119 protein-coding genes and 1 riboswitch (2 of these 120 only partly in view) are annotated in these 115,343 nt (G+C 34.9%); of the genes, 58 read left to right on the plus strand and 61 right to left on the minus strand.

All coding sequences use genetic code 11. The features are described 5' to 3' along the window. From BM383_RS03605 to folD, 5 genes are all read left to right on the plus strand, one after another. A protein-coding gene (locus BM383_RS03605; RefSeq protein ID WP_093023042.1) for a TonB-dependent receptor plug domain-containing protein crosses the window boundary here: on the plus strand, positions 1-1,294 show its 3' portion. The gene continues 836 nt to the left of window position 1, outside the view; 1,294 of the gene's 2,130 nt are visible here — the last part of the coding sequence; the start codon falls outside the window, past its left edge; its stop codon occupies positions 1,292-1,294. 4 nt (positions 1,295-1,298) lie between these two features. Next, positions 1,299-2,696, plus strand: coding sequence for an HmuY family protein (locus tag BM383_RS03610; protein ID WP_093023044.1), 1,398 nt, complete (start codon positions 1,299-1,301; stop codon positions 2,694-2,696). A gap of 29 nt (positions 2,697-2,725) precedes the next feature. Then, positions 2,726-4,000, plus strand: a complete 1,275-nt coding sequence (locus BM383_RS03615) for a T9SS type A sorting domain-containing protein (protein WP_093023046.1) — start codon at positions 2,726-2,728, stop codon at positions 3,998-4,000. A 319-nt stretch (positions 4,001-4,319) separates the two neighbouring features. Beyond that, positions 4,320-5,648: a signal recognition particle protein gene (gene ffh, locus BM383_RS03620; protein WP_093023048.1), complete on the plus strand. Its 1,329-nt coding sequence runs from the start codon at positions 4,320-4,322 to the stop codon at positions 5,646-5,648. Positions 5,649-5,712: 64 nt separating this feature from the next. Beyond that, positions 5,713-6,588 carry a bifunctional methylenetetrahydrofolate dehydrogenase/methenyltetrahydrofolate cyclohydrolase FolD gene (gene folD, locus BM383_RS03625; protein WP_093023050.1) on the plus strand — a complete coding sequence of 292 codons (876 nt, stop codon included), beginning with the start codon at positions 5,713-5,715 and terminating at the stop codon, positions 6,586-6,588. A gap of 50 nt (positions 6,589-6,638) precedes the next feature. Here folD and BM383_RS03630 read toward each other — a convergent pair whose 3' ends face one another. The 7 genes from BM383_RS03630 to BM383_RS03660 form a co-directional block, all read right to left on the minus strand. Continuing rightward, complete coding sequence (locus BM383_RS03630; RefSeq protein WP_093023052.1) at positions 6,639-7,748, minus strand: AI-2E family transporter; 1,110 nt, start codon at positions 7,746-7,748, stop codon at positions 6,639-6,641. Continuing rightward, positions 7,748-7,996: a DUF7218 family protein gene (locus BM383_RS03635; protein ID WP_093023054.1), complete on the minus strand. Its 249-nt coding sequence runs from the start codon at positions 7,994-7,996 to the stop codon at positions 7,748-7,750. The genes BM383_RS03630 and BM383_RS03635 overlap by 1 nt, the downstream gene beginning before the upstream one ends. 2 nt (positions 7,997-7,998) lie before the next feature. Further along, the gene (locus BM383_RS03640) at positions 7,999-8,601 is read right to left on the minus strand and encodes an inorganic diphosphatase (protein WP_093023056.1); all 603 of its coding nucleotides are present in this window, start codon (positions 8,599-8,601) and stop codon (positions 7,999-8,001) included. A gap of 118 nt (positions 8,602-8,719) precedes the next feature. Further along, positions 8,720-9,106: an SMU1112c/YaeR family gloxylase I-like metalloprotein gene (gene gloA2 / locus BM383_RS03645; protein WP_093023058.1), complete on the minus strand. Its 387-nt coding sequence runs from the start codon at positions 9,104-9,106 to the stop codon at positions 8,720-8,722. 1 nt (position 9,107) lies between these two features. Beyond that, on the minus strand, positions 9,108-9,473 hold the full coding sequence (locus tag BM383_RS03650; RefSeq protein WP_093023060.1) for a cupin domain-containing protein: 366 nt from the start codon (positions 9,471-9,473) through the stop codon (positions 9,108-9,110). A gap of 6 nt (positions 9,474-9,479) precedes the next feature. Next, on the minus strand, positions 9,480-10,691 hold the full coding sequence (locus BM383_RS03655; protein ID WP_093023062.1) for an ATP-binding cassette domain-containing protein: 1,212 nt from the start codon (positions 10,689-10,691) through the stop codon (positions 9,480-9,482). Then, entirely contained in the window at positions 10,691-11,266 is a 576-nt protein-coding gene (locus BM383_RS03660; protein ID WP_093023064.1) for a hypothetical protein, read from the minus strand. The genes BM383_RS03655 and BM383_RS03660 overlap by 1 nt, the downstream gene beginning before the upstream one ends. Before the next feature lie 205 nt (positions 11,267-11,471). Here BM383_RS03660 and BM383_RS03665 point away from each other — a divergent pair, with 205 nt between their 5' ends. Further along, positions 11,472-12,104, plus strand: coding sequence for a 7-carboxy-7-deazaguanine synthase QueE (locus BM383_RS03665; protein ID WP_093023448.1), 633 nt, complete (start codon positions 11,472-11,474; stop codon positions 12,102-12,104). 85 nt (positions 12,105-12,189) lie between these two features. Next, the gene (locus BM383_RS03670; protein ID WP_093023066.1) at positions 12,190-12,621 is read left to right on the plus strand and encodes a DUF2059 domain-containing protein; all 432 of its coding nucleotides are present in this window, start codon (positions 12,190-12,192) and stop codon (positions 12,619-12,621) included. 1 nt (position 12,622) lies between these two features. Here the strand turns inward: BM383_RS03670 and BM383_RS03675 are convergent, their stop codons facing one another. Continuing rightward, a complete protein-coding gene (locus BM383_RS03675) occupies positions 12,623-13,336 on the minus strand; it encodes a class I SAM-dependent methyltransferase (RefSeq protein WP_093023068.1) in 714 nt (237 codons plus the stop codon). Positions 13,337-13,394: 58 nt separating this feature from the next. Here BM383_RS03675 and BM383_RS03680 point away from each other — a divergent pair, with 58 nt between their 5' ends. After that, complete coding sequence (locus BM383_RS03680) at positions 13,395-13,889, plus strand: YkgJ family cysteine cluster protein (protein WP_093023070.1); 495 nt, start codon at positions 13,395-13,397, stop codon at positions 13,887-13,889. On the opposite strand, the gene BM383_RS03685 is transcribed toward BM383_RS03680, so the two are convergent. Continuing rightward, positions 13,890-15,113 (minus strand): exo-beta-N-acetylmuramidase NamZ family protein, encoded by a 1,224-nt coding sequence (locus BM383_RS03685; protein WP_093023072.1) that lies wholly within the window; start codon positions 15,111-15,113, stop codon positions 13,890-13,892. A 6-nt stretch (positions 15,114-15,119) separates the two neighbouring features. Between BM383_RS03685 and BM383_RS03690 the strand changes: the two genes are divergently transcribed. After that, positions 15,120-16,355, plus strand: a complete 1,236-nt coding sequence (locus BM383_RS03690; RefSeq protein WP_093023074.1) for an ABC transporter permease — start codon at positions 15,120-15,122, stop codon at positions 16,353-16,355. On the opposite strand, the gene BM383_RS03695 is transcribed toward BM383_RS03690, so the two are convergent. Together BM383_RS03695 and BM383_RS19085 are read right to left on the minus strand one after the other, a co-directional pair. Further along, positions 16,352-17,458 (minus strand): potassium/proton antiporter, encoded by a 1,107-nt coding sequence (locus tag BM383_RS03695; protein ID WP_317040054.1) that lies wholly within the window; start codon positions 17,456-17,458, stop codon positions 16,352-16,354. The genes BM383_RS03690 and BM383_RS03695 overlap by 4 nt on opposite strands. Continuing rightward, a complete protein-coding gene (locus BM383_RS19085) occupies positions 17,385-17,813 on the minus strand; it encodes a cation:proton antiporter domain-containing protein (RefSeq protein WP_317040055.1) in 429 nt (142 codons plus the stop codon). Before BM383_RS19085 ends, BM383_RS03695 begins: the two co-directional genes overlap by 74 nt. A gap of 131 nt (positions 17,814-17,944) precedes the next feature. Here BM383_RS19085 and hemN point away from each other — a divergent pair, with 131 nt between their 5' ends. Together hemN and BM383_RS03705 are read left to right on the plus strand one after the other, a co-directional pair. Beyond that, positions 17,945-19,309, plus strand: a complete 1,365-nt coding sequence (gene hemN, locus BM383_RS03700; protein ID WP_093023076.1) for an oxygen-independent coproporphyrinogen III oxidase — start codon at positions 17,945-17,947, stop codon at positions 19,307-19,309. Positions 19,310-19,344: 35 nt separating this feature from the next. After that, on the plus strand, positions 19,345-20,166 hold the full coding sequence (locus BM383_RS03705; protein WP_093023078.1) for a universal stress protein: 822 nt from the start codon (positions 19,345-19,347) through the stop codon (positions 20,164-20,166). A 62-nt stretch (positions 20,167-20,228) separates the two neighbouring features. Here the strand turns inward: BM383_RS03705 and BM383_RS03710 are convergent, their stop codons facing one another. From BM383_RS03710 to htpG, 5 genes are all read right to left on the minus strand, one after another. After that, positions 20,229-20,825, minus strand: a complete 597-nt coding sequence (locus BM383_RS03710; RefSeq protein WP_177229059.1) for an alpha-ketoglutarate-dependent dioxygenase AlkB family protein — start codon at positions 20,823-20,825, stop codon at positions 20,229-20,231. A 25-nt stretch (positions 20,826-20,850) separates the two neighbouring features. Beyond that, on the minus strand, positions 20,851-21,210 hold the full coding sequence (locus BM383_RS03715; protein WP_093023080.1) for a DoxX family protein: 360 nt from the start codon (positions 21,208-21,210) through the stop codon (positions 20,851-20,853). A 1-nt stretch (position 21,211) separates the two neighbouring features. Beyond that, positions 21,212-21,628 (minus strand): hypothetical protein, encoded by a 417-nt coding sequence (locus tag BM383_RS03720; protein ID WP_093023082.1) that lies wholly within the window; start codon positions 21,626-21,628, stop codon positions 21,212-21,214. A gap of 94 nt (positions 21,629-21,722) precedes the next feature. Next, the gene (locus tag BM383_RS03725) at positions 21,723-22,958 is read right to left on the minus strand and encodes a DEAD/DEAH box helicase (RefSeq protein ID WP_093023084.1); all 1,236 of its coding nucleotides are present in this window, start codon (positions 22,956-22,958) and stop codon (positions 21,723-21,725) included. Between the two features lie 102 nt (positions 22,959-23,060). Then, complete coding sequence (gene htpG / locus BM383_RS03730; protein ID WP_093023086.1) at positions 23,061-24,947, minus strand: molecular chaperone HtpG; 1,887 nt, start codon at positions 24,945-24,947, stop codon at positions 23,061-23,063. A 181-nt stretch (positions 24,948-25,128) separates the two neighbouring features. On the opposite strand from htpG, the gene BM383_RS03735 reads away from it, so the two are divergent. The 7 genes from BM383_RS03735 to BM383_RS03765 all read left to right on the plus strand — a co-directional run bounded on the left by BM383_RS03735 (position 25,129) and on the right by BM383_RS03765 (position 30,473). Next, positions 25,129-25,590, plus strand: coding sequence for a lipocalin family protein (locus BM383_RS03735; RefSeq protein WP_093023088.1), 462 nt, complete (start codon positions 25,129-25,131; stop codon positions 25,588-25,590). 2 nt (positions 25,591-25,592) lie between these two features. Next, entirely contained in the window at positions 25,593-26,282 is a 690-nt protein-coding gene (locus BM383_RS03740; RefSeq protein WP_093023090.1) for a YiaD family glycine zipper/OmpA-like lipoprotein, read from the plus strand. Between the two features lie 269 nt (positions 26,283-26,551). Next, positions 26,552-27,208, plus strand: a complete 657-nt coding sequence (locus tag BM383_RS03745; RefSeq protein ID WP_093023092.1) for a TetR family transcriptional regulator C-terminal domain-containing protein — start codon at positions 26,552-26,554, stop codon at positions 27,206-27,208. Next, the gene (locus tag BM383_RS03750) at positions 27,205-28,515 is read left to right on the plus strand and encodes an ABC1 kinase family protein (RefSeq protein ID WP_093023094.1); all 1,311 of its coding nucleotides are present in this window, start codon (positions 27,205-27,207) and stop codon (positions 28,513-28,515) included. Before BM383_RS03745 ends, BM383_RS03750 begins: the two co-directional genes overlap by 4 nt. Positions 28,516-28,640: 125 nt before the next feature. Further along, on the plus strand, positions 28,641-29,651 hold the full coding sequence (locus tag BM383_RS03755) for a 3-oxoacyl-ACP synthase III family protein (RefSeq protein ID WP_093023096.1): 1,011 nt from the start codon (positions 28,641-28,643) through the stop codon (positions 29,649-29,651). Positions 29,652-29,667: 16 nt separating this feature from the next. Beyond that, positions 29,668-30,057 carry a hypothetical protein gene (locus BM383_RS03760; RefSeq protein ID WP_093023099.1) on the plus strand — a complete coding sequence of 130 codons (390 nt, stop codon included), beginning with the start codon at positions 29,668-29,670 and terminating at the stop codon, positions 30,055-30,057. Between the two features lie 32 nt (positions 30,058-30,089). Beyond that, on the plus strand, positions 30,090-30,473 hold the full coding sequence (locus BM383_RS03765) for an RDD family protein (RefSeq protein ID WP_093023101.1): 384 nt from the start codon (positions 30,090-30,092) through the stop codon (positions 30,471-30,473). Positions 30,474-30,735: 262 nt separating this feature from the next. On the opposite strand, the gene BM383_RS03770 is transcribed toward BM383_RS03765, so the two are convergent. Beyond that, positions 30,736-31,848, minus strand: coding sequence for an alkene reductase (locus BM383_RS03770; RefSeq protein ID WP_093023452.1), 1,113 nt, complete (start codon positions 31,846-31,848; stop codon positions 30,736-30,738). A 138-nt stretch (positions 31,849-31,986) separates the two neighbouring features. Here BM383_RS03770 and BM383_RS03775 point away from each other — a divergent pair, with 138 nt between their 5' ends. The 4 genes from BM383_RS03775 to BM383_RS03790 are packed head-to-tail and all read left to right on the plus strand — an operon-like array spanning position 31,987 to position 35,527. Beyond that, entirely contained in the window at positions 31,987-33,330 is a 1,344-nt protein-coding gene (locus BM383_RS03775; RefSeq protein WP_093023103.1) for an FAD-dependent oxidoreductase, read from the plus strand. 2 nt (positions 33,331-33,332) lie between these two features. Next, on the plus strand, positions 33,333-34,715 hold the full coding sequence (locus tag BM383_RS03780; protein ID WP_093023105.1) for an MATE family efflux transporter: 1,383 nt from the start codon (positions 33,333-33,335) through the stop codon (positions 34,713-34,715). Positions 34,716-34,729: 14 nt separating this feature from the next. After that, positions 34,730-34,957, plus strand: coding sequence for a hypothetical protein (locus BM383_RS03785; RefSeq protein ID WP_093023108.1), 228 nt, complete (start codon positions 34,730-34,732; stop codon positions 34,955-34,957). Positions 34,958-34,960: 3 nt separating this feature from the next. After that, positions 34,961-35,527 (plus strand): phosphatase PAP2 family protein, encoded by a 567-nt coding sequence (locus tag BM383_RS03790; protein WP_093023110.1) that lies wholly within the window; start codon positions 34,961-34,963, stop codon positions 35,525-35,527. On the opposite strand, the gene BM383_RS03795 is transcribed toward BM383_RS03790, so the two are convergent. The 10 genes from BM383_RS03795 to BM383_RS03840 all read right to left on the minus strand — a co-directional run bounded on the left by BM383_RS03795 (position 35,522) and on the right by BM383_RS03840 (position 44,598). Then, the gene (locus BM383_RS03795; protein WP_093023112.1) at positions 35,522-36,190 is read right to left on the minus strand and encodes a hypothetical protein; all 669 of its coding nucleotides are present in this window, start codon (positions 36,188-36,190) and stop codon (positions 35,522-35,524) included. The genes BM383_RS03790 and BM383_RS03795 overlap by 6 nt on opposite strands. Beyond that, positions 36,183-37,799 carry an ArnT family glycosyltransferase gene (locus BM383_RS03800; protein WP_093023114.1) on the minus strand — a complete coding sequence of 539 codons (1,617 nt, stop codon included), beginning with the start codon at positions 37,797-37,799 and terminating at the stop codon, positions 36,183-36,185. The genes BM383_RS03795 and BM383_RS03800 overlap by 8 nt, the downstream gene beginning before the upstream one ends. Continuing rightward, a complete protein-coding gene (locus tag BM383_RS03805; protein WP_093023116.1) occupies positions 37,796-38,419 on the minus strand; it encodes a lipid-A-disaccharide synthase N-terminal domain-containing protein in 624 nt (207 codons plus the stop codon). Before BM383_RS03805 ends, BM383_RS03800 begins: the two co-directional genes overlap by 4 nt. Next, entirely contained in the window at positions 38,419-39,132 is a 714-nt protein-coding gene (locus BM383_RS03810; protein ID WP_093023118.1) for a glycosyltransferase family 2 protein, read from the minus strand. Before BM383_RS03810 ends, BM383_RS03805 begins: the two co-directional genes overlap by 1 nt. 149 nt (positions 39,133-39,281) lie before the next feature. Next, positions 39,282-39,695, minus strand: coding sequence for an arsenate reductase ArsC (locus tag BM383_RS03815; protein WP_093023120.1), 414 nt, complete (start codon positions 39,693-39,695; stop codon positions 39,282-39,284). A gap of 9 nt (positions 39,696-39,704) precedes the next feature. Then, complete coding sequence (gene arsB / locus BM383_RS03820) at positions 39,705-40,739, minus strand: ACR3 family arsenite efflux transporter (protein WP_093023122.1); 1,035 nt, start codon at positions 40,737-40,739, stop codon at positions 39,705-39,707. Between the two features lies 1 nt (position 40,740). Further along, positions 40,741-41,229: a GNAT family N-acetyltransferase gene (locus BM383_RS03825; RefSeq protein WP_093023124.1), complete on the minus strand. Its 489-nt coding sequence runs from the start codon at positions 41,227-41,229 to the stop codon at positions 40,741-40,743. A 1-nt stretch (position 41,230) separates the two neighbouring features. After that, positions 41,231-41,695 (minus strand): DUF6428 family protein, encoded by a 465-nt coding sequence (locus BM383_RS03830; RefSeq protein WP_093023126.1) that lies wholly within the window; start codon positions 41,693-41,695, stop codon positions 41,231-41,233. Positions 41,696-41,741: 46 nt separating this feature from the next. Continuing rightward, positions 41,742-42,077 (minus strand): ArsR/SmtB family transcription factor, encoded by a 336-nt coding sequence (locus BM383_RS03835; RefSeq protein WP_093023128.1) that lies wholly within the window; start codon positions 42,075-42,077, stop codon positions 41,742-41,744. A 127-nt stretch (positions 42,078-42,204) separates the two neighbouring features. Further along, on the minus strand, positions 42,205-44,598 hold the full coding sequence (locus BM383_RS03840; protein ID WP_093023130.1) for a TonB-dependent receptor: 2,394 nt from the start codon (positions 44,596-44,598) through the stop codon (positions 42,205-42,207). 111 nt (positions 44,599-44,709) lie between these two features. Here BM383_RS03840 and BM383_RS03845 point away from each other — a divergent pair, with 111 nt between their 5' ends. Then, a complete protein-coding gene (locus tag BM383_RS03845; RefSeq protein WP_093023132.1) occupies positions 44,710-45,066 on the plus strand; it encodes a CoA-binding protein in 357 nt (118 codons plus the stop codon). On the opposite strand, the gene BM383_RS03850 is transcribed toward BM383_RS03845, so the two are convergent. Next, complete coding sequence (locus tag BM383_RS03850) at positions 45,043-46,479, minus strand: sodium:solute symporter (RefSeq protein WP_093023134.1); 1,437 nt, start codon at positions 46,477-46,479, stop codon at positions 45,043-45,045. The two genes, BM383_RS03845 and BM383_RS03850, sit on opposite strands and share 24 nt — an antisense overlap. 107 nt (positions 46,480-46,586) lie before the next feature. On the opposite strand from BM383_RS03850, the gene recR reads away from it, so the two are divergent. The 15 genes from recR to bshC all read left to right on the plus strand — a co-directional run bounded on the left by recR (position 46,587) and on the right by bshC (position 59,710). Next, positions 46,587-47,207, plus strand: coding sequence for a recombination mediator RecR (gene recR / locus BM383_RS03855; protein WP_093023135.1), 621 nt, complete (start codon positions 46,587-46,589; stop codon positions 47,205-47,207). Between the two features lie 8 nt (positions 47,208-47,215). Then, positions 47,216-48,364, plus strand: a complete 1,149-nt coding sequence (locus BM383_RS03860) for a glycosyltransferase family 2 protein (protein ID WP_093023137.1) — start codon at positions 47,216-47,218, stop codon at positions 48,362-48,364. A 90-nt stretch (positions 48,365-48,454) separates the two neighbouring features. Then, the gene (locus BM383_RS03865; RefSeq protein ID WP_093023139.1) at positions 48,455-49,777 is read left to right on the plus strand and encodes a dihydrolipoamide acetyltransferase family protein; all 1,323 of its coding nucleotides are present in this window, start codon (positions 48,455-48,457) and stop codon (positions 49,775-49,777) included. A gap of 100 nt (positions 49,778-49,877) precedes the next feature. Then, positions 49,878-50,651, plus strand: a complete 774-nt coding sequence (locus BM383_RS03870) for a 3'-5' exonuclease (RefSeq protein ID WP_093023141.1) — start codon at positions 49,878-49,880, stop codon at positions 50,649-50,651. A 23-nt stretch (positions 50,652-50,674) separates the two neighbouring features. Next, positions 50,675-51,286: a fumarylacetoacetate hydrolase family protein gene (locus BM383_RS03875; RefSeq protein ID WP_093023143.1), complete on the plus strand. Its 612-nt coding sequence runs from the start codon at positions 50,675-50,677 to the stop codon at positions 51,284-51,286. A gap of 1 nt (position 51,287) precedes the next feature. Next, the gene (locus tag BM383_RS03880) at positions 51,288-51,620 is read left to right on the plus strand and encodes an Hpt domain-containing protein (protein WP_093023145.1); all 333 of its coding nucleotides are present in this window, start codon (positions 51,288-51,290) and stop codon (positions 51,618-51,620) included. Beyond that, positions 51,620-52,873, plus strand: a complete 1,254-nt coding sequence (locus tag BM383_RS03885) for a competence/damage-inducible protein A (RefSeq protein ID WP_093023147.1) — start codon at positions 51,620-51,622, stop codon at positions 52,871-52,873. The genes BM383_RS03880 and BM383_RS03885 overlap by 1 nt, the downstream gene beginning before the upstream one ends. Positions 52,874-52,948: 75 nt before the next feature. Next, entirely contained in the window at positions 52,949-53,188 is a 240-nt protein-coding gene (gene rpmB / locus BM383_RS03890) for a 50S ribosomal protein L28 (RefSeq protein WP_093023149.1), read from the plus strand. A 14-nt stretch (positions 53,189-53,202) separates the two neighbouring features. Next, complete coding sequence (gene rpmG / locus BM383_RS03895) at positions 53,203-53,385, plus strand: 50S ribosomal protein L33 (RefSeq protein WP_093023151.1); 183 nt, start codon at positions 53,203-53,205, stop codon at positions 53,383-53,385. A 12-nt stretch (positions 53,386-53,397) separates the two neighbouring features. Beyond that, entirely contained in the window at positions 53,398-53,553 is a 156-nt protein-coding gene (locus BM383_RS03900; protein ID WP_093023153.1) for a DUF4295 domain-containing protein, read from the plus strand. A 145-nt stretch (positions 53,554-53,698) separates the two neighbouring features. Further along, positions 53,699-54,652: a signal recognition particle-docking protein FtsY gene (gene ftsY / locus BM383_RS03905; protein ID WP_093023155.1), complete on the plus strand. Its 954-nt coding sequence runs from the start codon at positions 53,699-53,701 to the stop codon at positions 54,650-54,652. Continuing rightward, positions 54,652-54,930 carry a hypothetical protein gene (locus BM383_RS03910; RefSeq protein ID WP_093023157.1) on the plus strand — a complete coding sequence of 93 codons (279 nt, stop codon included), beginning with the start codon at positions 54,652-54,654 and terminating at the stop codon, positions 54,928-54,930. The genes ftsY and BM383_RS03910 overlap by 1 nt, the downstream gene beginning before the upstream one ends. A gap of 34 nt (positions 54,931-54,964) precedes the next feature. Then, a complete protein-coding gene (locus BM383_RS03915) occupies positions 54,965-56,599 on the plus strand; it encodes an ABC-F family ATP-binding cassette domain-containing protein (RefSeq protein ID WP_093023159.1) in 1,635 nt (544 codons plus the stop codon). Positions 56,600-56,668: 69 nt separating this feature from the next. Next, complete coding sequence (gene rimO, locus BM383_RS03920) at positions 56,669-57,976, plus strand: 30S ribosomal protein S12 methylthiotransferase RimO (RefSeq protein WP_093023161.1); 1,308 nt, start codon at positions 56,669-56,671, stop codon at positions 57,974-57,976. A 144-nt stretch (positions 57,977-58,120) separates the two neighbouring features. Further along, on the plus strand, positions 58,121-59,710 hold the full coding sequence (gene bshC, locus BM383_RS03925; RefSeq protein WP_093023162.1) for a bacillithiol biosynthesis cysteine-adding enzyme BshC: 1,590 nt from the start codon (positions 58,121-58,123) through the stop codon (positions 59,708-59,710). Here the strand turns inward: bshC and BM383_RS03930 are convergent, their stop codons facing one another. Both BM383_RS03930 and BM383_RS03935 read right to left on the minus strand, forming a co-directional pair. After that, positions 59,711-60,430 carry an NUDIX hydrolase gene (locus BM383_RS03930; RefSeq protein ID WP_093023164.1) on the minus strand — a complete coding sequence of 240 codons (720 nt, stop codon included), beginning with the start codon at positions 60,428-60,430 and terminating at the stop codon, positions 59,711-59,713. It lies immediately after the preceding gene. A 143-nt stretch (positions 60,431-60,573) separates the two neighbouring features. Further along, positions 60,574-61,119 (minus strand): pyridoxamine 5'-phosphate oxidase family protein, encoded by a 546-nt coding sequence (locus BM383_RS03935; RefSeq protein ID WP_093023166.1) that lies wholly within the window; start codon positions 61,117-61,119, stop codon positions 60,574-60,576. A gap of 108 nt (positions 61,120-61,227) precedes the next feature. Between BM383_RS03935 and BM383_RS03940 the strand changes: the two genes are divergently transcribed. From BM383_RS03940 to BM383_RS03950, 3 genes are all read left to right on the plus strand, one after another. Further along, on the plus strand, positions 61,228-62,607 hold the full coding sequence (locus tag BM383_RS03940; RefSeq protein WP_093023168.1) for a pyridoxal phosphate-dependent decarboxylase family protein: 1,380 nt from the start codon (positions 61,228-61,230) through the stop codon (positions 62,605-62,607). Between the two features lie 42 nt (positions 62,608-62,649). After that, positions 62,650-63,828 carry an AIR synthase related protein gene (locus tag BM383_RS03945; RefSeq protein ID WP_093023169.1) on the plus strand — a complete coding sequence of 393 codons (1,179 nt, stop codon included), beginning with the start codon at positions 62,650-62,652 and terminating at the stop codon, positions 63,826-63,828. 287 nt (positions 63,829-64,115) lie between these two features. Continuing rightward, positions 64,116-66,668: an adenosylcobalamin-dependent ribonucleoside-diphosphate reductase gene (locus BM383_RS03950; protein WP_093023171.1), complete on the plus strand. Its 2,553-nt coding sequence runs from the start codon at positions 64,116-64,118 to the stop codon at positions 66,666-66,668. A gap of 51 nt (positions 66,669-66,719) precedes the next feature. On the opposite strand, the gene BM383_RS03955 is transcribed toward BM383_RS03950, so the two are convergent. Together BM383_RS03955 and BM383_RS03960 are read right to left on the minus strand one after the other, a co-directional pair. Beyond that, positions 66,720-67,865, minus strand: a complete 1,146-nt coding sequence (locus BM383_RS03955) for an acyloxyacyl hydrolase (protein ID WP_143106334.1) — start codon at positions 67,863-67,865, stop codon at positions 66,720-66,722. Between the two features lie 179 nt (positions 67,866-68,044). Continuing rightward, entirely contained in the window at positions 68,045-69,874 is a 1,830-nt protein-coding gene (locus tag BM383_RS03960; RefSeq protein WP_093023174.1) for a pyruvate kinase, read from the minus strand. Positions 69,875-70,079: 205 nt separating this feature from the next. Here BM383_RS03960 and prfA point away from each other — a divergent pair, with 205 nt between their 5' ends. From prfA to BM383_RS03980, 4 genes are all read left to right on the plus strand, one after another. Next, positions 70,080-71,153 carry a peptide chain release factor 1 gene (prfA, locus tag BM383_RS03965; protein WP_093023176.1) on the plus strand — a complete coding sequence of 358 codons (1,074 nt, stop codon included), beginning with the start codon at positions 70,080-70,082 and terminating at the stop codon, positions 71,151-71,153. Positions 71,154-71,201: 48 nt separating this feature from the next. Continuing rightward, entirely contained in the window at positions 71,202-72,023 is an 822-nt protein-coding gene (pyrF, locus tag BM383_RS03970) for an orotidine-5'-phosphate decarboxylase (protein WP_093023178.1), read from the plus strand. Positions 72,024-72,034: 11 nt separating this feature from the next. Continuing rightward, positions 72,035-72,790, plus strand: a complete 756-nt coding sequence (locus BM383_RS03975) for an ABC transporter substrate-binding protein (RefSeq protein ID WP_245766517.1) — start codon at positions 72,035-72,037, stop codon at positions 72,788-72,790. An 85-nt stretch (positions 72,791-72,875) separates the two neighbouring features. Continuing rightward, positions 72,876-73,703 carry an alpha/beta fold hydrolase gene (locus tag BM383_RS03980; RefSeq protein WP_093023180.1) on the plus strand — a complete coding sequence of 276 codons (828 nt, stop codon included), beginning with the start codon at positions 72,876-72,878 and terminating at the stop codon, positions 73,701-73,703. A 162-nt stretch (positions 73,704-73,865) separates the two neighbouring features. Here the strand turns inward: BM383_RS03980 and BM383_RS03985 are convergent, their stop codons facing one another. The 3 genes from BM383_RS03985 to purU all read right to left on the minus strand — a co-directional run bounded on the left by BM383_RS03985 (position 73,866) and on the right by purU (position 76,337). After that, positions 73,866-74,567 (minus strand): DUF4197 domain-containing protein, encoded by a 702-nt coding sequence (locus BM383_RS03985; RefSeq protein WP_093023182.1) that lies wholly within the window; start codon positions 74,565-74,567, stop codon positions 73,866-73,868. Between the two features lie 79 nt (positions 74,568-74,646). After that, complete coding sequence (locus tag BM383_RS03990; protein WP_093023184.1) at positions 74,647-75,384, minus strand: DUF4197 domain-containing protein; 738 nt, start codon at positions 75,382-75,384, stop codon at positions 74,647-74,649. A 98-nt stretch (positions 75,385-75,482) separates the two neighbouring features. Beyond that, a complete protein-coding gene (purU, locus tag BM383_RS03995; RefSeq protein WP_093023186.1) occupies positions 75,483-76,337 on the minus strand; it encodes a formyltetrahydrofolate deformylase in 855 nt (284 codons plus the stop codon). A gap of 144 nt (positions 76,338-76,481) precedes the next feature. On the opposite strand from purU, the gene BM383_RS04000 reads away from it, so the two are divergent. Next, the gene (locus BM383_RS04000) at positions 76,482-79,940 is read left to right on the plus strand and encodes a methylmalonyl-CoA mutase family protein (protein WP_093023458.1); all 3,459 of its coding nucleotides are present in this window, start codon (positions 76,482-76,484) and stop codon (positions 79,938-79,940) included. An 84-nt stretch (positions 79,941-80,024) separates the two neighbouring features. Here BM383_RS04000 and BM383_RS04005 read toward each other — a convergent pair whose 3' ends face one another. The 8 genes from BM383_RS04005 to BM383_RS04040 all read right to left on the minus strand — a co-directional run bounded on the left by BM383_RS04005 (position 80,025) and on the right by BM383_RS04040 (position 88,826). After that, complete coding sequence (locus BM383_RS04005) at positions 80,025-80,726, minus strand: sulfite exporter TauE/SafE family protein (RefSeq protein WP_093023188.1); 702 nt, start codon at positions 80,724-80,726, stop codon at positions 80,025-80,027. Position 80,727: 1 nt separating this feature from the next. Further along, positions 80,728-81,180: a FixH family protein gene (locus BM383_RS04010; protein WP_317040057.1), complete on the minus strand. Its 453-nt coding sequence runs from the start codon at positions 81,178-81,180 to the stop codon at positions 80,728-80,730. A 203-nt stretch (positions 81,181-81,383) separates the two neighbouring features. Continuing rightward, the gene (gene ccoG / locus BM383_RS04015; RefSeq protein ID WP_093023190.1) at positions 81,384-82,805 is read right to left on the minus strand and encodes a cytochrome c oxidase accessory protein CcoG; all 1,422 of its coding nucleotides are present in this window, start codon (positions 82,803-82,805) and stop codon (positions 81,384-81,386) included. A gap of 12 nt (positions 82,806-82,817) precedes the next feature. Next, on the minus strand, positions 82,818-83,786 hold the full coding sequence (locus BM383_RS04020) for a cbb3-type cytochrome c oxidase N-terminal domain-containing protein (protein ID WP_093023192.1): 969 nt from the start codon (positions 83,784-83,786) through the stop codon (positions 82,818-82,820). Between the two features lie 9 nt (positions 83,787-83,795). Further along, positions 83,796-83,981, minus strand: a complete 186-nt coding sequence (locus BM383_RS04025) for a CcoQ/FixQ family Cbb3-type cytochrome c oxidase assembly chaperone (RefSeq protein ID WP_093023194.1) — start codon at positions 83,979-83,981, stop codon at positions 83,796-83,798. A gap of 5 nt (positions 83,982-83,986) precedes the next feature. Beyond that, positions 83,987-86,197, minus strand: coding sequence for a cytochrome-c oxidase, cbb3-type subunit I (gene ccoN, locus BM383_RS04030; protein ID WP_093023196.1), 2,211 nt, complete (start codon positions 86,195-86,197; stop codon positions 83,987-83,989). Between the two features lie 10 nt (positions 86,198-86,207). Beyond that, positions 86,208-86,384: a cbb3-type cytochrome oxidase assembly protein CcoS gene (gene ccoS / locus BM383_RS04035; RefSeq protein WP_093023198.1), complete on the minus strand. Its 177-nt coding sequence runs from the start codon at positions 86,382-86,384 to the stop codon at positions 86,208-86,210. A 69-nt stretch (positions 86,385-86,453) separates the two neighbouring features. Further along, on the minus strand, positions 86,454-88,826 hold the full coding sequence (locus BM383_RS04040; protein ID WP_093023200.1) for a heavy metal translocating P-type ATPase: 2,373 nt from the start codon (positions 88,824-88,826) through the stop codon (positions 86,454-86,456). Positions 88,827-88,944: 118 nt separating this feature from the next. Between BM383_RS04040 and BM383_RS04045 the strand changes: the two genes are divergently transcribed. From BM383_RS04045 to BM383_RS04065, 5 genes are all read left to right on the plus strand, one after another. Continuing rightward, positions 88,945-89,634, plus strand: coding sequence for a Crp/Fnr family transcriptional regulator (locus tag BM383_RS04045; RefSeq protein WP_093023202.1), 690 nt, complete (start codon positions 88,945-88,947; stop codon positions 89,632-89,634). Between the two features lie 91 nt (positions 89,635-89,725). Then, a complete protein-coding gene (locus tag BM383_RS04050) occupies positions 89,726-91,678 on the plus strand; it encodes an endonuclease (protein WP_093023204.1) in 1,953 nt (650 codons plus the stop codon). A 111-nt stretch (positions 91,679-91,789) separates the two neighbouring features. Further along, the gene (locus BM383_RS04055) at positions 91,790-92,449 is read left to right on the plus strand and encodes a response regulator transcription factor (protein WP_093023206.1); all 660 of its coding nucleotides are present in this window, start codon (positions 91,790-91,792) and stop codon (positions 92,447-92,449) included. Between the two features lie 204 nt (positions 92,450-92,653). Continuing rightward, positions 92,654-93,661 carry a 2-hydroxyacid dehydrogenase gene (locus tag BM383_RS04060; protein WP_093023208.1) on the plus strand — a complete coding sequence of 336 codons (1,008 nt, stop codon included), beginning with the start codon at positions 92,654-92,656 and terminating at the stop codon, positions 93,659-93,661. Positions 93,662-93,666: 5 nt separating this feature from the next. Continuing rightward, positions 93,667-94,245 carry a DUF1287 domain-containing protein gene (locus BM383_RS04065; protein ID WP_093023210.1) on the plus strand — a complete coding sequence of 193 codons (579 nt, stop codon included), beginning with the start codon at positions 93,667-93,669 and terminating at the stop codon, positions 94,243-94,245. Here the strand turns inward: BM383_RS04065 and thiD are convergent. The 5 genes from thiD to BM383_RS04090 form a co-directional block, all read right to left on the minus strand. Further along, complete coding sequence (gene thiD / locus BM383_RS04070; RefSeq protein WP_093023212.1) at positions 94,233-95,045, minus strand: bifunctional hydroxymethylpyrimidine kinase/phosphomethylpyrimidine kinase; 813 nt, start codon at positions 95,043-95,045, stop codon at positions 94,233-94,235. The genes BM383_RS04065 and thiD overlap by 13 nt on opposite strands. Further along, the gene (tenA, locus tag BM383_RS04075) at positions 95,033-95,686 is read right to left on the minus strand and encodes a thiaminase II (RefSeq protein WP_093023213.1); all 654 of its coding nucleotides are present in this window, start codon (positions 95,684-95,686) and stop codon (positions 95,033-95,035) included. Before tenA ends, thiD begins: the two co-directional genes overlap by 13 nt. Further along, complete coding sequence (thiE, locus tag BM383_RS04080) at positions 95,683-96,303, minus strand: thiamine phosphate synthase (RefSeq protein WP_093023215.1); 621 nt, start codon at positions 96,301-96,303, stop codon at positions 95,683-95,685. Before thiE ends, tenA begins: the two co-directional genes overlap by 4 nt. After that, entirely contained in the window at positions 96,304-97,101 is a 798-nt protein-coding gene (gene thiM, locus BM383_RS04085) for a hydroxyethylthiazole kinase (protein ID WP_093023217.1), read from the minus strand. It abuts the gene before it with no gap. 71 nt (positions 97,102-97,172) lie between these two features. Further along, positions 97,173-97,263, minus strand: a riboswitch (TPP riboswitch). Between the two features lie 59 nt (positions 97,264-97,322). After that, entirely contained in the window at positions 97,323-97,706 is a 384-nt protein-coding gene (locus BM383_RS04090) for a winged helix-turn-helix transcriptional regulator (RefSeq protein WP_177229060.1), read from the minus strand. Positions 97,707-97,851: 145 nt separating this feature from the next. Between BM383_RS04090 and BM383_RS04095 the strand changes: the two genes are divergently transcribed. Then, entirely contained in the window at positions 97,852-98,460 is a 609-nt protein-coding gene (locus tag BM383_RS04095; RefSeq protein ID WP_093023219.1) for an FMN-dependent NADH-azoreductase, read from the plus strand. Between the two features lie 81 nt (positions 98,461-98,541). Here the strand turns inward: BM383_RS04095 and BM383_RS04100 are convergent, their stop codons facing one another. Then, positions 98,542-99,825: an alkaline phosphatase family protein gene (locus BM383_RS04100; RefSeq protein ID WP_143106335.1), complete on the minus strand. Its 1,284-nt coding sequence runs from the start codon at positions 99,823-99,825 to the stop codon at positions 98,542-98,544. Between the two features lie 130 nt (positions 99,826-99,955). On the opposite strand from BM383_RS04100, the gene trhA reads away from it, so the two are divergent. Next, positions 99,956-100,582 (plus strand): PAQR family membrane homeostasis protein TrhA, encoded by a 627-nt coding sequence (trhA, locus tag BM383_RS04105; RefSeq protein WP_093023464.1) that lies wholly within the window; start codon positions 99,956-99,958, stop codon positions 100,580-100,582. Here the strand turns inward: trhA and BM383_RS04110 are convergent. The 3 genes from BM383_RS04110 to BM383_RS04120 are packed head-to-tail and all read right to left on the minus strand — an operon-like array spanning position 100,579 to position 102,466. After that, a complete protein-coding gene (locus BM383_RS04110; protein WP_093023223.1) occupies positions 100,579-101,007 on the minus strand; it encodes a DUF4268 domain-containing protein in 429 nt (142 codons plus the stop codon). The two genes, trhA and BM383_RS04110, sit on opposite strands and share 4 nt — an antisense overlap. A 9-nt stretch (positions 101,008-101,016) precedes the next feature. Continuing rightward, positions 101,017-101,700, minus strand: coding sequence for a ZIP family metal transporter (locus tag BM383_RS04115; RefSeq protein ID WP_093023225.1), 684 nt, complete (start codon positions 101,698-101,700; stop codon positions 101,017-101,019). Positions 101,701-101,704: 4 nt separating this feature from the next. Continuing rightward, positions 101,705-102,466 carry a class I SAM-dependent methyltransferase gene (locus tag BM383_RS04120; protein WP_093023466.1) on the minus strand — a complete coding sequence of 254 codons (762 nt, stop codon included), beginning with the start codon at positions 102,464-102,466 and terminating at the stop codon, positions 101,705-101,707. A 97-nt stretch (positions 102,467-102,563) separates the two neighbouring features. On the opposite strand from BM383_RS04120, the gene BM383_RS04125 reads away from it, so the two are divergent. Together BM383_RS04125 and BM383_RS18715 are read left to right on the plus strand one after the other, a co-directional pair. Then, positions 102,564-103,736 (plus strand): THUMP domain-containing class I SAM-dependent RNA methyltransferase, encoded by a 1,173-nt coding sequence (locus BM383_RS04125; protein ID WP_093023226.1) that lies wholly within the window; start codon positions 102,564-102,566, stop codon positions 103,734-103,736. Continuing rightward, a complete protein-coding gene (locus tag BM383_RS18715) occupies positions 103,736-103,972 on the plus strand; it encodes a hypothetical protein (protein ID WP_143106336.1) in 237 nt (78 codons plus the stop codon). Before BM383_RS04125 ends, BM383_RS18715 begins: the two co-directional genes overlap by 1 nt. Here BM383_RS18715 and BM383_RS04130 read toward each other — a convergent pair. The 3 genes from BM383_RS04130 to rlmD are packed head-to-tail and all read right to left on the minus strand — an operon-like array spanning position 103,969 to position 106,648. Next, the gene (locus tag BM383_RS04130) at positions 103,969-104,742 is read right to left on the minus strand and encodes a DUF6048 family protein (protein WP_093023228.1); all 774 of its coding nucleotides are present in this window, start codon (positions 104,740-104,742) and stop codon (positions 103,969-103,971) included. The two genes, BM383_RS18715 and BM383_RS04130, sit on opposite strands and share 4 nt — an antisense overlap. Then, positions 104,708-105,229, minus strand: coding sequence for a DUF6452 family protein (locus BM383_RS04135; protein WP_093023230.1), 522 nt, complete (start codon positions 105,227-105,229; stop codon positions 104,708-104,710). The genes BM383_RS04130 and BM383_RS04135 overlap by 35 nt, the downstream gene beginning before the upstream one ends. A 6-nt stretch (positions 105,230-105,235) precedes the next feature. Then, positions 105,236-106,648, minus strand: coding sequence for a 23S rRNA (uracil(1939)-C(5))-methyltransferase RlmD (rlmD, locus tag BM383_RS04140; protein ID WP_093023232.1), 1,413 nt, complete (start codon positions 106,646-106,648; stop codon positions 105,236-105,238). A 199-nt stretch (positions 106,649-106,847) separates the two neighbouring features. On the opposite strand from rlmD, the gene rocD reads away from it, so the two are divergent. Beyond that, the gene (gene rocD, locus BM383_RS04145; RefSeq protein WP_093023234.1) at positions 106,848-108,092 is read left to right on the plus strand and encodes an ornithine--oxo-acid transaminase; all 1,245 of its coding nucleotides are present in this window, start codon (positions 106,848-106,850) and stop codon (positions 108,090-108,092) included. Positions 108,093-108,153: 61 nt separating this feature from the next. On the opposite strand, the gene BM383_RS04150 is transcribed toward rocD, so the two are convergent. The 3 genes from BM383_RS04150 to BM383_RS04160 form a co-directional block, all read right to left on the minus strand. Then, a complete protein-coding gene (locus BM383_RS04150; protein WP_093023236.1) occupies positions 108,154-108,486 on the minus strand; it encodes a CCC motif membrane protein in 333 nt (110 codons plus the stop codon). A 10-nt stretch (positions 108,487-108,496) separates the two neighbouring features. Next, complete coding sequence (locus tag BM383_RS04155; RefSeq protein WP_317040059.1) at positions 108,497-108,796, minus strand: DUF2752 domain-containing protein; 300 nt, start codon at positions 108,794-108,796, stop codon at positions 108,497-108,499. Positions 108,797-108,878: 82 nt separating this feature from the next. After that, complete coding sequence (locus BM383_RS04160) at positions 108,879-110,612, minus strand: T9SS type A sorting domain-containing protein (RefSeq protein ID WP_093023238.1); 1,734 nt, start codon at positions 110,610-110,612, stop codon at positions 108,879-108,881. Between the two features lie 97 nt (positions 110,613-110,709). On the opposite strand from BM383_RS04160, the gene BM383_RS04165 reads away from it, so the two are divergent. After that, positions 110,710-111,249: a Smr/MutS family protein gene (locus BM383_RS04165; protein ID WP_093023240.1), complete on the plus strand. Its 540-nt coding sequence runs from the start codon at positions 110,710-110,712 to the stop codon at positions 111,247-111,249. Positions 111,250-111,254: 5 nt separating this feature from the next. On the opposite strand, the gene BM383_RS04170 is transcribed toward BM383_RS04165, so the two are convergent. After that, positions 111,255-112,154 (minus strand): hypothetical protein, encoded by a 900-nt coding sequence (locus BM383_RS04170; protein ID WP_093023242.1) that lies wholly within the window; start codon positions 112,152-112,154, stop codon positions 111,255-111,257. A 159-nt stretch (positions 112,155-112,313) separates the two neighbouring features. Here BM383_RS04170 and BM383_RS04175 point away from each other — a divergent pair, with 159 nt between their 5' ends. Continuing rightward, entirely contained in the window at positions 112,314-113,468 is a 1,155-nt protein-coding gene (locus BM383_RS04175) for a cysteine desulfurase family protein (protein ID WP_093023244.1), read from the plus strand. 49 nt (positions 113,469-113,517) lie between these two features. Here the strand turns inward: BM383_RS04175 and BM383_RS04180 are convergent, their stop codons facing one another. Continuing rightward, positions 113,518-114,243, minus strand: coding sequence for a DUF4369 domain-containing protein (locus tag BM383_RS04180; protein ID WP_093023246.1), 726 nt, complete (start codon positions 114,241-114,243; stop codon positions 113,518-113,520). Between the two features lie 134 nt (positions 114,244-114,377). Next, a protein-coding gene (locus BM383_RS04185) for a M61 family metallopeptidase (RefSeq protein WP_449421144.1) crosses the window boundary here: on the minus strand, positions 114,378-115,343 show its 3' portion. 933 nt of this gene lie beyond the right edge of the window; only the last 966 of its 1,899 coding nucleotides appear in the window; its start codon lies beyond the right edge, outside the window; the stop codon is at positions 114,378-114,380.

Consider the following 115,343-nt stretch of genomic DNA (forward strand, 5'->3'; position numbering starts at 1 on the left):
AGTTCGTGAAAATTATATGCCCGAAACAGAAACTACACAGCCGGTAGCTTCTGATGAGGTGTTTTCTTCAGCTCGTTTTTTTCATCATTTAAATGCAAATGGTCAAGTGTTTAAGCAAGTGCATTATGATGTTTCTTTATCATATCAAGAGCAAAAACGAAATGTAGAAGCTTACAATTATCGTATAAGAACTGAAGAGAAATTTGATGTAGAGGATTATGAATACGAGTCACGAAAGGCTTATTACTCTCGTGGAAATTTTAGTAATTTTTTGCCGAAAAAGCAATCTGATATACAAATAGGGTATGAAGTAAATAGTATCAAAGGTTTTGCTTCCAGTGTATCAGGTATGTATTCTTCCGAAAATATTGAAAGAACATTAGGTTCGTATGATGTATTTGCATCTTCTGAGATCGTGTTGTCTGATAAAGTTTCATTACGCCCTGGGGCACGTGCACTTTTTTCATCTAATTTCAATACACAAGCAGCGGTTTCTTTGAGTGCTAGATATGCTCTGAAAAATGGATGGGAACTCCGTGGAATTCTAGGAACATCGCCGAGATTGCCAAGTTACGAAGAGTTGTATACTTATTTTGTTGACGTAAACCACGATGTAAGAGGGAATTCCAATTTAAATCCAGAGCAAGGTACTTCGGCATTTATTCATTTAAAGAAGAAATCAAAAATCAATGATTGGTATTTGAGTAATAAACTTTCAGGATGGTTCATGAATGTGAAGGATAGAATAGAGTTGGTCATCATTAACCAATCACCACTTCAATATGAGTATACGAATATTGATACGTACAATGCATGGGGATTAACATTCACAAACACGGCTAATATAAACAATGTAAGAATAAATGGAGGAGCAACATTTTTAGGTGTATCCAAAGTTTTAGAGTCGGAAGAAAGTGATACAGATGATTATTTATATGGTATTCAGTTAAATGTGAACGCATCTTACCAAATCCCGAAATGGAATACTGTAGTTTCTGCTTATTTAAAGTACAATGGGCCACAATATCAATATGTACAAGAACAAGATGAAAATGGAGAGATCGCAATTTTAAAAGGGAAACAATCAGATTATTCTTGGTTAAGTGCCACAGTTAGAAAATCATTTTTGGATAACAAATTGCAGGCAACACTTGGAGCCCGAAATATTTTTGATGTAACAACACTTCGTAATACAACAGAAGGTGGTACAGTACATTCGGCAGGGAGTACCAATAACTTGTTAGGGTATGGTAGATCTTATTTTTTAAAGCTGTTATATAATTTCAATTTTTAAAAAGATGAAAAAAATATACATATTATTATTTATTACAACGCTAATTTTTGGATGTGAGGAGAATGACGATGTCCCTGCACAGCCATTTGTAGCTGCATTTGAAAAATTATCGGTAAACCTTTCTACCATTACAGAGGATTCAGAAATTGCTATCGTTTTTTCTGAGGAAGCCTTTGGTAGTGGAGAAATAATAGTTCAAGTTTCTTCAGGGGAAGCAGTATATGGGGAGGATTATGCTACTATTCCAGCAACTGAAAGTAATCAAATTATAATACCTTTTTCTGAGGGAGATGATCAAACGTCTTTTACATTTCAGCCTTTAATGTATCCTTACACGATTGATGATAACAATACTTCTATCACCTTTGAAATCATAGGAATAAACTACTCAGGGTACTCAAACATTCAAGGATATACAAGTACGATACTCTCTTTTGAAACATCGCTTGGAGCAGTAATCTCTCCAGAAGTAGGTGGGCCAAATGAAGGAGATCAAGTATTTATAGATTTGAGTACAGAAGAAGTAACATCTGCTCAAAGAGATTCTTGGGATCTAGGTTTTTATGGAGGTGATGAATTTAGAGTGAAAATCAATGGATCTATTTACATGGCTGCGGCGGAATTGGAAAGTACAGATATTGATGCAGTTTCCTTAGCTGATGTCGAAGAAATACAGAGTTCAGTTGCTGTAGGAACGTTTGATCCTAATAATGAGGCTTATATAGATGATCCCTCTGGTGCTATTTCTGGAACAGCAATAAATGAAATTTCAGCTACCGATGCCGATAATAAAGTCTATTTAATCAATATGGGTTATTACATAGGAACAGAAACTCCGGCGGCTGGAAGTGTAGCCATTGCAGGTGAACATAGAGGTTGGAAAAAAGTGAGAATACTCCAAACTTCAGATAGTTACATTTTACAGTATGCAGATATTGACGCTACTACGCATAGCGAGGTTACAATAGCAAAAAATGACGCCTATAATTTTTCTTTTTTCAGTTTAGAAGATGAAACAGTAGTTACTGTTGAGCCAGAGAAAACGAATTGGGACATATCGTTCACTGTATTTACAAATATTATTGATGGTGCAGGTTCATATGGGTATTCAGATTTTGTGATTACCAATGTAGTAGGTGGAGTAACTGCTTACGAAATGAGTACAGACGATGTTTCCTATGCAGATTTTTCGTTTGAGAATATTGATGAAATCAATTTATCCGATGATCAAAGAATCATAGGTGCTGACTGGAGAGATGTATTTTCTGGAGGAGTTTATAATGATAGATTCTACGTGTTGAAAGATGTGGAAGGAAATTACTATAAAATTAAGATGCTTGCTTTGCTTAGTGAAAGTGGAGAAAGAGGTTACCCTGAATTTGAATATCAATTAATTAATTAAAAATAAAATAAAACTAAATACATTATCGCATGAAAAAATTATTACTTCCATTATGCGCGATTTTTTTCGCAATCGCTGGTAAGGCTCAGGTAGTAGAAGGTTCTGTTACTTTGGGAGCCGGTTATACAGATCAAGCTTACTATAAATTATCAACAGAAACAGAAACAGATGTAGCTGCCAGTTCTTGGGATGTTGCTTTTTATAGAATGAGCTCATTTTCATTTGGAACTCGTATCAATGCTCATAAAGGGATTGAAGTGTATGAAGTGTCTATTGATCCAACTGATTATAGCACAGTAGATATCGCAAACGAATCAAGTTGGACTCGTTTGTATAATAGTGAAACCGATTGGGTTGTAGGAGCTTTTGATAATGCTTCTTATGATTCAGATAATGGTTATGCACTTGGTTATGGCTGGGGAGAATATAATATGACTACACATCACATTACAGGAAAAGTAGTTTTCGCACTTGTTTATCCAGACGGTACGTATCGTAAATTTATGATAGAAGATTTCTACGGAGGCTATACATTTAAGTATGCAACCTATGATGCAGATACTCAAACTTGGAGTGATGATACTTCCTATACATTAGCAAATTCTGCAAGCTCAGATACTTATTTCAACTACTATTCTTTAGAAGATGATGCCACTGTAGCTGTTGAGCCAACGGATTGGGATTTACTATTTACAAAGTATAATACAGATTATTACAATGATGGCGGTTCATTCATGTATAATGTTACAGGTGTTTTACAAAATCCAAATTTAGAAGTAGCTATGAATGATGAAAGTTCTTCATCAGATACTTCAGGTATTACATACAGTACAGATATCAATACCATTGGGTATGATTGGAAAACGTTTAACATGACTACGTTTGCATATGATGTAAATTCAGATATGGCATACTACATCAAGTATGAGGATGAAACAATCTATCGTTTAGTTTTTACAGATTTTGAAGGAAGTAGTACAGGTGTTGTAGAGTTCGAAATTGAAGATGTTACGAGTACTATGGATGTTGCTAGTTTTGATAATAACGTAACTTTTGGAGTATATCCAAACCCATCTTTAGATAAAAAAGTAACAGTTCTATATGATGTTCCAAATGCTGCTACTTCAGAAAATCAGGTTGCTATTTATAATTTAAATGGAGCTATGGTATTTCAAAAAAATCTAACGTCAGATGCTGGTTTTTATAGAAATACTTTAAATCTTTCAGCTTTAAATTCAGGTGTTTATATATTGAAATTTACATCAGGAGATTATACCGAAACTAAAAAGCTGATTTTAAAATAAAGGAAATTGAAAATATCCCGTTGTTGTGGTTAACAAATCCTTTTAAGGAGAACGGGTTTTTGTTTAATTGAGAGTGAAGAAAGCCATCTTTAAAAGATGGCTTTCTTTTTTTAAAGCCTTTTTGATGAAAATAAAGGATAAATTAAGTATCTTTCTATTCTAAAAATTAATAGAACCAATTTTTAGAATATAATTTTAGTGGAAAGAGAAACGGCTCAGCATCAACTGAGTCGTTTCTTTTTCTAAAATCTACAAAACGCGTTTCCTACTTCAAAACCAATTGCTTAAATTTGCCACTCTTGAAAAAAGAAGCAAATCTATGTTTGATAATTTAAGTGATAAGTTAGATAAAGCCCTCCATAACCTGAAAGGGCATGGGCAAATTACCGAAATTAACGTTGCCGAAACCATTAAAGAAGTTCGTAGAGCGCTTTTAGATGCCGATGTTAACTTTAAAATTGCAAAACAATTTACCAATAAAGTTAAAGAAAAAGCACTTGGGCAAAACGTATTAACTACCTTGCAACCAGGACAATTAATGGTGAAAATCGTTAAAGACGAGCTTACCGAATTAATGGGTGGCGATGCCGAAGGTGTAAACCTTTCTGGGACTCCATCTGTTGTTTTAATGTCTGGTTTACAAGGTTCTGGTAAAACAACTTTCTCTGGTAAGTTGGCTAACTTCCTTAAAACCAAAAAAACTAAGAAACCTTTATTAGTTGCCTGTGACGTTTACAGACCTGCTGCGGTAGATCAGTTACACGTGGTTGGTGATCAAATTTCAGTAGATGTTTATTCTGATAAAGGAAATACAGATCCGGTAGCTATTGCACAAGCAGGTATTGCACATGCAAAAGCAAACGGTCACAATATAGTAATCATTGATACCGCGGGGCGTTTGGCTGTAGACGAAGCGATGATGACCGAGATATCTAACATTCACAAAGCTATTCAGCCACAAGAAACTTTGTTTGTGGTAGATGCTATGACAGGGCAAGATGCGGTAAATACTGCAAAAGCCTTTAATGATGTGTTAGATTTTGATGGTGTAATTCTTACCAAATTAGATGGTGATACTCGTGGTGGTGCTGCTATTTCTATTAAATCGGTAGTAAATAAGCCAATCAAGTTTATTGGTACAGGCGAAAAGATGGATGCTATTGATGTATTCTATCCAAATCGTATGGCTGATCGTATCTTGGGTATGGGAGACGTTGTTTCGTTAGTAGAACGTGCTCAGGAACAATACGATGAAGAAGAAGCAAGAAAACTTCAAAAGAAAATTGCTAAGAACCAGTTTGGTTTTGACGATTTCCTTTCCCAAATTCAGCAAATCAAGAAAATGGGTAGCATGAAGGATTTATTAGGAATGATTCCTGGTGCCGGAAAAGCTTTGAAAGGAATTGATATAGATGACGATGCTTTCAAACATGTAGAAGCTATTATTCATTCGATGACGCCAGGTGAGCGTTCTACACCTTCAACCATCAACGCTAGTAGAAAAAAACGTATTGCTAAAGGTAGCGGACGTACAGTTCAAGAGGTGAATCAGTTAATGAAACAGTTCGATCAGATGAGCAAAATGATGAAGATGATGCAAGGCGGCGGTGGCCGACAGATGATGAACATGATGAACAAAATGCGATAAATAAACTCAGCGCCTGATTTTTTCAGGCGTTCTTTTATTCAACATAAAAACAACACAACAACAGATGGAAATTTTAGACGGAAAGAAAATTTCGGAACAAATAAAGCAAGAGATTACCGAGGAAGTTGCGGCAATGAAAGCTAGAGGTGAAAAAGTACCTCATTTAGCGGCTGTTTTAGTTGGGAGCGATGGTGCTAGTTTAACTTATGTAGGAAGCAAAGTGCGTTCTTGCGAAAAAATTGGTTTTGAATCTACCTTAGTAAAGATGGAGGAAGAAACCACTGAAGAAGCATTGTTAGCTAAAATCAAGGAATTGAACGAAGATGATGCCATTGACGGATTCATAGTTCAGTTACCATTACCAAAACACATCGACGAGCAAAAAGTTTTGTTAGCAATAGATCCTGATAAAGATGTAGACGGTTTTCACCCAATGAACTTTGGTAAAATGGCTTTGGAGTTAGAAACATTTATTCCGGCTACGCCATTTGGTATCATGGAAATCTTGAAAAGATATAACGTAGAAACTAGTGGAAAACATACCGTTGTTATCGGAAGATCGCACATTGTTGGTCGTCCTATGAGTATCTTAATGAGTCAAAAAGGAATTGATTCTACCGTTACGTTAACACACAGTAGAACAAAAGATTTAACAGCTATCACTAAAGAGGCTGATATTGTAATTACCGCTTTGGGTAGTCCAGATTTCTTAAAGGCTGAAATGGTAAAAGAAGGCGCTGTGATTATTGATGTTGGTATTACTCGTGTTCCGGATGAAACTAAACCAAAAGGATATAGAATTACGGGTGATGTAGATTTTGCTGAGGTTTCGCCAAAAGCAAGTTATATTACACCGGTTCCAGGTGGAGTTGGTCCAATGACCATTGCCATGTTGTTGCAAAACACTTTGTTGGCAAGAGCACGTCACAATGCAAAATAAGAAGTGATTTTTATAGATAAAAAAAGCGCCGTTTTCGGCGCTTTTTTCTTTTATAATTTAGTGTATTCATCTTCCCTGTTGGGACCAATGAGTGTTTCATCTTTTATATTTTCTTCCTGAAGTTCTTGATCACTTTTTCCGTATTCATCTTTGTACATTTTCAGCAGTAATAAAAATATACTTACCACCAAAGGACCAAAAACGAGTCCAATAAATCCAAAAAGCGGAACCCCGATAACAACACCAATCAGTGTGATTAAAGGGTGCAAATTTGCCAATCTATTTTGAACAATCATCCTGAATAAATTATCAGCGGAACCTACAACTACAGTACCGTAAATTAAAATTCCATACCCATTAAAAGTATGTCCTTGGCTTAGGAGAATAAGCGTAACGGGTATTACACCAAGTGCGGTTCCTACAAATGGAATCATAGAACCAACAAAAGTAACTACAAACCAAAGCATAGGATTGGGAACTCCAAATATCCAATAACCAATTAAAGCAATTACACCTTGAATCAAAGCTACTAAAGGAATACCAATTGCATTAGATTTTACGATTTCTCTACTTTCTTTGGCTAGTGTTCTTATATTTCTATCACTTAACGGTATGTACATCATAATGTACCCGCGCATGTAGTTTCTGTTGATTAGCATAAAATATAGCAAAAACAGCATAAGCGTAATGGCTATGAAAATATTGAAAGTGGAATTGGCAATATTCGTAAAGTAATTGGAAATCCAACTAGTTAATTTATTCGTGTCAAAACCAGAGGTTACGCTAAAAGGAACTAAGTCCTCAATCTTTTGAATAGTTTCATTGATAACCCGAGTAATTTCTTCTTTGTTTTTAAACAGATCATTAATCTTTGAAACAAAAACTACAGCAATGGCTCCAAGCGGAATGATAATAATGGAAATAGAAGTGATCAATATAGTGGTTGCAGCTAACCAAGGTTTCCAACCGCTTTTCAACATACGATGCATCCATTTATTAAAGAGCACATAAAGTGTGATGGCTCCAAGTATACCAGATAAATACGGCATCATCTCTTTGGTGATCAAATAGCCCAAAAAGATGATAACACTTAATATGAAAAGTTGACGTATTAAGTTGGGATGAATGGCGTGCTTTTTTGTAATATTTTTAAAGGTCATTAGTTAGTTCTCAAGGCTTTGATTAATTCACTTTTAGTCATTTTAGATCTTCCGTCAATACCTACTTTTTTGGCTTGCTCGTATAGTTCTTCTTTAGTTCTATCTTCATATTTAGAAGCTTCTCCACCCTTTTTACCACTATTTGGAGTATTTGCAATTCTAGCCGCTTTTTGCTTGCTCATTCCTTGATCGCGAAGGGCTTCATATTGCTCTTCATTTTTTATAGAATTCATTCTCTTATCTGGCATAACTACTTGTTTTTGATGTTAGCATTTACATAGGCTAAAGCTTCTTTCTCATCTCCCCAGCCTACAATATTTTGAGTCTGTACTTTATCATAATTGGTAAACCAAGTTTCTACAATGCTAATGATTCCTGGATATTCTTTCTGTAGTTCTTGATAAGAATTAATGTCAATTACAGCTGATTTTCCATCGGAAGGAATGGCAATAACTTTATAATCTAGATCGCCATTATCAACCAATTTTAATAGGGCAATAGGTTTTACAGATACGATTTTTCCTGTTTTTTGATGTTCAGAAAGAATAAGAACATCTACTGGATCACCATCACCATCTTCTGCTCTTTTGGTAAGAGTTCCGGCAATGAAACCATAATTTCCAACATAAGGTAAAAATTCAATTATTCTATCTTCACCGTTTCGCTGGTCTGTTTTAAACTCTTTAGAGATTTCTTGGTATTCTATTTTTTTATTTGTTCCGGCTGGGATTTCTACAACTGCGTTGAGGTTGTTATCTTCAGAAAACGTAGAAGTGTTTTGATAATTTGAAGAAGAACAACTTGAAAAGATAACGGAAAATGTTCCTAAAAACGCAATGGCTAACTTTTTCATTCTAAAATTTTTATTTCAAATTAAGAATGATTTTTCTTCGTGTAAAGTCTGTTAACAAAACATAAACAGAAGTTTTAACTAGAGGATTTACAATTGTTAAAATACAGGTTGAAATGAACTATGCCTCGTAAAATTCTATTGGTAAATCATCTGGATCAGCAATGAAGAAGAATTTCTTTCCTGTGAATTCATCAATTCGGATGTCTTCCGGTTGCAAGTTTTTAGAGATAAGAAAAGAATACGTTTCTTGAATTTCGGGAGTCTCAAAAGCTAAATGGCGCAATCCTGCCGCTTCAGGTCTTGAAGGTCGTTCTGGCGGATTGGGAAATGAAAAAAGTTCTACAATATATTGGCCGTTCAGTGCTAAATCTAACTTAAAAGAATCGCGCTCTTTTCTATAAACTTCTTGTAAAATTTCAAGTCCCAAAATTTCGGTATAAAACTCTTTAGACGCTTCGTAATTTCTAGTAATAATGGCAATATGATGAACTTTATTCAGCTTCATACTATTCGTTTTCACGGTTGACTAAATCCATGGAGAATGCCGGAGTACAAATAGCTAAATATTCGCAAGGTTCGTCAAATGGATTGGAATATTGTACACGAATATTCTTTTCTAACTTGATAGATTCTCCGGCTGAAAGTACCACAATTTCACCATCAATGTTAAACTGTTTTTTACCTTTTATGATAAAGGTATATTCTTCAAATTCTGGAGTTTGAAAAGGTTCGCTCCAACCCGGAGGTGCAATCATGTGTGCAAGACTCATATTTTTATTGCCGTTGGTTGCGTTACCAAAGTGTTCTTTGATTACTTTTCCATCGTCTGTAGGAACCACAAATGGACTCTTTTGAATACTATATTTTTTCATCTTGAACTAGTTTATAAAACCTTCCGATCCGTGGATGGTTGGTTGTAAAGTGAAATTATAATCTGGTTGTAAACCTGTTTCTTTTCGGTGCGATACGTATAAGATAGTGGTTTTACTTTCTGCTGCAATTTTATTAATGAAACTTACCAAAAGTTGTGCATTCTCGTCATCAAGGCCAGTGGTTGGTTCATCTAAAATTAATAATAACGGATGTTTTACCATGGCTCTGGCAATCATAACCATGCGTTGCTTGCCTAAAGATAGATTTCTAAAACGCGTATTGATTTCGTTCTCTAAGTTAATCACTTTTAGCCATTGAAAAGCTATTTGTTTTTGTAAATCTGTTGCTTTGTTATAAAGGCCTACGGCATCAAAGAAACCACCAATAACCATTTCCAAAGTGGTATTATTTCCATTAAATTGTTGAGTCAAAGCCGTAGTGAAATAGCCAATTTTTTCTTTCAGTTCCCAAACGGTTTCACCTGTACCTTTCTTTTTTCCGAAGAGAAACAAATCTTGCCCATAACCTTTTACATTATCTCCAGTAATCATGGAAAGAATGGTGGTTTTACCTGAACCATTTGGGCCAATGAGTTGCCAAAATTCTCCCGGTTTGATGTTCCAATTGATATCTTTTAAGATATGTTTTTCACCATAAGAAACGGAAACATTCTTAAGTTGAATCAAATAGGGTGCTTCAAAAGTTTGATGGATAATCGGTTCTGGAATTTGAATATCTGCATGAATCGTTTCTGAATTTCCCGAATCTTCAAACGGAATTAAGGAATCATTTTCTACTTTATATTTTTTTGAAATAAAGTTTGGAGCATCCTCTTTTCTGCTGGCTAAAACAATAATCTGACTTTTTTCAGCAAGTTTTTCCAAACGATTTTTCAAAGCTTCTTGGGAAGCGAGATCCAAATGGTCAAACGGATTGTCTAAGATTAAAACTTCTGGAGCTTGTGTAACCAAATAATTGAGCATGGCTTTCTTTTGCTCGCCGCCAGACATGGTTTTTATAGGTTGTCCTGTGGTATTAAAAACATTGGTGTCATGAATTTCTTCTTCCCGAATGAAAGCTTCCAAAGCTTTTGGATTGTATACTTTAATATTAGATATGCTTTTTAATTCAATTTCAGAGAATTGATTTTTTCTAAGCTTATCAGCAATATCATGTGTATTTGTCTGATTGTTGTGAAAAATTAGTACTGATTCCATTAGTAATTCCAGCTGATCATAAAATATTTTAGGGGAGTATCATTTGGGATATCCTTCTCAGAAATCTTGCTATTATTATCAATTTGCACTGTGAAATGAAGATGTTTTTTATCAATGACAAAGTATGCATCAATTTCTTTTATAGATATAATGACATTATTGTAGGCATTTTCAATAGATGTAATAGTGTATTTTTTCTTTAAATCACCATAAGTGCTTTTATTGGAAATCCCTTTTTTGGTATGATATTTTTCGTTTAGAATTTGAATGCTTGCAATGGTGTGTAATGAATCTTGATTCGGAGTAATATCAAGCAATTGTTCACCATTTTTAGAATAAATATTGATATGTTGTGTACTAGCATATCTCAGTTCACCTTCGTAAGCACTCTCTGCAATCGAATCTTCAGGAAAAAGCGATTCTAAGTTTTGTATGGTAGTTTCTCTCGAAATGGGGCCAACACTATTATTTGTAACTAGATATTGTTTTTCCGCTTCAGAATCACAAGAAATGTAAAATAATAAAATTAATAGGTAACTGTGTTTTAATATTGGCTTGTGGTAGTTCTTTTTCATGGTATCGGTTTTGGATGTTATTATTCAATAATCAATTGAAAAGAGCATCCATTTTTTTCATGCTTAAACTATAAAAGTATAGGATTCTTAAGGAAAAGAAAACCAATTTGAAGGAAATTAATAAAGTTTTATAAAATCACATTTCCATTTAGCCGAGCAGTCTGAATTCAAATCATTTTTTAGTTAGTATCTTTGCAAAATGAAAATGAGTAAAGAAGAGCAATTAGCATTAGTAGAAAAGGGAGAATGGTTGCCTTTGATGGAAGAGTTTTATACCATTCAAGGAGAAGGATTTTATAAAGGGACTGCAGCTTATTTCATTAGAGTAGGAGGGTGCGATGTAGGGTGTCATTGGTGTGACGTAAAAGAAAGTTGGAATGCAGATTTACATCCACCAACAGCTGTTAGTACCATTGTTGAAAATGCAGCTTCGTATTCAGATACAATTGTTATTACTGGTGGAGAACCATTAAGTTGGAATATGAATCCTATAACAAAAGCTTTAAAGGAAAAAGGATTAAAAATTCATATAGAAACATCAGGAGCTTACGAATTATCAGGAGAATGGGATTGGATTTGTCTTTCTCCTAAAAAAATGAAATTGCCTACAGAAGAAGTTTATAAAAAGGCAAATGAGCTCAAAGTGATTATTTACAATCAGCACGATTTTAAATTTGCCGAGGAACAAGCTGCTCAAGTGTCTGAGGATTGTATTTTATACATGCAACCGGAGTGGAGTAAACGCGACAAGATGATTCCGGAAATAGTGGAATATGTAATGAAAAATCCTAGATGGAAAGTTTCTTTACAAACGCATAAATACTTGAATATTCCATAAGCTGTTAAAACTTGATGAGATATTGTAGAATTTTCTTAAAAAAGTTTATTTTTACTCTTTAAGCAACGATTCCAATTATAATCTTATGAAAAAACTATTACTTCTATTTGTACTTTTTGTATCCTTTTCTATACAAGCTCAGGAAACAAAAACAGAGAAAATCTTAAATCTTTTTGATGTTAATGGTAAGCAAGCTGAATATGCTATGTTATTCAATGCTTATGCTTCTAATAAAATAAACAAAACTGAAAAAGTTGATGAAGCACTTAGCAAATTGGCTGATGTTTACAGTAAAGTTTTATCAGAAGTTCAGGTTGAAGATATGATTACTTTTTATAAGTCAAATACAGGAAAAACTCTTATTAATAATCGTGCTGCAATGACTGCAGATCAACAAAAAGAGTATGATGATTTTATAGCAGGAGACGCTATGCAAACATACATTGCAAATAAAACTGAAATAGCAACTAAGGAAAGAGCTATTCGAAAAAATTGGATTGCATCTTTTAAAAGATAAATTAAGCCAAGGTTAGCTTTGCCAAATAATCGTAATGCTCACCTTCCAAAATAAGTTCACAAGTAAAGCCGTTGTATTCAGCGGCTTTTTTTAATGTATTATAGTCAATGTACATCCAATCAAAAGCAGGCTCGGTTTCGCCTTTGTAGCGTACAATATAATCTACTTCTCCGTAATAATCCTTGTCTGCAGGTATCCAAACACCGCCGTCTTCTTCATCGTCTTCAAACATGTAAATAATGTCTGAAGAGTCTAGTAAAACTTGTCCGTATTCAGCAACTAACGATTTTATTTTCAAAAGAAATTCGCCTAGTTTATCCAAACGTCCACACATTCCTGCACCGTTCATCAACAATAAAATAGTATCGAACTTTTCATTTTCTAAAGTCATTATATCTAGAAAACGAGCATCTTTCAAACCTCTTAATTTGCAAGCTTCAATGGCGTTGGGCGAAATATCTACACTTGTTACCGCTAATTTTTTTTCATCTTGAAGGTATAGTGAATGACTTCCGGCACCGCAGCCAACATCCAGAACTTTTCCTTTGGCCAGTTGTAATGCTTTTTGCTCCAACTGTGGCATTTCCTTGAAAGATCTAAATAAATACGGAAGCGGTAAATCGTCTTCTTCAGAGATCGAAGTTTCGGTTTTAATGTCTTCTGTGTAATTACCTAATTGATAATCTAAAATTGCTTTTCCAAACAGATCTTTCATGTTTTGCCAACTCAATTATAAATAAGACTTTTGCAGTCTTAATGTTAATGATTTTGCTGTGGACGAATTTTTGAAACAATTGCCGCAACTGGCCAAAGATAAGCATAACGAAAACAAGAAATACTTTGCAAAGCTGAAAAAAAAGCCGCCAAAGAATTTAGATTATGTGATGCAGGAATTGCATGAAGAAGAGTTTGAAAGAACTGATTGCCTTACGTGTGCCAATTGCTGTAAAACTACTGGACCACTATTTACCAATGCCGATATTGAGCGTATAGCGAAGTTTTTAAAATTGAAACCACAACAGTTTATTGAACAATATTTGCAAGTTGATGAAGATAACGATCATGTGTTGCAAGAAGTTCCGTGTACGTTTTTAGCACCCGATAATTACTGTCTTATTTACGAAGTTCGGCCAAAAGCATGTAGAGGATATCCGCATACCGACAGGAAAAAGTTTCATCAAATCACCAATCTTACCTTGAAGAATACTGCTATTTGTCCGGCTGCTTTTAATATCGTTGAGGAAATGAAAAAACGTATAAAGATGTAATTATTGGTATAATAGATATTTTCTTCTGATTGTTTTAAATTGATTTAATCCGGGTTGCCATGAGTCCCTAATTTCAGCTTCTGTCAATCCGTTTTCTATTTGCTCCTGCAATTTTTTCGTACCTGCTAATTTGGTAAAGAACGAACTAAAGAATCTCTCTTTTTGTGGATATTCTTTGTAAGCTTTCAATAACCATTTTAACTCTAATTGATGTAAAACTGGAGATTGTTGCAGATTTTCTCCCCAACATATTTCTCCATTAAATTTGGGATTTTTAGCGCCTTCATTAGGTTTTGGGGTAAAAGAAAAATCAGATTTTGGTAACAATGGAGAACCGTAAATTTGGAATTGCATTTGGGTTCCTCTTCCTACAGAAATGTTTGTTCCTTCAAAAAAGCAAAGACTTGGATACAAGTTAATAGACTTATCATTTGGTAAATTAGGCGAAGGTTTTACAGGTAAGCTATAGAATTTTTCATGTGTATAGTTTAAGCAAGGAATTACCGTAATATCACATTGAATTCCGTTTGCTAACCAATGTTCTCCGTTGATCATTTTTCCATATTCTCCAATAGTCATTCCGTGTAAAACCGGAATTGGATGCATCCCCACAAAACTCTTCTGAGCTTCTTCTCTAATTGGGCCGTCTATGATATTTCCGTTAGGATTTGGTCTGTCTAAAATCATTACAGGAATCTTATTTTCTGCACAGGCTTCCATTACATAATGTAACGTGGAAATATATGTATAGAAGCGAGCACCAACATCTTGTAAATCGAATACCAACAAATCAATTCCTTTCAGTTGCTCTGGTTTTGGTTTTTTATTATTTCCGTAGAGCGAAATAATAGGCAAACCGGTTTTGCTGTCTTTTCCGTCAGTTACATGTTCGCCAGCATCTGCTTTTCCTCTAAAGCCGTGTTCGGGAGCTAAAATCTTTTCAATCTTAATTCCTTTCTCTAACAGAAAATCAACCAAATGAATTTCTTTCCGTTCAGCATTTGCTCTTAAAATTCCAGTTTGATTGGTGACTATAGCAACATTTTTTCCTTCTAATAAAGGTAAATACGCTTCATAGTTTTCAGCACCTGTTACAATTGGTTGTACTGGTTTTTCTATGAGTTGTTTTGTAGGAGTCTCATTTTTAGCCTGATTGTTTCCGCAGGAAAAAAGTAGTATGAGAGCTAATAAAAATGTATTTTTGAACTTGAACAGTGAAGTCATTAGAGTTTGAATTTTGAATTTTATATAGCAAAGCGCATTGCTACTGCCAAAGGCAATAAAAATAGTATTTCGTCTTCAATAATAAAAATTGCAATTGTAGCTATTGCTATTAGTTTGGTGATGATGTTGGTTGCTATTGCGACTGGTTTTGGACTTCAAAATAAAATTCGAGAGAAAGTAGCCGCTTTTAATGGTCATATTCAGATTTTCAATTATGATGCTAATCAATCGGATGTTTCTGTAAATCCGGTTTCTATTCACCAAGATTTTTATCCAAATTTCACACAAATTCCAAACGTAAAACATATTCAGGCAGTTGCCGGAAAAGGTGGAATCATTAGAACCGAAGAAACTTTTGAAGGAATTATTGCTAAAGGTGTTGGTCAAGATTACGACTGGAAATACATGCAAGATTTTCTTGTAGAAGGAACATTACCAGATTATTCAGCCGGTAGAAATGAAGATATTTTAATGTCGCGCTACATGGCGAACCGATTGGAAGTTGGTGTGGATGATGAAGTAAATGCTTTCTTTTTGAAAAATGATGGAAGTGATATTCCCAATCAAATGAAACTGCATATTGTAGGTTTGTATGATAGTAATTTTCAAGATTTTGATGCTTCCTATATTTTAATGGACATTCGCCATATTCAACGAATGAATAAATGGAACGAAGACGAAGTTGGCGGTTTTGAAGTCTTGGTGAACGATTTTGATGAGATTCAGGAAACGGCAAATGAAATTTATAACATGACGCCTTCCACCTTAAATTCACAATCTATTTTAGAAAAATATCCTTTTATTTTTGAATGGATTTCCTATTTTGATTTCAATGTCATCTTGATTATTGGTATTATGATTTTGGTTGGCGGAATCAATATGATCACGGCTTTATTGGTACTTGTTTTAGAAAGAACTCCAATGATTGGGACGTTAAAAGCTATGGGGAATACCAGCTGGAGCATTCGAAAAATATTCTTATACAATGCAGCGTATTTAATAAGTATTGGAATCTTCTGGGGGAATTTTATTGGAATCGGTTTATTACTATTACAACAAAAATTTGGCTTTGTAAAGTTAGATGCTACCAACTATTATGTAACGCAAGCGCCAGTGTATTTGAACCCGATTCAAATTATCATTCTAAACGTTGGAGTATTGTTGGTTTGTACACTCATGCTAATTTTACCTTCTTTCATTATCACAAGAATTTCTCCTGTAAAAGCGATGAAATTTAACTAAACTCCAAACATTTTAAAGATGGTATCAAGCTCATTTTCATTTTGAGCCATTACCATAAGTCGGTCACCATTTTCCAGAACAGTTGCACCGTTAGGAGAAAAGTATTTTCCGTTTCGTTGCACCATTACAATAAGTGTGTTTTTTGGCATTTTAAGATCGATAAGAGATTTTCCAATTACCGGACTTTGAGTATCTAAATGAATTTCTACAAGTTCAGATTCTACGTTTTCCGAAAGTTCAATGTCTACGGGAGTTCTTACTTTTTGATTCTGCGGAAGTGCCACATTTAGCCATTTAGAAACCAATGAAAGCGTAGTTCCTTGGAGTAAAACAGACGTTAGCGATATAAAGAATACAATATTGAAAATAGTATCTGATTTATCAATTTGTGCAACTAACGCATAGGTGGCAAATACAATGGGTGATGCACCACGCAAACCAACCCAAGAAATAAATAGCATATTTCTTACTTTCACTTTAAAAAAGGAAAGACTCAGGAAAACTGCAAGAGGTCGAGCTACGAAAATGAGAAAAGCCGAAATTAAAAGTCCTACGCCCATAATTGGCGGAATTCTACTGGGGAAAACGAGTAATCCAAGCGTAAGGAAAAGTATAATTTGCATTAACCAAGCATAACCATCAAACGCCTTGATAATACTCTTTTTTCGCATTATGTTTTGATTTCCTAAGTACACAGCACAAAGATACACAGCTAAAAATCCGTTTCCTCCGGAAGTATCTGTAACAGAATAAGTTAAGAACATCAACGCCATAATGAGAATAGGGTACAAACCTTCAAAATCTAATTTTATTTTATTGATGATTTTGGTATTTATATATCCAAAAAGCAAACCTAAAGCGCCACCAATAATAATTTGACTAAGAAGGAAAACTAAAATTTCGGTATAACTTTTATCAGGAATATTTACAAGACTAATGAGAACTACCGTAAGCACGTTTGCCATGGGGTCGTTACTTCCGCTTTCAAGTTCTAGCGTAGGTCTTAAATTGTCTTTCAGAGCAATATTTTTAGATCTCAAAATAGAAAAGACAGCAGCGGCGTCGGTAGAAGAAATAATAGCAACCCACCAATAAACTTTCAAATATTGAAAAATCAGTAATGTAGTAAACAAAGGTGCCCGTCGCTCCGGCTGTAATTAAAACACCTATGGTAGACAGTGTAACTCCTTGAGATAATACGGGTTTTATACTTGAAAAACGAGTTTCTAATCCTCCCGAAAAGAGAATGAAATTGAAGGCAACAACGCCTACAAATCTGGCCAAAACAGGATTGTCAAAGTGAATACCTCCTAAACCCTCAGAACCTGCAATCATTCCAGTTAGAAGGAAAAACACAAGAATAGGAACACCAAACTTATACGATGTTTTTCCGGCAACAATACTAATTACAAGTAGCAAAGAGCCAATTAATAATATGTTTTCAATACTTAACGTCATTGATTGGTGTGTCTAAGGATTAGAATTTTTGTAAATATAAAGAACCTAATTTAGCCTATCTCACAAGAAACTGATAATTATCATATTTTAGGCACTTTGCTCTACATAGCTTTGTAGTAAATTAAAAGGATATGAGCAATTCTTTGATTCAGAAGTATAACGTGGCTGGTCCGCGCTACACGAGTTACCCAACTGTACCGTACTGGGAAGCAGATACTTTCTCTTATGAAAGTTGGATTTATAGTGTTCAACAAACGTTTAGGGCAAGTAATCTTTCCGAAGGAATAAGTTTGTACATTCATTTACCATTTTGTGAAAGTATGTGCACGTTCTGTGGTTGTCATAAACGAATTACCAAGCGTCATGATGTAGAACATCCATATATTGAAGGACTCCTAAAAGAGTGGGAGTTGTATACAGCTCTTTTTGATGAGCGCCCACAAATAAAAGAAATTCATTTAGGAGGCGGAACTCCAACTTTTTTTTCTCCTTCTAATTTAGAACGATTGATTAACGGAATTTTTAAAAGTGCAGATTGTTGTGAAGACTATGAATTTAGTTTTGAAGGACACCCCAACAATACAACGAAAGAACATTTACAAGCATTATTCAATGTTGGTTTTACCAGAGTAAGCTATGGCGTTCAGGATTATTCGCTAAAAGTGCAAAAAGCAATTAATAGAATTCAGCCTTATGAACATGTACAGCAAGCAACCGAAATGGCACGAGAAGTTGGTTTTACGTCTATTAGCCATGACTTGGTTTTTGGATTGCCTTTTCAAACATTGGATGATGTTGTGGAAAGCATCAACAAAACAAAAAGTTTAAAACCAGATAGAATAGCTTTTTATAGCTATGCACATGTGCCTTGGATCAAAGGAAACGGCCAACGAGGTTTTCAAGATTCTGATCTTCCTTCCGGGAATGAAAAAAGAAAACTCTATGAAACCGGAAAGCAAATGCTAGCCGAAATGGGTTATATAGAAATAGGAATGGATCATTTTGCTTTACCAACCGATAGCTTGTTTAAAGCCATGGAAAACCAAAAAATGCATCGGAATTTTATGGGATACACCGCTTCAAAAACCGATTTAATGATAGGTTTGGGCGTTAGTAGTATAAGTGATAGTTGGACAGGTTTTGCTCAGAATGAAAAAAATATAGAGCGCTATTATCAAATTTTAGAAGAAGGTAAAATACCTGTATACAGAGGGCATTTATTGACCGAAGAGGATTTGGTAATTCGCAAACATATCTTACATTTGATGTGCAATTTTAAAACTTCCTGGGCAGATAAGATGATGAGGTTCTATGAAATTCCCGAAGTGCTTATCAAATTGTCCGAAATGCAACAAGATGGTCTCTTGGAGCTTTCAAAAAATACCATTCAGGTTACAGAAAAAGGAAAACCATTTGTGAGAAACATTTGTATGGCGTTCGATTTGCGATTGCAACGTAACAAACCGGAAACCAAATTGTTTTCAATGACTATATAATAAACCAAACGAAATAAAGCTAAAATTTAAACACCATGAACAAGATTATTGTACCCGTAGATTTTTCAGAATATTCAGAATATGCCTTGCATACAGCTGCTTTGTTAGCTAAAAAATCTAATGCTGAAATTGAGGTAGTGCATATGCTAGAGTTGCAAGAGACTTTGATAAATAAAAGCGAAGCTAATAAGCAATTGGAAGCTATTTACTTTTTGCGTTTAGCAGAACAGAAATTTGAAGATTTTCTTGATAAAGAATATTTAGAGGGATTGAATGTAACTCCAATAGTAAGACATTTCAAAGTATTCTCTGAGTTGGCAGAAATGGCCGATGGAACCGATTTAATTGTAATGGGATCTCAAGGAAGTTCTGGAGCAAAAGAGTTTTTTATTGGGTCTAATACCGAAAAGGTAGTAAGAACATCAGATGTACCTGTTTTGGTAGTGAAAGAGCCTGTAGTAGATTTAGATGTAGAAACAGTTGTTTTTGCTTGTGATTTGAAAGAAGAAAGTCTTCCAGCGTATAACAAAGCACAAAAATTATTTAATGCAATTGGGGCAAAAGTACAGTTGTTATATGTGAATCTTCCAAATGATTATTTTATGAGTACTCATGAAATTAAAGATTTAACAGATAAATTCTTGGCAAAAGCAACAGAGGCACCAGATTTTCCGGTAGCGTATTATTCAGATTACACGGTAGAAGAAGGAGTTTTAAACTTTGCTAATGTTATAAATGCAGATGTAATTGCCATACCTACACACGGTAGAACAGGAATGGCTCACTTTTTCAATGGAAGTATTGGAGAAGATATAGCAAACCACTCATTAAAACCAGTGGTTACTTTCAAAATATAATTAGCCATATTTTTAAGTTGTTTTTAAAGCGATTGTTTCTTTTGGAGCAGTCGCTTTTTTCTTTAGAATATGGTTCTAAATGTTAAGTTGATGCGTTCAGATTTTTGTTTTTTTGTTTTTGGAATGGTATGTAGCCAGTGATGTTGTGTAGCTCCTTTCATAATCAAAAGACTTCCGTGTGTCAATAGAATATCTTGTTTTACCGGAAGCTTTCTGTGTTTCAATTTAAATAATCTTGTTTCTCCAAAACTTACCGATGCAATGATAGGATTTTTGCCTAATTCTTTTTCATTGTCTGCATGCCATCCGTTAGAATCTTGTCCGTTTCGGTATAAATTGAGTAAACAACTTGTAAACGTTGTTTCTGCAATAGCTTCAACAGCTTTTTTTATTTCTATAATAGTTTCGTTAAAAGGAATTGGATGCATGGTAATATTAGAATACTTGTAGCTTTTTCCATGATCACCATACAAAGCCGTGAGCCTTGGTTGTAAGTAAGTTTTTCCAAAAACCTTAATTTCATCTTCTTGCCAGTGCGTATTATTGAGTAATTGATTAAAAATGATATCACTGTCTTTTTCAGAAGAGAAAGAAGGAAAGTAAACAACATCAGCGTCGGGTAACTGATATGTGATTTTGGTAGTCTTGATTGAGAACAATGTTGAAAATTTAATGCATTTAAAATTACAAATTCAGGTACGAATAACTCCAATAGATAAGCAAAAACTGAAGTGGAATTCGAAACCAAAGCAGCCAAAGAGGGAATTTAGAACGTATTTTATCATCTTGTAACATATGAATGTGTACAGAAAAGAAAATGACCAGCATGATAATGATGTTCCAGAGAGCAATGTCTTTAATGGTTGGAAAAAATAGTGCAGACCCTAAAATAATTTCAGCCACACCGCTCCAAAAAACCATTGCTTTAGGAGCAGGAATGTATGGGGGCATAATTTTTTGATACATTTTAGGTTTTCTAAAATGATTCAATCCTGCCAAAATATAGAGAGAAGCCATGAGGTAGTAATGCCAGGGAAACGCCATATTAATTGATTGCTAGCATTTCTTTCCATTTAGCGTATTCCAACTTTCTAAATCGCTTAGCTTTCCAATTATGATTTATGCGTTTTTCTTCAACAATTTCTAAACAATTATTTCGTAAATGCTCCCAATGATAACTGCTGTGAATGTCTGTTTCAAAATCTGAAAGTTCAGTGGGAAAAGCAATCCACAGAATACCGTCATCTAAAATTTTTGGAAGCACAGTTTCCATTTGTTTCTTGAGATTTTTTATGGATGTAGTGAATAGAATTCCATAAGAGAATTTGTTTAATTGGACTAGTGATTCATAGATTTCTAGATCAGCTATTTCGTTGAAATTTTTTTCAAACTCGCTCGGTAAGTTCAGCACTAAAATATCAGTCTGATTGTTAATGTTTAATTTTTTTAATATTGATTTCATGGCAACTTTTTAAGAGATTTTCATCTACATAATTTACAAAATATGTGATTACGAAAATGTTATAGTTGTCATAAACTATCTTGCAATCAAGATATTAATACCAGCGTTTCTTTTTCTTTTTTGAAGCGGTGCTTTTTCTGCCTTTTTTGTATTTGCTTCCTTGTTTTTTGTGAACTTGCGGTTTGGCTTCAGGATCTAAAGGAAAAGGATGGTCTTTGATAACGTCTAATTGAATACCAATTGCTTTTTGAATGTTGGCAATGTAATTTTTCTCATCGGCACTGCAAAAGGTGTATGTGATACCTTCTTTTCCGGCTCTCGCAGTACGACCGGTACGGTGTACATAGGTATCGGTTACGTTTGGAACATCAAAATTAATCACGGCATCTAAATCACTAATGTCTATTCCGCGCGCAGCAACATCGGTCGCAATTAATATTTGTGCATTTCCTTTTTTGAACTCTTTCAACGCTTCTTGTCGCTCCGTTTGACTTTTATCACCATGAATACTGGCAACCGTATATCCGTTTTTAGTCAAAGAACTTTCCAGTTTGTCTACTCCGTATTTGGTTCTTCTAAAAATGATCACATTTCCTTTGATGGTATTTCGCAATACGTAAATACACAATTCTATCTTCTGTGGTTTCGGAACGTAATATAACAACTGCGCTACTTTGTCGGTAGTGGCTTCATTTGGGTTGATGGCAATGCGTTCTGGTTGTAATAAAATGCTTTGCGCAAATTTTTCAACCTTATAAGGAATCGTAGCCGAAAACAATAAACTTTGTTTGTCACTTGGACACAGTCTTTCAATTTTCTGAACATCGTCTAAAAAGCCCATGTCTAACATCATATCGGCTTCATCTAAGACTAGAATTTCGACAGCTGTAAGATTCACCGCTTCTTGCTTGTGTAAATCTAACAAACGCCCCGGAGTTGCCACAAGAATATCTACTCCCTTTTTGAGCGCTTCCTTTTGCGGTTCAATGGCTACGCCACCAACCGCAGCCGCAGTGCGTAATTGGGTGTGCGTACTGTACGTAATAAAGTTTTGTTCTATTTGTTGCGCGAGTTCGCGGGTTGGACTTACAATAAGTGCTTTTACTTTTTTTCCTGTTTTAGGAGCGTCTTGTTTGTGTAATAAACGCTGCAAAATCGGTAACGCAAATGCAGCTGTTTTTCCGGTTCCGGTTTGGGCAGAAGCAATCACATCTCTACCTTCTAAAATAGCTGGAATGGCTTTTTGTTGAATCAACGTAGGATTATCGTAACCAGCTTCGGCAATGGCTCTTAAAATAGGTTTGTTGAGTTGTAAGTCTTTAAACGACATAGCGTATGTTTTTTGCAAAGATAGATGAAAATTAAGTGTATTCTCAGAAAATAAAAAAGCCACTCGTTTTGAGTGGCTTTTGGATTATGATAAAAGCAAAGCTTATTTAATCATTTCGTAGCTTCTTTTTACAAAGTTGGTTAACTCTTCACCTTTTAATAAACCTTTAGATAAACGCGCTAAGTCTAATGCTTGAGAAATTAAACGTTGCTGTGTTTCTTTGTCATCAGTTTTTAAGATGTCGCCAACCAATTCGGCATTGGTGTTTACAATAACATTGTACATTTCTGGGAAGTTGTTCATTCCCATAAATCCGCCACCGCCGGTTTGTTGCATTTCTTTCATTCTACGCATAAACTCAGGTTCTGTGATAATGAAAGGCGCAGCGTTGCTGTCTCTGCTTTCTAATTGAACCGTATATTTTTCTGCTGGAATAGCTTCTGTCAACTTAGTTTTCAAGGTTTCTTGCTCTTCTTCAGAAAGTTTAGAAATCTTTTCTTCGTCTTTTTTGATCAAATTATCAATGTGATCTGCATCTACCCGTGCAAATTGAGTTTTCTCATTGTCGCCTTCTAACTTCTGAATTAAGTGCGGAACAATAGGAGAATCTAGCAACAATACTTCGTAACCTGCCGCTTTTGCATCTTCAATATAGCTGTGTTGTGCTTCTTTGTCACTTGCGTACAATACAACGGTATTTCCGTCTTTGTCCGTTTGATTTTCTTTGATTTTTTCAATCAATTCATCAAATGTGAAATAAGAATTGTCTACAGTTGGGTATAGTGCGAATTTTTTAGCTTTATCATAGAATTTGTCTTCTGAAAGCATTCCGTATTCAATCACCACTTTAATGTCGTTCCATTTCTTTTCGAAATCTTCACGGTTGTCATTGAATAAAGCACGTAATTTATCAGCTACTTTACGTGTAATGTAACTAGAAATTTTCTTCACATTTCCGTCTGCTTGTAAATAACTTCTGGAAACGTTCAACGGAATGTCTGGAGAATCAATAACCCCTTTTAACATGGTTAAGAATTCAGGAACAATTCCTTCTACATTATCAGTTACAAAAACTTGGTTTTGGTACAACTGAATTCTGTCTTTCTGAATTTGAAGATCGTTGCTCAACTTAGGGAAATATAAAATACCTGTTAAGTTGAAAGGATAATCTACATTTAAGTGAATGTGGAATAACGGCTCTTCAAACTGCATTGGGTACAACTCACGGTAGAAGTTTTTATAATCTTCTTCCTCTAAATCGGTTGGTTGTTTTGTCCAAGCCGGATTTGGATTGTTGATGATGTTGTCTACCGTTACCGTTTCTGGTTTTGCATCTTCCGCAGCGTCTTCTGTTAAAGGCAACGTTTCTTCCTTAGTTCCGAATTTGATAGGAACCGGCATAAACTTGTTGTACTTCACTAACAATTCACTGATTTTGTTGTCTTCTAAAAATTCAACAGAATCTTCTGCAATGTGAAGAATAATCTCGGTACCTCTTTCGGTTTTGTCAGACGCTTCCAAAGCATATTTTGGAGAACCGTCACAAATCCAATGTGCAGCAGGTTCGTCTTTGAAAGATTTGGTAATGATCTCTACTTTTTCTGCCACCATAAATGCAGAGTAGAATCCTAAACCAAAATGTCCAATGATTCCGGTATCTTTAGCGCTGTCTTTGTATTTGTTCAAAAACTCTTCAGCTCCAGAAAAAGCTACTTCGTTAATGTATTTCTGAACTTCGTCAGCCGTCATACCAATTCCCTGGTCTATAATATGAAGTTTTTTACCTTCTTTATCAGCTTTAATTTCAATAACAGGATTGCCATATTCTACACTAGCTTCTCCAATGCTGGTAAGGTGTTTTAACTTTAAAGTTGCATCAGTTGCATTAGAAATTAACTCTCTTAAAAAGATTTCGTGATCGCTGTACAAGAACTTCTTGATTAGCGGAAAAATGTTTTCTACAGATACATTAATATTTCCAGTTGCCATAATTTTTATTTTAAATTTTTCAGATCATAGTCAAATAAGATACCATACTAAATGAAGTGACAGATTGGCATTTTTAACAAATGTCTAAAACTCTTTAACAAAAGAATAAGTGATTTTTTTAGGTATGGATAGACCCCAAAACTAAATTTGTCTACAAGAAAAACTACTCAAAAAAATTGCTATGAAAAAGAATTTATTAATACTACTTGTTGCAGTAGCGTCGCTAGTCTCTTGTGGGCCTAAGCTAAACAATGCTGCACAAAGTGACCTAAAAGGTGATTGGACAGTTACCACGGTTGCTTACAATAATTCAGACATTTTTCAAGTGAATGCTTTTGGCTTTACTAAGGCGAAATGTTTAGAAGGAAGTGTATGGAACTTTATACCAAATAACAATAAAGGATCCATGACAATTAATAATGCAAATTGTACCTATTACGAAACTCCAATTGTTTGGACGATTACTTCCGGTGGAAAATTTACATTAAAGTTTGTTGACGAAAGTCTAAAAGCAAAAAACGTAACTTCTGGTTATAATTTGGATGTAACCAATCAAACAGAAACAAGTTTCCAACTTGTAGATTATGTAGATGTTGCTGGTAAAAGCACCAAAGTAGTATATCAATTTCAAAAAATTAATTAGTCATGAAAAAAGTGAGTACATATATATTGGCCGGATCCATTTTAGTAAGCGGAATGTTTACAAGTTGTGATGCAGTTAAAAACTCTAACAATACCCAAAAAGGAGCCGTTATTGGTGCAGCTGGTGGAGCTGTAGTTGGGGGTGTAATTGGTAATAATGTTGGTAATAAAAATAATGGAGCTCTTGGAGCTATTTTAGGTGGAGTTATTGGTGGAGCAACCGGTGCTGCTATTGGAAATAAAATGGATAAACAGGCTCAGGAAATTGAAGAGGTTTTGCCAAGTGCAGAAGTAGAAAGGGTAGGTGAAGGTATCAAGTTAACGCTTGGAGAAGACGCTATCCGTTTTGATTATAATAAATCTACGCTGACATCTGCTGCTAAAACAAATTTAGATAAGCTTGTGCCTGTGTTTAATGATTACGAGAATACAAATATTGTAATTTATGGATACACGGATAGTACAGGTTCAGATGAATATAATTTAAGCTTGTCTGATAAAAGAGCAGCTTCTGTAAAATCATATTTATCAACTAAAGGAATCAGTTCTTCAAGAATTGAAACTACCGGAATGGGAGAGGCAGATCCTATTGCGAGTAACGAAACCACAGAAGGTAGAGCACAAAACAGAAGAGTAGAATTTGCTATTGTTGCCAACGAGCAAATGGTAAACGAGGCAGCAACAGGAAATTAATATTTTTAACAAAACCTTATGTTTAATCGTTTTGTGTGATTGTTAAACATAATTATCTTAGCTATAGAAAAATATGGGAAACTTTGCTAAGTGGAATTAGAAAGAAAAAGAAAAAAGATATTAAAAAATAGGTTAGTTTGTTTATTTATTGGTTAGGTTGTTTGAAAACGCACTTTATTCTTTAAAGGTGCGTTTTCATCTTTTTAAGCCTATTTGTAATTTGCTTTTTGGAATATCTTTTGTGACTATAAATTTTAAAAGAAAAGAAAATGGCTAAGACAAAAAAAATTACCGAAGATGACATCATTAGTGCTTACATGAACTTTGTGTTGGAGCACGAAAGAGCACCCAAGACAGTATTTAAATTTTCAAAAGAGATAAAAATCAAGGAAGAAGATTTTTATCAATTTTTTGGGTCTATAGAAGCTGTTCAGAAAAAAATCTGGACAAAATTCTTCACCAACACCAAAGATCTTCTAGAAAAGAACGAAGAATATGAAAGCATGTCTACTCGAGAAAAAATGTTGACGTTCTTTTTTACGTATTTTGAAATGCTCACGCTTAATAGGAGTTACATTCTTTTCGTTTTGAAAGAACATGAAAATGTTTTGAAAAGTTTGTCACAGCTTAAAAACCTGAGAAAAGAGTTCAAGGATTTTGTAGCTAAATTGGCTCAAGAAAATAATGAAGGTAAAAACTATAAATTCCTAAAACAATCTCCACAATTGGTTGCCGAAGGTTCTTGGTTGCAATTAATGTTTTTAATGAAATTTTGGATGAATGATGATTCCCAAGGTTTTGAAAGAACAGATGTAGCTATTGAAAAATCTGTGAATACAATTTTTGATGTGTTCGATCATACTCCAATAGAAAGTTTAATTGATTTTGGTAAGTTTTTAATAAAAGAAGCAAAAGCAAGCGTGTGAAATCATTAGACAAAATACCTACAGGAAAAGTTCAGCGCGCCAGTAAATTGGTAAAAACGGGTGTGAAAATTGGTGGTAATTATGTGAAGTACTACGGTGAGAAACTAGTAAATCCCAATACCACTAAAGACAAACTGAATGAGAGCAATGCAGAAGATATTTATGACGGATTAAAAAGCCTGAAAGGAAGCGCTTTAAAAGTAGCTCAAATGTTGAGTATGGAAAAAAACTTACTACCAAGTGCATATGTAGAGAAGTTTTCGTTGTCGCAATTTTCAGTTCCACCACTTTCAGCTCCTTTAGTGCGTAAAACCTTTAAAAAATATCAAGGTAAATATCCAGAAGAAATTTTTGATAAATTCTCAAAAGATAGCGTGAATGCTGCAAGTATTGGCCAAGTTCACAAAGCTGAAAAAGATGGTAAAACGCTGGCAGTGAAAATACAATATCCAGGAGTTGCAGACAGTATTTCCAGCGATTTGGCATTGGTAAAGCCGGTGGCTATAAAAATGTTTAATCTACAAGGGAAAGATTCTGAAAAGTACTTCAAAGAAGTTGAAAATAAATTAATTGAAGAAACCAATTATACCTTAGAAGTTCAGCAGAGTAAAGAAATTACTGAAGCTTGTCAAAAGATTCCAAACTTATTGTTTCCAAAGTATTATGAAGAACTTTCGAGTGAAAAAATTATCACTATGGATTGGATGGTTGGCGAACATTTAAGTGAATTTGTTCAAAAACCATTTACTCAGGAAACCGGTGATAAATTGGGGCAAGCCTTATGGGATTTTTATATGTTTCAAATGCATGGTTTGCGTAAAGTACACGCAGATCCGCATCCTGGAAACTTTCTGGTAAGCAAAGATCATCAATTAATTGCGATAGATTTTGGCTGTATCAAAGAAGTTCCCGAAAGTTTTTACACTCCATATTTTGAATTGGCAAAGTCCGAAGTAATTAATGACGAAGCCCAGTTTATGGAAAAAATGTATGCGTTAGAAATTCTAAGAAAAGATGATTCTCCGGAAGAGCTAAAATTCTTCAAGGCATTGTTCAAAGAAATGCTTACTATTTTCACAGCGCCGTTCAATCAAGAGTATTTTGATTTTGGTTCAGATGAATTTTGGAATAGAATTGCCGCTTTAAGCGAACAATATTCCGGCGATAAAACCATCAGAAAAATGAATGGAAATAGAGGTTCAAAACACTTCTTATATATCAACCGAACATTCTTTGGTTTGTACAATTTATTACACGATCTCAAGGCAAAGGTAGAAGTAAATCACTTTCAAAAATATTTAGACTAAATTTAAAAATCATTCCATTTCGGAATGATTTTTTGTTTTTATGATAAAATAATCTTTCTGTTTTATAAAATTGACAATTTGATGTAAATTGCAATCATCAATTAAGTACCTAAAAAAGAAACTCAATGTATACATCTAAAATTTCAGGTTTGGGATATTATGTTCCCGAAAATGTGGTGACGAATGACGATTTGGCAAAAGTTATGGATACCAATGATGAATGGATTCAAGAACGCACCGGAATTAAAGAGCGTAGACATGTATTGAAAGATGGTGAAGATAATACTACCATCATGGGTTGTAAAGCTGCTAAGATTGCCATTGAACGAGCTGGAATTTCCAAGGAAGAAATAGATTTTGTAGTGTTCGCAACCTTGAGTCCAGATTACTATTTTCCTGGTCCTGGAGTTTTAGTTCAGAAAGAATTAGGATTAAGAACCGTTGGTGCCCTAGACGTGCGTAACCAATGTTCTGGTTTTGTATATGCACTTTCTGTAGCCGATCAATTTATTAAAACTGGGATGTACAAAAATGTTCTGGTTATTGGTTCTGAAGTGCATTCCAAAGGGTTAGATATGACTACTCGCGGACGCGGTGTTTCAGTTATTTTTGGAGATGGAGCCGGAGCGGCTGTTTTATCACGTTCCGAAGATACTTCCAAAGGTATTCTTTCCACACATTTACATGCTGAAGGGCAACACGCCGAAGAATTGGCCTTGATAGCACCTGGAATGGGTGAACGTTGGGTAAGCGATATTGTAAAAGATAACGATCCTGAAGATACAAGCTATTTTCCACACATGAACGGTCAATTCGTTTTTAAGAATGCAGTAGTTCGTTTTTCTGAAGTAATTATGGAAGGTTTACAAGCTAACGATTTACAAGTTTCTGATATTGATATGTTGATTCCGCACCAAGCGAATTTGCGCATTTCGCAATTTATTCAGCATAAATTCAAATTAACAGACGATCAGGTTTTTAATAACATTCAAAAATACGGAAACACTACGGCAGCTTCTGTGCCAATTGCTTTAACCGAAGCTTGGGAGCAAGGGAAAATTAAGGAAGGGGATACAGTAGTTTTGGCTGCTTTTGGTAGTGGATTCACTTGGGCAAGTGCCATTATTAAATGGTAATTTGTATCTTAGGTAGATGAAGAAAATTTTCACGATACTTATAGCAGTTATTTTATGGAGTAGCTGTACTTCCGATGATTCCAGTAGCGGTAGAGTTCAAATTCGAGTTTATAATGCGAGTGATTATAATTTTGAAAATGTATACATGAACACAGGAACCGGAGATAAACCTTATGGAGATATTGTTAGCGGAACTTATTCTAGTTATAAAATTCAAAATATAGCATATTCCAATCCAGATGTTGAATTGGTTATAGATGGAGAAACGTATACCATTTCTAACGAAAATGTTGAAGAAGTAGAACCGTTGAGTTCTGGTAATTATACTTTTGAAATTTATGCAACGGATGAAGCTACGCCAGATAGATTGTCTTTTCAATTGGTAGAAGAAGAAGAAGAGTTTTAGTATTTTTATACGCTAATTAACTTTGTGTAAAAATGGATGCTAGTTTATCTTCGAGAATTAAAGCGTTATGCGTAGATCAATGTTTGTTAATAGGAGCAATGTATGCCGTAACCGAAATTCTAGAATCATTTGATGAAGTGCCAAATGAGGTCAGAATATTAGCATTTATTATACTGTTTGTCTTATATGAGCCATTTTTTGTAAGTTTCTATGGAGGGACAATTGGTCATTCATTTGCTAAAATTACAGTTCGAAAAAAGAAAGATACGGATGAAAAAATAAGTTTTTTATCTGCTATGATTCGTTTTTTAATCAAAATGGGGTTGGGTGTTTTTTCTTTTCTCATTCTGTCTAAAAAAAATCCCCAAGCGATTCATGATAAAATAGTAGAATCTCTGGTAGTATATGAAGATTAAAAGCCCCCTTTTGATAAGCTGTTTGAATCCATTCCTTTAAACAACTTTAAAAGCGAAAAAGGGAAGGTGAATCTGAAATCGCTAGATAGTATTCAACTTAAAAACTTAATCAAACTATAAAATAAAATTTAAAATATACCGTTTTGGTATATAGTTTGATGCCTTTTGTATTGAACGCGTTTTCAGAATCTATTCATCCAATAAATAAACAAGACAGCCTGAAGAAATTGAAAAGTCTTCAGGCTGTTATTTTTTAATGTTCTTAGGCTTCCATGGTTTCAGCATACGTTGGGTAGTCGGTATAACCTTTGCTACCAGTGTCACTATAGAACGTATCTTCGTCCCAAGCTGCTAATGGTGCGTTGAGTGCAAATCGTTTCGGTAAATCAGGATTTGAAATAAATAATTTTCCGTAAGCTACTAAATCAGCATTACCATCTTCAAGTACTTTATTTCCTTTTTCTTGGTCAAAATTGCTATTGATAATAAGCGTTCCATTGTACAACGGTCTGTAATGTTCAGCGATATTGGAAACCAAATAGTCTATTTCAGAAACATCTGTAAAAGGTTCTGAAAGGTGTAAATATGCTAAATCGTAATTATTCAGTTTTTGAACAATGTAGTCAAAAGTTGGAATAGTTTCTTCATCTGCTTCCATTCCAAAAACACCGTTTAGAGAAGGGTTTAAACGAACTCCAATTCTGTTTTCCGGGAAAACTTCTTTTACTTCATCCAATACTTCAAACAGTAATCTAGCTTTATTTTCTATGCTTCCGCCATAATCGTCGGTACGGTTGTTTGAAGAATTATTAAAAAATTGATGAAATAAATAACCGTTAGACGAATGAATTTCTACACCATCAAATCCTGCTTCTTTTGCATTGATAGCAGCGTTCTTAAAGTCTTGAATTGTTTCTTTAATTTCCTCCAAACTCATAGCTTTTGGTGTCACGGTTTCTTTAAAACCTTCGGGCGTATATGATTTAGAATTTGGATTTACGGCACTAGAAGAAAGAGGTAATTCACCGTTGTGAAAATCTGGGTGAGACATTCTACCTACATGCCATAATTGAATAAATATTTTTCCTTCTGCTTTGTGAACTGCATCGGTAACATTTTTCCATCCGGCAACTTGTGCTTTGGAGTATATTCCTGGCGTATTAATGTACCCAACGGCGCGTTTAGAAACTTGACTTCCTTCAGAAATAATCAAACCTGCTCCTGCTCGTTGCGTGTAATATTCAGTATGTAATTCTGTAGGTTTGTGAGCTTCGTTACTTGCTCTAGATCTCGTCATTGGAGCCATTACCACTCGGTTTTTAAGTGTAAGGTCTCCCATTACATAACTTTCTAATAAGGGCTGTTCTGTTTTCATATGTTTCATTTTTTTCAAATTTAAAAAATGAACTAGCTGATTTCCGTTAAGGTTATACTAAACTCTAGGGGTAAACTCTTAAGCCAATGGTAATAATTCCGTAACTTTGCCACTTTTATTATTCAGAAAATTGTGCGCATGCAAACACCCAAGAATATTGCGGTAGTAGGAAGTGGTTTAGTAGGATCTTTACTGGCTATTTATCTAGTTAAAAGAGGTCATAAAGTAGATGTTTACGATAGAAGATCTGACATTCGAAAGATTGAATTTTCCGGCCGTTCCATCAACTTAGCAATGTCGGTTCGTGGTTGGCATGCTTTAGATGAAGTTGGAGTAGGTGATGCAATTCGTAAAATTGCGATTCCATTGTACAAGCGAGCAATTCATACGCTCGATAAACCTATGTATTTTCAACCTTATGGGAAAGAAAATGAAGCCATTTACTCCATTTCTCGTGGTGCACTGAATAAGATGATGATTGACCTTGCCGAAGAAGCTGGAGCAACTTTTATTTTTGATCAAAAAATTTGGGATGTAGATTTAGCAGAAGCAACGTTGTACGCCGGTAGTGCTGATAAAAGTGAACGAAAAGCGTATAAATACGACTTAGTTTTTGGAGCAGATGGAGCTTTTTCGAGAGTTCGCCATAAGATGCAGCGTAGAAGTATGTTCAATTATAGTCAGGAATTTTTAGAAACGGGTTATAAAGAATTAACGATTCCGGCAAATGAAGATGGAAGTCATAAACTAGATAAAAATTCATTTCATATTTGGCCACGCGGAGAGTTTATGTTCATAGCCATGCCAAATACAGATGGTAGTTTTACCTGCACACTCTTTATGCCTTACAAAGGAATCAATTCTTTTGAGGCCTTAGATACCGAAGAAAAAGTACACGCATTTTTTGAGGAGCATTTTCCGGTGATTTTAGAAGATATCCCCAATTTGGTAAAAGACTTTTTTAATCATCCTACTAGTTCTTTGGTGACTATAAAATGTTTTCCTTGGACGTATTGGGATAAAGTGGCTTTAATTGGAGATGCAGCCCATGCCATAGTTCCATTTTATGGACAAGGAATGAATGTAGGTTTTGAAGATATTACAGAACTGGATGGTTTAATAGATCAATTTGGAGATGATTGGGAAGCTATTTTCAATGCTTATGAAACTTCCAGAAAGCCAAATGCAGATGCCATTGCAGAGCTTAGCTTTAGAAATTTCATGGAAATGAGTACTAAAACGGCAGATGCTAGTTTTATTCTTCGTAAAAAAATTGAAGCTAAATTTTTTAATGAATATCCAGATCAATGGGTGCCACTTTACAGTAGAGTCACTTTTTCGAGAAAACCATATGCCGAAGCGTTGGAACAAGGTGATAAGCAAAGAGCAATTATGGATGAGGTGATGAAAATGCCAAATATTCATGATAATTGGGAGTCTGAAGCGGTAACGCAAAGAATTTTAGAATTACTTTCTGCATAACTATGTTACTTTCTGCATATACAAAAGAATTTCGATACAATTTGAAGCTTTCCTATCCTGTGATTTTAGGAATGGTAGGCCATAGTCTTATTGGTTTGTTCGATAATATAATGGTTGGCCAATTGGGTACAGCCGAGTTGGCAGCTGTTTCATTGGGTAATAGTTTTGTATTTATAGCCATGTCTTTGGGTATTGGCTTTTCTACGGCAATTACACCATTGGTTGCAGAGGCTGATGGAGAAAATAATAAGGCAAACGTAAAAGCCGCACTAAAACATGGTTTAGTGCTTTGTACTATTTTAGGAATAGCGTTGTTTGGTATTTTATTATTTGCAAAACCACTTATGTACTTAATGAAACAGCCCGATGAGGTGGTTGAACTTGCTCAGCCATATTTGGATATGGTTGCGTTTTCATTAATTCCTTTGATCATTTTTCAGGCGTTTAAGCAATTTGCAGACGGACTTTCCGAAACCCGCTATGCTATGTATGCAACGTTCTTAGCGGTATTTTTAAATATTTTAATCAATTACCTATTGATTTTTGGAATTTGGGTTTTTCCTGAAATGGGTATCATGGGAGCTTCTATAGGTACGCTGCTTTCGCGAATTGCTATGGTTGTTTTTATGTGGTGGCTCTTGCAACACAAACAAAAATTTCATGATTATGTAACGCATTATAATTTCAAAGATCTGCATGCTACGGTGATCAAAAAAATTATGAAGCTTGGTTTTCCTTCGGCATTACAAATGTTTTTTGAAGTAGCCATTTTTACAGCTGCTATTTGGTTGAGTGGGGTTTTGGGTAAAAATCCGCAAGCGGCGAATCAAATCGCATTAAACTTATCAAGCATGACGTTTATGGTGGCAACAGGATTAAGTGTTGCAGCCATGATTCGTGTAGGGAATCAAAAAGGCAAGCAAGCCTATTTAGAGTTGAGAAGAATTGCAAAATCGGTTTTTCTTCTTGCTTTTGTGCTCTCTGTTGGTTTTGCGCTATTTTTCTTTTTGTTCAGAAATGAGTTGCCAAAACTATATCTAGATCAAAATGATTTGAAGAATTTAAAAGATAATACCGAGGTACTTTCCATAGCTTCTCAGTTACTTTTAGTAGCCTCTATTTTTCAAATTACAGATGCATTACAAGTAGTAGCACTAGGCGCATTGAGAGGTTTACAAGATGTAGCTGTACCAACATATATTACCATGGTTTCATACTGGTTCATAGGTTTTCCTATATCCTTTTATTTTGGATTGTATACCGATTTTGGAAGTCAAGGAATTTGGTTTGGCTTACTTGCCGGACTCTCTAGTGCTGCGTTATTTTTGTATCTTCGCTTCAATTATAGTTCAAATAAATTAATACAAACGCAAACAACTGCGTAACAAGATAAATACTTATGGAAATTCCAAAATTTTTAATGGCGGATAACACAGATTGTCCTGATGCTAACTTTGTAATTCATACCGATTTTCCTCGTTTTATAATCGATTTAGTTTCAGATGAAATTGAATGGTTAGAAGATATAGATCAGTCTGATAAAGCAGATTTAGAAGCTGAACTTCCTAGTTTAATAGAGCAAGCAAGCGAGTTTTTTGATCGTGAAGTTGCGCGTTACGAAGAGTAATCTATGAACGAAATTGTCCACGCAGATCAGCAATTATTTTTATTTCTGAACAATCTAGGAACTACCACTTTTGATAGTTTTTGGATGTTCATAACAAATAAATGGAGTTCTATTCCTTTATATGCCTTGTTACTTGTTTTATGTTTTGTAAAGCTAGGTTGGAAACGAACGTTGTTGGTTTTGGTGATGGTGGCTTTGATGATCGCAGGAACAGATCAATTAGCCAATGCTTTTAAATATGGAGTTGAGCGTTTGCGTCCTTGTCATACCGAAAGTTTACTAGATCAAATGCGCTTGGTAAAACCATATTGTGGTGGTCAATATGGATACTTTTCTGCTCATGCAGCAAGTTCTATGGCAGTGGCGGTTTTCTTTGGAAAACTCTTTAAACCTTATTTAAAATGGATGTTGCCTTTGCTTCTTTTATGGTCTATAACAGTAGGTTACAGTAGAATTTATATTGGAGTTCACTTCCCGCTAGACGTGCTAACGGGATATTTCTTCGGAACTCTTATAGCATTACTAATTTCAGTATTGAACAAAAAATTAGTTCTTCGTTTTAAATTATGATTTTGAATAGATCTCTTTATTGAAAGGATTTAAAAAGATCAAAAAGAATATCAGTGAGAAATCTAATTCATACACTTCCCATTTTCTATGGTGAGGAATAATTAATACTAGCAAGGTACAAACAATAAATGCAATTGTGTGATGCCAATACACTACAGGAACAGCAAATTTATCCAATAGGTTTTTAGCCCATTTCTTCTTTCTATACAGTACGGGTACAATTAAAAGATATACTACAATTACAAGTGTAAGTAGCTGACTGAAAATAATTTTATTTAGTTTTTTACCGCCAACTTCAAGATTGTGAAGATTCATTTCTTTTTGTCGATTGTGTTCCATGAAATATTCGCCCGTTTGAATATCAAAAATTCTCTGTCCCCATGAAATTTCCTCTCCTGCGGCAAAGAAGAATAAAATAGCAAACATGACTAGGCCAAACTTCCATGTAAGCGATTTATTCTTGTGGTATTTTATCAAATAAACAATTGATAAAATACTTGTACAGAAAAGCATTACAGCAGTTCCATATTCAACAGGTCCGTCTTCTACAATAAAACCATGTTCAAAAAAGTCCATGTTTGTAAATGCAAAGAAATAGCTTAGAGCAAATACAATAGCTAAAAGTAAAAAACCTCTTTTTTCTGTTCTTGTTATGTTATTCATTTTCTTTATAAAGTTTGTAATGATAACTCATCAATCTATCTCTCTTTTTCTTACCCATGTTCAAATCGATAGTGGTGAGTTTTATAATTTTAAAATAGGGATCAAATTTATGAATAAATTCATCAACTTCTTCCGGAGCTACAAAAACATCAAACGTTTCTTCTGCAGGAAATGTTGTAGTCAATTTTTCTTTTGCTTGAAGTTGCGGCGCTACGCTATGTGCTTGCCATAAAATTTCGGGAGATACATTTCCGTAGATGTATGTTTTTTCATTATAATCTTCTGAAATTCTGTTGTAATCTATATTCATATTGAAGTTTTCCGCTAATGGAAATCCAAAAGTCATTACTACAACTTCAAAACCAACACAAAGTAATGTTGCTTTCAAAAAGTTTTTTTTCCGAATATTTCTGAACAAAATTATGCCTACAAAGAAACATCCAATTGCTGTGAGCGAAAACCAAATCCAATTGATTTCTTGTCCTTGAATGAGAAAGTAAACAGCTGCAAGCGGAATTAGCGATGAAATAATGGCAATTAAATAGAAATGAATATAAGCAGGAATGGTAATCAGTTTTGGTAATTTCGCTTTTCCTAGTTTAAAAATTACTTCTAGATACATGGCTATATTGATGCTTAAGGGAATCAATACAGGCATTAAATAACGAGATTTTTTCTCCGGAATTATAGATAATAAAACTACCACTGCTAGTGTCCAAATCCATGAGAATTTATACAATTTTGGATAGGAACTGTATTTTTTAATAATTGGATACAACAAACTGAAAAATGCCGGAATCGTCCATAAACCACTTTGGGTAAAGAAACTCCAGTAGTAATAAAAAGGTCGTACGTTATAGCTACTCCAATTTCCTGTTTCTTCTTCTGCTATTTTTGTAAATGTTTCAGGATCTGCAATTTTTACATAAATAAACCACCAACCTCCTAAGATTACAGTAATCAAAAGGAAAACGGTCAAAGCCCACCATTTTGTTTTGAAGTTTTCAAACTTATAAGTAAATGCATAAGCGATTATAAAGGGTAAAAACAAAGCATATAAAGAAACCGGGCCTTTGCTCAACAAAGAAGCAGCAGCACCAAGACCACCTAGTAAAATCCATTTCCATTGAAACGTAGTTTTGTTGAAAAATTGAAATAAGAAATATATTCCCCAAAGCATAAAGCCATGTGTATAGATATCTGTTGGTGCTTCCTTTTGAATTCCGATGACATAAAACGATGAAGCCATGATCAGCGAAGAAACAATACCAAGAATTGTGTTTTTACTAATGGATTGTACCAATTTAAAACATCCTAAAACGGCAAAAGTAGCCATCAATGCAGTAGGTAATCTATAGGCAATAATATTGTTCAACCCCAAAACTGAGGCAAAAGGTGTGGCAATCCAAGAAGGTAAAGGTGGTTTTTGGTATCTTGGAATGTTGTTCATGGTAGTAAGTAACCAATGACCTTCCGTGAGCATTTCTCTAGAAACAATAAAATTACGGGCTTCCATAATACTTGCGTCAATAAACCCAAGATGACTGGCAAACAGCAGCAAACAAGTAATGGAGACAAATGCAATTGGATATTTTTCTAGAATTTTCATGCTTTTTCCTTTTTTAAAATCATGATGTTTCTAACATACGAAATTGAACCCATACAATGTCCAGCGAAAAGTACCGGGTCTTTTCTTAAAACAGCATAAAGCAATATAAGAAGAGAACCTGTAAGACTTAAAACCCAAAAACCTAATGGTAAAACGGATTGTTTTATTCTTTCAGAATAGATCCACTGATACACAAAACGTAGGGTGAAAATTATTTGAGCAATACTACCTAATAGCAATAACCATGTTGGTATAGCATCGTTCTTGAATAAATTTTCAACATCGTAGGTGTTGTTGTTATACGAATAGATGACGATCGCAAGCGGAAAAAACCAAAGAAAATATCTAACAACTGCAGGTAGTTTTTTCCAATCTCCTTGTAGCTGAATATTTCTGATATAGATGAAATAAGTGAGCGTTTGGCCAAGCATTATGGCAAAATCATCACGCAAATATCCATATATAAAAAGTAAAAAAGAAGCGGCTAAACTGAGTTGCCAAAATAACTTTGGCGTAAGTACTTTTTTTTGTTTTTCAGAAAGAATCCATTGCATGATCAATCTTCCCGAAAAGAGAATTTGTGCCAAAAATCCTATTGCATAAATGATCCAGTTTTGCATTAACCTCTTTTGGCAATTGTATAATTAATGTATTTTTTCTTCATCCAAAGATATGCGAAGCAGTCCATCAAAGGACCTAATAGGCGATTCCAAACTCCAAATTTTGCAACTCCTGCAATACGAGGAAAATGCTGAACAGGAATTTGAATTACTTTTCCATTTTGAAGTAAGATCATTGCCGGTAAAAAACGGTGTAATCCTTTAAACATAGGGATACGTTTAGCATAATCTGTTTTTATAACTTTTAGAGGACAACCAGTATCGTCCATTCCATCGTGTGTGAAAGCTCTTCGAATTCCGTTTGCAATTTTAGAACTCATGTTCTTTACAAATTTATCTTTTCTGTTAGCACGAACTCCGGTAACCAAATCATATTCGCCAATTTTTTCGAGTAACAAATTAAAGTCGGCTGGAGCGGTTTGCAAATCAGAATCTATATAACCTACCAAAGGAGTTTCTACAGCATCAAAACCAGCTTTTATAGCGGCGCTAAGACCTCTGTTTTCCTGAAATAAGATGTATGAAAAAGCTGTGTTTCTTGCACAAATTTCTTCAATAAGCTGCTGGCTTTTGTCTTTAGAACCATCGTTTACTAAAAGAACTTTAGTTTTTTTGGTAGCCATTTCGAGGTAATGAGACATTTCTTTTTCAAGTCTCAAAAGGTTGTCTTCTTCGTTATAAATTGGTACTACAATCGTAAATTCGAACTCCATAGGTTGTAAAAATATGGTGCAAAGGTATTCTTTTTACAGAAAAATTAATGCTATTGTATCTGAATTGATCAATTGAAGTTGCAAGCTAGTTTGAAGAAGTAGTAAAGAACGTTTTTCTCATAAGAAAGGAAAACGCTCTTTGATCTTGATTACAACTTTTTAGCAACAAATTTTTCGCAGTACGTTTTGATCTCATTGCGAGTATTTCTGAAAGCTTCGATCAGCTCTTTTGCTTTTCCCGAAGCTTTTGAAGGATCTGTGAAATTATGGTGTAGTTTTTCGGTTTTTCCAGTGAAAATTGGACAACTTTCATTGGCATGGTCACAAACCGTAAGCACATAATCAAAAGTGATATCAGCATACTCATCTACATGATTAGAGGTGTGTTTGCTTATATCAATTCCGTCTTCAGACATAATGCCAACAGCAAATGGATTTAATCCGTGGATTTCTACACCAGCGCTATAAATGGTTGCTTTTTCGCCTGCAAATTTTTTTAAATATCCGTGAGCCATTTGGCTACGACAAGAGTTTCCTGTACAAAGAACAAGTATGTTTTTCATTTGTTTACATTAAGATGGTTTGTAATATTTCTTTTTGAGCCAAAAGGCTACTTTTACTAATAAGATTAAGGCAGGAACTTCTACCAAAGGACCAATGACTCCTGCAAAAGCTTGGCCGCTATTCAAACCGAAAATGGCAATCGCAACGGCAATAGCAAGTTCAAAATTGTTTCCGGCAGCCGTGAAAGAAATGGCTGTGTTTTCTTCATAAGAAGCACCAAATATTTTTGACAGTATAAATCCTGAAAAAAACATGAGCGCAAAATAAATTACCAACGGTATAGCAATTTTTAAAACATCGAAAGGAATGGCTACAATGTAATCTCCTTTCAACGAGAACATCAAAACAATGGTGAAAAGCAAGGCAATAAGCGTAAGTTTTCCAATCTTTGGGATGTACTTTTCAGTATACCATTTTTCTCCTTTTAGTTTTACTAAGATTGTTCTTGAAAGTATACCTAGTAAAAACGGGATTCCTAAATAAATGGCAACGCTTTCTGCAATGGTAGCAATAGAAATGTTTACGATTGCTCCTTCAAAACCAAAAACGGGAAGTAATTTGGTAATGAATAACCAGGCGTAGAAACTGTAGCCAAAAACTTGGAAAATACTATTCAGTGCTACAAGACCTGCTCCATATTCTGCACTTCCTTCTGCAAGATCATTCCAAACCAAAACCATGGCAATACAGCGCGCTACTCCAATGAGAATAACACCAATCATATAATCAGGTTCGTTGGGTAGAAATATTATCGCCAAGAAAAACATTAAAATAGGACCAATAATCCAGTTTAAAAGTAACGAGATCGATAGAATCTTTACATTTTTGAAAACAGTGGGTAACAATTTATAATTCACTTTTGCCAGTGGAGGATACATCATAACAATGAGTCCAACAGCAATGGGAATGTTTGTAGAGCCGAAGCTCATACCATTTATAATCTCTGGAATGTCTTTTACAAAATAGCCAAGAGCAACACCAATTACCATGGCTAGAAATATCCAAAGTGTAAGATAGCTATCTAGAAAGCTTAATTTTTTCATATCAAATTCCTATTGTTTTACTTCTTCTTTCTAATAAAGTATTGTCTTTCCAATTTCCATGTAAACAGCCAATTTTTTCTCGAATGCCAACAATTCTAAAGCCATGTTTTTGATGCAACTGAATGCTTTTGGTATTGTCTGAAAAAATGTTCGCCTGGAGTGTCCAAATTCCATTTGCTTCACTTAAGTTGATAAGCTTTTCTAATAATTTGGATCCGAATCCTTTTCCTTGAAATTCAGTTCGGATGTAAATGCTAACTTCAGCTACTCCTTTGTATACATATCTGGAAGAAGTAGGAGAGAGAGCAGCCCAACCAACTAGTTTTTCGTTTTCTTCTAAACCTATAACACTAAAAGGATGAAACTTTTGATTCCATTTTTCCCAGGAAGGAACTTCTGTTTCAAATGTAGCCATGCCAGTTTCAATTCCTTCCTTGTAGGCTGAAAGTGCTTCGTGAAAATTAGCTTTATGGATTTTTAGAAATTGCATGTTAACAACAGCCAGAACCTGGAGTGCAGGTTGAGTTTTGTAATTCAGATAACTTTACTTTTGGTTTTTCAGTATGAATTCCACATTTGTCTTTTGCTAAGCAATTGGTAGTTTTAGAAGTGAGAAGAAAGTGAGAACCGTTAAAGTCTAAATCATATTTACCAATGGTTGCTCCTTGATATTCTACTTCAATCTCTGAATTGGGTAATGCAAGTTCTTTTTCAGAAAGTTCAAGAATAGCTACCAGTTTTTCTGGGTGAAGTCTATGATCATAATCGTTTTCTTCCCAAAGTTGAAGACTGATAACTTCTTCATTTCTTTTTGTGCCGCCACAGTCAATAAATTTTTTGGTAACTAAACCAACTTCCGTTACGTGAAAATGACTTGGAACCAAATTTCCGTCTGGCAATTCAAAAGCAATGCGCTCTAGGTTTGCTAAGTGTGATTTTAATTCTGATAATTTCATGATAGTTGTATTATTGTAATATTACGATGATATGTGTCAAATTTTTTTAGCAACATTTAGTGTTCTTTACTTTCGGTAAAGTGTCAAAAAAGGAAGCAAATTGCTTTTGATATGCTTGCCAATTGGCGGTATCTATACAATAGCAAATACTTGTGCCTTCAATATTTCCTTTGATAATTCCAATGTTTTTCAACTCTTTTAAATGTTGACTTATGGTGGGTTGTGCAAGGCCAATTTCTTCAACCAAATCACCACAAATACATGCATTTACTTTGATTAAATGCTGAATAATGGCAATGCGAGCAGGATGTCCCAGAACTTTAGCTATGGAAGCCAGTTTGTTTTGCTCTTCAGTAAATATTTCTGATTTGGTAATTCCCATCGTTTAAATTTATTTATTGCAATATTACGATTAATTAGGTTTGTAACAAAAAAAGCCGAAGAAATTTTCTTCGGCTTTCAATTCTGCAACGGACTTGGAAAGAACGTTTTTGTAGCTATACAATAATTTAAAAGATGCCGCTGCTTCCTTGTTTTTCGTTATTATCTCTATTTTTTCTTCGTAAAGCACGGTTTTTTCCACTTCCAAAACGGTACGAAACTCCTGCATACACAGACTGACTTTCCCAATTGAATTCTCCCGTTTGCGGATAAGGTCTGCTCGCATCAAAGGCAAATCTCATTGTATTGAAAACATCATTGAAATTTAGGCTAAAAGTACCTTTACCTTCCGCAAAACTGTACCTTGCTCCAGAGTTGATAAAGTACATTGCTTTAGGTTCAAACTGTAAACCTTTGTTGGGGCCTCTGTAAAATGCAAAGATAGAGAATGTAAGTTTTTTAGTGACGGTTAGGTTGTTATTTAAACGTAAATTGAATGCATTATTATTAACTTCAACGTACTCTGTTCCTACAAGACCTTTCTGTTCTTGACTGAAAAAATCTAAACTAGCATTGAGATTCCACCAATTAAGTGGTTTGTAATTGCTTGAAATTTCTATTCCATAAGAATTGTTATCATCAAAATTATCGAAGGTTAATATTTGTCGGTTTTCATCAAGCGGATCTATCAAAACAGCTCTGTTGATTACATCGTTTATTTGGCGGTAAAAAATACCTCCGGTAATACTTCCGGCTTTTAATCTTCTGGTGTAATTAAGGTCTATGGAATTGGTGAATTGTGGTTTCAATTCTGGATTTCCATAGGATGAAATTCTTGGAGTACTCCATTCTCTAATTGGGTTTACCTGTTGTAAACCTGGTCTGTCTACTCTTCGGCTAAAGCTAACTTGGTAGGTGTTTTTGTCTGATGGTTTATAACTCACAAATGCCGAAGGGTAAATTTGAGTGTACTTATCTGTAAAAGCTCTAACGGTGTTGGTGTCTGCCTTTACCGAAACATTTTCAACCCGTGCCCCAGCTTGGTAAGACCATTTTTCAAAATTTTGACCGTACGTAATATAGCCTGAATAAATATCCATTTTATAATTGAAAATGGTGCTAGGTGTTGGAGCAAGTTCTCCGTTGGCGTTATAAGAAAACCCAGTAGAATTGTAGTCTACATTGGTTTCGTAAAGTCGGGCTTCTGTACCCAATTCTAGCTTTGTTTTCTCGTTCAGCGGATTTACGTAATCTAGGTTTATTGTAGTTTGATCTCTTTCTGTAGTAACAAAATCTTCATAATTGGGTATGCCACTTTCGCCGGTAAATACAAAATCTGCATTTTCATCGCTGGAAAAATCATTGTAATCTATTTCCAATTCTAGATTATGGCCTTCTTTTTTAAAGTTGTGTTTAAAATCAAAATTATATTGTCCGCTATTATTGTTGTTATCATTAAAAAAGCTCTGACTATAATTGTTAGCAGCATCATTGTAATACAACAGTTGAGTGTTTCCGTTTCCTTTTCCATCAAAAATATTCTGATTTGTGAAAAATGAAATCGTATTGTTGTCATTAAGGTAAAAGTCGAGTCCGGCTTTGAAAAGATGAGATGTGTTATCATTTAAAAAGTCGAAAAACTGTTCAGAGTTTTCATCGATTCTATAGATATGGCCGTTGTTCACATATTTTCCAAAGTTGCTTCCGTAATTTCCATAAAGATTGAATTTTCCGTTTCTATAATTCAAATCAATATTTCCATTGAATTTTGTTTTTATGGCTTGTGTAACTCCTGCATTAATAGTTCCGTTAAAACCAATATTTGCGTTTTTATGAAGTACAATATTGATGATTCCGCTCATTCCTTCCGGATTATATTTTGCAGACGGATTTGTAATCAATTCAATAGATTTGATTGCAGATGAAGGTAATTGTTTGAGCAACTGCGCCACCGGAATATTAGAAAGTTTTCCGTCTACCATTACACGTACGTTTTGGTTTCCACGAAGCGATAAATTTCCATCCTGATCTAAATTTACAGACGGAATATTATTCATGATATCTGCTGCAGAAGCTCCGGCAGTAGTTAGGTCTTTTCCAATGTTTACCACTTTTCTATCTATCTTTTGCTCAATAGTAGAACGTTCAGCAACCAATTCTACATCGTCTAATTGTGTAACGTTTTCAACTAGAGATATGGTTCCGAATTGTATGTTTCTATTTCCTTTTGAAATGGAAAAATCTTTGGTAAATGTACTGTAGCCTACAAATTGAACTTCCAAGAAGTATTGATTGTCTTCTAAATTTTTAATTTGAAATGTTCCGTTTTCATCGGTTACAACTCCAGTCACTGTTGTATCATCGCTTTTGAGTTTGATGGTAACCGATGCATATGGAATAGGTTGTTGTAACTCTTTGTCTATGACTGTTCCTGTTACACCTCCTAAATTTTCTATAGTAAGGGCTTGTGCCTGTTGCAAGAAAAGCATCAGGAATGCTAAAAAAAAGCTAAATCGCTTCATAACGTATGTTCGTTTTTTGATTGATGATGATTTAAATCTTATCTTTCATAAGATTCACAAAAAAGACGCAGCAGGTAAAATACTGTTACAGTCTTTAACAAAATTTAACAAATGAAAACATTAGTTATTGGCGCATCAGAGAAGAGAGATAGATATAGCAATATAGCTATCAATAAGTTATTGGATGCAGGGCATGAAGTGGTGGCTATAGGAACAAAACCTGGCGAAGTTCGTGGAGTTTCTTTTGCAACCGAGAAAGAAGATTTTCAAGAGGTAAATACAGTGACATTATATATTAATCCCATGATTCAAGAGGCTTATTACAGCTATATTTTAAAATTGAATCCTGAGCGTGTTATTTTCAATCCGGGAACGGAAAATCCTGAATTTATGAAACTATTACGCGATCATGGAATTGAATCACAAGTTGCTTGTACGCTGGTTTTACTTTCTACGAATCAATATTGAAAGTCCCAGAAAAGTAATGATCCCGTTGATAATTAAAATGGCATAACCGAGATTAAAACCTACCGTAGAACATTGCCAATCAATGATGTACGAAATTACAGGTGCTAAAATAGCTACTACCGGAACCCATTTATCTTTCAGTTTTGCTTTGGTAAACAATCCAAAACTAAATAACCCTAAAAGCGGACCATACGTATAACCTGCAAATTTGAAGAGTTTGGCAATCACGCTTGCGTCTTGAATCAAGTATTTAAAACTGATGATCACCAAGAGTAAAATGAATGAAATAAATACGTGTACACGTTTTCTAATTTTTACTTGATCTTCTGGTTTGTATTTTAATTCAATATCTAAAATATCAACACTAAAACTTGTGGTTAATGAAGTCAGTGCACTATCTGCACTACTATAAGCAGAGGCAATAAGTCCTATAAAGAAGAATACAAAAACCACACTGCCAAGATTGTTTTGCGCAATGGTAGGGAACAAGTCATCTTTGTGCGCATTAATTCCGTTAGCAGCTGCAAAATCAGTGAGTAATAATCCTAAAGAAAGGAAGATGAAGTTAACTATGATGAAACTTAAGGAAAGCCAAAACATATTTTTTTGAGCATCTTTTAAGGATCTACATGTTAAGTTTTTTTGCATCATATCTTGGTCAAGCCCTGTCATAACAATGGTGATAAACGCACCAGATAAAAATTGTTTCCAGAAGTAATTTCCACTCTTTGGATCATCAAAAAAGAAAACTTGAGAAAGTTCACTTTCTTGTATGTAACTCACCAAGCCAACATCGCTAATTCCTAAATCATTATAAACTGTAACTATGGCAACGCCAAGTGCTATAAGCATGAATAAGGTTTGAAGTGTATCAGTCCAAACAATGGTTTTAATTCCGCTTTTAAATGTATAGAGCCAAATAAGAAGAATGGTTATTGTTACCGTAACTGAAAACGGAACTCCCATACTTTCAAAAACTACTAGTTGCAAAACATTCGCTACCAAAAAAAGTCTAAAACTAGCACCAACAATTCTTGAAAGTAAAAAGAAACTAGCGCCTGTTTTGTACGTTACTTTTCCAAAGCGTTGTTCCAGATAAGTGTATATAGAAGTAAGGTTGAGTTTGTAGTAAAGTGGCAACAATACTTTTATGATGACCAAGTATCCCAAAACATACCCAAAAACCATTTGCATGTAACTAAATTTACTTGCCTCGACCCAACCGGGAACCGAAATAAATGTAACTCCAGATAAAGAAGCTCCAAGCATTCCAAACGCAACTACGTACCAAGGAGATTGTTTGTTAGCTCTAAAAAAAGTTTCGTTGTTACTCTCTTTTCCGGTGAAATATGAAACCAGAATCAGCATTCCAAAATAGGCTGCAATAATGAGAAGAATATATGATGCTTGCATTGCTGTGCGTTAAAAGAACAAATAACCAATATAAAATATCAATATGCAAATTCTAAAATTTACAGGAAATAAATCTAGAACATTTTAAAAATTGTACCTTTGCGGCAATGGATTTTTCTTCTAAATTACTTGAAAATGCCGTCGAAGAGATGTCGCAATTACCGGGAATAGGTAAGCGTACAGCTTTGCGTTTGGTACTTCATCTATTGAAACAGCCTGAAAATCAAACTGAAAAATTAGTTTCGGCATTGCATAATATGCGATCAGATGTTAAGTTTTGCAAGAAATGTTTCAATATTTCCGATACAGATATATGTGAGATCTGCGCAAATCCAAAACGAGAAGAGAACGTTGTTTGTGTAGTGGAAGATATAAGAGATGTAATGGCTATAGAAGCTACAAGTCAATACAAAGGGTTGTATCATGTTTTAGGAGGTAAAATTTCTCCAATAGATGGTATTGGTCCGGGAGATCTACAAATTCATTCATTGGTAGAGCGTGTGAAAAGTGGAGAAGTAAAAGAGTTGATCTTTGCTTTGAGTAGTACTATGGAAGGCGATACTACCAATTTCTATATTTATAAACAGATAGAAGGGTTTGCTGTTGAAACCTCTACCATTGCACGCGGTATTGCAGTTGGCGGAGAGTTGGAATACGCAGACGAAGTAACATTAGGTAGAAGTATTGTGAATAGAATACCTTTTGAAAAATCCCTGAAAAATTCATAACCACATCAATGAAACTATCTGTTGTTATTCTAAACTATAACGTTCGGTACTTTTTAGAACTTTGCTTACAATCGGTAACTAAAGCTACTTCTCATTTAGATGCTGAAATTATTGTGGTAGATAATGCATCTGAAGATGAGAGCGTATCAATGGTTCAGCAAAAATATCCCAATGTGAAATTAATAGCCAACAAAGAGAATACGGGGTTTCCAAAAGGAAATAACATGGGCGTTGCTATTGCAGAAGGTGAATATGTTTGCATTTTGAATCCAGATACAGTAGTTGCAGAAGATACTTTTGATAAATTCTTAGATTTTGTAAAGGATAAAGAAAAATTAGGAATTGTTGGCCCTAAACTAATTGACGGTTCCGGTAGATTTTTGCCGGAGAGCAAGCGAGGGATTCCTACTCCTTGGGTTGCTTTTACCAAGTTTTTAGAATTATATAGATACGCTCCAAAATGGTTTGGGAAATACTATTATATGCAACTTGATAAAGATCAAGTTGGAGAAGTGGAGATTCTTGTTGGAGCATTTATGTTCATGAAGAGAAATTTGTATGTAGAATTAGGAGGTTTTGACGAAGGATGTTTTATGTATTCAGACGATTTAGATATCTCATATGAAAGCATGAAAACGGGTTATACAAATTATTATTTCCCAAAAACAAATGTGATTCATTACAAAGGTGAAAGTACCAACAAAGATGAAACGTTTTTAAGAAGATTTCGAGAAGCGATGAACTTCTTTTATAGAAAGCATTTTCGGGTAAATATTCTTTTCGATTTGATGATGCGTTTAGGAGCTTCCACTTTTAGTTTGATGAAACTTTTGAAAATGAAACAACATTCCAGTGTTCATTTCAACCCTGAAAAATACTTGTTGGTTAGTGATGATATTTCACTAGCTGAAAAAATAAAAGAAAGCACCAAGAAAGAAGTTGAGCTGGTGACAGTGAGCGAAATACAAAAGATGATTTCTAAAAATAAACAAATAGAAGTTATTTTTGATGTAAATTTCTTATGTTACAAACAGATTATTCAATATTTCACCATGCTTAGTGGTCGAGGTTTTACCTATAAAATGATTCCAAAAGGAACTAACTATATGGTAGGGAGTAATTTTAGCGATGCAAAGGGAGAGGTGATTTTCTTTTAACGTAAATTTATTAACAACTAATCAGAAAGCTTGTGATATTTTAATTAATTTCGCAACAACTTAAATAAAAAACATCATTCAATTATAAAAATGGCAAAATTTGAACTGAAATTACCTAAAATGGGAGAAAGTGTTGCAGAAGCTACGGTAACTTCCTGGTTAAAAGAAGTTGGAGACACTATTGAAGCAGATGAAGCTATCGTGGAAGTAGCTACAGATAAAGTAGATTCCGAAGTTCCTAGTGAAGTAGATGGCGTTTTGGTAGAGAAATTTTTTGAAGCAAATGATGTAGTAAAAGTAGGTGAAGTACTTGGGATAATAGAAATTGAAGGTGATGGTGAAAACGCGGCTACAAGAACAGAGCAAGTTGCAGTAGAGGAAAACCAAGAAGAGCCAGAAGAAGTAGCTGCTTTAGAAGCTTCTTTCGCGTCGGCAAAAGAAAGCATTCAAGTACCAACAGAAGATTTTTCGGAAACCGAAAGATTCTATTCTCCTTTAGTTAAAAATATAGCGAAGGAAGAAGGTATTTCGTTATCAGAATTAGAGCAAGTAAACGGAACAGGTAAAGATGGTCGTGTAACCAAAAATGACATCTTAGAATATCTAGAGAACAAGAAAAATGGAGTCGTAGAGCAAAAGCCTGTTCAAAAAGAAACTCCGGTGGCGCCTATTTCAAAATCCGTTGCGCCAAAATCTGTAAACGGAGATTCGGAAGTTGTAGAGATGAGCAGAATGGGTAAAATCATTGCGGATCATATGAAGGAGAGTTTACAAACATCGGCTCATGTTCAAAGTTTTATTGAAGTAGACGTTACCAATATCTGGAACTGGAGAAACAAACATAAAGATGCTTTTCAAAAGCGTGAAGGTGAAAAATTAACGTTTACACCAATCTTTATGGAAGCCATTGCCAAAGCCTTGAAAGATTTTCCAATGATGAATATTTCTATGGATGGTGACAAAATCATCAAGCATAAGAATGTGAATCTAGGTATGGCAGCAGCATTGCCAGACGGTAATCTAATTGTGCCGGTAATCAAGAATGCAGATCAACTAAATATGGTTGGTATGGCCAAAGTGGTAAATGATTTGGCAGACAGAGCTCGTAAAAATCAGTTAAAACCAGATGAAATTAAAGACGGAACATACACTGTAACCAATATTGGTATGTTTGGCGCTGTAATGGGAACGCCAATCATCAACCAGCCACAAGTAGGTATTTTAGCGTTAGGAGCTATTCGTAAAGTTCCAGCGGTTATCGAAACTAAGGATGGAGACTTTATTGGAATTCGAATGAAAATGTTCTTGTCGCACAGTTATGATCATCGTGTAGTAAACGGAGCTTTAGGAAGTCAGTTTGCGAAAGCTGTAGCAGATAATTTGGAGAATTTTGATCCAAATCGCGAAGTATAAAATTTAGAATTAATCAATATACCAATGATTAAGGTGAATTATCTAAAAGTTTTTACTTTGCGGGTAGTTTACCTTAATTTGTTTATAAATCGTACATAAAATGGAATTAAACCTGTCTAAGCCTATTTGTTTTTTTGATCTGGAAACAACCGGAACAGATATAACAAAAGACAGAATCGTAGAGATATCTATTCTTAAAGTATTTCCAAATGGAAATAAAGAAAGTAAAACTTGGTTGGTAAATCCAGAAATGAAAATTCCAGATCAAGTAATTGCTGTGCATGGAATTAGTAATGAGAAAGTAGCCAATGAACCTACTTTTAAAGAGTTAGCTAAGCAAGTGTATAGTATGATCAAGGATTGTGATCTTGGTGGGTATAACTCTGATAGATTTGATATTCCATTATTGGCGGAAGAAATGTTGCGCGCAGAAGTAGATTTTGATATGAAAAATACAGTTGCGGTAGATGTGCAAACCATATTTCATAAAATGGAACAAAGAACCCTTTCTGCAGCATATAAATTTTACTGCGGAAAGAGTTTAGAAGATGCGCATAGTGCAGCTGCAGATACCAATGCAACGTACGAAGTATTAAAATCGCAGCTTGATAGGTATGATGAACTAGAGAATAATATCAAGTCATTATCAGCCTTTACAAAAAGAAGAAATACAGCAGATTTTGCAGGTTTTATAGCGTTTAATAAAGACGGCGAAGAAGTTTTTACTTTCGGAAAACATAAAGGGAAAAAAGTAGATGATATTTTAGATACTGAACCTGGCTACTTTGGTTGGGTAATGAATGCTGATTTTCCGCTGTACACAAAGAAAGTATTAACAGGGATAAAACTTCGTAAATTGAGTACCAAACTATAAGTTGATTTTAAAGACTTTCAAGAATGAAAATTATTTGTGTAGGGCGTAATTATACAGATCATATTAAGGAGTTGGCAAATGAAAAACCAACAGATCCGGTTATTTTCATGAAACCCGATAGCGCTGTGTTACCAAACCAACAACCATTTTACATTCCAGAGTTTTCAGATGATGTGCATTATGAAGTGGAAGTTTTGGTGAAAATTAAAAAGGTAGGAAAACATATTAGCGAGAAATTTGCGCACAAATATTATGATGAAATAGGTCTTGGAATCGATTTTACAGCAAGAGATCTTCAATCAAAATTAAAAGATAAAGGATTACCATGGGAAAAGGCCAAAGGCTTTGATGGTTCTGCCGTAGTTGGTAAGTTTTTTTCAAAAGAAGAATTCAACGATGTGAATGCTATAGCATTTTCATTGGAAAAAAATGGAGAAAAAGTCCAAGATGGACATACGAGCTTAATGCTTTGGAAGATTGATGAAATAATAGCGTATATTTCACAATATTTCATGTTGAAAAAAGGAGATCTTATATTTACAGGAACTCCTGCAGGTGTTGGTCGTGTTGCTACAGATGATGTTCTGGTGGGAGTGATAAATAATAAAGAAGCATTTAAAATTTCAGTTAAATAGCATGTATAATTTAGTAAAATTAGAAGAACTCTCGGGAGGTGATAGTGATTTTATTGTCTCGGTTATTACTTTGTTTATAGAGGAAGTTCCAGAAGATATTCTTCAAATATCAAAAGGTATTGATGAGAAAGATTTTACCAAAATCTATCAACATGCTCATAAAATAAAACCAAATGTAGATTTGGTAGGTTTAGATTTGGCATTTCAAAAAATTCTGGAAATTGAACAAAGTGCTAAATCAGAAAATATGCCAGAGGTTCTTGAAAAGTATGCGATTATAAAATCTGAAGTTGAGGATGCAGTAGAAGCTTTAAAAAAAGATTTTAAATTATAATGGTACAGGCAGAAATCATTACAATTGGTGATGAAATTCTTATAGGTCAAATAGTAGATACCAATTCAGCTTATATAGGAAAGGCTCTTAATAAAATAGGAGTAAATGTGTATCAAATTTCTTCTGTTCAAGATGATGAACAACATATTTTAAATGCACTTTCTGAAGCTACTTCTCGAGTAGATATTGTGATTATTACTGGTGGTTTGGGACCAACGAAGGATGATATTACCAAACATACGATATGTAAATTCTTTGGTGATACTTTGGTTCAAAACAAAGCTGTATTAGCTCATGTTGAAGAATTATTTGCAAAACATATTAAAAGTACACCTATTTCAGATTTGAATAGAGCGCAAGCTATGGTTCCTTCCTCCTGTGAAGTGCTCATGAATAATTATGGCACTGCTCCTGGGATGTGGTTGGAAAAAAATGGAAAGGTCTATATTTCCATGCCTGGAGTTCCGTTTGAGATGAAGGCTTTGATGGAGGAAACTGTACTTTCTAAAATTCAGCAAAAATTCAAACGCCCTTTTATACTTCATAAAACAATTTTAACTGCTGGCTTGGGCGAAAGTGCTGTGGCTAATAGATTATCAGATTTTGAAGAGAAATTACCTGAGTTTATTAAACTTGCATATCTACCAAATTTTGGAAGAGTACGTTTAAGATTAACAGCTAAGGGCTCTGATGAAGATCTTTTGAAAGATGAAATAAAGACTCAGACATCCCATCTTTATGAATTGTTGAGTGATATTATATATGGAGAGGAAGATCAAGGAGACACAGAAGTTATAGTTGGAAATTTACTTAAGAATAAAAAATATACATTAGCTACTGCAGAAAGTTGTACGGGAGGTAAAATAGCAGAAACCATTACTTCAGTTCCGGGTGCTTCAGCTTATTTTAAAGGAAGTATCGTAAGTTATGCAACTGAAACAAAGTTGGAAATCCTTAAAGTTCCTTCTACTATTATTGATAAATACTCTGTAGTAAGTGCTGAGGTTGCAGAAAGTATGGCTTTAAATGTTCAGAAATTATTAAAAACTGACTTTGCTGTGGCAACAACAGGCAATGCTGGCCCGTCAAAAGGAGATTCTGATGCAGAAGTAGGAACGGTTTATGTTGCTTTGGCACATCCAAAAGGAGTTTTTTCTAAAAAATGTAATTTTGGTAAAAGCCGTGAAAGAGTGATAAATAGGGCGGTTATAGAGGCTTTAGAAATGTTGAGAAAAGAAATTTTAAAAAATTAATAAACGGGTTTGGCTATTAGATAAAAAAATAGTTACTTTGCACCCTGTTTTAAATAACGCATAAAGAATAAGAAGATGTCAAGAGTTTGTGAACTAACTGGTAAGAAAGCAATGGTGGGAAATAATGTTTCTCACGCAATGAACAAGACAAAGCGTAAATTCGACGCTAACTTGATTAAGAAACGTTTCTACATTCCTGAAGAGGATAAGTGGGTAACTTTAAAAGTTTCTACAGCAGCATTGAAAACTATCAACAAAAAAGGTATTTCAGCTGTAATCAAAGAGGCTAACGCAAAAGGTTTCTTAACTAAATAAAAAATTTTAGAAAGATGGCAAAGAAAGGTAATAGAATTCAGGTAATCTTAGAGTGTACAGAGCATAAAGAAACTGGTATGCCAGGTACATCACGTTATATCACAACTAAGAACAAAAAAAATACTCCAGATAGATTAGAGATTAAAAAATTTAATCCGATCTTAAAGAGAATGACTGTTCATAAAGAAATCAAATAATTTAAGTAAGTCATGGCAAAGAAAACGGTAGCAACTTTACAAACAAGTTCAAAGAGATTAACCAAAGCTATGAAAATGGTTAAGTCTCCAAAGACAGGAGCATATACTTTTGTGGAATCTGTAATGACTCCAGAAGAGGTTAACGACTGGTTAGCAAAACAAAAATAACAGTTCACAACGTTATATATTATAAGCTACTTTCTTTCGAGAGTAGCTTTTTTTATATTTATATGTATTTTTGATTTAGCTTTGTGCCAATAGTTTTTTTATTAATTATAAATCTGCCCCGAAGCAGAAATTTATTTTAAGTTACATGAGCCTATTTAAACGCATATTTTCTTCGGAAAAGAAAGAAACTTTAGATAAAGGATTAGAGAAATCTAAAGACACTTTTTTCTCAAAACTTTCTAAAGCCGTAGCAGGAAAATCTAAAGTAGATGATGATGTCTTGGATAATCTAGAAGAGGTTTTAGTTACAAGTGATGTTGGAGTAAATACCACTTTAAAGGTTATTGAACGTATAGAGGCGCGTGTTGCAAAAGATAAATATGTTGGCACTGCAGAGTTAAATCAAATCCTAAGAGAAGAAATTGCTGGGCTTCTTTCAGAAACCAATTCAGGAAACGAAACCGAATTTTCTGTTCCAACAGACAAAAAACCATACGTTTTAATGGTGGTTGGTGTAAATGGTGTTGGTAAAACTACAACCATTGGTAAGCTAGCCTATCAATTTAAAAAACAAGGTAAAAAAGTGGTTTTAGGTGCTGCAGATACTTTTAGAGCAGCAGCAATAGACCAACTTCAAATTTGGGCAGACCGTGTAGATGTACCTATTGTAAAGCAGAGTATGGGATCTGATCCTGCTTCTGTAGCGTTTGATACATTAAAATCGGCTGTTACACAAGATGCTGATGTGGTCATTATAGATACTGCAGGTCGTTTACATAACAAAGTGAATTTGATGAATGAGCTTTCAAAAGTAAAGCGTGTCATGCAGAAAGTTGTAGGCGATGCTCCGCATGATGTAATGTTGGTGTTAGATGGTTCTACTGGTCAAAATGCTTTTGAACAAGCAAAGCAATTTACCAAAGCAACAGAAGTTACGTCTTTAGCTGTTACCAAATTAGACGGTACTGCAAAAGGTGGTGTTGTAATTGGTATTTCAGATCAGTTTCAAATTCCTGTAAAATATATTGGAGTAGGTGAAGGTATCGATGATCTTCAGGTATTCAATAAATTTGAATTTGTAGACTCGTTCTTTAAGTAATGGAAAGAACTAGTCTGTTAAAAACTGCCCATCGAATTGTAGTGATTTATTGCTTGGTTTTTCCACTTATAAAACTCATCGCTATTTTTAAAGGAAGCTGGGTGTATGCCAATCTTATTATTATGATTGCAATGTTGATTGTAGGTGGAATTGGTGCTTTACTTCTCAAAAAAAATAGATACACTTGGGTATATACCATTTTTGGAATAATTTTTATTTCTGCATTACGATGTTACGAATTAGATCTTATGGCATATCTACATAAGGTGCTTGGCTAATATCATTATTTCTTCATTTTAAAATATTTCTCTCATGATTACAGTAGATGCTGTTAAGGTTGAATTTGGTGGAACAACATTATTTTCAGATGTCTCTTTTGCTATCAACGAAAATGATAAAATAGCCCTTATGGGGAAAAATGGTGCCGGAAAATCTACTTTGATGAAGATTATTGCAGGAATCAATAAGCCAACTTCAGGGAATGTTTCAGTTCCTAAAGAACGAAAAGTGGCTTATTTACCGCAGCATTTATTAACCGAAGATTCGGCTACTGTTTTTGAAGAAACTTCAAAAGCCTTCGAAGGTATTTTCAAAATGAAAGCTGAAATAGATGCCATCAATGAAGAGCTTACGGTAAGAACTGATTACGAGAGTGACGCGTATATGAAACTGATTGAAAAGGTTTCAGAATTAAGCGAGCAGTTCTATGCTGTTGAAGAAATAAATTACGAGGCTGAGGTTGAAAAAATTCTTATCGGATTAGGGTTTTTACGTTCAGATTTTAATAGATCAACGTCTGAATTTAGTGGAGGTTGGCGTATGCGTATTGAGTTGGCAAAATTGTTATTACAGAAACCAGATTTAATTCTGCTAGATGAGCCAACAAACCACATGGATATTGAATCTATTCAGTGGTTAGAAGATTTTTTGATCAATTCAGCCAATGCGGTAATGGTCATTTCTCACGACCGTGCCTTTGTAGATAATATTACCACGCGAACCATAGAAGTTACTATGGGACGTATTTATGATTACAAAGCTAAATATTCAGATTATTTAGAGTTACGAAAAGATCGTAGAGCACATCAACAGAAAGCTTATGACGAGCAACAAAAAATGATTGCAGAAACCAGAGAGTTTATCGATCGTTTTAAAGGAACTTATTCTAAAACTTTACAAGTACAATCACGTGTGAAGATGTTAGAAAAGTTAGATATTATTCAGGTTGATGAAGTGGATACTTCTGCATTAAGTTTACGTTTTCCACCATCGCCACGATCTGGTCAATATCCGGTTACAGTAACTGAATTGTCTAAAAGTTATGATGAACATGTAGTCTTCAAAAATGCTAATTTAGTTGTAGAGCGTGGAGAAAAAGTAGCTTTTGTAGGTAGAAACGGAGAAGGAAAGTCTACTATGGTGAAAGCTATTATGGGTGAAATTGATTTTGAAGGTGGCTTACAACTTGGGCATAATGTGCAAATAGGATATTTTGCGCAAAATCAAGCTGCTTTGTTAGATGAATCACTATCTGTTTTTGAAACGATTGATGCTATTGCAGAAGGTGATATCCGAACTAAAATCAAAGATATTTTGGGGGCTTTTATGTTTGGTGGCGACGATGTGACTAAGAAAGTGAAAGTACTTTCTGGTGGTGAAAAAACGCGTTTGGCAATGATTAAACTGTTGTTAGAACCTGTGAATTTGCTAATTCTTGATGAGCCTACCAATCACTTAGATATGAAAACCAAAGACATCATCAAAGATGCGCTGAAAGCTTTTGACGGAACTTTGATTTTGGTATCGCACGATCGTGATTTCTTAGACGGATTGGCAACTAAAGTGTTTGAGTTTGGTAACAAACGTGTAAAAGAACATTTCGAAGATATTTCTGGATTCCTCGAAATGAAAAAAATGGAAAATCTACGCGATATAGAGCGTAAGTAAAATAAAAGTGTGAGTACTGTTATCCAAAATTAAAATTGTACTTTTGCACTCCAAATTCGGTAAAACTGTATGAGAACCAAAACGTTAAAGAAGAATAAGATCAATGTAGTAACCTTAGGTTGTTCTAAAAATGTATACGATAGTGAAGTATTAATGGGACAACTAAAGGCGAGTGGAAAAGACGTAGCATATGAAGAGGAAGGCAATATTGTGGTCATCAACACCTGTGGATTCATCAATAATGCCAAGGAAGAAAGTGTAAATACCATTTTGGATTACGTTCAGCGTAAAGAAGAAGGTTCAGTAGATAAAGTATTTGTTACCGGATGTTTGAGTGAGCGTTACAAACCGGATTTAGAGAAAGAAATTCCAGATGTAGATCAATATTTTGGAACATCTGATTTACCTATATTATTAAAAGCCTTAGGAGCAGATTATCGCCATGAATTAATTGGTGAGCGATTGACTACAACTCCTAAAAACTATGCGTATTTAAAGATTGCAGAAGGTTGTGACAGACCTTGTAGTTTTTGTGCAATTCCATTAATGCGTGGGAAACATAAAAGTACACCGATTGAAGATTTGGTAACCGAAGCCAAAAAACTTGCTGAAAAAGGGGTGCAGGAATTGATTTTAATTGCGCAAGATTTAACCTATTACGGACTAGATCTTTACAAAAAACGCAATCTTGCTGAATTACTAAAAGAATTGGTAAAAGTAGAAGGTATTGAATGGATTCGTTTGCATTATGCATTTCCAACAGGTTTCCCAATGGATGTGTTGGAAGTAATGAACAACGAACCTAAAGTTTGTAATTATTTAGATATTCCGCTTCAGCATATTTCAGACAGTATTTTGAAAAGTATGCGTCGCGGAACTACACAAGCTAAAACTACCAGGCTGTTAAAAGAATTCCGTGCGGCTGTTCCAAACATGACAATCAGAACCACTTTAATTGTTGGATATCCGGGTGAAACTGAAGAAGATTTTCAAACATTGAAAGATTGGGTTCAGGAAATGCGTTTTGAGCGTTTAGGTTGTTTTACCTATTCTCACGAAGAAAATACGCATGCGTACAATTTGGAGGATAATGTTCCGGAAGAAGTAAAACAAGCTAGAGCAACTGAAATTATGGATATTCAATCGCAAATTTCTTGGGAATTAAACCAAGAGAAGATTGGTGAAACTTTCCGTTGTATGATTGACCGTAAAGAAGGAAATTACTTTGTAGGTAGAACCGAATTTGATAGCCCGGATGTAGATAACGAAGTGTTGATCGATGCAACTCAGTTCTATTTAAAAACAGGAGAATTTGTAGATATCAAAATCATAGATGCTGCAGATTTCGATTTATATGGAGAACCGGTTAAGCAATAAAGGCTATCGGTTTTTCATGATTGAAGTTTGAATTTGGAGAACTAAATCCAAGATCTTCGTTATTTAGATATTAACTAAAATTTAGGATTTTAACAGTCTTATCAACGTATCTTTGCGTTTTCATACGACAGACTAGACTAACTTATGGCTGAATGTATTTCTTATAGAAAAACAAATTACTTTTCTTCTCTTATTGCAGATTATCTAGATCAAAAGGAAACTCTTAAAGATCTTTACAATCATTTCCCAAATGTTGAATCTTTTCAGAAGCAAATAAATGAAAAGTCTTCTTTCCAACAATCACATAGAACTGTTTTAAAGAATGCACTTTTGAAGCAATATGAAAGTTTCAAAATAACAGAGATTTCAGAAAGTAATATTGTTGCGCTAGAAGATCAGAATACTTTCACCATCACTACAGGTCATCAACTTAATTTATTTACAGGGCCGTTATATTTTTTGTATAAGATCGTTTCTACCATCAATTTAACTAAGGAATTGAAAGAATCGTATCCTACGTATAATTTTGTTCCGGTATATTGGATGGCCACTGAAGACCACGATTTTGAGGAAATCAGTTATTTCAACTTTAAAGGGAAGAAGATTCATTGGAATAGAGAAAGTGCTGGTGCTGTAGGTCATTTTTCTACAGATGGATTGGCTGAAGTTTTTGAATTATTCTCTCAAGATTTAGGAATAGGAAAAAATGCCGAAACACTCAGAGAATTATTCACAAATGCGTATTTGAGGCACGATAATTTAACGGATGCTACTCGCTATTTGGTAAACGAATTGTTTGGTACGTACGGATTGGTGATTGTTGATGGCGATGACAAAGCTTTGAAAGAATTGTTTGTTCCGTATGTGAAAGAAGATATTTTTCAAAATACAGCGTTTCAACAAGTTTCAAAATCGGCTGAAAAGTTAGCAGATTTAGGATACAACGTTCAGGTAAATCCTAGAGAAATCAATATGTTTTACCTTACCGAAAACGGAAGAGAGCGTATTGTTGAAGTAGAAGGAAATTATGAAGTTTTGGATACTGATGTTTCTTTTTCAAAAGAAGAATTGCTTCGAGAGTTAGAAAATTATCCCGAAAAATTCAGTCCAAACGTAATTATGCGTCCATTGTATCAAGAGGTGATTTTACCTAATCTTTGTTACATTGGCGGCGGTGGCGAGTTGGCGTATTGGTTAGAATTGAAATCTAATTTTGATGTGGTAAATATTCCGTTTCCTATGTTGTTATTACGTAATTCAGCGTTATTAGTTACGGCAAAACAAGCCCAAAAATTAAAGAAATTAAACATTTCGTATCCCGATTTGTTTTTGAAACGTGATAGTTTTATTAATAAAAAGGTTAGAGAGATTTCAAATATAGATATCGATTTTTCGCATCAGAAAAAACATTTGGAATCACAATTTAAGGAGTTGTATAATTTAGCTGAGCAGACAGACCCATCTTTTATTGGTGCCGTAAAAGCTCAAGAAATTAAGCAGCTTAAGGGGTTAGAAAATTTAGAAAAACGATTGTTGAAAGCTCAAAAAAGAAAGTTATCTGACCACGTACTTAGAATTACTGATTTACAAAATGAACTATTCCCAAATCAATCATTACAAGAAAGAAATCTAAATTTTTCAGAAATGTTTTTGATGTACGGAGACGAGTTGATTCCTATGTTGTTGGAAAATTTAAAACCATTGAAAGGCGAATTTCTTGTTTTAGAAAAATAACTATACCTCAAAAATAAAGCCTTTTCGAGTAAGCATTTCGTACCTGTCATGGTCAAACTGATACAGTTTGGCAGCTCTGTGCGAAACATTCATCTCTTTTTCTTCAAGAGCGATAAGCAACTTCATTTTTAGAATTTTTCGTCTAAAATTTGGTTTGTCAAGTTGAATGCCTAATACTTCTTGATACAATTGCATTAGTTGTAAAAGTGTAAATTTCTCAGGAAGTAAATTAAATCCTATTGGCGCTCTTTTAACTTTAGCTCGAAGATGTTCTAGGCTGAAGTTTAAAATTTCATTGTGGTCATAAATTAAATTTCCAATATCTTTTAGCTTAAACCATTTAGCGTCAGCCGCTGTAAATCCTGCTTTAATATCAAAATCAGATTTCTTTATAAGAGCATAATACCCAATGGTAATTACGCGTCCCAAAGGGAAACGTCCAGGTTCTCCAAAAGCTTTTAATTGCTCTAAGTAAAGATCTTTTATGCCGGTAGTTTCTCTAAGCAAACGTTGAGCTGCTTCATCAATACTTTCTTCTTCTTTAATCCATCCACCTGGTAAAGCCCATTTACCTTTGCTAATACCATTAGCATGCTGAATAAGTAATACTTCTAAATTTCCATTGTCAAAAGTGAAAATGACACAGTCAATAGTAATGGCATTGATCACCGATTTTTCAATGATCTTACCCGATTCTTCGTCTATAAATTGCTTCACCATGAAGTTAGAAATGTTTAGGTAGTAGGTTTAAAATAGATTACAAAAATATAAAAATAGAAAAATATTGCAGTTTTGTTCCTAAAATCATAAAAAAAGCCTTTCCGAAGAAAGACTTTAAAAATGTAAAAAAGATTTGAATTCTTTTATGGAGTTATAAAAACACCTTCCCAACCAAAATTTGTTTTTTCAAAACTTGCTCTAACGTGATTTGGTCGTTTTATTTGTAAAATTTCTATTTTTTCTGGTACAAAATAGAGCATCGCAAAATTCCCTCCATGATCGTTGTACTCAATGTCGTCTGGATGATCAATGATAGTTCCTGGTCCATCACTGGTTATATAATCTATCTTGGAATAATCTGGTATTTTATCCCATTTCTTTTTAAGAGCATCTTTGTCTCTTTCTATTTCAACATACGCAATCATGTTGATTTGAGTAAGCGTTTCAGGATTAAAAAATAATAAGCTTACTTCATTGTGTTCTTTTATATGCCTCATTTTTTTTGAGCGCTTATCAGTATACGCTACTAAAAAATTAGCATCAATTACATCTCTAAGAACCATGGTTCTCTGCCTGATATGTCCATTAAATCCGCAGCTTGCCATAGTGAAATACCTGTAGGGATGATCTTTCTTTTTTACTGCAGAGGACAATTCAGAAAATAAGTTTGTTAGCATCTGTCTTGTCATAATCTGATTTTTAGTTACTTACAATATACGAAAAAGCAATTTAAATAACCAAAAAATACGATAATCGTAAGATTTATAGGTTGTACCTTTGTAAAAAAGGTTTTTAGTATGCACAATATAGATATAGATTTGGTAGAAATGACTTTGGATGTAACCAAGTATGTCATCAATAGAATTACCAAAACTAATCCCGAATTGGGAATGCCAAAGAAAGAAGAGGAACTAAAGCGATTGGTTGGTGAAACTATTACTTCTGAAGGAATAGGCGGAGAAAAGGCTTTTGAGCTTTGGAAAGATGTTTTGGTAAAAAGTACGGTTCCTGTGGATCATCCAAGAAATTTAGCTTTTGTACCAGCTTCCCCAACGCGGTCGGCTATTATGTTTGATTTGGTAACGGCAGCTTCTAGTATTCATGGTGCATTTTGGATGGAAGGAGCTGGAGGTATTTTTGCTGAAAATGAAGCAATGCGATGGCTGGTTTCGTTAACCGGAATGCCAGAGCCAGCTTTTGGAGTTTTTACTAGTGGAGGAACGGCAGCAAATCTTTCGGCAATGGTAACCGCACGAGAATGTTGGAGAGATTTGCATGAGGAGAACAAATCAAAACGTGGTTTGATCATCGCTTCTGTAGGAGCGCATTCTTCTATAAAAGCTATGGCTAAAGTTATTGACGCTGAAATATTATTAGTTCCAAGTGAGGAGCGTTTGACTGGAGAACAGTTGCAAGAAACTATTCAATCTTTATCAGAGACTGATAGAAAGCGATTATTTGCAGTAGTAGCTACAGGAGGGACAACCAATGCCGGAATTATAGATGATCTTAAAGGAATTGCTGATGTATGCGATAAAGAAGGTGAAGATATTTGGTTTCACGTAGATGCTGCTTACGGTGGTGGAGCTTTAGCTGCTGATTCTGTACGCCACTTGTTTGATGGTATTGAAAGAGCAGATAGCATTACTATTGATCCTCATAAATGGTTATTCTCTCCGTATGATTGTGGTGCAGTGATTTACAGAGAACCAGATTTGGCTAAAAATGCGCACGCACAGGAAGGTTCTTATCTAGATATTTTTAAAGATCCGGGAGCGCAAGGATTCAATCCAGCGGATTATCAAATTCAGTTAACGCGACGAGTACGTGGATTACCTTTGTGGTTTTCTTTGGCTATGCACGGAACGGATCGCTATAAACAAGCTATTGAGCGCGGTTTAGAGTTAGCGCAAATTGCTGGAGAATTGATAAAAAATAATAGTGATTTAGAATTGGTGAGAGATCCAAGTTTATCGTGTGTCTTATTCAGAAGGAAAGGATGGACGCCGGATGATTACCGTGATTGGACCTACAAAAATCAACGTGAAGGTTTTGCCTTGGTAACGCCAACCAAGTGGAAGCAAGGAGATACATTTGAAACCGTAGCCCGTTTTTGTTTTATAAATCCAGATACTACAGAGGAAGATATTTCTGCAATCTTGGCTTCAATGAATTAAATTTAATTTATAAATCTTATTTTTGCGCAAACAACACAATTTATGAGTTCCGAAATCAGTAAACGTTACAGTCAAAGAGGGGTTTCTGCTTCCAAAGAAGACGTGCATAACGCTATTAAAAAAGTAGATAAAGGATTATTTCCTAAGGCATTCTGTAAAATAGTTCCAGATCATTTAGCTAATGATGAGGAGTATTGCTTGATTATGCATGCCGATGGCGCTGGTACCAAATCGTCTTTAGCTTATATGTATTGGAAGGAAACCGGAGATATTTCGGTATGGAAAGGAATAGCCCAAGATGCATTGATTATGAATATAGACGATTTACTTTGTGTTGGTGCAGTAGATCATATCATGCTTTCTTCTACAATTGGAAGAAATAAAAATCTAATTCCCGGAGAAGTTATTTCGGCTATTATTAATGGAACTGAAGAATTGATCGAAGAACTCAAAAAGTTTGGTGTAAATATTCATTCAACTGGTGGAGAAACGGCAGATGTAGGAGATTTGGTGAGAACCATTATTGTAGATTCTACTGTTACGGCGAGAATGAAACGTTCTAACGTTATTGATAACGCTAACATTAAAGCAGGCGATGTTATTGTTGGTTTGGAGTCTTTTGGTCAAGCTTCTTATGAAACTGAATATAATGGCGGAATGGGGAGTAATGGTTTAACGTCTGCTCGTCATGATGTTTTTTCAAAGTATCTAGCCGAAACGTATCCTGAAAGTTTTGATGCTGCAGTGCCAGAACAATTAGTGTATTCCGGTGGAGTAAAATTGACAGATGCTGTTGAAGATGCTCCAATTGATGCAGGGAAGCTAGTGTTATCACCAACAAGAACCTATGCGCCAATTATCAAAGAAATACTTTCTAAATATTCTTCAGAAGAAATTCATGGAATGATTCATTGTAGCGGAGGTGCGCAAACAAAAATTTTACATTTTGTAGACGACCTTCATATCATTAAAGACAATTTGTTTGCTGTTCCACCTTTGTTCAAGTTAATTCAGGAACAATCTAAAACAGATTGGAAAGAAATGTATCAAGTATTCAACTGTGGTCATCGTATGGAAATTTATACCGATGAAAAAACAGCAGAAGCATTAATTGCTATTTCAAAATCGTTTAATGTGGAAGCTAAAATTGTAGGTAGAGTAGAAGCGTCAAATTCGAAAAAACTTACAATAAAAAGCGAGTATGGGACATTTGAATATTAATTAACATTTCTGTACAAAATATAGTTCAAAAAAAATCCCAATAAAAACGTTTTTATTGGGATTTTTACTCCTCTAAAGTATAGCAAAATCATTCGATTTTTCCAAGATAAGAAAATATTAAAATGACTAAAGTTGTGAACTTTTAGTTGTTAGTAAATTTTTATATATCTGTTTTTCAGTATGTTGAATTGTTTTTGTTGTAAGCTTTTTAAAATCCAAAAAAAATTATATTTCATTTTTGGCTATTTTTGCAGCATTACTTCACACGATAAAGTTATCTAAGGAAAATGCAGATTGTAAACACTTCTAAGCCAGCCAAGACCTATACGCAAGACGAAGCGTATAAGGCATCTTTAAAGTATTTCAAAGGAGACGATTTAGCCGCACGAGTTTGGGTTAATAAGTACGCGTTAAAGGATTCCGACGGAAATATATACGAGCTAACTCCTAACGACATGCATAGGAGAATTGCTAAAGAAATAGCAAGAGTAGAAAAAAAGTATCCAAACCCATTGAGCGAAGATGAGGTTTTTGATCTTATCAAAGAATTCAAATACATTGTACCGCAAGGAAGCCCAATGGCAGGTATTGGAAATCCATTTCAAGTAGGATCTCTTTCTAACTGTTTTGTTATAGGAAATAGTGGAAATTCTGATTCGTACGGTGGAATTATGAAGATAGACCAGGAGCAGGTACAATTAATGAAGCGTAGAGGTGGTGTTGGTCACGATTTGTCTCACATCCGTCCAAAAGGTTCTCCTGTAAAAAATTCTGCATTGACATCTACCGGGATTGTTCCTTTTATGGAGCGTTTTTCTAACTCAACAAGAGAAGTTGCTCAAGACGGTCGTAGAGGGGCTTTGATGCTTTCGGTTTCTATAAATCACCCGGATTCAGAAGATTTTATCGATGCTAAAATGGAGCAGGGGAAAGTTACCGGAGCCAACGTTTCGGTACGTATCGATGATGAATTTATGAAGTCTGTAGAATCAGGAGAAAGTTATACTCAAAAATATCCTATCCATAGCGATAATCCAAAATATAGCAAAGAGATCAATGCATCTGAAATTTGGAATAAAATTGTACACAACGCATGGAAATCTGCAGAACCAGGAATTTTATTCTGGGATACCATTACACGTGAATCGGTGCCAGATTGTTACGCAGATTTAGGATATAAAACGGTTTCTACCAATCCATGTGGAGAAATTCCTTTATGTCCGTATGATTCTTGTCGTTTGTTGGCAATCAACTTATTCTCTTATGTAGATAATCCATTTACGAAAGAGGCTTCTTTTAATTTTGAATTATTCAAAAAACACGTTGCTTTTGCACAACGAATGATGGATGATATTATTGATCTTGAATTGGAAAAGATAGATACTATTTTGGCTAAGATTGATGCCGATCCGGAAGGAGAAGAGGTGAAATTAGTAGAGAAAAACCTTTGGTTAAACATTCGTAAAAAAGCATATGAAGGTAGAAGAACCGGAATAGGAATCACTGCTGAAGGCGATATGTTGGCTTCATTAGGATTGCGTTACGGAACGGAAGATGCAAACGATTTTTCGGTAGAAGTACATAAAACCATTGCTTTAGAAGCCTACAGAGCTTCTGTGTATACGGCCAAAGAACGTGGTGCATTTACCATTTTTGATGCAGAAAGAGAAAAAGAAAATCCGTTCATCCTTCGTTTAAAAGAAGAAGACGAGCAGTTGTATTACGAAATGTTAGAGCATGGTCGTAGAAATATTGCATTGTTAACCATAGCGCCAACAGGTACTACGAGTTTAATGACGCAAACTACATCGGGTATAGAGCCGGTTTTCCTTCCTGTTTATAAAAGAAGAAGAAAAGTAAATCCTAACGATAAAGATGTTCGTGTTGACTTTGTAGATGAAGTAGGCGATTCTTGGGAAGAATATGTGGTTTTCCACCACCGTTTCAAACAATGGATGGAAGTTAACGGCATTGATACCACCAAAAATTACGATAACAAAGAATTAGATGAGTTGGTGAAAAAATCACCTTATTACAAAGCTACTTCTAACGATGTGGATTGGTTGAGTAAGGTACATTTACAAGGCGCAGTTCAGAAATGGATAGATCACTCAATTAGTGTAACCATCAACTTGCCAAACGATGTTTCAGAAGAGTTGGTAGGTCAGCTATATTTAGAAGCTTGGAAAGTGGGTTGTAAAGGTGTTACCGTATATAGAGACGGTTCTCGTAGTGGTGTTTTAATATCTAATGACGAAAAGAAAGAAGAAGAAACTACCAACGGAACTTCTTTCCCAACCAAACGTCCTCAGGTTTTAGAAGCCGATGTAGTTCGTTTTCAAAATGCGAAAGAAAAATGGGTTGCGTTTATTGGAATTATAGATGATAAACCTTATGAGATTTTTACTGGATTGTCTGATGATGAAGATGGAATTTTATTGCCTCGTTGGGTAGATAAGGGCTTGATTATTAAAAATAGAAATGAAGACGGAACATCACGTTACGATTTTCAGTACGAAAATAAAAGAGGGTACAAAACTACCATCGAAGGATTATCGCATAAATTTGATCCTGAATTCTGGAACTATGCAAAATTGATTTCAAGTACGCTTCGTCACGAAATGCCAATTGAAAGAGTAGTGAATTTGATCAACAGTTTACAATTAGACAGTGAATCTATCAATACTTGGAAAAATGGAGTAGCTAGAGCTTTAAAACGCTATGTACCAGATGGAACAGAGGCAAAAGGACAAAAATGTACCAATTGTAATAGTACTAATTTAATGTACCAAGAAGGCTGCTTAACATGTAAAGATTGTGGCTCTTCTAAATGTGGATAAACATCGCAATGTTTTATATCAATTTTTTTTAAAAAGAAACCGCTGGTCTTACTAGCGGTTTTTTTGTTTGTAATGAAAGCTATATACATAACCTGCACTCAATTCAGAAAAATCCGCCTGGCCCAAATTAGCATTGATATGCGCTCCTAAAAAAAAGTTATGTTGCGGTGTTTTATTGGTATTGATGAAGTAGTAGTTAAGACCCATCCTTGCGGAAATCGACTTTTTAATTTCGTAATACCAGTCTAATTCGCCTAAAACAACGGCAATTTGAGTTCCTTCCGGAGTTTCATATTCATAATCATATCCACCATTTAATTTATAGTCAATTGGATAAAATGGTTTGTAAATATTTAAGCCTAATTGAAACTCCATTCCCACGTGGCCAAGTAGCAATTCTCCACTACCAAAAACGCCAACATTGCTGGCGTATCCAAAAGGATTTTTTATAAAATGTTGATATTCTTCGGTAATCAATTGTTCTTCATTACGGATATAATCGTAGTAGTGCTCGTAGACTCTATAATAGGCACCTACTTCTAACTTATAAGTTTTGTTAATTACTTTTCCGTATGAAAAAGAAAAGTTATACACTTCTTTTTTCGTATTGAAATATTCTGAAAGTGCATTTTGCCCCAATCCAAATCGTGTTTTGATAAAATTATATGTACTTCTTTGGTGATGAGGTACGTTACTTTCTTTTGAAGTTTTGTTTGGATTGGTCTTTATTTCTGCCGCAACCGAAACTAAAAATGAGTTTAAACCTTGATTGGGTAGTCGTGTGTGTCCGTTGGAATGATGAAAATAGCCTACACCTATTTTATACTTTATTTGATTGGTTTCTTTTAATTGATAAAAAAGTAACGATTTGAAAGACCAATTAATTTTAGTGGCTATTCCTTTATTTAATGGATTATAGACACTATCGTAAATAGTATTAAAGTAAGAAGCACCCATTCCCAATTGTACAAAAAATGTTCTGCTCTTATTTAAGGAAAACTCTGTGAAAGGCACAATTGAATATGCTAAGCCAATTTTTTCAGTATTGCCAAAATGTGTTATTCCAGCCATAATTCCCGTTTTAGGTTTGTTTAATCGATAGATCCATTCAGATGAATTATTGTGGTTGTAAGTCCCAAACCCAAAGAAATAACCACTTTGTAAATTGGTTTCAGGGAAATTACTATTTGCTTCCATTGTTTTACCCAAGAAAATTTCAGGTTGTATAAATAAGCTATTCCTAGTAGGACTTTCTTGCGAGAATAAAGGAAAAACCCCTAGAAGAAAAAGAAGGTTAAAAAGTTTCAATTGGTTGGTTTTTAGTGTCAACCAAATATATAGATTCTTTCTAAAATGTATAAAAAAACGATAACACTTTAGCCTATACCATCAATTTGTTTAAAAAATGCACGTTTATCATTTCTTGTTTTTTCCAGATTGATAAGAATGGTGTCAAGTAAACTGATGGCTTCTGTGATATACATTCCTTTGTTCAGCATTACACAATCGGCATGTTGCGCCATAACAGCATCGGTAATTTCAGCTCTTGAAGGCAGCCCCTTTTTGGCTAAATTTTCCATAACCTGAGTAGCCCAAACAACAGGAATATGAGCGGCATGACAAATGCGTAGTAATTCTTTTTGTACCAATCCAATATTTTCCCAACCACATTCTACGGCCAAATCTCCTCGTGCAATCATAACTCCAATAGGTTTATGTTGCATGGCAGAGAGTAGAATTTTTACAATATTTCTAAAACCACTCATGGTTTCAATTTTTAGAATAATTCCCAGATTAGGACCTTTAATGTATTGATCTAATTCGGCTAAAAGATCTTCAACATCTGCACTGCTATTTACAAAAGACATGTTGACTACATCTGCATTTTTGACAACAAAGGCCAAATCTTTTTTATCTTTTTGAGTTAAACCAGCCAGTTTTAATTTACTTTCTGGAAAGTTAATGCCTTTATCAGCCTTCAACTTTGCACCAGATTCTTTGGCATAGGTTATTTTTACTTTTAAACACTCACCATTATTTTCTAGAATTTCTCCTTCAATTTTTCCATCATCAAAAACTATGGGTTCATTTGGTTTTACATGCTGAAATATTTCTTCTGAAGTACACGAAATAAAAGCCGGGCTAATAAGATTTCCATCATTGTCGTATTGCGCTGGCATCCCATCTTTCTTTGTTTTATAGATGAAAATTTCATCATCTTTTTTCAAGCGAATGTATTGCTCTAGTGGTGGTATTTCTCCAATTTTAAAACTGATATTCTTTTTAAATAAGAACAATTCATTTCCAGTTTGCAAGTAAGCGGAATCATAACTATGCACATAAACAAGTTTGTTTTCTTTGGCAACTACCTTAAATTCTCGGGTTTTATCACGTGTGTCATAAAACCGAATGATATCATCAGTTTCCAACGCGTTTATCATGTCTTCGGGAACCGGAACATAATGTTCGTCTTCGTCTGGGAAGAGTTCATTTTCTTTGATAAGAACAGCAATTGCAGGGTTTATTACATGGCCCAACGCATTTCTTTCGGGAGTAAGATGAACCACTTTTGGTCCAGATTTTATAGTACCTGTTCTAATTTTTGGTCCGCCCAAATCCATAGAAATTGTTACCTCTTTGTCAAGTTTGTGCATTGCATCTTTTGCGTTTTGTATCATGGCGCTCCAGGTTTCTTCATCATCATGAGCGCAATTAATACGAAGCGTATTCATACCCTCTTTCATCATATTTTCAATAAGATCGGCATTATTAGCCGCTATACTTGGTTGCGTCACCATAATTCGAACATTTCTTTTCTTGCTTTTTTCTCCTAAAAGTTCTTCGGTACGTCTTTTTAATAATTTCTCACTCTTTTTTATAGATAAAGCTGGTATTTTGATGTCTGGCGTAGTTTGATTAACATGTTTTGAAAGGTGATCTCTAGAAGCTAAAAGATTGGCCATGATATGACCTTCGGCATTTTTTAAACCACTAAATCCGTTTTTGAATAGAAAAGTTTGAAGCTCTCCAGAATGGTAATTTCTGAAGACTAGGTAATGAATCAGATTTTTAGCACTGGATTTATACTCAGCATTGAGGTTTTTTAAATACGGCCTGTAGTTTTCTTCTTCAATTTTACATTGTTTGATGATTGCATCAATTTGAGAAATTGCATGCTCAATCTTTTTAACTGATTTTCTTTTCATAAACGCTAGAAACCTGATTGTTTACTATCAAATTTACAAATGTTCTCGACCTTTATCAATTAACTAAATCGTAAAAGGAAGCTAAAAAAAATGAAAAATGACAAATGTTTGCTTCTGGTTAATTTTGATAGTCATTGGTGAAAAATCTAACCAAGAGATTTATATTAATTTTTTGTAATTTTGCACTTTAATCAGAGGATTATCTATGTTAGAAAGATTAGGATACGTAAAGCAACGTTTTGATGAAGTGTCTGATTTGATCATCCAACCGGATGTGATTGCAGACCAGAAACGTTATGTACAGTTAAATAAAGAATATAAAGATTTAAAAGAGCTTGTTGATAAGCGTGAAGAATATATCTTATTAACTTCGAATATTCAGGAAGCCGAAGAAATCATTGAAGACGGTAGCGATGCCGAAATGGTGGAAATGGCAAAAATGGAATTAGACGAAGCAAAAGAAAAATTACCTCAATTAGAAGAGGAAATCAAATTCATGTTGATTCCAAAAGATCCGGAAGATGCTAAAAACGTAATGGTGGAAATCCGTGCTGGTACTGGTGGAGATGAAGCTAGTATTTTTGCTGGAGATTTGTACAGAATGTACACTAAATACGTGGAAGGTAAAGGCTGGAAAACATCTACAGTTTCTTTTAACGAAGGAACTTCCGGTGGTTTTAAAGAGATTATCTTTGAAGTAAACGGTGAAGATGTGTACGGAACGTTGAAGTTTGAAGCGGGTGTTCACCGTGTACAACGTGTACCACAAACCGAAACTCAGGGACGTGTGCATACATCGGCAGCAACCGTAATGGTTTTACCAGAAGCAGAAGAGTTTGATGTTCAGTTAGATATGAAAGATGTACGTATTGAGCGTACTACTTCTACAGGTCCTGGTGGTCAGTCGGTAAACACCACCTATTCTGCCATTAAATTGCACCACGAACCAACTGGTTTAATTGTAAGTTGTCAGGATGAAAAATCACAGCACAAAAACCTGGAGAAAGCCATGAAAGTATTGCGTTCAAGGTTATACGAAATGGAGTTGGCTAAGAAGCAAGAAGAAGATTCTAAAAAGCGTAGTTCTCAGGTGAGTAGTGGTGACCGTTCTGCTAAAATTAGAACGTATAACTATCCGCAAGGTCGTGTAACCGATCACCGAATTGGATTAACATTGTACGATTTAGACGGAATTATCAACGGAAATATTCAAAAAATTATTGACGAACTTCAGTTGGTAGCGAATACCGAGAAACTGAAGGAATCGGAAGTATTTTAACAATAAATAATAAAGCCTCTTTAGAGGCTTTATTAATAACCTAACCCAATGACAACGGCACAACTTACTTCAGAAATTTTTAAAAAGAAATCCTTTTTATGTGTAGGATTGGATATTGATCTGAATAAAATTCCTGAAAGCTTTTTAGAAAAAGAAGACCCTATTTTTGAATTCAACAAAGCAATTATAGATGCTACGCATGATTTAGCAGTGGCTTACAAACCTAATATAGCTTTTTATGAAGCCTACGGAATTAAAGGATGGCAAGCTTTGCAAAAGACGATTGACTATTTAAATGAAAATCATCCAGAAGTATTTACCATTGCCGATGCCAAACGTGGCGATATTGGGAATACGGCTTCTATGTATGCGCGCGCTTTTTTTGAAGATATGGAGTTTGATAGCGTTACCGTTGCGCCTTACATGGGGAAAGATTCTGTAGAGCCCTTTTTAGCGTTTGAAACCAAACATACCATTTTGTTGGCATTGACCTCTAATCAGGGAGCGTTTGATTATCAAACCAAAGTTTTTGAAGGAAAAGAATTGTACAAGCATGTTTTAGAAACTTCGAAAACTTATGCCAATAGCGAAAACTTAATGTATGTAGTTGGCGCTACCAAAGCGGAATATTTTACAGAAATCAGAAAGATTGTTCCAGATAGCTTTTTGTTGGTTCCAGGAGTAGGAGCGCAAGGTGGAAACTTACAAGATGTATGCGCTAACGGATTAAGCAAAAATGTAGGTTTGTTAATCAATTCTACACGCGGAATCATTTATGCTTCTAAAGGAGAAGATTTTGCTGTGAAAGCAAGAGAAGAAGCGCAAAAATTACAAACAGAAATGGCGACTATTTTAGAAGCCAATTTCTAAAAATAAATCTTTTGAAGATTCAAATTACAGATGCGGTTGGGAACAAACTTAGTTTTAATAAGGTTCCCAGCCGCATTGTTTCTTTAGTACCAAGTCAAACGGAACTTTTGGTAGATTTAGGTTTGGCCGACTCAATTGTTGGGGTTACCAAATTCTGCATTCATCCAGCAAATATTAGAAAAAACAAAACCGTTGTTGGCGGTACCAAACAGGTGAATTTTGAAAAAATCATCGCTTTGCAACCGGATGTAATTCTGTGCAATAAAGAAGAAAACACAGCCGAAATGGTTGCTGAACTTCAACAAATAGCGCCTGTGCATGTTTCGGAAGTTGCTTCAATTTCTGAAGCTCAGCTCCTTTTTAAGCAATACGGAATTTTGTTTGATAAAGTTTTTCAGGCTGATAAATTGCTAGCGCAAATCAATTCAAAAATAGAAAAGCTTAAAACTATTTCAGATTCAGAAAAGCCTAAGTCGGCATTGTATTTTATTTGGAAAGATCCATGGATGGTTGCAGGAAATGATACGTATATCAATGAAATGATGCAGCTTTTAGGGTATCAAAATGTAATACAAGAAAATAGATATCCTCAAATTGTGCTAGATGCATTTCAAACCAATCCACCGGAATGTATACTTCTTTCGTCTGAACCTTATCCCTTTCAGAAAAAACATGTCCAACAATTAACGGAATTCTTTAAAGATTCAAAGATAGAACTCATTGATGGCGAATTATTTTCCTGGTTTGGAACACGGTTGATAAAATGATTTAGCAAATGTATTTGTCGTTAAGGTGTTGATTTATAGGTTGTATGTCATATTTATGACTATATTTGAGCATTAGTCACCTAGATTGTTAACATATACTACATATAGAAACGAAACCACAAAGCAGTGGCTTACATTTGTTCATGGAGCAAGTGCAGATGCTAGTGTTTGGTCATTTCAAATAGATTTTTTCAGAAAGTATTACAATGTGTTGGTATTAGATTTCAAAGGTTTTACGTCTGAAGAGATTGAAAAAACAACAAGTTCAAACTTTACATTTGAATATGTAGCCTCGGAAGTTGTGAATGTTTTGGATATGGAAAGAATTGATCAATCTCATTTCGTAGGAACATCCTTGGGAAATATAATTATAAGACAGCTTTTAGAAGATATTCCCGATAGAATGAACGGTGTTATCATGACTTCTGCAATTCTACATTTCAATTTAATGATATCGATGTTGTTGTATCTAAATATATTTTTGCAAAGATTCATTCCACATAGAATTTTGTATGCTGTAACTATGGTAACGAGTACGCCAATGCCTTGTAATAAACCAACCAGAGAGCATTTCTTTGCCAATCTTCACAATATATCTAAAGATTCGTATAAACTTTGGTTACGTTTAGCAAAAGAGAATTTTGCGTTGATGCACTTTTTTAATTTGATAGGATTACGTTCTGAGGTTCTTTTCATAAGTGGCAATCAAGATTATATTTTTTTACCCTATGTAAAGAAGTTTGTAAAGGCCAATAAATCTGCCACTTTAAAGATTATTCAACGTAGTGGACATGGAGTAAATATTGATAAAAAAGATGTGTATAACGAAACGGTTTTAGAGTATTTTAGAGAAATAGAACAGCGCGATCGTTATGTTCAGTCTTCTTTTTACAATAGTGTGGTTTCGCGTTAAAACACAAAAAAGACCAACTGATCAAAATTGGTCTTTAATGCTAATTCAAATATTTTCTTCCAACTATACTATTCCTTAACGGGAACGGTGCAAATGTCTTACTATTAATCCGTTATAAAGTTAATTTAACGTTAGCTCTTCATAAACTAAAGTTCAATTATATTAGTCTTGCATAGCAAATACTTTTTGAAGTAATGTAGTTGTTCTCTCATTTATATTGGTTCGTATTTCTTTTTCTTCTACGGCTATCATGGTAAAAACCCCGTCTAATGCTTTGTTGGTTACATAATCTGTTAAATCTGGATTTACGTCGTTGGTAAGTGGTAAACTGTTGTATTTTGAAATTAAATTACTCCATATTTCTGTTGCTCCAACTTTGGACAATGAATTATTGATTACAGGTGAAAACTTATTATAAAGTGCTGTAGTTGTTTTTTGTTCCAAGTAGTTTGTGGCAGCATTGTCATCGCCTAGTAAAATATTTTTAGCATCAGCAAAAGTGATTTCTTGTACGGCATTCACGAATATTGGAGTAGCTTCTTTTACGGCATCTTCAGCTGCTCTATTGAGTAATTTCAAACCTTCATCAGCTAAATTTCCTAGACCAACTTTGCGCAATCCTTCATCTACTTTTTGAAGTTCTGCCGGTAGTGTAATCTTTACTAATTGATTTTTATAGAAACCATCTGTTTCTGTCAATTTAGTTACTTCTTTATCAATTCCTTTATCCAAGGCCTGTTTCAAAGCGTTTGCAATATCTGCATTGGTAATTACACTATTGGGTAAATTATTTACGGCTTTTTGAAGTTCTGCGCAGCTAACAAGTGAGCAAATGATACAGAAGGAAATAAGAAGTTTTTTCATGATTAAGCATATTTTATTTCGAAACTAGATAAAAAAAAGCGCTTACATAAGCGCTTTTTCAAATATTTAAGAAATAGTTTTAATCCTGAGCTCCAAATACTTGTTGTAGAAGGTCTGTAGTTCTTGAAGAAATATCTGTTCTAATTTCTTTTTCTTCAACAGCTATCATAGTGAAAACGCCGTCTAATGCTTTTAGCGTTACATAATCTGTAATATCTGGATTCACGTCTTTTGTAAATGGTAATTTATTGTATTTAGTTATGATGGCTTCCCAAATTTTATCAGCTCCAACTTTGGAAAATGAAGTTTCAATAACAGGAGAAAATTTCTCATACAAAGGAGTGGTAGTTTTACCTTGTAAATAAGTTGTCGCCGCGTCATCTGCACCCATGAGAATATTTTTGGCATCGTCAAACGTAATTTCGCTTACAGCATTTACAAAAATAGGGGTAGCTTCTTTTACGGCATCTTCAGCAGCTCTGTTCATTGCCAATATTCCTTTGTCTGCTAGGTCACCAAAACCAGCGGCTCGCAAAGCTTTATCAACTTTCTGTAATTCTTCCGGAACCACAATCTTTACCAATTCATTTTTATAAAATCCGTTTTCAGCGGTTAATTTTTCAACTTGCTCATCAATTCCTTTATCTAAGGCTTCTCTAAGTCCAGCAGCGATGTCTGCATTGGACAAGTCTATGTCAGAACCTGAAACAACTTCGCTTGCTTTAGTGAGTACAGATCCTACATTTATTTGAGCATTTGCTTGATAGCTTACTGCTGTGATTGCCGTGATTACTAGGGTTGTGTATAATTTCTTCATGATTTTATATTTATCGGTTGAGAATTCAAAGTAAAAGCCTTCTCTACTTTTTTCATAGGAAAATTTCTTATATTACATTTATTTTAACATGATAATAGTTAACTAAAAATGATTGTTTTATTATTGTAAACTATCGTTTTTCGTTCTATATGTAGCTTGATGGCTCTAGAAAGTACAATTTTTTCCAGATCTTTCCCTTTCATGACCAGATCTTTGATGTCGTGCGTGTGCGTAACTCTGGCAACATCTTGTTCAATAATGGGGCCGGCATCGAGTTCTTCGGTTACATAATGACTGGTAGCTCCAATAATCTTTACACCTCTTTTGTAAGCTGAATGATACGGTTTAGCACCCACAAAAGCTGGTAAAAAGGAATGATGAATATTGATAATCCTGTTTGGATACAAATCAATAATTTTTTCCGATACAATTTGCATATACCTTGCCAAAACTATAAAGTCGATTTCAAATTTTTGAAGTAATTCAATTTGAAGGGCTTCTGCTTCACCCTTGGTTTCTTTAGTTACAGGAATGTGATAATACGGAATTCCAAAATTCTTCGCTGCTGTTGCTAAATCAGGATGATTACTGATGATTAGCGGAATTTCAACTTCCCATTCACCAGCATTGTACCTGCTTAAAATATCGTATAAACAATGATCGTATTTGCTAACAAACACAGCCATTTTTGGTTTGTAATCAGATGGAAATAGTTGCCATTCCATTTCATAAGTTCCAGCAATAGCTTCAGAAAATTCCTTTTTGAAAGTACTGTAAGCAAAGGATGTGTGCTCAAAAACACTTTCCAGTCGCATAAAGAAAGTTCCGTTTTCGCTGTCTACGTGTTGATCTATGTAAACAATATTTCCCTTTTGTTGGTAAATAAAATTAGTCACCGCCGCTATGATTCCCGTTGCATCTTTGCAATGAATCAGTAACATTACTTTTTCCATCTAAAAAATGATTAAGAAGTTAAAGTTACATTTTTTGAAAAAGTTTTTTTCAAACCGAAAATAATTTTGAACGAAGTGTAAATAAGTGTGTTGTTTTTTGGTTTTTCCGTAAATTGCGACACATAAATGCATACATTATTAAAAATGAAGCAACCAAATATCTATAAGCCCAAATATAAAGTTAGAATAGTAACCGCAGCATCACTTTTTGATGGTCATGATGCAGCTATCAATATCATGCGTCGTATTATTCAATCTACTGGTGTAGAGGTAATACATCTTGGTCACGACCGTAGTGTAGAAGAAGTAGTAAATACTGCCATTCAAGAAGATGCCAATGCTATTGCCATGACGTCTTATCAGGGCGGACATACCGAGTATTTTAAATATATGTACGATTTGCTTCAGGAAAAAGGAGCCGGACACATCAAAATTTTTGGTGGTGGCGGTGGTGTAATTCTTCCTGAAGAAATTAAAGAATTGCAAGACTATGGTATCACGCGCATTTATTCGCCAGATGATGGTCGCGAACTTGGTTTGCAAGGTATGATCAATGATTTGGTGGAATTGTCTGATTATCCTAGCCCATCCCTAACCCTTCCCAAAGGGAAGGAAATTGGAACTGCTTTAGTTGAGAAGAATGTAAATTGTATTGCGAGATTGATCTCTTTTGCAGAAAATTTTCATGATAAATTTATAGAAAGCTTTCACCCTTTGGGGGAATTGAAGGGGGATAAAATTCCGGTTTTAGGAATCACAGGAACGGGCGGAGCTGGTAAATCTTCGTTGGTAGATGAGTTAGTGCGTCGTTTTTTAATTGATTTCCCTGAAAAAACCATCGGAATTATTTCTGTAGACCCGTCTAAACGTAAAACGGGTGGTGCGCTTTTAGGAGATAGAATTCGAATGAACGCAATCAATAATCCTAGAGTGTACATGCGTTCGTTGGCTACTCGACAATCTAATTTAGCATTGTCTAAATATGTAGCTGAAGCGGTTGAGGTGTTGAAAGCAGCGAAATATGATTTGATCATTCTGGAAACTTCGGGAATTGGTCAAAGTGATACCGAGATTTTGGATCATTCTGATGTTTCTTTATATGTGATGACCCCAGAATTTGGTGCGGCAACACAATTGGAAAAAATTGATATGCTTGATTTTGCTGATTTGGTTTCTATCAATAAATTCGATAAACGTGGTGCTTTAGATGCGTTGCGTGATGTGAAAAAGCAATACCAGCGCAATCATAATTTATGGGAAGCCGATGTAAACGATATGCCAATTTTTGGTACGATTGCTTCTCAATTTAACGATCCGGGAACCAATTCGCTTTACAAAGCAATCATGGATACCATTGCAGAAAAGACGACAAGCGAGTTGCATTCTACCTTTGAGATCTCTAAGGAGATGAGTGAAAAGATTTTCGTGATTCCGCCAAATCGTACGCGTTATTTGTCTGAGATTTCAGAAAACAATCGTTCGTATGATGCTACGGCGAAAACACAAGCTGAAGTTGCTCAAAAGTTATACGGAATTTTCAAAACGATTTGTTCGGTTGCAAACATTAATTCAGAAACAATTGAGCAATCATTATTATTGACAAGTAGCTTAGATGAAGAAAAAATCCTAAGTTATGCCAACGATTCAAACCAACAGTTTTTACAGCTTTTAGTTGCCGAATTCAATAAGGTGAAAATGAACCTAGATCCTTACAATTGGGAAGTCATTGTAACTTGGGACGAAAAAGTAAATAAATATAAAAATCCTGTCTACAGCTTTAAAGTTCGTGACAGAGTGATTGAAATAAAAACACATACCGAATCGCTTTCGCATTCACAAATACCAAAGGTAGCGTTGCCAAAGTATCAGGCTTGGGGCGATATTTTAAAATGGGTGTTGCAAGAAAATGTTCCGGGTGAATTCCCGTATACCGCTGGTTTATATCCGTTCAAAAGAGAAGGGGAAGACCCAACGCGTATGTTTGCCGGTGAAGGTGGACCAGAGCGTACCAACCGTCGTTTTCATTACGTGAGCTTAGGTATGCCAGCCAAGCGATTGTCCACTGCTTTTGATTCGGTTACCTTGTACGGAAACGATCCTGATTACCGCCCGGATATTTACGGTAAAATTGGTAATGCCGGCGTTTCCATTTGTTGTTTAGACGATGCTAAAAAGTTGTATTCCGGCTTCGATTTGAGTCATCCAACCACTTCGGTTTCTATGACGATTAATGGTCCGGCTCCTATGTTATTAGGCTTTTTCATGAATGCAGCTATCGATCAAAACTGTGAAAAATACATCAAAGAGAATGGTCTGGAAGCTGAAGTTGAAGCAAAACTAAAAGCATTGTACGACGACAAAGGTTTGGCAAGACCATCGTACAAAGGAGAGTTACCAGAAGGAAATGACGGTTTAGGATTGTTGTTATTAGGAGTTACCGGAGATCAAATTTTACCTGCGGATGTCTATAGCAAAATCAAAACTGAAACCTTAGCCCAAGTACGTGGAACGGTTCAGGCAGATATTTTAAAAGAAGATCAAGCACAGAATACCTGTATTTTCTCTACGGAATTCGCATTGCGATTGATGGGCGATGTACAAGAGTATTTTATAGAGAAATTGGTACGTAACTTCTATTCAGTTTCTATTTCTGGGTATCACATTGCGGAAGCTGGAGCAAACCCAATAACGCAATTGGCGTTTACTTTGGCCAACGGATTCACATACGTAGAGTATTACTTGAGTCGTGGTATGGATATCAATGCCTTCGGACCTAATTTATCATTCTTTTTCTCAAACGGAATCGATCCAGAATATGCAGTGATTGGTCGTGTGGCTAGAAGAATTTGGGCAAAAGCCTTGAAGCAGAAATACGGTGCGAACCCAAGAGCACAAATGCTGAAATATCACATTCAGACTTCAGGTCGTTCGTTACATGCTCAAGAAATTGATTTCAACGATATCAGAACCACGTTACAAGCCTTGTACGCTATTTACGACAACTGTAATTCGTTACACACCAACGCATATGACGAAGCGATTACCACGCCAACAGAAGAGTCGGTACGTAGAGCAATGGCAATTCAGCTCATCATCAACAGAGAATTAGGGTTGGCGAAGAATGAAAACCCAATTCAAGGTTCGTTCATTATTGAAGAATTGACCGATTTGGTTGAAGAGGCCGTATTAACAGAGTTTGACAGAATTACCGAGCGTGGAGGTGTTTTAGGAGCAATGGAAACCATGTACCAGCGTTCTAAAATACAAGAAGAATCTTTGTATTACGAAACCTTAAAACACAACGGAAGTTTCCCTATAATTGGTGTAAACACGTTTTTAAGTAGTAAAGGTTCGCCAACGGTAATTCCGGCAGAAGTAATTCGTGCAACGGAAGAAGAGAAGAAAAATCAGATTAAAACTTTAGAAAACTTGCATCAATCTTTTGCGGGTAAAGCAGAAGAAGGTATTGCAAAAATTCAGCAAGCAGCCATTCAAAATCAAAATATTTTTGAAGAGTTAATGGAAGCCACCAAGTATTGTTCGTTAGGGCAAATTACTTCGGCATTGTTTGAAGTAGGAGGGCAGTACCGTAGAAATATGTAAGTCATTATTAATAATAGTAAAACAAAAAAGGGAATGCACTCAACAGATTGCATTCCCTTTTTTTAAAGGCATTTGAAATATTTGTTAATGACAGTTTGGTTGCGCTTTCACCATTAAGCTCATGTTAGATGGTGAAACATAAGGTATTCCTAAACCTAATCCTCTTAGGATAAAAAATACACCTATAATGGCAACAAAAACGGGTACTAGTTTTTGAATTCGTTGTCTTGTTGCTATGGTTAGAAAATTACCTAAATAAGCAGCTGCACTCATTAGAGGTAAAGTTCCTAGTCCAAAAGCAATCATATACAAAGCACTTTCTATTGGTTTTCCCAAAGCCAATGCTCCAAAAATGGCCATATATACCAAACCGCATGGTAATAATCCATTCAGAAATCCAATCGAAAAAAGGGAAGAAAAACTTCTTTTTTTGAATTGTTTTCCAAGTGCAGATTTTACGTTACTTATGGCTTTGAATATAGGTTTTGTAATGCCTGTTTTTTGTAATGTTTTAGTTGGTAAAACAACCGCAATGATCATAAGAATTCCTACTGCAATAGATAGTTGCTGTTGGTATCCACTGAGATAAAATCCGGTGCCTAGAATACCAAAAATGGCTCCTACACTTGCGTAGCTTGTAAATCTACCGAAATGGTAACTTAGAATCTGAAAGAACTTTTTCAATGGTTTATCTCGGTCTAGCGGTAACATAAAAGCTATGGGGCCGCACATGCCAACACAGTGAAAACTTCCTAAAAGGCCTAATATGAAAGCTGAGGCAAACATGCTAGAAAACAAGTTGTTTTTTGGTCAAAAACTCTTGACCATTATAGCTCCATTCAATTTGAATGTTCCACCGACCGTCCTTTAAGCGATTGTTAGGTATGAGCAAATGTGAATCAGATAGTGAAATAGGAATTTCAAAATCCTGCTGCTTATCGGACGGTCTATAAAGGAACATTGTACCCGAAATCTCTTTCGGATTTAACAAAGGGGGAAATTGAATTTTTAAACCATCTGTTGTTTTTTCTGCCAATACCTGCATGCCCAGCATATTGGTAACTTTTTCTTTATTGATCTCTTTTTGGTAAGCAAGTTCTTCTTTATAGTAATCTTCGGTTACCAAATCATAATCATATTTTTTGTTGGTGGTCATATTCACTATGAAGTACATAATGAATGAAATGAACGCTACAAAAGCGACAACCACGCCAAATCCCCAATTCAATTTAATTTTCATACCTAACAAATTTTAAAATTCACATAAAGTTATGGGCTCTGTCTTGTTGCTCTTCAAGACTTATTATTGAATAAACTCAGATTTTTTGCCCGATGAAATTGAGTTTTTACATGCGTTAACTGATTGCCGGAAGTAACCATTTTTAGGCTTGTGTGGCTAGGTTGAAATAGCTAGCTACCAACAATCAACTAACAACATAAATGCTATCTAAAACTTCGTGGCCCCATAAAATTGGTAGTGCAGGTTTCTATTAATTTTCCTTCACTATACACACCAAGTTGTAGTTTTGTTTTATCACCATCTAAAAAGGCTTCGTCTAGTTCAATAAACAGCGTTCCTTCTGCTAAACCTTGTTTTGGGACGGTGATTTCATCTTTAGAAACTAGTTTGATAACTCCATCTTTACCCATTAATTGAAAGGTTACATGACCAATTTCTTCAGTGGTTTTATTTATAATTTTATATGTAAAGACATTGCTGATGGTTTCCTCATCTACATGTTGATACAGTTGTCCTGGTAATCTTAAAACAGTTGCTTCTACATCATTTCTTAAGAATAATAATCCGATAAGAACCGCGGTTAAAATTCCAAGTACTGTGGAGTAACCTTTCATTCTGGCAGTGAATTTGAACTTCTCTTTTTTTGAAATTTCATCTTCACTTGCATAACGAATTAGTCCTTTAGGAAGATTCACTTTTTCCATGATGGTGTTACACTCATCAATACAAGCAGTACAGTTTACACACTCTAATTGTGTTCCATTTCTAATATCAATCCCTGTAGGGCAAACCGTTACACATTGATTACAGTCGATACAATCTCCGAAACCAAGCGCTTTTCTGTCTTCATTTTTTCTGAACTTTTTTCGACCATTTTCAGCTTCGCCACGTTTATGGTCATAGGCAACAATGATTGATTTGTTATCTAAAAGGACACCTTGCAATCTACCGTAAGGACAAGCAATGATGCATACTTGTTCTCTAAACCAACTAAAAACAAAGTAAAAAACTCCGGTGAAGATTAGTAAAGAAATAAGCGTGCTTACGTGTGTCGTTGGCCCATCTGTGATGTATTGTAAAAGAACGTCGCTACCTATTAAATAGGCTAAGAAAACATTGGCAATGATAAACGAGATGATGAAAAAGATACACCATTTAATTACTCTCTTTCTTATCTTTTCAGCGTTCCAAGCTTGTTTGTCTAAACGCATTTGTGCACCGCGATCTCCTTCAATCCAATATTCAATTCGTCTAAACACCATTTCCATAAAAATGGTTTGAGGACAAATCCAACCGCAGAAGATTCTACCAAAAACAACGGTGAACAGTGTGATGAAAACAACTCCTACGATCATGGATATTACAAACAAATAGAAGTCTTGCGGCCAAAAAGGAAATCCGAAAATATTAAACCTTCGTTCCAGTACATTAAAAAGTAAGAACTGGTTTCCGTTTATTTTTACAAAAGGAGCCGCAATGAGGAAAGCCAAAAGAATATAGCTAACAATTTTTCGCTTATCGTAATAAGCGCCGCTCGGTTTTTTAGGGTATACCCAAGAGCGTTTGCCTTCCTCATTGATGGTTCCTATGGAATCTCTGAACTTTTCCTTGTCTGTAGTTTTCACAACAGTTTGTTTTTAGTTCATGGCTGCAGCATCTGCCTCCATGGTTTCTGTTTCAGTGTTTGTTTCAGATGTTTCTTCTGAAGTAGCTTCAGCAGCCTTATCAGCACCTTCTGGAGCCCAAATGATATCTCCTTGTGGTTCTTTAGGGTTTGCTGGCGTAGTACCGTATAAACTGATCACGTAACTTGCTACTTGTTGTCTTTCGGATGGTTTTAGTGTTTGTTTCCAAGCAACCATACCTTTACCATCTCTACCACCTTCTGAAATAGTATGGAATACATTTTTGATTCCGCCGCCTAAAATCCAGTGATTGTCCGTTAGGTTTGGTCCAATTCCTCCACCACCATCTGGTGCATGACAAGCCACGCAGTTAGCGTTGAAAATATTTTGACCTTTCGTAAGATCGGTAGCTTCTGTAAGTAATGTTACAGTGTTTTCATCTACCAAGTCTTTAGCCGTAAGTTTATATTTTTCGATAGCGATTTGTGCTTCTGCAACATCTTTTTCATATTCTGCTGCCTGAAGATCGGCTCCGAAAATATGAAATCTAGCCATGTAGATAAAACCAATTACAATAGTGACATAGAAAAGACCAATCCACCATGGAGGTAAATTGTTATCTAGTTCTTTGATGCCGTCATAATCATGTGTTAAAATAATTTCACCTTCTTCTTCTATAGGTTTTTGATCTAGTAGTTTTGTGTATAATTTACGGTACCAAGCATTTTCTCTTGCAAGTGCTTTTTGTTCTGCAAGTTCCTTTTTGCGCTCTTCGGTCATTATGGCGTTTGTAATTGCTTGCATAGTACCTACAATTACTTCTAAACCAATTAATCCGATAGTGAACAATCCTATAAAAATAGGAACTTCAGGATAGGTTAAAAATGCAGGTTGATCACCAGAATCTATGAAATATTCTGCTGCAGCAGCTACCAAAGCGACAATTACAATGACTCTTAAATAGGATATAAAACTTCTCATAATTGTTTTTTATTGGTTGTTATCTGAATCTTCTTCTAGCGGTAAAGCGCTGATTTTATTAATGTACTCTTTCTTTCTAGTAAATGCTCTTACAGTGATCATTGTAAAGAATGAAAAGAATATTAAGAGCGAGATGATAGGATAAATATCCACATCTGAAATGGTGTCTAAATGATGTTTGATAAACTTTAGCATGGCTCTTAGTTTTGTGCAGTACTTTCGTCTGCATTTTTAATTTTGATATCAGTACCCAATCTTTGTAAGTATGCAATAAGCGCTACAATTTCTCGGTCTTTCATTTCTACAAAATCTTCACCTCTCTTGGAAGCTTGAGCTTTTGCTTTCTCGTAGCTTTCTGCCCAGTCAGGATCTGTATACAAATTCTTTTCTATCTGAGCAGCTTGTGCTTCCATAGATTCTTGCGCGTTGGCAATTTCATCTTCGGTATATGGTGTTCCCAAAGAAACCATAGCTTCTAACTTCGTTTGAATTTGAGAACGATCATGTTTTTTGTTATCAGATAACCAAGAGTATTTTGGCATGATAGAACCAGATGAAGTTGATTGTGGATCCCACATATGGTTAAAGTGCCAGTTATCAGAATATTTACCACCAACTCTTAATAAATCTGGTCCAGTACGCTTACTTCCCCATAAGAAAGGATGATCATATACATACTCACCTGCTTTAGAATATTCTCCATAACGTTCGGTTTCGCTACGGAATGGACGAATCATTTGAGAGTGACAACTCACACAACCTTCACGGATGTACAGATCTCTACCTTCAATTTCTAAAGGAGTATATGGTTTTACGCTTGATATGGTAGGGATATTTGAGTCAACCATTAATGTTGGTACAATTTGAATAACACCACCAATAGCTACTGCAACTAGTGATAGGGCAGTGAATAAAATTGGTTTACGCTCTAACCAAGGGTGTAATTTTTCACCAGCTAAACGACCGCTACTAATTTTCTTCAAAGCAGGAGCTTCTGCTAGATCATCGGAAACTTTGGTTCCTTTGATTCCCGTAAGAGCAAGGTTCACAACTCCAATGATGGTTCCTGTTAAGTATAAAGTACCTCCAATGGCGCGCATCGCATACATTGGCATAATTTCGGTAACCGTTTCTAGGAAGTTACCATAAACAAGTGTTCCGTCTGGGTTAAATTGTTTCCACATAGATGCTTGTGTGAAACCTGCAACATACATAGGTAATGCATAAAGGATTATACCTAATGTTCCAATCCAGAAATGAAGGTTTGCTAACTGTAAGGAGTGTAATTTGGTTTTGTGAAGTTTTGGAACCAACCAATACATCATACCAAAAGCTAAGAAACCATTCCAAGCTAGTGCTCCTACGTGTACGTGTGCAATAATCCAATCTGTAAAGTGACCAATAGCATTTACGTTTTTCAAAGAAAGCATAGGGCCTTCGAAAGTAGCCATACCATAACCGGTAATAGCCACTACCATAAACTTAAGAACAGGATCTGTGCGAACTTTATCCCAAGCTCCACGAAGCGTTAGCAATCCGTTGATCATACCTCCCCAAGATGGAGCAATCAGCATGATAGAGAAAACAGTTCCTAAACTTTGTGCCCAATCTGGAAGTGCTGAATATAATAAGTGGTGTGGGCCAGCCCAAATGTATATAAAGATCAATGACCAGAAGTGAACAATAGAAAGTCTGTATGAGTATACCGGACGATTAGCCGCTTTAGGTACGTAATAATACATTAATCCTAAAAATGGAGTTGTCAAGAAAAATGCAACTGCATTATGCCCATACCACCACTGTACCAATGCATCTTGTACACCTGCATAAATAGAATAACTTTTTAATCCACTTACAGGTAGTTCTAAATTATTGAAGATGTGAAGCATGGCTACCGTTACAAATGTTGCCAGGTAGAACCAGATGGCAACGTAAATATGGCGCTCTCTTCTTTTTAGAATAGTACCAATAAGGTTGATACCAAAAGCTACCCAAACCAATGTAATAGCAATATCAATAGGCCATTCTAGTTCGGCATACTCTTTTGAACTTGTAAATCCTAAAGGAAGCGTAAGAGCAGCGGCGACAATAATTAATTGCCATCCCCAGAAATTAACGTTACTTAAAAAATCACTAAACATTCTTGCTTTTAGCAAGCGTTGTGTAGAATAGTAGGTTCCGGCAAAAATTGCATTTCCTACAAAGGCAAAGATAACTGCATTGGTGTGCAAAGGTCTTAACCTACCAAAGCTTAACCAAGAGATTCCCTCTGTGAGACCTCCAAGGTCTGGGAATATAAACATGAAGGCCAGTAGTAAACCCACCAACATACCTACAATTCCCCAAAGCATGGTAGCAAAAAGAAACTTTTTTACAATTTTGTTATCGTAATAAAATTGTTGCATTTCCATAATTGATCGATTATTTATTCTTAGTTTGTTTATTATTCTCTTTTACTAGTTCGTCCTCAAACAGCATGCGCACCGATGGCGTATAACTGTCGTCGTATTGTCCTGTTTTTACTGCTTTTACAAAAAGCGTAAAAAACACTATAGCCACAATGATGCTAACCGTAATTAAAATGTAAATGACACTCATACCTCTAGAATGTGTAGCAAATGTAGTTTTGGATTAAGCTGTGAAGAATGATATTTATCATGTTTGAAATTATTTTAGGTTTTTCCCAAACATATTAGTGGCAACGGTTACAAATGCTACAATAGAAATAGAGCTAAGTGGCATTAAAATAGCCGCAACAACAGGAGAAAGTTCACCGCTTATGGCAAAACTCAATCCGATAATGTTATAGATGAAAGACAGTATAAAACTGGTTTTGATAATCTTAATAGATGTTTTGGATAATTTCATGTAAGCAGCCAGTTCTTTCACTTTAGAAGCATCTAAAATGGCATCACAAGCAGGAGAAAATACGTTCACATTTTCTGCAATAGCAATGCCCACATTACTTTGTTTCAAAGCTCCGGCATCATTTAATCCATCTCCAATCATCAACACATTTTTGCCTTTTTCTTGGAGCGTTTTAATGTGTTCTAATTTGTCTGAAGGCTTTTGATTAAAATGAAGTTCCACAGCATTTGGAAGTAAATGCTGAAGCGTTTCTTTTTCACTTTCATTATCTCCGGAAAGAATAGAAATATCATACCGGCTAGACAGTTCTTGGAATAATTCTGGAATGCCTTCCCTATAGGTGTTTTTGAAAATATATTTTCCTTTATAATGGTTGTTAGTACTAATGTGAACAGCAGTTTTTAAAGTTTCTGTTGCGGTTGCATTACCTACAAATGAAGAAGATCCTACTTTGATAGAGTTGTTTTGAAATGTAGCTTCCATACCTTTTCCTGTATGCTCTTCAAAAGAATCTAGCGTAACAATGTTGTTGGCTTTTAAAATGCTATACAATTGTCTGCTTAGTGGGTGGTTTGAGTTTCTAAGCGTGTTTTTTAATAATACTTCCTCTTCATTGGAAATAGTGACTCCTTCGTAACTCAATTCCATTTTATTTCCTGCAGTAATAGTTCCTGTTTTATCAAAAATGATGGTGTCTATTTTTGCAAGCTGTTCTAGCACATTGGCATTTTTCAGATAGCATTTTTTCTTACCTAAAATCCGAAGTAAATTTCCCATGGTGAACGGAGCTGAAAGCGCCAACGCACAAGGGCACGCGATGATAAGAATTGCAGTAACCACATTCCAGGCTTTCTCCGGACTTACGAAATACCAAACTAGACCGGAAATTATGGCAATAAGCAGAATGGCTATGGTAAAATATTTACTAATGGAGTCTGTAATGTTTTTAAAGCTTTCGTCTTTATTTTTATTAAAAACATCATTACTCCATAATTGCGTTAGGTAACTTTGCGAAACACTTTTTAGCGCTTCCATTTCAATAGCTCCATGCGTTTGTTTTCCGCCAGCAAAAATTTTATCACCACTTTGTTTGGTTACGGCATCGGCTTCTCCGGTTACAAAACTGTAGTCAATTTGTGCATCTCCTTTGATAAGAATACCGTCCACAGGAATCAGTTCTTCATTTCTAATTAGGAGTCGGTCTCCTTTTTCAATATCGTAGACTTGCACGGTTTCTTCAGTTCCATCTAAATTTATTTTGGTGATTCCAATGGGGAAATAACTTTTGTAATCTCTTTCAAAGGATAAGAAGTTATAGGTTTTTTGCTGAAAGAATTTACCTAGTAACAAAAAGAAAACTAGCCCAGTGAGTGAGTCTAGAAATCCCGGGCCGGCTTCGGTTATAATTTCAAAAACACTTCTTATAAATAGTACCGAAATACCCAGCGCAATAGGCACATCGATATTTAAAAACTTAGATCGTATTCCTTTAAATGCCGTAATAAAATAATCGTTGGCGGCATAGAAAACCACCGGTAAGCTCATGGCAAACATGATCCAACGAAACATGGGTTTGTATTGGTTGAGCCAAAATTCGTCTACTTCAAAATACTCAGGAAAGGAGAGTAGCATGACATTTCCAAAGGCAAAACCTGCTACGCCAAGTTTGTAAATAAGACTTCGGTCTATTGGTTTTTTTCCATTTTCATAATCTTCCAAACTTATGTAAGGTTCATACCCAATTCGGCAAAGTAGAAGAACAATTTCTTTAAGCGAAATAGCTTCTGAATTGTACGTGATACGCACCGTTTTCTTTGGAAAGTTGACAATAGAAGATGAAACTTCGGTCTGTAATTTTTGAAGGTTTTCTAAAAGCCAAATGCAAGAACTACAATGAATGTGTGGAATATAAAGTGTAACTATTTGTACATGTTCATCATCAAATTCCAATAATTTCTCTGCAATAGAAGGCTGATCTAGAAAATCATATTTTCCTGCAATTTCATTGGGAGTAGCTCCCGGATTTTGAGTGAGATCGTAATAACAAGTGAGTTCGTTTTCAGAAAAAATCTCGTACACAGTTTTACAACCATTGCAACAAAACGACTTTCCATCGTGCACAATAGTATCTTCCTCACAGGGATTTCCACAGTGATAGCAGTTTGACTCCATAATTTGCTCATTTACCTAAAACAAAAGTCTGAATCAATATACAAATAATATATGATATTTGTCATACACTTCGTATCTTTACGAAGAGAAAAACAGTAAAACTTAACCGTTAGGGATCATGAGTAAATGCGAGCAATGTATCATCAGGAAGTTCAGTTCTTTAAGAGCATTGAACAAGGAGGAACTGATAAAAATATCAGGTTGTAAAACTTCTAAAGTAGTTAAAAAGGGAGAGGTGCTTTTTGAAGAAGGCGATTATTTAAATGGAGTTTACTGTATTAGAGACGGTGCTTGTAAGCTAACTAAATTAAGCGCTAACGGAAAAAATCATATTGTAAAATTTATTACCAAAGGAGATTTGTTAGGGCAGCGAAGCGTTATTAGTGATGAGTCTGTTAACTTGAGCGCTGTAGCTGTTAATGACATGGAAGTTTGTTTTATTCCTCGTGATGAGATCATGAGTTCTTTTAAAGAAAATTCTGAGTTTTCAGTAGAGGTAGTTCGTGATATTTGTTACGATCTTAAAACTTCTGATGACGTCACTGTAAACATGGCTCAGAAAAATGTAAAACAGCGTTTAGCTGATTCTTTATTGTATTTGCACGATACTTTTGGCGAAGATGCAGAAGGATACATTAAAATTCAATTATCTAGAGAAGAAATTGCAGGTATGGTTGGTACCGCTACAGAATCTTTAATTCGAATGCTGTCAGAATTTGGTAAAAAAGGATTGATAGAAGTAAAAGGTAAAAGAATTAAGATTGTGAGTATTCTCAAAATTCAAAATGTCTCAGATGGTATTGTGTAAACTTTACGTCATTTAACTTCTAAAAGTCATGAATTGATCATGTAAGTCGCTAAATTCTTGTTAGTTTTGCGCTCCCTTACAAATCAAATTCATGAAAAAAATTACATTTTTATTTCTTTTAGTTGCTTCATTCACATTAAATGCCCAGTTAGTAGTCAATGAAGTTGATGCTGATACACCAGGCGTTGATAATCAGGAATTCATCGAATTAAAGTCAGACACACCTAATCTTTCATTAGATGGCTATGTAGTGGTTTTGTTCAATGGAAATGGTGATTATAGTTATTATTCCGTTGATTTAGACGGTTACACTACTGATGATAACGGAATTATTGTGATAGGTAGTGCCGGAGTTTCTCCTTTTCCGGGTATTCTTATTTCAGCCAATGTAATTCAAAATGGTGCAGATGCCGTTGCCATTTATCAAGGTAGTTGGTATGATTATCCTGAAGATACACCACCCACAACCGAAAACTTAATAGATGCCTTAGTTTACGATACCAACGACAGTGACGATACCGGATTAATGGCTGCTTTGGGAGTTACTACGCAAACAAACGAAGGTGGAAATGGAAGTACCACTTCAAATTCTGTTCAAAGAATGAATGATGGAACGTATGTTTCCGCAACACCAACTCCAGGATTACCAAATGATGGTAGTGGAGTAGTTTATAATGGGATTACGGCTCAACTTTCAGCCAACGAATTTGTTGAAGGTGATAGTTTTTCAATCACTTTTACTACGGAAGATAATGTAGATGAAACTTTAGTGTTTGATATTTCTTTTGATAACGAAGGATTTTCTTCAGAAGATATTTCGGGTAATTTTTCTATTTCGATAGCTTCTGGAACTAGTTCTGTGACGGAAACGTATCAAATTATTGATGATACCGAAGATGAAGGCGATGAGGTTTTTGTTTTAAATATGATAAATATTCCTGCTGGGTTTAATCTTTTGAATAATTTATTAGAAGGAACTATTACAGATGATGACTACAGTACATCAGCTTGGGGAACACCTTTAAATCCAACCTATGGAATTGTAAGTAGTACAGCGCCGGATAATTATTATAGTTCTTTGGACGGACTTTCAGGAGCGGCGCTAGAGCAGGCTATACAAGATATCATAGCAGATCCAAATGTGGTCCGCGCTCAGAATTATGGAGACGTTACTGATATTTTAAAACAGTCCGATCAAAATCCGGAAAACAATAACGAAGTTTGGTTAATTTATACAGAACAGCCAAGAGCCAAAATAGATTTTCAGACTACAAGTAACAATACAGGAACTTGGAATAGAGAACATATATATCCTCAAAGTAGAGGAGGATTTTCAGGAGGAACAGAATATGAAGCAGATGGTATAGATGTGTACTTACCTACCAATGCAGACGATATTTTAGCAGGACATGCAGATGCTCACCATATACGAGCAGTAGACGGACCTGAAAATAGTTCCAGAGGAAATCAAGATTATGGTTCGGGTGCTTATGAAGGTCCTACGGCAAATGCCGGAAGCTGGAAAGGAGACGTAGCACGTTCATTGTTTTATATGGCTATTAGGTATAATGATTTGGATGTTGTAAACGGAAATCCAAATGATTCTACGGTAGGACAGTTGGGAGATTTAGCAACTTTATTAGTTTGGAATACTCAAGATCCTGCAGATGATTTTGAGATGAATAGAAACAATTACATCTACACCTGGCAATACAACAGAAATCCGTTTATTGATTATCCAGAATTAGCGGACTACATTTGGGGAGACAATGCAGGTGAAGTGTGGAATTTACCAATGAGCACACACCAAGAAATATTGGAAGCTGTAAAAATCTACCCAAATCCAATAAACAGTTATTTCCAAATTACAGGTATTTCCGAAGAATTTAAAATCACCATTATGGACAGCACAGGAAAAGTGGTTTTAAGTAAAAGTGATGTGGATAGCAATCGTAAAATATATATAGATGGTTCTGCAGGAATTTATTTAGTAACCATAGAAACTGAAAAAGGAACCATTCGAAAGAAAATTATAAAGATGTAGCTTTATAATACATTAAAAGCAGTATATTAAAGTTATACTTTTAAAAAACTTCCCCCATTAAAAGATTGATGAAGAAGTGCAATAAGAGCTTCTGTAATGTAAATTTAGCATATGATTAAGGTAAGTGTAGTAGATGATCATAAACTCTTTAGGGAAAGCTTGGTAATGTTACTAGAGAGTTTTGACGATATAGAAGTAGTTTATCAAGCAAATGACGGAAAGGAATTTTTTGAATTATTGGCTATTTATGAAGACAGAAAACCAGATATCATTTTATTAGATATTCAAATGCCTAGAATGAATGGTTTTGAGGTATGTGAAAAATTGATTGAAGAATATCCTGGAGTAAAAATTATAATTGTATCCCAACTAACTACCAGAGAGAGCATTCATAAAGTCATGGACCTAGGAGCACATGGTTTTTTTACAAAAAATTCAGATCCTGAAGAGCTTGAAGAAATCATTAAAAGTATTAATGGACATGAGTTTTATTTGGGGAGAGATCTGCATTGGGCGTTGAAAGAACTATTAGAAAATGGTGATAAAACCGAAATGCCATTGCACAGTACACTCTCAGATCGTGAAATTGATATCATTAAATTAGCAGCAAAGGAAATGAATAGTATCCAAATTGCAGATGAATTGAGCATTCATGCCCGAACTGTGGATACCCATAAAAAACGTATCATGGAGAAAACAAATAGCAAGAATTTTGTTGGAGCCATTGTTTATGCATTAAGAAATGGGTTTTTTACGCTAACCGATATATGAAATTACGTAAAAATACGTATTGACTGCTTTTTCCCAAAGTGTGATATTTGTCCTATAAACATTTAAACAATTACTCGAATTGTTTAAGGGTTTGGTTTGGGGGGAAAAAGCTGTCTGAATAAGGCAGCTTTTTATTTTTAGGAAATTCTTACCATAGTTTCATGTATCTTATTCCTACTTTGTAGTCTTAACACTAAAAAGAACATGAAACATCTCAAAACACATACTTCGCCTTCCAAAACTATAAATTCTAAAAATGTTTTCGTCAACAAGAATATTCCTGAAATCACAATTTTAAAACTTACAAGTGCCGGTTTTACTGTAGATATTTGGGACGGCAATTTTTCTTTGCCCAAAGAAACTACCATAGATTTGTTAAAAAACTATGATGCTTTTTTAAGCACTGGCGGAATTCAAATTACTTCAGAATTTATTCAAGCCAATGAGAAACTTCAAATCATATCTCAAGCTTCTGCAGGGTATAATAATATCGATTTAGATACTGCTAAAGCTAAAAATATCAAGGTAGCCAATGCTCCCGGAACTATGAGTAAAGCCACGGCTGATATGGCTTTTTTATTGATGCTTTCAGTCTCTAGAAAAATGATTTTCATGAATCAAAAGATCAAAGACGGTCAATGGGAGAATTTTGATTTTACAGCAAATTTAGGTCAGGAATTGTACGGAAAAACATTAGGTGTTTTTGGTTTGGGTAGAATTGGTTTTGAAATGGCTCGACTTTGCAAATCGGCTTACGGAATGCAAATTATATATCATAACCGAAGTAAAAATGAACAAGCTGAAAAAGAGTTGGCAGCAACCTACGTTTCATTTGAAAAACTCGTTGCGCAAAGCGATGTACTTTCGGTTCATAGTGCGTTGACAGCCGAAACGAAAGGTGTTTTTAATAAATCGGTTTTCGAAAAAATGAAGTCAAATTCCATTTTTGTGAATGTAGGTAGAGGCGGAATTCATAATGAAGAAGACTTGATAGCGGCTTTGCAAAACAAAACCATTTGGGGTGCTGGTTTAGATGTAACGAATCCTGAACCAATGGATAAAGAAAATCCGTTATTACAAATGGAAAATGTTGCGGTAACGCCGCATATTGGGAGTGCCACCGTAGAAGCCAGAACGGCTATGGCCGACATGGCAGCGCAAAATATCATTGATTTTTTTAAAGGAAAAGAAGTAGTAAACCAAGTAAATTAAATAATATGCAGAAAATTCTATGCGTTCTTTTTATTGCTGTAACGTCAGTTTTACAAGCTCAGACTTTTGAAGAAAAGCTCAGCAATGCCGCTTTAGCGTTGACGAATGATAAAGTAACCTACGATCCGTCTTATTTTAGTATTGACTATCCCAATGGAGATGTTCCGGCAACGAAAGGTGTTTGCACTGATGTGGTGATTAGAGCGTATAGAAAACTAGGAATCGACTTGCAAAAAGAGGTGCATGAAGATATGAAAGCAAACTTTGGTGTATATCCTAAAATCTGGGGCGCCAAAAGAACCGATACCAATATAGATCATCGTAGAGTTCCTAATCTAATGACATTCTTCAAACGAAAAGGAACCGAAAAACCAATTACACAAAACGCTTCCGATTATCATCCCGGCGATATTGTTTGTTGGAATCTCGGTGGTGCCATTACACATATTGGTATCGTAGTCAATAAAAAGTCAGTAGACGGAAAACGGTATTTGATTGTACACAATATTGGTGGCGGACAAGTGTTAGAGGATTGTCTATTCGATTTTAAAATTATCGGACATTACCACTATCAAAAATTATAAAAGTGATTCACAGGTCCGTGTCCTTTTCCTAGTTGATAGTTTTTTCCGTACTCCAATGCTTGGTGTAAATAGGTTGTTGCCTTCAGGATTGCTTCTTCTAAAGTGAAGTTCTGTGCCAAATATGTTGCAATAGCGGATGATAACGTACAACCCGTTCCGTGTGTGTTTTGAGTTGCGATGCGTTGATTTTCAAAAATAGTATGTTCCTTAGTTTCTAGATTGAATAATGCATCAGTTAACGTAGCTTCTTCAAAATGACCAGCTTTTAATAATACCGAAGTTTTGAAATTCTCAGCTAAATGCTGTGCATACGTTTTTAATTCTGATTGCTGTTGAATTTCTTTTCCTAATAATAATGAGGCTTCCGGAAGATTTGGAGTTATCAAAGTTGCCAACGGGAGCAATTCAGATTTCAAGGCTTCTATAGCTTCTTGTTGTAATAAAGGATCGCCCGAAGTAGCCACCATTACAGGATCTAGTACTACATTTTTCACGTTGTATGTTACCAAAGCTTCTTTCACGGTGGAAATAACTTCAGCGCTGTGTAGCATTCCTATTTTGACCGCTTTAAATTCAATATCTGAAAAAACCGATTCCAATTGTTGTTTCAAGAACGAAACCGGAATAGCATGAATTCCCTGAACTCCTTGTGTGTTTTGAGCTGTTAAAGCGGTAATTACGGAAGCAGCGTAACCGCCATTTGCAGAAATTGATTTAATATCAGCTTGAATACCTGCGCCACCACCGGAATCACTTCCGGCAATGGTGAGTACAGTTGGGTATTGTTTTATATTTTCCATGATTCTTGTGCATAAGCGCTGTCCCAAAACAGCCATTCCATTTTCGAAGCCATAACAAAAGCCTCGGTCATTTGTGTTCTTATTTTTTCGGTAGTTTCTGCGGCCATAAAATCCGTAATTTCAATGGCTTTTTGTACCGATGCAGCAAATTCTTCACCGCCATAGGTATCAATCCAATCTTGGTAGATGTTGTCTTCTTTAGTTTGCGTTGCTAAAATATAATCGCCTACTTCTTTATAAATCCAGAAGCACGGCAACACCGCGGCCATGGCAACTTCTAAGGGTTGTGTGGCCAATTGGGCTTGCATATAATTGGTGTATAACGTACAGGTGGGCGACTTTGAAATGCTATGTGCTTTCCCAAATTTTGAAAGAAAAGTTTCGTGCAAAGCCGTTTCAACGGCAATGGTTCCAGATGAAAAACCTAAATAAGCCTGCACATGTTCAGGATTGGTTAATTTGGAAGCAATTCCGGATAATACTCTTCCAAAATCAGCTAAATACATGGCATCTTGTTGAATGTAAAACTGAAAAGTAGCTTTGGGTAAGGTTCCTTCTTTGAGTTCTTTGATGAACGAATGTTCTAAAATTTTATCGTAAATGGGAACAATGGTTTCCCAGGTTTGTGCACTCCATTTCATAGTGTGAGTTGTTTTAATTGTGAAGCAACTAATTGCGGATTTTTCGCTTTCATAATCGCTGAAACTACTGCAATTCCATCAGCACCTGCTTTGATAATGGCAGCAGTATTACTTTCATTAATTCCGCCAATAGCCACTGTTTTGTGTTTGGTGATTTTGGATATTTCTTCAATGCCTTTCAAACCAAATTCAATCTTTGTATTGGTTTTGGTAGGCGTAGCAAAAACTGGTGAAATTCCAATATAATCTACATCTAGGGCATTTGCTTCCGTTACTTGTTGCATACTTTCTACAGAAAGACCAATGATTTTATCTTTACCCAATAATTTTCGGGCAATAGCGTACGGCATATCATCTTGACCAATATGTACTCCGTCTGCATCTACTGCCAAAGCAATATCAATTCGATCATTGATAATCAAAGGAATTTTATAGTTAGATAATATTCTTTTCAGTTGTTGCGCAATGCGAACAAATGTTTTTGTATCTGCATGTTTTTCTCGTAGTTGCACCATGGTAACACCGCCTAAAACTGCTTGTTCAACAATTTCAGGAAGCCCTTCTATGCTTGCCATATCGCTATCGGTAACCAAATACAATTGTGTACTAAATTCCATCTAAGCTTTGAAATGTTTTTGAATAGCGTTCGCGTCTAAATTATACAAAGCATCTAGAAAATGTAATTGTAGCGTCCCGGGACCTTGTGCTTTTTCGGCAGCAATTTCTCCTGCAATTCCCATCACGGCCATGGCCGAAGCACAAGCTTCTAAAGTATTTTCAGTGGAAGCTGCAAATGCACCACAAATAGCAGAAGCCGTACAACCGAGTCCGGTTACTTTTGGCATTAATGGGTGTCCGTTTTTAATTTGTAGCGTTTCGGTTCCATTGGTAATGTAATCAGTTTCGCCGCTGATAACTACTATGGTGTTGGTTTCTTTGGCTAACTGTTGTGCTGCCGTTACAGCATCTTCAGAAGCAGCAGCACTGTCTACACCTTTGGTTTTTACATTTGCATTTAAAAGTGCCATGATCTCAGAAGCATTTCCTCTAATAATTGTTGGTTTGCATTCCTTGATAATTTTCCAACAAGTTGTGGTTCTATACGGAGTGGCTCCAGCACCTACCGGATCTAAAACTATTGGAATTCCTTTTTCAGTAGCAGCTTTTCCGGCAGTGAGCATTCCTTCAATCCATTCCGGATTTAAAGTTCCGATATTAATTACCAAAGCGCTGGCAATAACTACCATGTCTTTCATTTCCTCCACGGCATGCGCCATGACAGGAGATGCTCCAATAGAAAGGAGCGCATTGGCGGTATTGTTCATCACTACAAAATTGGTGATGTTGTGTACTAACGGAGCTGTATTTTTAAGTTGTACTAAATGGTCACAGATAGTAGTTTCGTTGAAATTCATACAAAAGGTTTAAAAATTAAAAAACGTCATTACCTGAAAAGCATAGGCAATGACGTTTTCTTAAACCAATGAGAATTATGAAACATCGTTTCCTACGCTGGTACTAACCAGATCAGGTTTTGCGGGTGTGATCTCAGCCTTGCGGCACCCCGAAATGTTATCTCAAATGTAATGAAAGTTCTGCTGTAAAAGCAAAACTTTAATCTTATTTCTTACGAATATTATTCTTCTTTGATTTTTTCGCGATGATTGATTCCCCATTTGTACAACTCTTGAATGGCCGGATCTAATGTTTTTCCGTAAGCAGTCAGTTTATATCGGGTTATAGAAGGAGATGCCTCGTCCTGAATACGTTCTACTAACATATTCAATTCTAATTCTTGAAGCTCTTTTGAAAGCATTCTATCTGTAATTCTTGGGATATCGCGAGCAATTTCTGTAAAACGCTTGTTTCCAAAAGTTAGTGAGATGATAATGGGTAATTTCCATTTTCCGTTTAGTACATACAAACTGTCTTGTACGGCTTTCATGGCAGCCAAACAACTGTCTGTAGTATGTACTTGTGTTTCTTCTTCTTCAACTAAAAATACGGGTGTTTTTTGCATAGCTCTCAAATTTAAACGCTGTACTATCATGAATGATAGTGCAATGCTTCAATATTGTACTTACTTTTGTATAGCAAATATATGCAATCTGATTTGAAATAAAAATCAGTTTCGCGATGCATTAATAGTTCAAAAAAAATATCATATGAGTACCATTTTAAAAGTAACTTCTAGTTTTAGAGGTGAGGCTTCTGCGAGTAACCAACTTTCAGATGCTATTGTAAATCAATTGAAAGTGAAAGATGCAACAGCTACTGTTATTGAAAGAGATTTAGTAAAGGAAGAAGTTCCACACCTTGATCTAAATATCTTAATGTCTTTTGTAACTCCAGAAGCAGATAGATCTGAAGAACAACAAAATATTGTAAATCAGTCTGATGAATTCATCAAAGAAGTAATGGCTGCCGATGCTATTGTAATAGGAGTTCCAATGTACAATTTTACAATACCATCTGTATTAAAATCTTGGTTAGATCAAATTGCGAGAGCTGGCGTTACCTTTAAATATACAGCAGAAGGAGCAGTTGGTTTGGTAGAAGGTAAAGAAGTATATTTAGCTATTGCAACAGGAGGAATTTATTCTGAAGGACCTGCTGCAGCCGTAGATTTTACAGAGAGCTACTTAAAAGCTGTTTTAGGATTTATGGGAATGACAAATGTAACTGCATTTAGAGCAGAAGGAATGAATATTCCTGAATTTGCAGAAAAAGCAGTTCCTAATGCATTGGCTAAAGTAGAAGAATATTCTTTTTAGTAGATTATGTTTCAGTTTTTCAAGAAAAACCTCTGAGTTGATAGCTCAGAGGTTTTTTGTTTTTCAATATCAGTTTTAGATTTATTCTTCTAGCATACTTTCTAATGCACTCAATTCACCATCAATAGGCAATGTAATTTCTAAGCCTAATAAATGTGCTACAAACGGATAAACATTCACGTTCTCTACGGCTGATTGCGTATAATTCTTTTTGATATTTGGACCTTCCACATAAAAAATAGCACCCATATTTTGGTTAAAAAAAGGATCGTAACCGTGCATGCCACCCGGTTTTTTCTTCGTTGTTTTTTCTGTTTGAGAATACACTATGGTTTTTGGCGCTTCAGCTATCAATACCAAATCACCAATTTTATCATTGTTTTTAAAATTTAAATAGTTAGGAACGTTTTCTTGTTTATAGGTTTTAAACTCGGTTTGTTGCGATAGGGTTTCGTAAAGTTTATCTTTTTCGCTTTCGTCTTTGGTGTAAATCATAGCAACTGGTCCGGCAAAAAACTCATTTTCATCTATCTCAATATAATCATGAAGATTGATAAGCTGATTGACATCATCCATTCCGTGGTCTGAAGTTACGATGAGGTAAACCGGTAAACCAGATTTTTTAATTTCTTCTCGCAACGCGCCAATTTGTTCGTCTACCTTTTGCACAGCAGATTTAGTTTCTTCAGCGTCAGGACCAAATTTATGCCCTTGCGTATCCACAATTGAAAAATACAGCGTAATTATATGGGGTCTTTCGGCTTTTGGCATTTGCAACCATTCGGCAACGCGTTTTACACGATACCCATAATCTCTTTTCTTATTGTATTCGTAATAATAGGTTGGATGCATTCCATTGATGTCTGCTTCAGAACCTACCCAAAAGTAAGAGGCACTTACCATTTGCTGTTGTTGCGCCAAGTTCCATAACGGAGTTCCGCCATACCAAGAACCATCTTGCACTGCTTCTCTTCGGCCAATGCTATACGTTGCTTCTTGTTTTTTATCATAAAAAGAATTGGAAACAATTCCATGGTGTTCTGGATATAAACCGGTCACTAAGCTATAATGATTTGGAAATGTTTTAGAAGGAAATGATGGCGTTAATTGCGTAACATGGCTACCGTTTTTAGCCATTTCCTGAATGTTTTTTGCACCATGTTTTTCTGCATAGTCATATCTAAAACCATCAATAGAAACCATAATTACATAGGGTTTTTCTTGATTTTCTTTGGAGTTGATAAGATTACTGCTTTTAATTTCTTTGTCTACAGAAGCTTGGTACGTTTCTTCTTCTTGTGCTTGTGAATTGACTGTTACAAACGTTAAAAAGGCTAAGGTTAACAGGTGTTTTTTGTTAAACATTCTTGCAGGGATTGGGTTATATTTTCTGTTGGTAAAATTACATAACTCTTCACTTATGAGCGTTGTGTAAGTGTTATTTTTTGAAATGGAAGCAATCACAATTAGTATCTTTGTATTAGAAAAAAATGTTATGCCCAATCAAACTGAAAGAGAAGAATTTTATAATGCACTGACTCACGGAATTGGATTTCTACTGAGCTTGGTAGGATTTGGATTGTTGCTTTATTTTGAGCAAGAGACCAAAACCTGGAATATTGCAAGTTTGGTTTTGTATGCAGTTTCTCTTTCGTTTTTGTATTTGGTTTCTACTTTGTATCACTACGCAAAAGGGGAGAAGCGCAAATATTACTTTAGAATTTTAGACCATATTTCCATTTACTATTTAATTGCAGGAACGTATAGTCCGGTGGTTTTAATGACTTTGAGCCACAGTAAAGGTTGGCTGTTATTTTGGTTAGTTTGGGGAATTGCTGCTTTTGGTACCATTTTGAAAATCTTCTTTACCGGTAGGTTTGAAGCAGTTTCGCTCATACTATATTTAGTAATGGGCTGGTTGATTATGTTTGATATCACTGCATTAAAAGCGGTTTTGCCCGAAGGCGGAATGCATATGTTAATTGCTGGTGGAATTGCTTACACCGCTGGAATTGTATTTTATGTGTGGGAAAAATTACCGTTCAATCACGTGATTTGGCATTTGTTTGTGTTGGCAGGCAGTTTTTTTCACTTTTTGATGATCTTTAAATATATCGTTTAGCTTTTGATCACGTCTTCGTATTCAAAGTAAAACTCTTCAAACTTTTGCATAGTTTCATTCAGGAATACCATGGTTTCTTGCCACGTATTTTTATTGTGAATACAAACGCTTTCTTTTTCTACATAAATTCTAGAAATTTCTTTTCCTGTTTCTTCCAGAAAGTAATAATCTTCAAAAATAGCGTCTGGAACATATTCAAGAAATAGACTTTTTAAAGAAATCATCTTCTCGTAATACTTAATTCTGTTTTCTAAATCCTGATCTTCAATATCTAAACTTACACGTGCTTTTTTAGTATCGAAATAAAATTTAAAGCTAAAATCTTTGATTTTTGTATCGTATAAAACCCATTTTCTAGGAAACGATTTACCAAATGAAATCCAAAATTCTTGACGTAATTTTCTTGATTCTTCTCTACTAAACATAAGTTACTTTTAAATAAAATAAGCTGTTATAATTCCTAATACAATAACAATAAGTTTGCTAATATTAAATTTATGATTTTCTGAACTTTCAAATAAAATAACGGTGGCAATATGCAGTAAAACACCAATTACCAATGCAGAAATATAATGTTGATAGGTTGAAGCAAAAGGTAAACATGTGCTTAAAAATGTACCTATGGGGGTCATTAAAGAGAATAAAATTAAGAACCCTGCAATTTTTGGTTTGCTGATTTTAGACTCTAAAAAGAAAGTACTTAGTATAATAGCTACTGGGAGTTTATGAATAATAATTCCCCAAACTAACATTTCATGGTCGTGCAGCGGAAAACCCTCTAGCATGGCATGAATACTTAGGCTAATAAAAAGTAGCCATGGAAATGAATTAGATTTTTTGTTTAAATGAACATGGCCGTGTTCTGCACCTTTTGAGAAAAATTCTAAAAAGATTTGCATTAAAATACCAATCATAATAAATAATCCCATGGTTTTAGGATTTTCATTGGTATGAAGGTCATGGTAAATTTCTGGTAATAAAGAAAAAGCCGTTAACGATAACAAAAAAGCTCCGCTAAAGGCCAACAAAAGTTTCAAGTTTCGTTGGTTTTGAGGCTTTATAATGATGACAAACAGAAAGCCCAGCAGTACCGAAGCAATGGGTAAAATATAGTTCATGCTATTATTTAAAGATCATTATTAATCGTTCGGAATTTTCACTATCGAATTTTGAAAGTTTATAATCTCCGAAAATATCTAGAAGATATATGTCGGCTTTTTCAAATAACCTTTCAAAATCTTTTAAATTCATGGCTTTTACTCTTTCGGTAAAATGTTGTGGTTTTCCTTCGAACTCAAAAATGATCTCTTTGTAAATATAATTGTCTTTGAAATACTTTTGAATGTGAAAATCGATGCCTTCTACTGTTTTTGTTTCATTAGGAACCAAATTGTTAATCACCCAATTTACATTCATAAAATCAATAACACCAAATCCAGTTTTGTTTAAATTGGCCTTAAAAGCTTTTAGAGCGTTAAGATTGTCTTTATCTTCTTCAAAATAACCAAAGCTGGTAAACAGGTTAAAAACGGCATCAAACTGCTTAGGAAAGATCTCGCACATGTCGTGCAACTGAAACTTCAACGTGGGATTTTCGTATTTTTTAGCATACTGAATACTTTTTTCTGAAATGTCAATTCCAGTAACATTGTACCCAAGTGAATTAAGATATATACTATGCCTGCCACGCCCACAAGCAACATCTAAAATACTGCCTTCTTCGGGTAGGTTTAGGTAGCTGGTTATTTTATCCATAAAAACCCGAGCCTCTTGGTAGTCATGGCCTTTGTACAACAAATGATAAAAATCGGTGTTGAACCAATTGGAATACCAATGATCTTTGGTTTCGTTGTGTAAAGGAGTAGCTTTTCTTTTTAGAGGCATATAATCTTTTCTTTCTGCAAACAATTAATCTTGCAAATTTACTGTATTTTTGCCGAACACGAGTAACAGGAACACTGATTTTAGAATACCTAAGAATATGGCGAATAATTATAAAATGTTGGCAAAAACCTTATTTGGTTTTGAAGATTTATTAGCAACTGAGTTGAGAAATTTGGGAGCAATAAATGTTGAAAAAGGAGTGCGAAGCGTTTCTTTTGAAGGCGATAAAGGGTTTATGTATAAAGCCAACCTTTGTTTAAGAACAGCCATAAAAATTCTAAAACCAGTTAAAACATTTATTGTTAGGTCTGAAGATGATTTGTACGCCAAAGTGTATGCTATGAATTGGGAGCGTTTTATGAATGTAAACAGTACGTTTGCTATCAACGCAACCTTGGCAGACAGTAGATTTACGCACGAAAAATATGTAGCGTTAAAAACCAAAGATGCTATTGTAGATAAGTTTAGAGATACGCATGGCGAGCGACCTGATGTAGATACCAGACATCCAGATGTGCGTATTCACATTCACATTCAGCGCAATCAGGTAACTATTTCTTTAGACAGTTCGGGGAATTCTTTGCACCAACGTGGCTACAAAACCAGAACCAATATTGCGCCTATCAACGAAGTATTAGCAGCAGGAATGTTGTTAATGAGTGGATGGGATGGTACTACAGATTTTATGGACCCAATGTGTGGTAGTGGAACTATGCTAGTAGAAGCAGCGATGATAGCGTGTAATATTCCGGCAAACATTAATAGAAAAGAGTTTGCTTTTGAAAAGTGGGGTGATTTTGATGAAGATTTGTTTGAAAAAATTGTTGAAAGCAGCTTGAAGAAAACCAGAGAATTTCATCATAAAATTATCGGCTATGATAAAGCACCTTCTGCGGTAATGAAAGCAAAAGACAACGTAGCCAATGCCAATCTTGCAGAATATATTACGGTAAAACAACAGAATTTCTTTGAAACCTATAAACATACCGAAGGTAAACTACACATGGTGTTCAACCCGCCATACGGTGAACGTTTGAATATTGATATGGAACGTTTTTACAAATCTATTGGAGATACGTTGAAACAGAATTATCCGGGAACCAATGCGTGGTTTATTACCTCAAACCTTCCGGCATTGAAGTTTGTTGGCTTGAGACCTTCCAGAAAAATAAAACTTTTTAATGGTAAGTTAGAGAGTAGATTGGTACTTTTTGAAATGTATGAAGGAAGCAAAAAAGGAAAATATATGAATAATAAAAAAGAGGATTAATGAAGCCAAAACACAAAGCATTAGTATTTAATTTTTTGTCTTTCGCAGTCTTTTTTCTTGTGGCAAGATATATACTTTTAATGTTGATGGGAGAAGAGCAGCATATGGTAGTAGTGTTTATTGCTGCATTTGTTACCACCATTTTGAGCCCTAAATTTTTTGTGATAAAAAAATCAGGGCGTGAAAAGGTTTTTATGAAAATATTATTGGTAAAAGAACCGAAAGAGATAGGCTAATCTTCTTCTGAATTTTTATCAAAATTAGGCTTTTTAGTTTTCTTGTAAAGTGGAATCAAATAAGAAATAGAGTAGTTGTAGCCAACCCCAAAAGAGCTGCCATCTGTCACTTTATTAAATCCAGGGACCCAAAGATTGTCAAAGTTGCTAGGCTCTTTATCTGTAATCATCTTATTTAATCTTACAGAAGCTCCCATGTATACATTATGGAAAAGTTCTACTTTTAAAGCCATAACAAGTTCAATCCAGTGAGCAGATAATCCACTATGCTCTCCGAGAATATCTTCGTTGGAGCCTGTGAGTAATTCTTCATTCCAAAAAGGATCGTTGGTAGAAGGAGTATAACTATTTATATTCTGACTGAAAGTGGAAAAACCATAACGAAACCCTGCACTTATGATGTTTTCCATACCGTACCAGTTGTTGTATGCATTCCAGTCAAAACCAGCTTTAATGTAGTTCCCTTTTGTTGTAAAGTTATACCAATCTTCATCAGTCGTTTTTTCTTCTGATCCAATTTCGCCGGCCAAATACCAACGATGTGATAATCTATAATCGGCAACAATTTCTAAGCCTTGGTAATTATCATCAGTAAAAGATCTTACAAGTCTGGCAATATCAATTCCTGCTCTTAAACCATATCTTTGGTCATAGGAAACAGAATCTGTTTTAGTCTCTGCAGTTTCTTCTTTAGCTGTTTGATTTTGCGCTAAAAGCGATAATGAACAAAAAATATTAATGATAAATATATACGTGCGCAGCTGTTTCATCTAGAACTTCGTTATTTTCTATAGTTACATTAAATATCCAGTTATCATCATCTTCTTCAAGCTCGTCGGCAAGTTCGCTGTAATTAACTTTGTAGCCACATGCTCTGGATACATACAATTCGTTTCTAACATAGTTGAAGGTGAGTGTATCAGCATTTCCACTAATAGTCCCATCATCTTCAACTCCGTAATTGGTATGAAAAATAAAAGTAGTACTGTCTTCCAAAGTTTTTAGAGGAATTAAAATACTGTCCACATTTGAGATCACGGTTTCTGCATCGCTGAGATATACCGCATTCCCATCTAAATCGCTCACACGAAGATTTGTAACATCTAAAGTTTGGTCATAATCTGTCTGATCGTAAAATCTGACTATTAATCTAGGTGTAACGGCATCTACACATATGTCATCTTTTTCACAACTATAAAAACCGAATATGGAGATAATAGCTGTGATCAATATTCCAATCGTAAATTTAAATTTCATACTATGTTATCTTTTTTCTAAAAGTACCACATTCTCCACGTGATGTGTTTGTGGAAACATGTCTACAGGTTGTACTTTGGCAACTTTGTAAACAGCATCCATCAACGCGAGATCACGTGCTTGCGTAGCGCTATTACAACTAACATATACTACTTTTTCTGGAGCAATGTTTAAAATTTGTTGCACCACATCTTTATGCATTCCATCTCTTGGTGGATCTGTAATAATAACGTCTGGAGTTCCATTATCTTCTATGAATTGTGCATTAAATACATTTTTCATATCTCCAGCATAAAATACACAGTTGTCAATATTGTTAAAAGCAGCATTTGCTTTAGCATCTTCAATAGCTTCTGGAACGGCTTCTACACCAACTACTTTTTTAGCTTTTTTAGCTACAAATTGTGCAATAGTACCTGTTCCTGTATACAAATCGTATACCAATTCTTCTCCGGTTAATCCTGCAAAATCACGAGTGATTTTATATAACTCGTAAGCTTGTTCTGAATTCGTTTGATAAAATGACTTCGCATTGATCTTGAATTTTAAACCTTCCATTTCCTCAAAAATATGATCACGACCAGCATAGCAAATCACTTCTTGATCATAAATAGTATCATTTGCTTTTCCATTGATCACATATTGTAGCGAGGTAATTTCAGGGAATTTATCCTTCATGAAATCAAGTAATAGCTCTCTTTTTGCGCTGTCTTCTTGAAAAAACTGAATAAGAACCATGATCTCACCTATAGATGTGGTTCTAATCATCATGGTTCGTAAAATACCAGTGTGGTTTCTTGCGTTGAAGAAATCAATATCATTTTGAGTAGCAAATTCTTTAACAGTATTTCTAATCGCATTTGACGGATCTTGTTGTAACCAACATTTGTCTATGTCTAAGATCTTATCCCAAGCTCCTGGAATATGAAAGCCAAGAGCATTTCTATTATCAATTTGGGTATCGCTTTCAATTTCCTCTTTGGTCAACCATCTAGCGTCCGAAAAAGAAAATTCCATTTTATTTCGGTAGAAATATTGTTTCTCAGACCCTGAAATAGGAGTAGTTTCTGGTAACTCAATTTTCCCTAAACGTGTAAGGTTGTTAATTACCTCTTTCTGCTTAAAGAAAAGTTGATCTTCATACTTCATATGTTGCCATTTACAACCTCCACAAACACCAAAATGTTCACACACAGGTTCCGTTCTTCTTTCAGAAAGGGTGTGGAATTTTATAGCATCACCTTCGTAATACGCGGTTCGTTGTTTTGTTGTTTGCACATCTACCACATCACCAGGAATAGCATTTTTTAGAAATATAACTCTTCCATCTGGTGCCTTGGCAACACTTTTTCCTTTTGCTCCGGCATCTACCACAGCAATATTTTCAAATATCTTTCGGTTGTTTTTCTTTCTACCCATAGCGCAAAAATAGAATCTTTTCTTTACAAACATATCATTTGCAAGGGCAGAATTATTCTGAATTTGAATTCTGTATAGAAATGTTCATATTTTAGAAATGGTCTTAAATTTAGTAACTTGCAGCAATTGGCTAAAAAGGATGATTTCTCTCCTGAAAAAAGAAGGAATAAAAGATGTTTTACGTAAAAATTAAATTTGAATGTCAGTTTTAGAAAAGATCACTTCGCAAGATGCAATTGATTTAGAAAATAAATATGGAGCTCATAACTATCACCCACTTCCGGTTGTTTTAAGCAAAGGAGAAGGAGTGTATGTTTGGGATGTAGAAGGTAAAAAGTATTTTGATTTTCTATCGGCATATTCAGCAGTAAATCAAGGACATTGTCATCCACATATTATTAACGCCTTGACAGAGCAGGCGAAAACATTGACCTTAACTTCAAGAGCTTTTTATAATGATGTTCTTGGGAAGTATGAAAAGTTTGCAACTCAGTATTTTGGTTTTGATAAAATGCTACCTATGAACACTGGGGCAGAAGCCGTAGAAACTGCTATTAAATTGTGTAGAAAGTGGGCGTATGAGAAAAGAGGTATAGCAGAGCATGAAGCACAAATTATTGTTTGCGAAAATAATTTTCATGGTAGAACAACTACTATTATTTCGTTTTCTAACGATGAAGATGCAAGGAAAAATTTTGGGCCTTATACACCAGGATTTATAAAAATACCATACGATAATACCGAAGCTTTAGAAAAAGCTTTAACTGAAAATGCCAATGTTGCGGGATTTTTGGTAGAACCTATTCAAGGGGAAGCAGGAGTTTATGTGCCGACAGAAGGCTATTTAGCCAAAGCAAAAGAACTGTGTGAAAAGCACGGCGTACTTTTTATTGCTGATGAAGTACAAACGGGAATAGCAAGAACAGGTAAATTACTTGCTGTTCAACATGAAAATGTAACTCCGGATATTCTTATTCTTGGAAAAGCCTTGAGCGGAGGTGTATATCCTGTGAGTGCTGTATTAGCGAATGACACTATCATGGAAGTGATTAAACCTGGTCAACATGGTTCTACTTTTGGTGGGAATCCGGTTGCAGGAGCTGTTGCTGTTGCTGCTTTAGAAGTTATAGAAGAAGAAAAATTAGCTGAAAATGCTGAGAATCTTGGGAAGTTATTCAGAGGAGAATTGAATAAGTATATTGAAACTTCTTCAATTGTAAATTTAGTTAGAGGTAAAGGATTGTTAAACGCAATTTTGATTAATGATACTGAAGATAGTTCTACTGCTTGGGATATTTGTGTTGCGCTAAAAGAAAACGGTCTATTAGCAAAACCAACTCATGGAAACATCATTCGTTTTGCCCCACCATTAGTAATGAATAAAGAACAATTATTAGAATGTGTTGCTATTATTATCAAAACACTAAAAGCATTTGAAAAATAAAAGGAGTAAATTCCATTTAATAAAAAGTAAAAGCCACTCTGTACAGAGTGGCTTTTACTTTTTAAGCTTGTTGCATTTCTAAAATTTGGCGTTGCAATTCATCTGGGTTTTGTAATGTTTCCCAACCGAAATAAGCAATTATAAAAATAATATAGCCGATAAATATTATATTTAATACAATACCTATAATGGCCATTATTTTTCCGGCTTTTACATTTCCATATCCCGTGTATAATTCAGGATTTCCTTTGTACAGTTTCGTGGCACTTGTTGCAAGTACTATTGCTACAATAGCGCAAATGAGACCTACGATTCCGTAGCAACAGCACGTTAAGATAGATATAATTCCTAATACTAGAATTAAAGTTGAGTTTGGTAGTTTTTGTTGTTCCATAAAAAATAGATTAGATATGTATGATTTTCATTTTAATAAGATAGCTAATAATAATCACTAATACATTAATACATATAAGTAGATTTCTGACTATTATTAGTTGTTTTGAGTTATTAAAAATTCCAAAGACTAAAGTGAGACCAAGTAATAGTAACGTGTAAATAGCTGGATACATGTGAAAAGCTTCTTCAAATTTACCTTGAAAAAGTAGTACTGTAGCCCTTTGTGCTCCACAACCAGGGCAATCTATACCAAACATTTTTTTGTTCAAGCAAGGGAACATGTATTTGCTGAAATCTATTACAAGCATAATAGCAGATATGAATAAAACAAAAATAAAAAATCCTGATACATTGTATCAGGATTTTTATAAGATATTGTATATAGAAAGTTTAATTTCTAATTGAGATCTTTTTTGTAATAGATTGTCCAGCAACTGTATTTATAGTTACTAGGTAAACCCCTGTAGAAAGATTTGAAGTATTGAAAGTATACTCACTTTCCGTTCCTAAATCTAACTCATTAAAAATTCTTTTTCCAGAAATATCATGTAATACAACGGAGTTGAAGTTTAACGAATTTGGGTTTTTAATCAATAAAGATTTTGTACTATTGTTTTGATGAACTAATATGTCTGAAGAAGCAACAACTGGGTCAGTGCTTAAAGCAGAATTATCAGAGAATGTTACATAATATCTATCACCAATGCTTGAACCATTTGTATTGAAAGTGAAACTTGTATCACCATTTATAGCATGGTATTCATCCAAAAGACTGTCATAGATATATAAATCTTGATCACTATTTGTATTTATATATTGTCCGATTAAAACTTCAAAACTCGTATTTCCATTGGAAATTAAGTGTAACGGAACAAGAATAGAACTATCATCATTGCTTACAAATTGGATGGCATATGGATTTCCAAGAATATCAAATCCAGCATCGTTTTGTAAAGTAGAAGATAATGCACCATCAAATCCAAAATCATAGCCTAAAGTAGTGTTACCATCTACACCTAACATAAGATCTCTTGTATAGGTGTCATTAACAACTACCTGTAAAATGAATTTAGTATAATTGTTTGAAGTTTCTTCTGGAGTCGCTGTGGTATTATCGTTTGCTACTCTATAGAAAACAGAAGAACCTGCATTTTCTTGCATATATGCTCTGTGACTATTTTTGAAAGAGATAGTTCCTGTAGCACTTCCTGTTACAGTAAATCCTTGTCCAATAGCTGCATACTGATAATCTGCATTTGTGTTACTTGATTGTCCATTACCTGAGCTAGAAACCAAGTTACCTGCACTATCATAAGAATTATAGGTAGCTTGAACGAAACCACCTGCTGGTGTATAAGTCGCATACCCTCCCAAGTAATCCGCTAAGTTGTGACTATTAACACTCATATCTTGCTGCCAAAAGTAGGCAGTAGCATTTACTTCAGTATTGTCCGAATCTGTTAAAAATGCATTCAAATCTAGCGCAGAAGGGTAAGGATTACCAATTAAAACACCTTCGCCGTTTAGAACATTAATGTTTATAGTACCATTATTAGGGATGCCTCTAAAATCATATTCTTGATTTAGATTGTCTGTATCACTAGCGGAAGTGGCTACACCTTTCATAGTAAAACCATATCCAGGATCAACAGACCCAGCAGAACCTACATATACCCAGTTAGCGTAAGCTGTACCAGTGACATATTTATAAATCCATGAACTGGAAATTGTTAATGGATCTGCGCTACCATTGTAACTAGTAGTGAATGCTGCAGAAGAACCTGTTGTGTCTGCGCTTCTTTCAAAAAGTACTTGGTTAGGAATAAAGGCAGAGCCTCCAGAAGCTTTTACCGGGCTGGACCAATAGTTATAAGAATATGACGTAGCATTACCTTCTTGAAGAACCGAAATTGCACCATTTCCAGTGTTTGTAGAGTTAGATTCACCTTGTAATATTTGAGAACCATCTCTTAAATAAATATTTCCGTTAGACTCTAAATCAATGTCTTGTTCAACAAAAACATAAGTGTCTTTAACGTAAATAAACGAGCCATCATCAACTCGTAATTGAGCGTGCGTTGCTAAAAGAGCAAAAAAGGATAAAAGTGTAAAAATTTTTTTCATAATGAGCAGCGTGTAAAATTATACGAGCTTTACTTTTGTTTTTTTATTTTAGTTCTGGCGTAAATCCGTCATTTAATATAACAAAAGTAATTGAAATATGAAAATAAAAAAAGGAGATTATGTAGAAGTTATCGATGAGCCGATGAGTGGTAAGGTTTTGAAGTTCAATGGTAAAATGTTGACGATTGAAAGCGACGAAGGGTTTGAATTAGTCTACCATATTAGCGAAGTAGTGGTTGTAAATGAGGGGTTCGAGGTTAAAAATTATGAAGTGTCTTCAGCATTAAAACATAAACAAGGTCCAAAAAGAAAAAAAAGTGTTTCAAATTCACGAAAAGAGCGCTATCAACCGCAGTTAGAAGTGGATCTACATATTCAACAACTGGTGAAAGACTATGCTCGGTTGTCTAATTATGACATGTTAACCATTCAATTGGATACCGCTGAACGCCAGTTGAAATTTGCAATTCAAAAGGGAATTCAAAAAGTAGTATTTATACACGGAGTAGGTGCTGGAGTTTTGAAAACTGAATTAGAATATCTCTTTGGGAGATATTCTAATGTTACTTTTCAAGAAGCTGATTACGGAAAATATGGATTAGGGGCAACCGAGATTTATATTCATCAGAATGGATAGTATTACTATTCTACAAAATCCGGAGTTAATTCTATAGTCTCGGTAAAGTCATATGATCCGAAATCAAAATTATCTAATCGTAATTCTGTTCCATTATCATTAACAAAGGAGATGTTAGGATCTGGAGTTATATCATTTGTAAAAGTAATATAGTAAGTATGCTCTATAAATTCTGTAGCTTCTAGAGATTCTTGCTCTTCTACTAAAAGATAATTAGCTAAATCATTTCCTGCTTGAACGTCATTTGCCGGATTTAAATCTCCATCAATAGATTCATTGATGGTCAATATTCCGTCATTATCATCGTCGTTGTCAAGATAATCCGGAATGCCATCACCGTCTGTATCCGTTAATATAGGGTTGTCGTCATCGTCAAAATCAATTTCATCAATTGTTGGGACATTATCACCATCATCATCTTCATCCATGTAATTGGGAATTCCATCACCATCGGTATCCAAAGCATCAGGATATTCACCATTGCTGTCCATTGACCCAGGTTCTTCATCCTCAAAATCAATTCCATCTTCATCGTCGTATTCTAGTGTTGTGGTAATATTTACATCACCGTCTAATACTGTCCATTCAGAAATTACATTTGGTGAAGCTGGTTGAATATCATTACAGAAATAGTCCGTTGCGTCTCCATCATATACTCTATAAATAAGCGTATTTGTGCTATTGTTAATAGTATAATCCACTGATCCATCTAAGTAAGGAATATTGTTATTGCTTGAAATATAGAGCGTAAGCGATTCTGTGTTATTATCTCCAAGCATGTAATAAAGATATTCTCCACAAAGTTCAACGTCGCTATCAGAAAAATCAATTTCGGCTACAGCGATGTCACCGTCGTCACAAGCTGCTAAAAAAGCTAAAATAATCAGAGAATATATTTTTTTCATAAAAGATGATTGCATTTGATGGTTGACAAAAATAAGTGAATACGCACTTATAACGAAGTTTCTTGATAATAATTTTAAATCAAGTAATTTTGCTGTGTGATTTCGGTTTTTGAAAACAATAGTTATACCATTTTTTTAGGTTAACGAAAGAATTTATTTATGAAAAAGATATATCTCGATAACGCGGCGACTACTCAAGTAGATACTGATGTTTTGGATAGTATGTACGCTGTAATGAGAGATTTCTACGGAAATCCTTCTTCTACGCATAGTTTTGGAAAAGCCTCTAAAACCTTGGTAGAAAAGGCTAGAAAATCTATAGCAAGAATATTTAATGCCCAATCGGGAGAAATTATTTTTACTTCGGGAGGCACGGAGGCCGATAATTTAATTCTTAGAGCTGCTATTCGAAATTTAGGGGTCGATGTTATTATTACGTCAAAAATTGAGCATCATGCTGTTTTAAAAACGGTAGAGCAACTTTGTTTGGATAATAATGTTACAGTTGAATATGTGAATTTAGGAGAAAATGGAAATGTAGACATTCAGCATTTAGAATCATTACTGACAAAGAATGAGTCTCAAAAAACATTGGTGAGCTTAATGCATGTGAATAACGAAGTAGGAAATATTTTGAATATTGAGAATGTGGCCAATTTATGTAAAGATTATAAAGCATATTTTCATTCTGATACGGTACAGTCGGTACATCATTTAGGAATAGATACTCAAAAAATCCCGGTTGACTTTTTTACAGGATCGGCTCATAAATTTCATGGACCTAAAGGAATCGGTTTTGCTTACATTAGAAAGGATTCAGGGCTTAGGGCAATAGTAACAGGAGGTGAGCAAGAGCGCGGATTAAGAGCAGGTACCGAATCCGTTCACAGCATTGTAGGCTTAGAAACTGCATTTTTGAAAGCAATACAGAATAAGAAAGAAATTGATGAACACCTTTTGAAAATTAAGCAGTATTTTAAAGAAGGTTTACAGCAAGCTTTTCCAGATGTAGCTTTTAATGGAACTTCGGGTGATTTAGAACTGAGTTCTCCTTCAATTTTAAACGTTCGTTTTCCTTTTCCACCAGAAAAAGGGAAATTGCTGTTGTTTCACTTAGACCTTTTGGGCGGTGTGGCGTGTTCTGCGGGAAGCGCATGCCAATCTGGAAGTAATCAAGATTCTCATGTATTAAAAGCAATATTGAGTTCTGAGGATTTGAAGAAAACTTCAATTCGATTTTCGTTTTCAAAATATAATACTAAAGAGGAAATAGATAGTGTATTAGAAACGCTTATAGCTTTTGCCAAAAACTAAAAAGACCGACTAGCTAGTCGGTCTTTTTTTTATTATTTTTTGTAATTCTTTACTCCGCAGTTTCGCTTGTTTCTTTTTCTTTAATATCCTTTACAAATGTATTTAGCGCTTTTCCATATTTAGATTGTGCAATATCACTTGTAAGCGAGTTGTTAATGGTGTCTAAGTATTTTATCTGTGCATTGTATAAATCAGATAATGCAACGTACGGCGATACTTCAGAATCTTTATTGTTTAAACAGAAATTGATACTGTACAAATAACTACGTTTGGTATTCATATCTGAAGAATGACTCAAAGAATCTGCTTTCTTTTCATCACCGGCTTTAAGAGCTTTAAAACGGTCTTCGAGTAATTCTAAATTTTTATCTGTAAAACGAGATTTAGATTTTTTGTATTCGTTATAGGTGTCTTGAGTTTTAGACCCGGTAATCTTTGCGTTTACATCAAAATACTCTCGTGTAGTTTCAATATTGATTTCGCCTGGTTCACCAAATACCATAAGACGGTCATTCATAGGGTTGCCATCTTTTTTGTCTAAATATAAATAGAAAACTTCAGGTTCTTCTAGAGGTAAGCTGAACTCAAATTTTCCGTCACCTTTAAAAGTGACCGTGTCTATATTCACTACAGCCGTGTCATTCATTCTTTGAAAGTAAAGCGTACCCAAACGTAAACCTTCAATGTTTCCTTTCAACTTCATGGTATTGGTTGCATCGTTTGTACAAGCAATAAGGCTAATTACCATGGCAAGGGCAAGAACTATTTTCTTCATGATCTATTTGATAAATTGAACTGCGCAAATATCATGGATTATTTAAAAAAAACGAAATTTATTTGTGAAGTGTCTATAAACAAAACGAGCAGCTTGTTTAAGCTGCTCGTTTTTTATGATTTTGTAGAATGAAATTAGTTTTTCAACCAAGCATTTCTTAATGAGTTTTGCTCAGCTGTTGCATTTGGATCAACTTCTAACATTTCTTTTTTCGTAGTTGGTTTTTTGAAAGTTCCTTTTAACGTAACTTCTTCACTATCTCTATCCAAAACAAAGGTAAGTTCTGTTCCTTCTTTCCAGCCGAAAGTAGTCATGATCATTTGTTGTGCATTTTCTAGCGTGTATTCCGTTCCGTTGATAGATTTTAAAATATCTCCACCTTGAACTCCTAACTCTTTTAATGTAGAATTAAGTTCAATACCTTTTCTGAAGAAAATTGTTTTGTCTTCTGGGTTTCCATCAATAAAAGGTGTTTGTTGGTCTAATAAAAAGATATTGAAAACATCAACTTCTTTTTCTGTTTTTGTTAATCCTACTTTGTTGAAGAATTCATCATAAGGAATTGGATTGTTGCTACCAACTACATATTTGTTTAAGAATTCACCAACCTCAGGATACGTCATTGCTGTGATTTCTGGAATAATTTCTTCGTCTTTGAAAGATTTATGCATTCCGTATTTAGCTGAAAGTTGCTTCATTAACCAAAGCACTCCTTTTTCTCCATTGCTTTCCTCTCTCATGATAATATCGATACACATTCCAATCAATGCTCCTTTTTCGTAAACATTGGCATAGTTTGGTTTGTAAGGATCTACCAATACATTTTTACTCATTTCGGTGAATGACATATTATCATCATACATCGCTTTTGAGTTGTTGATCTTATCAAGCATTCTTCCGTAGAATTCATCTTCGGTAATTAAACCTTGATTTACTTGGAATAAGTTTGCGAAGTATTCTGTAATTCCTTCGTACATCCAAAGGTGTTCAGACATTTGAGGATCATTGTAATCAAAATATTGAATTTCATCTGAATGAATTGTCAATGGCGCAACAATATGAAAGAATTCATGAGAAACAATATCTGTTAAGCTTTTACT

This window comes from Pustulibacterium marinum, from assembly GCF_900116665.1.
GTDB lineage: Bacteria > Bacteroidota > Bacteroidia > Flavobacteriales > Flavobacteriaceae > Pustulibacterium > Pustulibacterium marinum.

Excerpts from the sequence above, each read along its gene's own strand:
- BM383_RS03610 (WP_093023044.1), top strand. The coding sequence starts at position 1,299 with ATGAAAAAAATATACATATTATTATTTATTACAACGCTAATTTTTGGA.
- BM383_RS03615 (WP_093023046.1), top strand. The coding sequence starts at position 2,726 with ATGAAAAAATTATTACTTCCATTATGCGCGATTTTTTTCGCAATCGCT.
- ffh (WP_093023048.1), top strand. The coding sequence starts at position 4,320 with ATGTTTGATAATTTAAGTGATAAGTTAGATAAAGCCCTCCATAACCTG.
- folD (WP_093023050.1), top strand. The coding sequence starts at position 5,713 with ATGGAAATTTTAGACGGAAAGAAAATTTCGGAACAAATAAAGCAAGAG.
- BM383_RS03630 (WP_093023052.1), bottom strand. The coding sequence starts at position 7,748 with ATGACCTTTAAAAATATTACAAAAAAGCACGCCATTCATCCCAACTTA.
- BM383_RS03635 (WP_093023054.1), bottom strand. The coding sequence starts at position 7,996 with ATGCCAGATAAGAGAATGAATTCTATAAAAAATGAAGAGCAATATGAA.
- BM383_RS03640 (WP_093023056.1), bottom strand. The coding sequence starts at position 8,601 with ATGAAAAAGTTAGCCATTGCGTTTTTAGGAACATTTTCCGTTATCTTT.
- gloA2 (WP_093023058.1), bottom strand. The coding sequence starts at position 9,106 with ATGAAGCTGAATAAAGTTCATCATATTGCCATTATTACTAGAAATTAC.
- BM383_RS03650 (WP_093023060.1), bottom strand. The coding sequence starts at position 9,473 with ATGAAAAAATATAGTATTCAAAAGAGTCCATTTGTGGTTCCTACAGAC.
- BM383_RS03655 (WP_093023062.1), bottom strand. The coding sequence starts at position 10,691 with ATGGAATCAGTACTAATTTTTCACAACAATCAGACAAATACACATGAT.
- BM383_RS03660 (WP_093023064.1), bottom strand. The coding sequence starts at position 11,266 with ATGAAAAAGAACTACCACAAGCCAATATTAAAACACAGTTACCTATTA.
- BM383_RS03665 (WP_093023448.1), top strand. The coding sequence starts at position 11,472 with ATGAGTAAAGAAGAGCAATTAGCATTAGTAGAAAAGGGAGAATGGTTG.
- BM383_RS03670 (WP_093023066.1), top strand. The coding sequence starts at position 12,190 with ATGAAAAAACTATTACTTCTATTTGTACTTTTTGTATCCTTTTCTATA.
- BM383_RS03675 (WP_093023068.1), bottom strand. The coding sequence starts at position 13,336 with ATGAAAGATCTGTTTGGAAAAGCAATTTTAGATTATCAATTAGGTAAT.
- BM383_RS03685 (WP_093023072.1), bottom strand. The coding sequence starts at position 15,113 with ATGACTTCACTGTTCAAGTTCAAAAATACATTTTTATTAGCTCTCATA.
- BM383_RS19085 (WP_317040055.1), bottom strand. The coding sequence starts at position 17,813 with ATGACGTTAAGTATTGAAAACATATTATTAATTGGCTCTTTGCTACTT.
- hemN (WP_093023076.1), top strand. The coding sequence starts at position 17,945 with ATGAGCAATTCTTTGATTCAGAAGTATAACGTGGCTGGTCCGCGCTAC.
- BM383_RS03705 (WP_093023078.1), top strand. The coding sequence starts at position 19,345 with ATGAACAAGATTATTGTACCCGTAGATTTTTCAGAATATTCAGAATAT.
- BM383_RS03715 (WP_093023080.1), bottom strand. The coding sequence starts at position 21,210 with ATGGCGTTTCCCTGGCATTACTACCTCATGGCTTCTCTCTATATTTTG.
- BM383_RS03720 (WP_093023082.1), bottom strand. The coding sequence starts at position 21,628 with ATGAAATCAATATTAAAAAAATTAAACATTAACAATCAGACTGATATT.
- BM383_RS03725 (WP_093023084.1), bottom strand. The coding sequence starts at position 22,958 with ATGTCGTTTAAAGACTTACAACTCAACAAACCTATTTTAAGAGCCATT.
- htpG (WP_093023086.1), bottom strand. The coding sequence starts at position 24,947 with ATGGCAACTGGAAATATTAATGTATCTGTAGAAAACATTTTTCCGCTA.
- BM383_RS03735 (WP_093023088.1), top strand. The coding sequence starts at position 25,129 with ATGAAAAAGAATTTATTAATACTACTTGTTGCAGTAGCGTCGCTAGTC.
- BM383_RS03740 (WP_093023090.1), top strand. The coding sequence starts at position 25,593 with ATGAAAAAAGTGAGTACATATATATTGGCCGGATCCATTTTAGTAAGC.
- BM383_RS03745 (WP_093023092.1), top strand. The coding sequence starts at position 26,552 with ATGGCTAAGACAAAAAAAATTACCGAAGATGACATCATTAGTGCTTAC.
- BM383_RS03755 (WP_093023096.1), top strand. The coding sequence starts at position 28,641 with ATGTATACATCTAAAATTTCAGGTTTGGGATATTATGTTCCCGAAAAT.
- BM383_RS03760 (WP_093023099.1), top strand. The coding sequence starts at position 29,668 with ATGAAGAAAATTTTCACGATACTTATAGCAGTTATTTTATGGAGTAGC.
- BM383_RS03765 (WP_093023101.1), top strand. The coding sequence starts at position 30,090 with ATGGATGCTAGTTTATCTTCGAGAATTAAAGCGTTATGCGTAGATCAA.
- BM383_RS03770 (WP_093023452.1), bottom strand. The coding sequence starts at position 31,848 with ATGAAAACAGAACAGCCCTTATTAGAAAGTTATGTAATGGGAGACCTT.
- BM383_RS03775 (WP_093023103.1), top strand. The coding sequence starts at position 31,987 with ATGCAAACACCCAAGAATATTGCGGTAGTAGGAAGTGGTTTAGTAGGA.
- BM383_RS03780 (WP_093023105.1), top strand. The coding sequence starts at position 33,333 with ATGTTACTTTCTGCATATACAAAAGAATTTCGATACAATTTGAAGCTT.
- BM383_RS03785 (WP_093023108.1), top strand. The coding sequence starts at position 34,730 with ATGGAAATTCCAAAATTTTTAATGGCGGATAACACAGATTGTCCTGAT.
- BM383_RS03790 (WP_093023110.1), top strand. The coding sequence starts at position 34,961 with ATGAACGAAATTGTCCACGCAGATCAGCAATTATTTTTATTTCTGAAC.
- BM383_RS03795 (WP_093023112.1), bottom strand. The coding sequence starts at position 36,190 with ATGAATAACATAACAAGAACAGAAAAAAGAGGTTTTTTACTTTTAGCT.
- BM383_RS03800 (WP_093023114.1), bottom strand. The coding sequence starts at position 37,799 with ATGAAAATTCTAGAAAAATATCCAATTGCATTTGTCTCCATTACTTGT.
- BM383_RS03805 (WP_093023116.1), bottom strand. The coding sequence starts at position 38,419 with ATGCAAAACTGGATCATTTATGCAATAGGATTTTTGGCACAAATTCTC.
- BM383_RS03810 (WP_093023118.1), bottom strand. The coding sequence starts at position 39,132 with ATGGAGTTCGAATTTACGATTGTAGTACCAATTTATAACGAAGAAGAC.
- BM383_RS03815 (WP_093023120.1), bottom strand. The coding sequence starts at position 39,695 with ATGAAAAACATACTTGTTCTTTGTACAGGAAACTCTTGTCGTAGCCAA.
- arsB (WP_093023122.1), bottom strand. The coding sequence starts at position 40,739 with ATGAAAAAATTAAGCTTTCTAGATAGCTATCTTACACTTTGGATATTT.
- BM383_RS03825 (WP_093023124.1), bottom strand. The coding sequence starts at position 41,229 with ATGCAATTTCTAAAAATCCATAAAGCTAATTTTCACGAAGCACTTTCA.
- BM383_RS03830 (WP_093023126.1), bottom strand. The coding sequence starts at position 41,695 with ATGAAATTATCAGAATTAAAATCACACTTAGCAAACCTAGAGCGCATT.
- BM383_RS03835 (WP_093023128.1), bottom strand. The coding sequence starts at position 42,077 with ATGGGAATTACCAAATCAGAAATATTTACTGAAGAGCAAAACAAACTG.
- BM383_RS03840 (WP_093023130.1), bottom strand. The coding sequence starts at position 44,598 with ATGAAGCGATTTAGCTTTTTTTTAGCATTCCTGATGCTTTTCTTGCAA.
- BM383_RS03845 (WP_093023132.1), top strand. The coding sequence starts at position 44,710 with ATGAAAACATTAGTTATTGGCGCATCAGAGAAGAGAGATAGATATAGC.
- BM383_RS03850 (WP_093023134.1), bottom strand. The coding sequence starts at position 46,479 with ATGCAAGCATCATATATTCTTCTCATTATTGCAGCCTATTTTGGAATG.
- recR (WP_093023135.1), top strand. The coding sequence starts at position 46,587 with ATGGATTTTTCTTCTAAATTACTTGAAAATGCCGTCGAAGAGATGTCG.
- BM383_RS03860 (WP_093023137.1), top strand. The coding sequence starts at position 47,216 with ATGAAACTATCTGTTGTTATTCTAAACTATAACGTTCGGTACTTTTTA.
- BM383_RS03865 (WP_093023139.1), top strand. The coding sequence starts at position 48,455 with ATGGCAAAATTTGAACTGAAATTACCTAAAATGGGAGAAAGTGTTGCA.
- BM383_RS03870 (WP_093023141.1), top strand. The coding sequence starts at position 49,878 with ATGGAATTAAACCTGTCTAAGCCTATTTGTTTTTTTGATCTGGAAACA.
- BM383_RS03875 (WP_093023143.1), top strand. The coding sequence starts at position 50,675 with ATGAAAATTATTTGTGTAGGGCGTAATTATACAGATCATATTAAGGAG.
- BM383_RS03880 (WP_093023145.1), top strand. The coding sequence starts at position 51,288 with ATGTATAATTTAGTAAAATTAGAAGAACTCTCGGGAGGTGATAGTGAT.
- BM383_RS03885 (WP_093023147.1), top strand. The coding sequence starts at position 51,620 with ATGGTACAGGCAGAAATCATTACAATTGGTGATGAAATTCTTATAGGT.
- rpmB (WP_093023149.1), top strand. The coding sequence starts at position 52,949 with ATGTCAAGAGTTTGTGAACTAACTGGTAAGAAAGCAATGGTGGGAAAT.
- rpmG (WP_093023151.1), top strand. The coding sequence starts at position 53,203 with ATGGCAAAGAAAGGTAATAGAATTCAGGTAATCTTAGAGTGTACAGAG.
- BM383_RS03900 (WP_093023153.1), top strand. The coding sequence starts at position 53,398 with ATGGCAAAGAAAACGGTAGCAACTTTACAAACAAGTTCAAAGAGATTA.
- ftsY (WP_093023155.1), top strand. The coding sequence starts at position 53,699 with ATGAGCCTATTTAAACGCATATTTTCTTCGGAAAAGAAAGAAACTTTA.
- BM383_RS03910 (WP_093023157.1), top strand. The coding sequence starts at position 54,652 with ATGGAAAGAACTAGTCTGTTAAAAACTGCCCATCGAATTGTAGTGATT.
- BM383_RS03915 (WP_093023159.1), top strand. The coding sequence starts at position 54,965 with ATGATTACAGTAGATGCTGTTAAGGTTGAATTTGGTGGAACAACATTA.
- rimO (WP_093023161.1), top strand. The coding sequence starts at position 56,669 with ATGAGAACCAAAACGTTAAAGAAGAATAAGATCAATGTAGTAACCTTA.
- bshC (WP_093023162.1), top strand. The coding sequence starts at position 58,121 with ATGGCTGAATGTATTTCTTATAGAAAAACAAATTACTTTTCTTCTCTT.
- BM383_RS03930 (WP_093023164.1), bottom strand. The coding sequence starts at position 60,430 with ATGGTGAAGCAATTTATAGACGAAGAATCGGGTAAGATCATTGAAAAA.
- BM383_RS03935 (WP_093023166.1), bottom strand. The coding sequence starts at position 61,119 with ATGACAAGACAGATGCTAACAAACTTATTTTCTGAATTGTCCTCTGCA.
- BM383_RS03940 (WP_093023168.1), top strand. The coding sequence starts at position 61,228 with ATGCACAATATAGATATAGATTTGGTAGAAATGACTTTGGATGTAACC.
- BM383_RS03945 (WP_093023169.1), top strand. The coding sequence starts at position 62,650 with ATGAGTTCCGAAATCAGTAAACGTTACAGTCAAAGAGGGGTTTCTGCT.
- BM383_RS03950 (WP_093023171.1), top strand. The coding sequence starts at position 64,116 with ATGCAGATTGTAAACACTTCTAAGCCAGCCAAGACCTATACGCAAGAC.
- BM383_RS03955 (WP_143106334.1), bottom strand. The coding sequence starts at position 67,865 with ATGGAAGCAAATAGTAATTTCCCTGAAACCAATTTACAAAGTGGTTAT.
- BM383_RS03960 (WP_093023174.1), bottom strand. The coding sequence starts at position 69,874 with ATGAAAAGAAAATCAGTTAAAAAGATTGAGCATGCAATTTCTCAAATT.
- prfA (WP_093023176.1), top strand. The coding sequence starts at position 70,080 with ATGTTAGAAAGATTAGGATACGTAAAGCAACGTTTTGATGAAGTGTCT.
- pyrF (WP_093023178.1), top strand. The coding sequence starts at position 71,202 with ATGACAACGGCACAACTTACTTCAGAAATTTTTAAAAAGAAATCCTTT.
- BM383_RS03985 (WP_093023182.1), bottom strand. The coding sequence starts at position 74,567 with ATGAAAAAACTTCTTATTTCCTTCTGTATCATTTGCTCACTTGTTAGC.
- BM383_RS03990 (WP_093023184.1), bottom strand. The coding sequence starts at position 75,384 with ATGAAGAAATTATACACAACCCTAGTAATCACGGCAATCACAGCAGTA.
- purU (WP_093023186.1), bottom strand. The coding sequence starts at position 76,337 with ATGGAAAAAGTAATGTTACTGATTCATTGCAAAGATGCAACGGGAATC.
- BM383_RS04000 (WP_093023458.1), top strand. The coding sequence starts at position 76,482 with ATGAAGCAACCAAATATCTATAAGCCCAAATATAAAGTTAGAATAGTA.
- BM383_RS04005 (WP_093023188.1), bottom strand. The coding sequence starts at position 80,726 with ATGTTTGCCTCAGCTTTCATATTAGGCCTTTTAGGAAGTTTTCACTGT.
- BM383_RS04010 (WP_317040057.1), bottom strand. The coding sequence starts at position 81,180 with ATGAAAATTAAATTGAATTGGGGATTTGGCGTGGTTGTCGCTTTTGTA.
- BM383_RS04020 (WP_093023192.1), bottom strand. The coding sequence starts at position 83,786 with ATGAGAAGTTTTATATCCTATTTAAGAGTCATTGTAATTGTCGCTTTG.
- BM383_RS04025 (WP_093023194.1), bottom strand. The coding sequence starts at position 83,981 with ATGCTAAAGTTTATCAAACATCATTTAGACACCATTTCAGATGTGGAT.
- ccoN (WP_093023196.1), bottom strand. The coding sequence starts at position 86,197 with ATGGAAATGCAACAATTTTATTACGATAACAAAATTGTAAAAAAGTTT.
- ccoS (WP_093023198.1), bottom strand. The coding sequence starts at position 86,384 with ATGAGTGTCATTTACATTTTAATTACGGTTAGCATCATTGTGGCTATA.
- BM383_RS04040 (WP_093023200.1), bottom strand. The coding sequence starts at position 88,826 with ATGGAGTCAAACTGCTATCACTGTGGAAATCCCTGTGAGGAAGATACT.
- BM383_RS04045 (WP_093023202.1), top strand. The coding sequence starts at position 88,945 with ATGAGTAAATGCGAGCAATGTATCATCAGGAAGTTCAGTTCTTTAAGA.
- BM383_RS04050 (WP_093023204.1), top strand. The coding sequence starts at position 89,726 with ATGAAAAAAATTACATTTTTATTTCTTTTAGTTGCTTCATTCACATTA.
- BM383_RS04055 (WP_093023206.1), top strand. The coding sequence starts at position 91,790 with ATGATTAAGGTAAGTGTAGTAGATGATCATAAACTCTTTAGGGAAAGC.
- BM383_RS04060 (WP_093023208.1), top strand. The coding sequence starts at position 92,654 with ATGAAACATCTCAAAACACATACTTCGCCTTCCAAAACTATAAATTCT.
- BM383_RS04065 (WP_093023210.1), top strand. The coding sequence starts at position 93,667 with ATGCAGAAAATTCTATGCGTTCTTTTTATTGCTGTAACGTCAGTTTTA.
- thiD (WP_093023212.1), bottom strand. The coding sequence starts at position 95,045 with ATGGAAAATATAAAACAATACCCAACTGTACTCACCATTGCCGGAAGT.
- tenA (WP_093023213.1), bottom strand. The coding sequence starts at position 95,686 with ATGAAATGGAGTGCACAAACCTGGGAAACCATTGTTCCCATTTACGAT.
- thiE (WP_093023215.1), bottom strand. The coding sequence starts at position 96,303 with ATGGAATTTAGTACACAATTGTATTTGGTTACCGATAGCGATATGGCA.
- thiM (WP_093023217.1), bottom strand. The coding sequence starts at position 97,101 with ATGAATTTCAACGAAACTACTATCTGTGACCATTTAGTACAACTTAAA.
- BM383_RS04090 (WP_177229060.1), bottom strand. The coding sequence starts at position 97,706 with ATGCAAAAAACACCCGTATTTTTAGTTGAAGAAGAAGAAACACAAGTA.
- BM383_RS04095 (WP_093023219.1), top strand. The coding sequence starts at position 97,852 with ATGAGTACCATTTTAAAAGTAACTTCTAGTTTTAGAGGTGAGGCTTCT.
- BM383_RS04100 (WP_143106335.1), bottom strand. The coding sequence starts at position 99,825 with ATGTTTAACAAAAAACACCTGTTAACCTTAGCCTTTTTAACGTTTGTA.
- trhA (WP_093023464.1), top strand. The coding sequence starts at position 99,956 with ATGCCCAATCAAACTGAAAGAGAAGAATTTTATAATGCACTGACTCAC.
- BM383_RS04110 (WP_093023223.1), bottom strand. The coding sequence starts at position 101,007 with ATGTTTAGTAGAGAAGAATCAAGAAAATTACGTCAAGAATTTTGGATT.
- BM383_RS04115 (WP_093023225.1), bottom strand. The coding sequence starts at position 101,700 with ATGAACTATATTTTACCCATTGCTTCGGTACTGCTGGGCTTTCTGTTT.
- BM383_RS04120 (WP_093023466.1), bottom strand. The coding sequence starts at position 102,466 with ATGCCTCTAAAAAGAAAAGCTACTCCTTTACACAACGAAACCAAAGAT.
- BM383_RS04125 (WP_093023226.1), top strand. The coding sequence starts at position 102,564 with ATGGCGAATAATTATAAAATGTTGGCAAAAACCTTATTTGGTTTTGAA.
- BM383_RS18715 (WP_143106336.1), top strand. The coding sequence starts at position 103,736 with ATGAAGCCAAAACACAAAGCATTAGTATTTAATTTTTTGTCTTTCGCA.
- BM383_RS04130 (WP_093023228.1), bottom strand. The coding sequence starts at position 104,742 with ATGAAACAGCTGCGCACGTATATATTTATCATTAATATTTTTTGTTCA.
- BM383_RS04135 (WP_093023230.1), bottom strand. The coding sequence starts at position 105,229 with ATGAAATTTAAATTTACGATTGGAATATTGATCACAGCTATTATCTCC.
- rlmD (WP_093023232.1), bottom strand. The coding sequence starts at position 106,648 with ATGGGTAGAAAGAAAAACAACCGAAAGATATTTGAAAATATTGCTGTG.
- rocD (WP_093023234.1), top strand. The coding sequence starts at position 106,848 with ATGTCAGTTTTAGAAAAGATCACTTCGCAAGATGCAATTGATTTAGAA.
- BM383_RS04150 (WP_093023236.1), bottom strand. The coding sequence starts at position 108,486 with ATGGAACAACAAAAACTACCAAACTCAACTTTAATTCTAGTATTAGGA.
- BM383_RS04155 (WP_317040059.1), bottom strand. The coding sequence starts at position 108,796 with ATGCTTGTAATAGATTTCAGCAAATACATGTTCCCTTGCTTGAACAAA.
- BM383_RS04160 (WP_093023238.1), bottom strand. The coding sequence starts at position 110,612 with ATGAAAAAAATTTTTACACTTTTATCCTTTTTTGCTCTTTTAGCAACG.
- BM383_RS04165 (WP_093023240.1), top strand. The coding sequence starts at position 110,710 with ATGAAAATAAAAAAAGGAGATTATGTAGAAGTTATCGATGAGCCGATG.
- BM383_RS04170 (WP_093023242.1), bottom strand. The coding sequence starts at position 112,154 with ATGAAAAAAATATATTCTCTGATTATTTTAGCTTTTTTAGCAGCTTGT.
- BM383_RS04175 (WP_093023244.1), top strand. The coding sequence starts at position 112,314 with ATGAAAAAGATATATCTCGATAACGCGGCGACTACTCAAGTAGATACT.
- BM383_RS04180 (WP_093023246.1), bottom strand. The coding sequence starts at position 114,243 with ATGAAGAAAATAGTTCTTGCCCTTGCCATGGTAATTAGCCTTATTGCT.